General features: G+C 59.8%; 108 protein-coding genes, 2 tRNA genes, 1 other RNA gene and 1 riboswitch (1 of these 112 running past the window's edge). Of the genes, 44 read left to right on the forward strand and 67 right to left on the reverse strand.

The genetic code is table 11. The features are described from left to right. Positions 1-129: 129 nt before the first annotated feature. Both chpT and ACVDG9_RS21675 read right to left on the reverse strand, forming a co-directional pair. On the reverse strand, positions 130-774 hold the full coding sequence (gene chpT / locus ACVDG9_RS21670; RefSeq protein WP_023003413.1) for a histidine phosphotransferase ChpT: 645 nt from the start codon (positions 772-774) through the stop codon (positions 130-132). A 183-nt stretch (positions 775-957) separates the two neighbouring features. After that, positions 958-1,395, reverse strand: coding sequence for a YHS domain-containing (seleno)protein (locus ACVDG9_RS21675; RefSeq protein WP_023003414.1), 438 nt, complete (start codon positions 1,393-1,395; stop codon positions 958-960). A gap of 171 nt (positions 1,396-1,566) precedes the next feature. Between ACVDG9_RS21675 and ACVDG9_RS21680 the strand changes: the two genes are divergently transcribed. The 3 genes from ACVDG9_RS21680 to ACVDG9_RS21690 all read left to right on the forward strand — a co-directional run bounded on the left by ACVDG9_RS21680 (position 1,567) and on the right by ACVDG9_RS21690 (position 4,552). After that, positions 1,567-2,172, forward strand: coding sequence for a DUF1134 domain-containing protein (locus ACVDG9_RS21680; RefSeq protein WP_023003415.1), 606 nt, complete (start codon positions 1,567-1,569; stop codon positions 2,170-2,172). A 138-nt stretch (positions 2,173-2,310) separates the two neighbouring features. Then, a complete protein-coding gene (locus ACVDG9_RS21685) occupies positions 2,311-3,621 on the forward strand; it encodes a coiled-coil domain-containing protein (RefSeq protein WP_447238950.1) in 1,311 nt (436 codons plus the stop codon). A gap of 148 nt (positions 3,622-3,769) precedes the next feature. Then, the gene (locus ACVDG9_RS21690; protein WP_031270508.1) at positions 3,770-4,552 is read left to right on the forward strand and encodes a DeoR/GlpR family DNA-binding transcription regulator; all 783 of its coding nucleotides are present in this window, start codon (positions 3,770-3,772) and stop codon (positions 4,550-4,552) included. A 91-nt stretch (positions 4,553-4,643) separates the two neighbouring features. On the opposite strand, the gene ACVDG9_RS21695 is transcribed toward ACVDG9_RS21690, so the two are convergent. Further along, positions 4,644-4,719: transfer RNA gene (locus tag ACVDG9_RS21695), tRNA-Glu, on the reverse strand. A gap of 135 nt (positions 4,720-4,854) precedes the next feature. Continuing rightward, the gene (locus tag ACVDG9_RS21700) at positions 4,855-5,211 is read right to left on the reverse strand and encodes a hypothetical protein (protein WP_023003421.1); all 357 of its coding nucleotides are present in this window, start codon (positions 5,209-5,211) and stop codon (positions 4,855-4,857) included. Between ACVDG9_RS21700 and ACVDG9_RS21705 the strand changes: the two genes are divergently transcribed. Next, positions 5,210-6,235 (forward strand): RluA family pseudouridine synthase, encoded by a 1,026-nt coding sequence (locus ACVDG9_RS21705; RefSeq protein ID WP_075284841.1) that lies wholly within the window; start codon positions 5,210-5,212, stop codon positions 6,233-6,235. The genes ACVDG9_RS21700 and ACVDG9_RS21705 overlap by 2 nt on opposite strands. A 177-nt stretch (positions 6,236-6,412) precedes the next feature. After that, on the forward strand, positions 6,413-7,297 hold the full coding sequence (rpoH, locus tag ACVDG9_RS21710; RefSeq protein ID WP_062487082.1) for an RNA polymerase sigma factor RpoH: 885 nt from the start codon (positions 6,413-6,415) through the stop codon (positions 7,295-7,297). 302 nt (positions 7,298-7,599) lie between these two features. Here rpoH and ACVDG9_RS21715 read toward each other — a convergent pair whose 3' ends face one another. From ACVDG9_RS21715 to ACVDG9_RS21735, 5 genes are all read right to left on the reverse strand, one after another. Further along, positions 7,600-8,541: an ABC transporter substrate-binding protein gene (locus tag ACVDG9_RS21715; RefSeq protein WP_447238951.1), complete on the reverse strand. Its 942-nt coding sequence runs from the start codon at positions 8,539-8,541 to the stop codon at positions 7,600-7,602. 22 nt (positions 8,542-8,563) lie between these two features. Then, positions 8,564-9,409 carry an ABC transporter permease gene (locus ACVDG9_RS21720; RefSeq protein WP_370199720.1) on the reverse strand — a complete coding sequence of 282 codons (846 nt, stop codon included), beginning with the start codon at positions 9,407-9,409 and terminating at the stop codon, positions 8,564-8,566. Positions 9,410-9,466: 57 nt separating this feature from the next. Then, a riboswitch (TPP riboswitch) is annotated at positions 9,467-9,573 on the reverse strand. An 81-nt stretch (positions 9,574-9,654) separates the two neighbouring features. Next, positions 9,655-11,427 carry a hypothetical protein gene (locus tag ACVDG9_RS21725; protein ID WP_447238952.1) on the reverse strand — a complete coding sequence of 591 codons (1,773 nt, stop codon included), beginning with the start codon at positions 11,425-11,427 and terminating at the stop codon, positions 9,655-9,657. A gap of 264 nt (positions 11,428-11,691) precedes the next feature. Further along, on the reverse strand, positions 11,692-12,984 hold the full coding sequence (locus ACVDG9_RS21730; RefSeq protein ID WP_023003427.1) for an adenylosuccinate synthase: 1,293 nt from the start codon (positions 12,982-12,984) through the stop codon (positions 11,692-11,694). Between the two features lie 283 nt (positions 12,985-13,267). Next, positions 13,268-14,539: an MFS transporter gene (locus ACVDG9_RS21735; RefSeq protein WP_077291776.1), complete on the reverse strand. Its 1,272-nt coding sequence runs from the start codon at positions 14,537-14,539 to the stop codon at positions 13,268-13,270. 317 nt (positions 14,540-14,856) lie between these two features. Between ACVDG9_RS21735 and ACVDG9_RS21740 the strand changes: the two genes are divergently transcribed. Then, positions 14,857-15,753, forward strand: coding sequence for a DMT family transporter (locus ACVDG9_RS21740; protein ID WP_447238953.1), 897 nt, complete (start codon positions 14,857-14,859; stop codon positions 15,751-15,753). A 157-nt stretch (positions 15,754-15,910) separates the two neighbouring features. On the opposite strand, the gene serA is transcribed toward ACVDG9_RS21740, so the two are convergent. From serA to ruvC, 18 genes are all read right to left on the reverse strand, one after another. Next, positions 15,911-17,497 (reverse strand): phosphoglycerate dehydrogenase, encoded by a 1,587-nt coding sequence (gene serA / locus ACVDG9_RS21745; RefSeq protein ID WP_023003430.1) that lies wholly within the window; start codon positions 17,495-17,497, stop codon positions 15,911-15,913. A gap of 78 nt (positions 17,498-17,575) precedes the next feature. Beyond that, positions 17,576-18,754 (reverse strand): phosphoserine transaminase, encoded by a 1,179-nt coding sequence (locus tag ACVDG9_RS21750; RefSeq protein WP_447238954.1) that lies wholly within the window; start codon positions 18,752-18,754, stop codon positions 17,576-17,578. A 276-nt stretch (positions 18,755-19,030) separates the two neighbouring features. Continuing rightward, positions 19,031-19,852 (reverse strand): outer membrane protein, encoded by an 822-nt coding sequence (locus ACVDG9_RS21755; RefSeq protein ID WP_031270517.1) that lies wholly within the window; start codon positions 19,850-19,852, stop codon positions 19,031-19,033. Between the two features lie 435 nt (positions 19,853-20,287). Continuing rightward, positions 20,288-21,631, reverse strand: coding sequence for a phosphoglucosamine mutase (glmM, locus tag ACVDG9_RS21760; protein WP_023003434.1), 1,344 nt, complete (start codon positions 21,629-21,631; stop codon positions 20,288-20,290). A 186-nt stretch (positions 21,632-21,817) separates the two neighbouring features. After that, the gene (ftsH, locus tag ACVDG9_RS21765) at positions 21,818-23,737 is read right to left on the reverse strand and encodes an ATP-dependent zinc metalloprotease FtsH (RefSeq protein ID WP_023003435.1); all 1,920 of its coding nucleotides are present in this window, start codon (positions 23,735-23,737) and stop codon (positions 21,818-21,820) included. A gap of 169 nt (positions 23,738-23,906) precedes the next feature. Continuing rightward, complete coding sequence (tilS, locus tag ACVDG9_RS21770) at positions 23,907-25,325, reverse strand: tRNA lysidine(34) synthetase TilS (protein WP_522731719.1); 1,419 nt, start codon at positions 25,323-25,325, stop codon at positions 23,907-23,909. Then, positions 25,264-26,211, reverse strand: a complete 948-nt coding sequence (ybgF, locus tag ACVDG9_RS21775; protein ID WP_031270520.1) for a tol-pal system protein YbgF — start codon at positions 26,209-26,211, stop codon at positions 25,264-25,266. The genes tilS and ybgF overlap by 62 nt, the downstream gene beginning before the upstream one ends. A 245-nt stretch (positions 26,212-26,456) precedes the next feature. Next, a complete protein-coding gene (gene pal, locus ACVDG9_RS21780) occupies positions 26,457-26,942 on the reverse strand; it encodes a peptidoglycan-associated lipoprotein Pal (RefSeq protein WP_023003438.1) in 486 nt (161 codons plus the stop codon). Between the two features lie 151 nt (positions 26,943-27,093). Beyond that, on the reverse strand, positions 27,094-28,443 hold the full coding sequence (tolB, locus tag ACVDG9_RS21785) for a Tol-Pal system beta propeller repeat protein TolB (protein ID WP_023003439.1): 1,350 nt from the start codon (positions 28,441-28,443) through the stop codon (positions 27,094-27,096). 45 nt (positions 28,444-28,488) lie between these two features. Beyond that, positions 28,489-29,439, reverse strand: a complete 951-nt coding sequence (gene tolA / locus ACVDG9_RS21790; protein ID WP_447238956.1) for a cell envelope integrity protein TolA — start codon at positions 29,437-29,439, stop codon at positions 28,489-28,491. Positions 29,440-29,445: 6 nt separating this feature from the next. Beyond that, positions 29,446-29,898 carry a protein TolR gene (gene tolR, locus ACVDG9_RS21795; protein ID WP_023003441.1) on the reverse strand — a complete coding sequence of 151 codons (453 nt, stop codon included), beginning with the start codon at positions 29,896-29,898 and terminating at the stop codon, positions 29,446-29,448. 3 nt (positions 29,899-29,901) lie between these two features. Beyond that, positions 29,902-30,606, reverse strand: a complete 705-nt coding sequence (tolQ, locus tag ACVDG9_RS21800) for a protein TolQ (RefSeq protein WP_023003442.1) — start codon at positions 30,604-30,606, stop codon at positions 29,902-29,904. Between the two features lie 265 nt (positions 30,607-30,871). After that, complete coding sequence (ybgC, locus tag ACVDG9_RS21805) at positions 30,872-31,339, reverse strand: tol-pal system-associated acyl-CoA thioesterase (RefSeq protein ID WP_023003443.1); 468 nt, start codon at positions 31,337-31,339, stop codon at positions 30,872-30,874. Positions 31,340-31,423: 84 nt separating this feature from the next. Then, the gene (locus ACVDG9_RS21810) at positions 31,424-33,478 is read right to left on the reverse strand and encodes a methyl-accepting chemotaxis protein (protein ID WP_447238957.1); all 2,055 of its coding nucleotides are present in this window, start codon (positions 33,476-33,478) and stop codon (positions 31,424-31,426) included. 171 nt (positions 33,479-33,649) lie between these two features. Beyond that, complete coding sequence (gene ruvB, locus ACVDG9_RS21815; protein ID WP_447238958.1) at positions 33,650-34,690, reverse strand: Holliday junction branch migration DNA helicase RuvB; 1,041 nt, start codon at positions 34,688-34,690, stop codon at positions 33,650-33,652. Beyond that, a complete protein-coding gene (locus tag ACVDG9_RS21820) occupies positions 34,680-34,925 on the reverse strand; it encodes a hypothetical protein (RefSeq protein ID WP_023003446.1) in 246 nt (81 codons plus the stop codon). The genes ruvB and ACVDG9_RS21820 overlap by 11 nt, the downstream gene beginning before the upstream one ends. Continuing rightward, positions 34,922-35,539, reverse strand: coding sequence for a Holliday junction branch migration protein RuvA (ruvA, locus tag ACVDG9_RS21825; protein ID WP_023003447.1), 618 nt, complete (start codon positions 35,537-35,539; stop codon positions 34,922-34,924). The genes ACVDG9_RS21820 and ruvA overlap by 4 nt, the downstream gene beginning before the upstream one ends. After that, entirely contained in the window at positions 35,536-36,051 is a 516-nt protein-coding gene (gene ruvC / locus ACVDG9_RS21830) for a crossover junction endodeoxyribonuclease RuvC (RefSeq protein WP_062487062.1), read from the reverse strand. Before ruvC ends, ruvA begins: the two co-directional genes overlap by 4 nt. Positions 36,052-36,242: 191 nt before the next feature. Between ruvC and ACVDG9_RS21835 the strand changes: the two genes are divergently transcribed. Next, positions 36,243-37,004: a sulfite exporter TauE/SafE family protein gene (locus ACVDG9_RS21835; RefSeq protein WP_447238959.1), complete on the forward strand. Its 762-nt coding sequence runs from the start codon at positions 36,243-36,245 to the stop codon at positions 37,002-37,004. 219 nt (positions 37,005-37,223) lie between these two features. Here ACVDG9_RS21835 and ACVDG9_RS21840 read toward each other — a convergent pair whose 3' ends face one another. The 7 genes from ACVDG9_RS21840 to ACVDG9_RS21870 form a co-directional block, all read right to left on the reverse strand. Then, on the reverse strand, positions 37,224-37,532 hold the full coding sequence (locus ACVDG9_RS21840; RefSeq protein WP_062487058.1) for a MazG-like family protein: 309 nt from the start codon (positions 37,530-37,532) through the stop codon (positions 37,224-37,226). A 99-nt stretch (positions 37,533-37,631) separates the two neighbouring features. Further along, complete coding sequence (locus ACVDG9_RS21845) at positions 37,632-38,378, reverse strand: YebC/PmpR family DNA-binding transcriptional regulator (protein WP_023003451.1); 747 nt, start codon at positions 38,376-38,378, stop codon at positions 37,632-37,634. 99 nt (positions 38,379-38,477) lie between these two features. After that, positions 38,478-39,308 (reverse strand): TIGR00282 family metallophosphoesterase, encoded by an 831-nt coding sequence (locus tag ACVDG9_RS21850; protein WP_023003453.1) that lies wholly within the window; start codon positions 39,306-39,308, stop codon positions 38,478-38,480. A gap of 42 nt (positions 39,309-39,350) precedes the next feature. After that, positions 39,351-39,929 (reverse strand): 5-formyltetrahydrofolate cyclo-ligase, encoded by a 579-nt coding sequence (locus ACVDG9_RS21855; protein WP_447238960.1) that lies wholly within the window; start codon positions 39,927-39,929, stop codon positions 39,351-39,353. A 44-nt stretch (positions 39,930-39,973) separates the two neighbouring features. After that, positions 39,974-40,128, reverse strand: a non-coding RNA gene (ssrS, locus tag ACVDG9_RS21860) — 6S RNA. A gap of 108 nt (positions 40,129-40,236) precedes the next feature. Next, positions 40,237-40,617, reverse strand: coding sequence for a cell division protein ZapA (locus ACVDG9_RS21865; RefSeq protein WP_023003457.1), 381 nt, complete (start codon positions 40,615-40,617; stop codon positions 40,237-40,239). A gap of 6 nt (positions 40,618-40,623) precedes the next feature. After that, positions 40,624-40,902, reverse strand: coding sequence for a DUF4164 domain-containing protein (locus tag ACVDG9_RS21870; RefSeq protein ID WP_023003460.1), 279 nt, complete (start codon positions 40,900-40,902; stop codon positions 40,624-40,626). A gap of 454 nt (positions 40,903-41,356) precedes the next feature. Between ACVDG9_RS21870 and tkt the strand changes: the two genes are divergently transcribed. The 16 genes from tkt to ACVDG9_RS21950 all read left to right on the forward strand — a co-directional run bounded on the left by tkt (position 41,357) and on the right by ACVDG9_RS21950 (position 55,667). Next, entirely contained in the window at positions 41,357-43,345 is a 1,989-nt protein-coding gene (gene tkt, locus ACVDG9_RS21875) for a transketolase (RefSeq protein WP_152505523.1), read from the forward strand. Positions 43,346-43,489: 144 nt separating this feature from the next. Then, positions 43,490-44,500: a type I glyceraldehyde-3-phosphate dehydrogenase gene (gene gap, locus ACVDG9_RS21880; RefSeq protein WP_447238961.1), complete on the forward strand. Its 1,011-nt coding sequence runs from the start codon at positions 43,490-43,492 to the stop codon at positions 44,498-44,500. Between the two features lie 163 nt (positions 44,501-44,663). Continuing rightward, positions 44,664-44,852, forward strand: a complete 189-nt coding sequence (locus tag ACVDG9_RS21885; RefSeq protein WP_023003469.1) for a hypothetical protein — start codon at positions 44,664-44,666, stop codon at positions 44,850-44,852. Between the two features lie 22 nt (positions 44,853-44,874). After that, entirely contained in the window at positions 44,875-45,048 is a 174-nt protein-coding gene (locus tag ACVDG9_RS21890) for a hypothetical protein (protein ID WP_173017298.1), read from the forward strand. Between the two features lie 40 nt (positions 45,049-45,088). Continuing rightward, positions 45,089-45,712, forward strand: coding sequence for a LysE family translocator (locus ACVDG9_RS21895; protein WP_023003471.1), 624 nt, complete (start codon positions 45,089-45,091; stop codon positions 45,710-45,712). 28 nt (positions 45,713-45,740) lie between these two features. Continuing rightward, positions 45,741-46,934, forward strand: coding sequence for a phosphoglycerate kinase (locus ACVDG9_RS21900; RefSeq protein ID WP_075282840.1), 1,194 nt, complete (start codon positions 45,741-45,743; stop codon positions 46,932-46,934). Positions 46,935-46,958: 24 nt separating this feature from the next. Then, positions 46,959-47,327, forward strand: a complete 369-nt coding sequence (locus ACVDG9_RS21905) for a VOC family protein (RefSeq protein ID WP_077291765.1) — start codon at positions 46,959-46,961, stop codon at positions 47,325-47,327. Between the two features lie 234 nt (positions 47,328-47,561). Beyond that, positions 47,562-48,629 (forward strand): class II fructose-bisphosphate aldolase, encoded by a 1,068-nt coding sequence (fba, locus tag ACVDG9_RS21910; protein WP_023003474.1) that lies wholly within the window; start codon positions 47,562-47,564, stop codon positions 48,627-48,629. A 116-nt stretch (positions 48,630-48,745) separates the two neighbouring features. After that, positions 48,746-49,387: a thiamine phosphate synthase gene (locus ACVDG9_RS21915; protein WP_152509548.1), complete on the forward strand. Its 642-nt coding sequence runs from the start codon at positions 48,746-48,748 to the stop codon at positions 49,385-49,387. Positions 49,388-49,401: 14 nt separating this feature from the next. Further along, a complete protein-coding gene (locus ACVDG9_RS21920) occupies positions 49,402-50,562 on the forward strand; it encodes a tetratricopeptide repeat protein (protein ID WP_447238962.1) in 1,161 nt (386 codons plus the stop codon). A 245-nt stretch (positions 50,563-50,807) separates the two neighbouring features. Next, positions 50,808-51,371 (forward strand): elongation factor P, encoded by a 564-nt coding sequence (gene efp / locus ACVDG9_RS21925; RefSeq protein ID WP_006932138.1) that lies wholly within the window; start codon positions 50,808-50,810, stop codon positions 51,369-51,371. Positions 51,372-51,444: 73 nt separating this feature from the next. Beyond that, a complete protein-coding gene (locus ACVDG9_RS21930) occupies positions 51,445-52,251 on the forward strand; it encodes an inositol monophosphatase family protein (RefSeq protein WP_077291762.1) in 807 nt (268 codons plus the stop codon). A gap of 273 nt (positions 52,252-52,524) precedes the next feature. Next, positions 52,525-53,514, forward strand: a complete 990-nt coding sequence (locus tag ACVDG9_RS21935) for a flagellar motor protein MotA (protein WP_023003478.1) — start codon at positions 52,525-52,527, stop codon at positions 53,512-53,514. Positions 53,515-53,517: 3 nt separating this feature from the next. After that, positions 53,518-54,558, forward strand: coding sequence for a peptidoglycan -binding protein (locus ACVDG9_RS21940; protein WP_023003479.1), 1,041 nt, complete (start codon positions 53,518-53,520; stop codon positions 54,556-54,558). 103 nt (positions 54,559-54,661) lie between these two features. Further along, complete coding sequence (locus ACVDG9_RS21945) at positions 54,662-55,351, forward strand: M50 family metallopeptidase (protein WP_075282845.1); 690 nt, start codon at positions 54,662-54,664, stop codon at positions 55,349-55,351. Between the two features lie 67 nt (positions 55,352-55,418). Beyond that, positions 55,419-55,667 carry a DUF1272 domain-containing protein gene (locus ACVDG9_RS21950; protein ID WP_447238963.1) on the forward strand — a complete coding sequence of 83 codons (249 nt, stop codon included), beginning with the start codon at positions 55,419-55,421 and terminating at the stop codon, positions 55,665-55,667. A 9-nt stretch (positions 55,668-55,676) separates the two neighbouring features. On the opposite strand, the gene ACVDG9_RS21955 is transcribed toward ACVDG9_RS21950, so the two are convergent. The 4 genes from ACVDG9_RS21955 to ACVDG9_RS21970 all read right to left on the reverse strand — a co-directional run bounded on the left by ACVDG9_RS21955 (position 55,677) and on the right by ACVDG9_RS21970 (position 60,769). Then, the gene (locus ACVDG9_RS21955; protein WP_447238964.1) at positions 55,677-57,470 is read right to left on the reverse strand and encodes a TRAP transporter permease; all 1,794 of its coding nucleotides are present in this window, start codon (positions 57,468-57,470) and stop codon (positions 55,677-55,679) included. Between the two features lie 233 nt (positions 57,471-57,703). After that, positions 57,704-58,660 (reverse strand): TAXI family TRAP transporter solute-binding subunit, encoded by a 957-nt coding sequence (locus ACVDG9_RS21960; protein ID WP_023003484.1) that lies wholly within the window; start codon positions 58,658-58,660, stop codon positions 57,704-57,706. Positions 58,661-58,868: 208 nt separating this feature from the next. Next, a complete protein-coding gene (locus tag ACVDG9_RS21965; protein ID WP_055661191.1) occupies positions 58,869-59,609 on the reverse strand; it encodes a DUF1013 domain-containing protein in 741 nt (246 codons plus the stop codon). A 155-nt stretch (positions 59,610-59,764) separates the two neighbouring features. Next, on the reverse strand, positions 59,765-60,769 hold the full coding sequence (locus ACVDG9_RS21970) for an NAD(P)H-quinone oxidoreductase (protein ID WP_447238965.1): 1,005 nt from the start codon (positions 60,767-60,769) through the stop codon (positions 59,765-59,767). Between the two features lie 183 nt (positions 60,770-60,952). On the opposite strand from ACVDG9_RS21970, the gene ACVDG9_RS21975 reads away from it, so the two are divergent. Together ACVDG9_RS21975 and rcdA are read left to right on the forward strand one after the other, a co-directional pair. Further along, a complete protein-coding gene (locus ACVDG9_RS21975) occupies positions 60,953-61,150 on the forward strand; it encodes a DUF1192 domain-containing protein (protein ID WP_023003488.1) in 198 nt (65 codons plus the stop codon). A 414-nt stretch (positions 61,151-61,564) separates the two neighbouring features. Then, the gene (gene rcdA / locus ACVDG9_RS21980; RefSeq protein ID WP_367021901.1) at positions 61,565-62,104 is read left to right on the forward strand and encodes a protease adaptor protein RcdA; all 540 of its coding nucleotides are present in this window, start codon (positions 61,565-61,567) and stop codon (positions 62,102-62,104) included. A 375-nt stretch (positions 62,105-62,479) separates the two neighbouring features. On the opposite strand, the gene rpmE is transcribed toward rcdA, so the two are convergent. Beyond that, complete coding sequence (gene rpmE / locus ACVDG9_RS21985; RefSeq protein ID WP_006932159.1) at positions 62,480-62,704, reverse strand: 50S ribosomal protein L31; 225 nt, start codon at positions 62,702-62,704, stop codon at positions 62,480-62,482. Between the two features lie 319 nt (positions 62,705-63,023). On the opposite strand from rpmE, the gene ACVDG9_RS21990 reads away from it, so the two are divergent. Further along, on the forward strand, positions 63,024-64,832 hold the full coding sequence (locus tag ACVDG9_RS21990; RefSeq protein WP_447238966.1) for an ABC transporter transmembrane domain-containing protein: 1,809 nt from the start codon (positions 63,024-63,026) through the stop codon (positions 64,830-64,832). A gap of 65 nt (positions 64,833-64,897) precedes the next feature. Here the strand turns inward: ACVDG9_RS21990 and ACVDG9_RS21995 are convergent, their stop codons facing one another. Both ACVDG9_RS21995 and ACVDG9_RS22000 read right to left on the reverse strand, forming a co-directional pair. Continuing rightward, positions 64,898-65,689 (reverse strand): SDR family NAD(P)-dependent oxidoreductase, encoded by a 792-nt coding sequence (locus ACVDG9_RS21995; protein WP_055661189.1) that lies wholly within the window; start codon positions 65,687-65,689, stop codon positions 64,898-64,900. Positions 65,690-65,824: 135 nt separating this feature from the next. Next, entirely contained in the window at positions 65,825-67,732 is a 1,908-nt protein-coding gene (locus ACVDG9_RS22000) for a propionyl-CoA synthetase (protein WP_447238967.1), read from the reverse strand. Positions 67,733-67,917: 185 nt separating this feature from the next. Here ACVDG9_RS22000 and ACVDG9_RS22005 point away from each other — a divergent pair, with 185 nt between their 5' ends. Together ACVDG9_RS22005 and ACVDG9_RS22010 are read left to right on the forward strand one after the other, a co-directional pair. Then, on the forward strand, positions 67,918-68,682 hold the full coding sequence (locus ACVDG9_RS22005) for a sulfite exporter TauE/SafE family protein (RefSeq protein WP_023003494.1): 765 nt from the start codon (positions 67,918-67,920) through the stop codon (positions 68,680-68,682). Between the two features lie 195 nt (positions 68,683-68,877). Next, a complete protein-coding gene (locus tag ACVDG9_RS22010; RefSeq protein ID WP_416384117.1) occupies positions 68,878-70,518 on the forward strand; it encodes an acyl-CoA synthetase in 1,641 nt (546 codons plus the stop codon). 58 nt (positions 70,519-70,576) lie between these two features. On the opposite strand, the gene ACVDG9_RS22015 is transcribed toward ACVDG9_RS22010, so the two are convergent. Continuing rightward, positions 70,577-70,756 carry a YdcH family protein gene (locus tag ACVDG9_RS22015; protein ID WP_031270536.1) on the reverse strand — a complete coding sequence of 60 codons (180 nt, stop codon included), beginning with the start codon at positions 70,754-70,756 and terminating at the stop codon, positions 70,577-70,579. A 355-nt stretch (positions 70,757-71,111) separates the two neighbouring features. On the opposite strand from ACVDG9_RS22015, the gene ACVDG9_RS22020 reads away from it, so the two are divergent. From ACVDG9_RS22020 to ACVDG9_RS22030, 3 genes are all read left to right on the forward strand, one after another. Beyond that, the gene (locus tag ACVDG9_RS22020; protein ID WP_023003497.1) at positions 71,112-71,318 is read left to right on the forward strand and encodes a YdcH family protein; all 207 of its coding nucleotides are present in this window, start codon (positions 71,112-71,114) and stop codon (positions 71,316-71,318) included. A gap of 148 nt (positions 71,319-71,466) precedes the next feature. Then, complete coding sequence (purE, locus tag ACVDG9_RS22025; RefSeq protein ID WP_055661187.1) at positions 71,467-71,955, forward strand: 5-(carboxyamino)imidazole ribonucleotide mutase; 489 nt, start codon at positions 71,467-71,469, stop codon at positions 71,953-71,955. Positions 71,956-71,984: 29 nt separating this feature from the next. Beyond that, positions 71,985-73,076, forward strand: coding sequence for a 5-(carboxyamino)imidazole ribonucleotide synthase (locus ACVDG9_RS22030; RefSeq protein WP_447238968.1), 1,092 nt, complete (start codon positions 71,985-71,987; stop codon positions 73,074-73,076). 91 nt (positions 73,077-73,167) lie between these two features. Here ACVDG9_RS22030 and ACVDG9_RS22035 read toward each other — a convergent pair whose 3' ends face one another. Next, positions 73,168-74,565, reverse strand: coding sequence for an MATE family efflux transporter (locus tag ACVDG9_RS22035; RefSeq protein ID WP_031270537.1), 1,398 nt, complete (start codon positions 74,563-74,565; stop codon positions 73,168-73,170). A gap of 403 nt (positions 74,566-74,968) precedes the next feature. Here ACVDG9_RS22035 and rpsU point away from each other — a divergent pair, with 403 nt between their 5' ends. The 3 genes from rpsU (at position 74,969) to ACVDG9_RS22050 (ending at position 77,250) form a co-directional block, all read left to right on the forward strand. Continuing rightward, complete coding sequence (gene rpsU, locus ACVDG9_RS22040) at positions 74,969-75,196, forward strand: 30S ribosomal protein S21 (protein ID WP_008188883.1); 228 nt, start codon at positions 74,969-74,971, stop codon at positions 75,194-75,196. Between the two features lie 168 nt (positions 75,197-75,364). Then, positions 75,365-76,216 carry a tetratricopeptide repeat protein gene (locus ACVDG9_RS22045; RefSeq protein ID WP_208984760.1) on the forward strand — a complete coding sequence of 284 codons (852 nt, stop codon included), beginning with the start codon at positions 75,365-75,367 and terminating at the stop codon, positions 76,214-76,216. A gap of 173 nt (positions 76,217-76,389) precedes the next feature. Further along, positions 76,390-77,250 (forward strand): sulfotransferase domain-containing protein, encoded by an 861-nt coding sequence (locus ACVDG9_RS22050; protein WP_447238969.1) that lies wholly within the window; start codon positions 76,390-76,392, stop codon positions 77,248-77,250. A gap of 61 nt (positions 77,251-77,311) precedes the next feature. Here the strand turns inward: ACVDG9_RS22050 and ACVDG9_RS22055 are convergent, their stop codons facing one another. The 4 genes from ACVDG9_RS22055 to ACVDG9_RS22070 form a co-directional block, all read right to left on the reverse strand. Next, positions 77,312-77,983, reverse strand: coding sequence for an RluA family pseudouridine synthase (locus ACVDG9_RS22055; RefSeq protein ID WP_447238970.1), 672 nt, complete (start codon positions 77,981-77,983; stop codon positions 77,312-77,314). Positions 77,984-78,092: 109 nt separating this feature from the next. Next, positions 78,093-78,374 carry an aa3-type cytochrome c oxidase subunit IV gene (locus tag ACVDG9_RS22060; protein ID WP_447238971.1) on the reverse strand — a complete coding sequence of 94 codons (282 nt, stop codon included), beginning with the start codon at positions 78,372-78,374 and terminating at the stop codon, positions 78,093-78,095. Between the two features lie 155 nt (positions 78,375-78,529). Next, the gene (locus ACVDG9_RS22065) at positions 78,530-79,909 is read right to left on the reverse strand and encodes an ABC1 kinase family protein (RefSeq protein ID WP_447238972.1); all 1,380 of its coding nucleotides are present in this window, start codon (positions 79,907-79,909) and stop codon (positions 78,530-78,532) included. 167 nt (positions 79,910-80,076) lie between these two features. Further along, the gene (locus tag ACVDG9_RS22070) at positions 80,077-80,964 is read right to left on the reverse strand and encodes an SDR family oxidoreductase (protein WP_447238973.1); all 888 of its coding nucleotides are present in this window, start codon (positions 80,962-80,964) and stop codon (positions 80,077-80,079) included. A gap of 97 nt (positions 80,965-81,061) precedes the next feature. Between ACVDG9_RS22070 and ACVDG9_RS22075 the strand changes: the two genes are divergently transcribed. Continuing rightward, entirely contained in the window at positions 81,062-81,919 is an 858-nt protein-coding gene (locus ACVDG9_RS22075; RefSeq protein ID WP_447238974.1) for a helix-turn-helix transcriptional regulator, read from the forward strand. Here ACVDG9_RS22075 and ACVDG9_RS22080 read toward each other — a convergent pair. Both ACVDG9_RS22080 and ACVDG9_RS22085 read right to left on the reverse strand, forming a co-directional pair. Continuing rightward, complete coding sequence (locus ACVDG9_RS22080; protein ID WP_447239049.1) at positions 81,906-82,808, reverse strand: heme-dependent oxidative N-demethylase family protein; 903 nt, start codon at positions 82,806-82,808, stop codon at positions 81,906-81,908. The genes ACVDG9_RS22075 and ACVDG9_RS22080 overlap by 14 nt on opposite strands. Positions 82,809-82,819: 11 nt before the next feature. Then, positions 82,820-84,646: a M3 family oligoendopeptidase gene (locus ACVDG9_RS22085; protein WP_228871284.1), complete on the reverse strand. Its 1,827-nt coding sequence runs from the start codon at positions 84,644-84,646 to the stop codon at positions 82,820-82,822. A 190-nt stretch (positions 84,647-84,836) separates the two neighbouring features. On the opposite strand from ACVDG9_RS22085, the gene ACVDG9_RS22090 reads away from it, so the two are divergent. Together ACVDG9_RS22090 and mepK are read left to right on the forward strand one after the other, a co-directional pair. Then, positions 84,837-86,411 carry a sigma-54-dependent transcriptional regulator gene (locus ACVDG9_RS22090; RefSeq protein WP_447238975.1) on the forward strand — a complete coding sequence of 525 codons (1,575 nt, stop codon included), beginning with the start codon at positions 84,837-84,839 and terminating at the stop codon, positions 86,409-86,411. 313 nt (positions 86,412-86,724) lie between these two features. After that, on the forward strand, positions 86,725-88,470 hold the full coding sequence (gene mepK / locus ACVDG9_RS22095; protein WP_416384124.1) for a peptidoglycan L,D-endopeptidase MepK: 1,746 nt from the start codon (positions 86,725-86,727) through the stop codon (positions 88,468-88,470). A 90-nt stretch (positions 88,471-88,560) separates the two neighbouring features. Here the strand turns inward: mepK and ACVDG9_RS22100 are convergent, their stop codons facing one another. From ACVDG9_RS22100 to ACVDG9_RS22110, 3 genes are all read right to left on the reverse strand, one after another. Beyond that, positions 88,561-88,830 (reverse strand): DUF2312 domain-containing protein, encoded by a 270-nt coding sequence (locus ACVDG9_RS22100; protein ID WP_031270542.1) that lies wholly within the window; start codon positions 88,828-88,830, stop codon positions 88,561-88,563. 152 nt (positions 88,831-88,982) lie between these two features. Beyond that, on the reverse strand, positions 88,983-89,279 hold the full coding sequence (locus tag ACVDG9_RS22105) for a DUF1244 domain-containing protein (protein ID WP_023003523.1): 297 nt from the start codon (positions 89,277-89,279) through the stop codon (positions 88,983-88,985). Between the two features lie 37 nt (positions 89,280-89,316). Next, a complete protein-coding gene (locus ACVDG9_RS22110; RefSeq protein WP_447238976.1) occupies positions 89,317-90,126 on the reverse strand; it encodes an N-formylglutamate amidohydrolase in 810 nt (269 codons plus the stop codon). A 461-nt stretch (positions 90,127-90,587) separates the two neighbouring features. Here ACVDG9_RS22110 and ACVDG9_RS22115 point away from each other — a divergent pair, with 461 nt between their 5' ends. Further along, complete coding sequence (locus ACVDG9_RS22115; RefSeq protein WP_023003527.1) at positions 90,588-91,025, forward strand: DUF1036 domain-containing protein; 438 nt, start codon at positions 90,588-90,590, stop codon at positions 91,023-91,025. Further along, positions 91,022-92,458 (forward strand): pyruvate kinase, encoded by a 1,437-nt coding sequence (pyk, locus tag ACVDG9_RS22120; RefSeq protein WP_023003528.1) that lies wholly within the window; start codon positions 91,022-91,024, stop codon positions 92,456-92,458. Before ACVDG9_RS22115 ends, pyk begins: the two co-directional genes overlap by 4 nt. Before the next feature lie 57 nt (positions 92,459-92,515). Here the strand turns inward: pyk and ACVDG9_RS22125 are convergent, their stop codons facing one another. From ACVDG9_RS22125 to cpdR, 5 genes are all read right to left on the reverse strand, one after another. Then, a complete protein-coding gene (locus ACVDG9_RS22125) occupies positions 92,516-93,523 on the reverse strand; it encodes an alpha/beta fold hydrolase (protein ID WP_447238977.1) in 1,008 nt (335 codons plus the stop codon). A gap of 84 nt (positions 93,524-93,607) precedes the next feature. Next, positions 93,608-94,270 (reverse strand): tetratricopeptide repeat protein, encoded by a 663-nt coding sequence (locus tag ACVDG9_RS22130; protein ID WP_075282861.1) that lies wholly within the window; start codon positions 94,268-94,270, stop codon positions 93,608-93,610. Between the two features lie 162 nt (positions 94,271-94,432). Next, entirely contained in the window at positions 94,433-94,558 is a 126-nt protein-coding gene (gene ykgO, locus ACVDG9_RS22135) for a type B 50S ribosomal protein L36 (RefSeq protein WP_006932207.1), read from the reverse strand. Positions 94,559-94,707: 149 nt separating this feature from the next. Further along, positions 94,708-94,782 (reverse strand) — tRNA-Val (locus ACVDG9_RS22140). Between the two features lie 149 nt (positions 94,783-94,931). Then, entirely contained in the window at positions 94,932-95,291 is a 360-nt protein-coding gene (cpdR, locus tag ACVDG9_RS22145; protein ID WP_006932209.1) for a cell cycle two-component system response regulator CpdR, read from the reverse strand. A gap of 444 nt (positions 95,292-95,735) precedes the next feature. On the opposite strand from cpdR, the gene ACVDG9_RS22150 reads away from it, so the two are divergent. Continuing rightward, positions 95,736-96,581 (forward strand): N-formylglutamate amidohydrolase, encoded by an 846-nt coding sequence (locus ACVDG9_RS22150; protein WP_447239050.1) that lies wholly within the window; start codon positions 95,736-95,738, stop codon positions 96,579-96,581. A gap of 269 nt (positions 96,582-96,850) precedes the next feature. Then, a complete protein-coding gene (gene hisN / locus ACVDG9_RS22155; protein ID WP_168685403.1) occupies positions 96,851-97,657 on the forward strand; it encodes a histidinol-phosphatase in 807 nt (268 codons plus the stop codon). Positions 97,658-97,687: 30 nt separating this feature from the next. Here the strand turns inward: hisN and ACVDG9_RS22160 are convergent, their stop codons facing one another. Further along, positions 97,688-98,761, reverse strand: coding sequence for an alpha/beta fold hydrolase (locus tag ACVDG9_RS22160; RefSeq protein ID WP_055661174.1), 1,074 nt, complete (start codon positions 98,759-98,761; stop codon positions 97,688-97,690). 215 nt (positions 98,762-98,976) lie between these two features. Further along, positions 98,977-99,396: a hypothetical protein gene (locus tag ACVDG9_RS22165; RefSeq protein ID WP_447238978.1), complete on the reverse strand. Its 420-nt coding sequence runs from the start codon at positions 99,394-99,396 to the stop codon at positions 98,977-98,979. 274 nt (positions 99,397-99,670) lie between these two features. Here ACVDG9_RS22165 and ACVDG9_RS22170 point away from each other — a divergent pair, with 274 nt between their 5' ends. Further along, positions 99,671-100,117: an Hsp20 family protein gene (locus ACVDG9_RS22170; protein WP_055661173.1), complete on the forward strand. Its 447-nt coding sequence runs from the start codon at positions 99,671-99,673 to the stop codon at positions 100,115-100,117. 113 nt (positions 100,118-100,230) lie between these two features. Here ACVDG9_RS22170 and ACVDG9_RS22175 read toward each other — a convergent pair whose 3' ends face one another. The 5 genes from ACVDG9_RS22175 to ACVDG9_RS22195 form a co-directional block, all read right to left on the reverse strand. After that, the gene (locus ACVDG9_RS22175) at positions 100,231-101,289 is read right to left on the reverse strand and encodes a threonine aldolase family protein (RefSeq protein ID WP_077291738.1); all 1,059 of its coding nucleotides are present in this window, start codon (positions 101,287-101,289) and stop codon (positions 100,231-100,233) included. A gap of 43 nt (positions 101,290-101,332) precedes the next feature. Continuing rightward, positions 101,333-101,917 carry a DoxX family protein gene (locus tag ACVDG9_RS22180; RefSeq protein ID WP_023003550.1) on the reverse strand — a complete coding sequence of 195 codons (585 nt, stop codon included), beginning with the start codon at positions 101,915-101,917 and terminating at the stop codon, positions 101,333-101,335. A 43-nt stretch (positions 101,918-101,960) separates the two neighbouring features. Beyond that, a complete protein-coding gene (locus tag ACVDG9_RS22185; RefSeq protein ID WP_447238979.1) occupies positions 101,961-102,746 on the reverse strand; it encodes an HvfC/BufC N-terminal domain-containing protein in 786 nt (261 codons plus the stop codon). Position 102,747: 1 nt separating this feature from the next. After that, positions 102,748-103,644, reverse strand: coding sequence for an MNIO family bufferin maturase (gene bufB / locus ACVDG9_RS22190; protein ID WP_447238980.1), 897 nt, complete (start codon positions 103,642-103,644; stop codon positions 102,748-102,750). Between the two features lie 190 nt (positions 103,645-103,834). Continuing rightward, positions 103,835-104,134 (reverse strand): BufA1 family periplasmic bufferin-type metallophore, encoded by a 300-nt coding sequence (locus ACVDG9_RS22195; RefSeq protein ID WP_023003557.1) that lies wholly within the window; start codon positions 104,132-104,134, stop codon positions 103,835-103,837. Positions 104,135-104,802: 668 nt separating this feature from the next. Between ACVDG9_RS22195 and gltB the strand changes: the two genes are divergently transcribed. Together gltB and ACVDG9_RS22205 are read left to right on the forward strand one after the other, a co-directional pair. Beyond that, positions 104,803-109,479 carry a glutamate synthase large subunit gene (gene gltB / locus ACVDG9_RS22200; protein WP_447238981.1) on the forward strand — a complete coding sequence of 1,559 codons (4,677 nt, stop codon included), beginning with the start codon at positions 104,803-104,805 and terminating at the stop codon, positions 109,477-109,479. Positions 109,480-109,570: 91 nt separating this feature from the next. Further along, a complete protein-coding gene (locus tag ACVDG9_RS22205; protein ID WP_031270545.1) occupies positions 109,571-111,001 on the forward strand; it encodes a glutamate synthase subunit beta in 1,431 nt (476 codons plus the stop codon). 78 nt (positions 111,002-111,079) lie between these two features. Here the strand turns inward: ACVDG9_RS22205 and ACVDG9_RS22210 are convergent, their stop codons facing one another. The 3 genes from ACVDG9_RS22210 to ACVDG9_RS22220 form a co-directional block, all read right to left on the reverse strand. Then, positions 111,080-112,357, reverse strand: coding sequence for an SGNH/GDSL hydrolase family protein (locus ACVDG9_RS22210; RefSeq protein WP_447238982.1), 1,278 nt, complete (start codon positions 112,355-112,357; stop codon positions 111,080-111,082). Positions 112,358-112,391: 34 nt separating this feature from the next. Beyond that, complete coding sequence (locus ACVDG9_RS22215; RefSeq protein ID WP_055661264.1) at positions 112,392-113,663, reverse strand: lytic murein transglycosylase; 1,272 nt, start codon at positions 113,661-113,663, stop codon at positions 112,392-112,394. Between the two features lie 76 nt (positions 113,664-113,739). Beyond that, positions 113,740-114,530: the 3' portion of an outer membrane beta-barrel protein gene (locus tag ACVDG9_RS22220; protein WP_055661168.1), read on the reverse strand. 673 nt of this gene lie beyond the right edge of the window; 791 of the gene's 1,464 nt are visible here — the last part of the coding sequence; its start codon lies beyond the right edge, outside the window — the gene reads right to left on this strand; the stop codon is at positions 113,740-113,742.

Consider the following 114,530-nt stretch of genomic DNA (forward strand, 5'->3'; position numbering starts at 1 on the left):
GCTCTCACCCGACTTGTTACTGGTTCCGCATCCCAAAAGGGACGTCTGGACCGAGAAGTCCATGAGAGCTAGGTTGACGGCAAACAGTTAAGATACGCTGAAGCGGATGGAGACTTTTGAAGGCCTTGTTTATTCTGCCAAGAGGGCCGTTATTTTTACCAACTCTTCTTGTTTATCTATCGTTAATACCATGCCGCATTCACGGGCGAGCAGCAACGTGTAGATCGGCTGAACCGAGTGCGCATCGACCCGTTCAGGCTCTTCTCCGCTCAGAGTTTCCTTCATTCCGAGCGGAATGCGCGGATTGAGACCGCTGGCCTGAAGCGTGAAGGACGGAGATTGTGGATCGCCTTCCATTTCAACCTTGATTTCTCCACCGCGCGGAACGCACTGGTTGGCGATGAGAATCAAGTTGAGAAGTAGTTTTACGTAGTTCTTCGGCATCAGGTGCCGGGTCAATTGCCAATTTAGATCGGATTTTTCGTTTTCCATGAACCCGGTGGCAACGACCTGAGCATCCCCCAGGTCGATCTCTGCGCCTGCCGAGCCTGCAGCGCCGAAGGCAAGACGGGCGAACTGCAGTTTTGCAGATGCCTGGCGCGCGCTCTTGCGGATGAGGTCCATGGCGAATTCACGCATGTCCTCCGACCCCTCCTCGTCCAGCACTTCCAACCCGTTGGTTATCGCCCCGACGGGAGAAATGATGTCGTGGCAGACGCGGCTGGCCACCAGGGCGGCAAGATCAAGAGAGGAAAGCTCTTTTAGTGCAGACATGGCGTTTTGAGGCTCTTCTTGAGGAGGCGGCGGAAACTGATTCGGTATAGTGGTTGCAAGAGTTACACATCCGCACAGCGGCTGCCAAGGCAGCGGCGGGCAGCAAACCATGTCATCCAGATGAAAGTTTGCCCCGAAATCCGCCTTTTCCGGCGTCCGGGAACAGTTTAACCGGGTAACCACCTACCGCATCGGCACGCAGCCGACCCGTTCGGCATTGTCTTGGGCCGCCGTCATCAGCTGGCTGCCGTTGACGACGAACAGGAACCGGTTGACCACCGAATGGAAAAAGACCAGTCGTCCGTCGACAATGGCATAGATGAACGGATTGCCGGCCGTGCCAAAGCCCTCGGACAGCGCATACCCGCCGCAGGCGGCAAAAAGCGGTGCATAGGCTTCAGGATCCCGCTTGAAGGCGGCAAGATTGCCTTCATTGACGAAGATCCATTCCGTGCCACCCCATTTGTGCACATGGTTCCGCTTTCCCTTGCGCGGGTAACCATCGACGAAATAGCTCACCGGGTCATGTCCGCCGAGCGCGTATCCCGTGATCGGATCGGGAACGAAAACCTGGGGACGCGCGAAGACTTTCCCCGCAAAAAGACAGGAGAGCAGGATCAATACAGCACAAAGACATAACCTTGTCTTTTTTTGAGGCCAGCTTTCCATTGATTCGGCTTATGTAAGGTGCACCATCTCATGCGAATCAGCATGATATTGCATCAGTTTAACATTGCGGTCTGACCGAGCGGCAACAATCGGCGCGGCCAACAGATTTTGGGAGAATATCGAATGGCACAAAGTTCCCGGCGAGTTGTATCCCTGATATCGGCTGCGTTCCTGGCCTTGTGTGCATTTGCGTTTTCCAACCCGGCGTACTCCCAGAATTCCGGCAACGAGCCCATTCCGTCTGGACAAACCTACGACCAGGACGAAATCCTGCAGGCAGGCCACCAGTTCTTCGGCTCTGTTTCGGGTGGGCTTGCATCAGTCGTCGAGAAGGCCTTTTCCAGCTACGGCGAACCGAACGGTTACGTGCTTGGGGAAGAAGGCTCCGGCGCGCTTATCGCCGGCGCCCGCTATGGCGAAGGCAACCTCTACACACGCAACGCCGGCACTCACAAGCTGTTCTGGCAAGGCCCGTCCGTTGGCTGGGACTTTGGCGCGGATGGTGCCCGGGTGATGATGCTGGTCTATAACCTGCCCACCGTGAACTCCCTCTACACCCGCTTTGCCGGTGTCAACGGATCGGCCTACCTGGTCGGCGGGGTCGGCATGACCGTGCTCTTGAACAACGAAATCGTGCTGGTGCCTGTGCGCGCCGGTGTCGGCGCCCGTCTCGGGCTGAACATGGGATACCTGAAGTTCACCGACAAGCCGACCTGGAACCCGTTCTGATCGGACCAGGAAGGCGGCTGTCGCAACCTGCGACGAAGACGGGTTGCATTCGTTCCACGCAGGACACTTGGCGGCAGGCCTACTGTCGTCTAATGATGGAGTTGTGGGCGTTTTTTAGAACGTAACCGGGAGCCGGACTTGATTGAAGCAGCGATGTATGTGGCGCTGGGGTTTTGCACCGCCGGCCTGATCGGACTGGCAATCCTGCCCGCATTTTACCGCCGGGCCGCCCGACTGACCGAAGAAGCCCTGCGCGCCGTCAATCCGACCAGTTACGCTGAAGTCCGCGCTGCCCAGGACCAGGAACGCGCGCGCCATGCGGTCGAATTGCGCCGTGTCGAGAAGCGTCTCGACAACGAGCGTGAGAAGGCTGCGAAGTTTCAGCTCGAAACCACGCGGATGCGGGCGGAAGTTGAAGCGCTGACGAAATCTCACAAGCAAACGATTTCCGGCCTGGAAGCCAAGGTCGCCGCCCAGGCAAGTGATCAGCACGCTGTCGACATGCTGTCGTCCGAAGTGACCTCCCTGAAAAAGAAGCTGTCGGAAGCCGAACGGGCTCTTGCGGAAAGCTGGACAAAAGGCCCCGAAGACACGCCTGCCGAGGCGAAGCCGGAAGAACCCGCAGAAGACGACAGCGGCTGGCTGCCGGCGTCCGGCACCATGGCACTTGCGACAATCACCGGACTTGAAGCGGAAGTTGCCACTTTGAAGGCCAAGCTGGCCCGGTATGAGCCGACAGTTGCAGGCCAGATGGATGCTGCGCGCAGCGAAACCGCCAAGACAAGGCTCGCCGAACTGGAAGCCCAATTGGTCGACACGGAATCCAACTATGTGTCCGCACAGGCTGAAGTCACCCGTCTGTCGCTGATGCTGGACGCAGCCAGGCTTCCTGAAAACGAGCGCCAGAAACATCTTGATGCCGAGCTGGAAAAGCTTTCCGGCGAAGCCGCCCGCTACCAGGCCGACGCTGCTGAAAAAGACCGTGCGCTTCAGCGGATCACCGCCCAGATGGCAAAGCTGCAGAAGGACCTATCCTCGGTTCCTGCTCTCGTGGATCTGCGCCGCGATTTCCGCGCCCTTGCCGAAAAGCTGACCGGTCAGGCGTCTCCAGCCGTCAATGCTTCTGCCGCAGGCGCTCCCGCAAAGCCGGCACCGCCTTTCGTCCCGGTTTCTCTTCAGACCAAGGACAGCCCGCCGGAAGATCGCAACCGGCCTGGGGCATCCTCCAAGGAAAATCTGCAGGCAGACGCGGACCAGGGCACGACACAAGCTCAATCAAGATCCGGCGATATCGCCAACGCGGCTGAAGCGCTGGTGAGCAGGATCGTTGCCTCCAGCCGGAACAAGCCAAAGTCGGAGGCGGAAACAACGCCGGCAAGCACCGGCGCCGCGCAAGACAGCGACCGGAAAACGAAAGCCACGAAACAAAAAAAGAAAGATGTGGCTTGATCTGAGCAGGTCGCTCCGGTCATCTAGTCCGATGGACATTCGTCCGAATATTGAACGAACCTGACGCGCTGTTGCTCTTCGCCCGCATTTCCGTTTGCAGATGCAGGAACGCAGCCAGCCCGTCATGCACAGGATGAGTCTGCCGTATATGTTGATCGAACGCCACAACGCCATTCTCGAACTCGCACGGCAGATGGGCCGCGTCAGCGTCGACGATCTCGCCCGGCGGTTTGATGTCAGCCCGCAGACGATCCGCAAGGACCTCAACGAGCTTTGCGACCGGCGCCTGCTGGCGCGCACCCATGGCGGGGCCCTGCTGTCGTCCGGCATCGAAAATGTCGGCTACGAGGCCCGCAGGATCATCTCCAGCAGGGAAAAGGCAGACATCGGCGAGAAGGTTGCCTCGCTCATTCCCGACAACGCGTCCATCTTCATCAACATCGGCACCACCACGGAAGCGGTAGCACAGGCGCTGCTCCAGCATCGCGGCCTGATGGTGATCACCAACAACATCAACGTCGCCAGCCTGATGCGCGGCTATTCCCAGATCGAGGTGGTGATTGCCGGTGGCGTGTTGCGCCATTCCGACGGCGGCATTGTCGGCGAGGCCGCGGTGGACTTCATGCGCCAATTCAAGGTCGATTTTGCCGTCATCGGCGCTTCCGCGATCGATCCCGACGGCTCCCTGCTCGATTACGACTACCGGGAAGTGAAAGTCACCAAGACCATCATGGACAACGCCAGGCACGTCATTCTGGCCGCCGACAGCACCAAGTTCGAGCGCACTGCACCGGTCCGTGTCGGACACCTGCGACAGGTCACTACTTTCGTAACGGATTATTGCCCCTCGCCAGACTTCGCGCAGATCGCGCAAGACGCGGAAGTCGAGCTGATCGAGACCGGCCAGCAGGAAGACAGCACTGCCAGCTGATCGAACACAGCACTCCGTGTAACCGGTGCACAAACGGGTGGAGAACCCTGTGCGCAGGATGTGGATATGCTGTTTGTGCCTTGGGGAAAAATGGCACGCCCAACGGGACTCGAACCCGTGTTTCCGCCGTGAAAGGGCGGCGTCCTAGACCGCTAGACGATGGGCGCGCGGGGCTTGAGAAGCTCAGTGCCTCAAGCCGAGGACCGTGCGTATACGGCTGCATGACAAAAGACGCAAGCCCTAATTTTCATTTTTCTGTCACATGCCTGTTCATAACCGCGCGCCGTATGCGCGACGCTACGTCAGCGCGCGACAAAATCCGTGCGACCCAGTTGCTTGCCCGTGACAGGATCGAAGCGCAGTAGCGCCGTCTTGCTGCCTTCGCGCACCAGAACCAGCAAGAGACCGTTCGAAAGGTCGGCCTGCAAAATTTCCGCGTCAGCGCCAACTGCCACTGTTGCGGCATATTGATCGGCTGAAACATCGGACTTATTGGAGTTGATCTTGTAGAGAATTGCTGCAAAGACAGCGATAAAGCCGGCGATCATGACGAGGGACGAGCCGAGCAACAGACGCTTCAGCTTGGCCTGGATGCGTTCGGCCGCAGGATCAAGCGGCTTTTCACCCGGCCCCTCATCCCGATAATCAGGTTGTGACATGACAGACAATTCCCTCGAGTATCCGGCCGGTCTGGACCAGGATTTCAGTTTAACAGTTGATGCAGCCGATGCCGGGAAACGGCTGGATGCGGTGCTGGCGGCTCATCTGGAAGCCCTTAGCCGCAACAGGATCCAGTCCCTGATCAAGTCCGGGGACGTCACCGTCGGCGGCGCGAAAATAGTGGAGCCGAAATACCGGGTCAATGAAGGCGATGCCCTGACCCTCACTTTGCCGCAGGCGGAAGACCCCGAGCCCAAGGGCGAGGACATCCCCGTCTCGGTCGTCTTTGAGGACGAACATCTTATCGTGGTCGACAAACCGGCGGGGCTTGTCGTCCATCCTGGCGCCGGCAACTGGACCGGCACCCTCGTCAATGCACTCATCCATCATTGCGGTGACAGCCTTTCCGGCATCGGCGGCGTGAAGCGCCCCGGCATCGTTCACCGGATCGACAAGGACACCTCCGGACTGCTTGTCGTCGCCAAGACCGACCAGGCCCACAAGGGCCTTGCAGCCCAGTTTGCCGACCACGGCCGCACCGGACCGCTGGAACGCGCCTATTCGGCTCTGGTCTGGGGAGCACCCTCCGGCCTGAAAGGCACGATCAACGCCAATCTGGCCCGCTCACAGGCAAACCGTCAGAAGATTGCCGTCGTCAAGACTTCCGGTCGCCACGCCATCACCCACTGGCAGGTGAAGGAGCGCTTCGGCAATGCCGAACAGCCTGCGCTCGCCTCGCTGCTGGAATGCCGCCTTGAAACCGGACGCACACACCAGATCCGCGTGCACATGGCTCATATCGGTCATCCGCTGATCGGTGACGACGATTACGGGTCGGGTTTCAAGACCAAGGCAAACAGGCTGGATGAGCCGCTCAAAAGCCTCGTGAACGGTTTTCACAGGCAAGCCCTGCATGCCGGCCTGCTGGCTTTCGAACACCCGGCAAATGGTAAAACCTTGCGCTTTGAGAGCCCTTACCCGGATGATTTCGCAAATCTTTTGTCCGGATTACAAAAATTTTAGGATGCGTTTTCGTTTTCTGACCATGCAATCGACCAATTTGGACCTATATTAGAAGCTTCTGTGTGCCTGTACGGACACTATTGTGCGTCCGCCTTCCCTCAAAAATGGCTTGCTTGCGTATCACTGCGGGGCAGCGGGAGGAAGGGGTCGCAAACTTGACGAAAGGGGGTGCATGTTATGGCCCAGAACGTTCCGACGCTTACAGCAGGGGAAGGCGGTCTCAGCCGGTATCTGGACGAGATCCGCAAGTTTCCAATGCTTCAGCCGCAGGAAGAGTACATGCTCGCCAAGCGCTACAAAGAGCATGAAGACCCTGAAGCTGCAGAACGCCTAGTCAATTCCCATCTACGCCTCGTCGCCAAGATTGCCATGGGTTACCGCGGGTATGGCCTGCCGATAGGAGAAGTCGTTTCCGAAGGCAACGTCGGCCTGATGCAAGCGGTCAAGCGCTTTGAACCGGACAAGGGATTCCGGCTCGCGACCTATGCCATGTGGTGGATCAAGGCGGCTATCCAGGAATACATCCTGCGCTCATGGTCCCTCGTGAAAATGGGGACCACGGCCAACCAGAAACGCCTGTTCTTCAACCTGCGTCGCCTCAAGGGCAAGATCCAGGCGCTGGACGAAGGCGATCTGAAGCCGCATCAGGTCTCTGAGATTGCCACCAAACTCGGGGTGTCCGAGGAGGAAGTGGTGTCCATGAACCGCCGTCTGGGCGGCGATGCCAGCCTGAATGCGCCCGTGCGCGCGGAAGCTGATGCCGGTGAATGGCAGGACTGGCTTGTCGATGAAAGCGACAGTCAGGAAACCCTGCTTGCCAATCAGGAAGAGCTGGACATGCGTCGCAAGATGCTGAACGACGCGATGGACGTGCTCAACGAGCGCGAACGGCGCATCTTTGAAGCACGTCGCCTGGCCGAAGACCCGATGACGCTGGAAGACCTTTCGGGCGAATTCGGCGTCAGCCGCGAGCGCGTCCGCCAGATCGAGGTTCGCGCTTTCGAAAAGGTTCAGAAAGCCGTGCGCAACAGCGCCCGGACAATGGACCAGCCCACGGCCTGAGATAGCCGAACCTGGAAGAAACAAAAAAGCGCTGGAGCCCGGGCTCCAGCGCTTTTCTTTTGCTTGAAAGTCCTTCCCGGTGTCATCCCGGACGCAGCACAGCGAAGATCCGGGATCGGAGAGCCCAGACGCCATCGACTGAAAACCACAGACACTTACGGAGACTTCCGCCTCCCCGGTCCCGGCTCGCGCTACGCTTGGCCGGGGTGACGACCGAGAGAGGGAGCTTCTTTGCCGGTGGTCAGAAGCGCTGGAGACTGGCTCCAGCGCCGTCTTGTCCTTGGCAACGTTCCTTCAACTCCTCAGCGGATTTCGGCTGTGTAGCTCTCCACCGGCACGACTTTGCTGATCAGACCGGCTTCGGCCATGAATTCCGCAAAGCGCTGGTAGCGGCCTTCATCAAGTGCAGCGGGACGCTTGGCGAACCGCGGCAACGTATCGAACCATGCCCGCCTGTTCAGCTCGTCATTGAGGTTCGGATACGCTTCTATGAAGGCATTCCAGGCTTCTTCCGGGTGATTGCTCAGATAGATGGTGGCCGCTTCCACGGCTGCCAGGAACCTGGCAAAGCGGGGATCGTCCGTCTTGTCCTTGTTGACGACATAGATCAGCTCATCAAAGATCGGCACACCGTTTTCTTCCGGGAAGAAAGCCTTGCCGGGTTTGCCTTCGATTTCGAGCTGGGTGAGCTCGAAATTGCGATATGCGCCGATCACCGCATCCACCTGACCGGCAAGCAGAGAGCCTGACAACGCGAAATTGACGTTCACCAGCTCGACATCATCCATGGTCAAACCGGCCGAACGCAGCATCTGGCCCAGCATCGCGTCCTCGAAGCCGGACACGGAAAAACCGACACTCTTCCCCTTGAGGTCCTTTAGTTCCTGTATCGGGCCGTCCTTCAGCACGATGAGAGAATTGAGGGGCGTTTCCACCAGCGTACCGATCCATTTCAGCGGCAGCTCTTCCTCGATTTGCGCATGAAGCGTCGGCTGATAGGACACCGCGATATCGCCCTGCCCGGCAGCAACCAGTTTCGGCGGCATTGCCGGGTCCGCCGGTTCGATGATCTCAACCTCGAGGCCTTCTGCCTCGAAGAAACCCTTGGTCTGCGCAGTTACCAGCGGCGCGTGATCCGGATTGATGAACCAGTCGAGCAGCAAGGTCAGTTTCTCACTGGCCTGTACCGGCCCCGATGCCAACAGCCCGGCGGCCAATGCGAGTGACAGGATTTGTTTTTTCATGAGGTCCTCCGTAGAGCGGCAGCTAGGTGAGCGGCTGCCAGGGAACAAGAAGTCGGGTGAGATGGTTCACGGCAAAGCGCATGATCAGCACCATCGCCGCGAGCAGGATCAGGGCGGCGAACATCATGTCCGCCTGCATCCGGTTGCTGCTTTGAAGCATGATGAAGGCAAGGCCTCCTTTTGCCCCGGCCCATTCGCCGATGATCGCCCCCATGGGAGCGAACACCGCGGCCACCCGCAGGCCGGAGGCAAACGCCGGCAAGCCTGACGGCAGGCGAAAGAACCAGAGTTCCTTCAGGCGAGACAGACGATAAAGCCGGGCGAGATCGCACAAACCCGGGTCAAGCCGCTGCAGGCCATCGAAAAACGTCGATGTGACCGTGAAGAAGATGACCAGGATGATGACGACGATCTTGGAGGCCAGCCCGAAACCGAGCCAGAGCACCAGGATCGGCGCGATTGCGAAAACAGGCAGGGCCTGCGTCACCAGAATGGGCGGCATGGCAAATCTTGCAGCAATCGGAAACAGCCACAAAAGAACGGAAAGCAATGCCCCGGCGGCTGCCCCCAGCACAAACCCGAGCACCGTCTCATAGGCGGTGATGCCGGCATGATGCAGAAGGAAGCCTGCGTGTTTGACAAAGGCTGTAAAGACGCGGTCCGGACCCGGCAGGATATAATGCTGGGTGTCGAACACATGGACGATTGCCGCCCAGATAACGACAGTCAGCAGCAGGCCGAGTATGGTCCTGGCAACAGCTTTCACAAACGCCATCATCCCGCAGCCCCCGCCGCCATTGGCCAACAGGAACGCATGAAAGCCGATACCGGCATTCGGATGTGCGGCGACCGCAGTGGTCGCAGACAAGTACGCATAGGATCTCCCGTCTTCGGACAAGCCGAAAATGACAATGGAGATCCGGGAATAGGCTAAGGATTCCGTCCCTTCGCCGGCATGACCCGGATCAGGTTCTAAGGGTTCGGCATTACGCCATCTCAGCTCCGGTAACCGGAACACCCCTCGGACCAAGCCGGACCATGCCTTGTGTGACGGAAAAAGGCAAGCCGCCGTGAGGCGGCTTCTTCAGATTTTGAAAGGAGGCAGGTTGGCGCTTAGCCGGCTTGCCAGGACGTGATCGCCTTTTCAACGGCATCTGCACCGGCGGTTCCCTTTTCCAGGGTCAGGATGCCGCGCTTGCCGTTTTCGTAAAGCATCGGAATGTCGATCCAGCCGCGTTCGCGCAGCAGGGCGAGATTGCGTTGCTGCTCGTTCGGCAAGCTGGAAAGGGCAATCCAGAAAAAGCCCGGGGACACTTTCACGGAAGCGCCGATCAGCGCATCGCCACGAGCTTCTTCCGTAGGCTTCATGACCAGGCCTGGCACGTTGACGACGTCACCTGGAGCGAAGTTTTCCGGGAACTCGTACTTGATCTCGACCAGATGGCTGGCGGGCAAGGAAGTATCGTCATTCGGCTTGATGCGAATGTCGACCTTCACATCCCGCTCGGGGATTTCAATGGAGGCGCTCAGAACCGCGAGAGCCTTGCCGTCCAGATTCGTTTCTTCATCGACACCCCAAACGACAGCGCCTTGCGCAGCCGTTCCGGCACCGCCGGACTCTTCCCCTTCTTCGTAAAGGATAGAGCGCTGCACCGAGGAATCCGCAGCCGTAGCGGACGGAGCCGGTGAAGTTTCGTCCGGCGAAATGGCCGAGAGATTGTCTTCCGGCACCGCAATCGGGCTTTCGGTGGTCGCAGAAGACTGATCGTTTTCTCCGCTCGTCACGATGGACGGCTGGGAAGGTTCGGGCGCAGCGGAAGCTGGTGTATCGACCTGCGGTGTATCGGCCGGCGCAGGCGAATCAGACTGTCCGGTAATCGTCGTCGTGGTTACCGTGCGTGCATCCGGGGCAACCACATCCGTCTCGCCTTCGTTCAACAGGCGGTCGGTGTTTTTCGAAGGCTCTTCACCTTCTCCGGCAGGGGCAGCGGTCGAAGGCTCCGGCGTGGTGTCCGGCTGCGTATCGACAGGCGTTTGCGAAGAAGACGCAACCGGCACGTTGCCGCTATCGGCCGTCTCATCGCCCGCAGGCATCAGGAAATAGGCTCCGGCGCCCAGGAGCACCAGCAACAGGACACCCGCAGCAATGACGATCGGAACGGTGCGGCTGCCGGATGAATCACCGCGCAGCGCATCCGAAGCACTCGGCTTGGCGCGCTTGGAGCGGCTTTTCTTGGAGGCCGACTTGTCCTTCGGCTTGGCTGTTTCCTCGCCTGGATAAGTCTGATCGGCGGGATCGGCCGCACCGGTGGTATCCGCAGGCTCGAACAGGCCATCATCTGTCTGTTCCGGCTGCACAGGTCCGCCGAAAGAGGGCTCCTGGCGCACAGGCGCAGCGCCCGGGTCGGCAGCTTCCTTGGCGTGGTGAACAGCCTGGCTGGCCGCGGTGCCAAGCGCTTCGGCCTGTGTCAGGGTTTCCTTCAAGGGCGACGGAGCCGGGGTATCCACCACCGGTGCTGCAGTTGTTTCAGGTTCCTGTGGTGCAGGCGCAGGCGCTTCCGGCGCAGCCTCTGCCACCGGCTCAGCCGAAGGCGGTGTCACGGGCGGCGCGGAAACCTGCGGCGCCGGGGTCGGCGTTTCGACCTTCGGAACAGTGGGGCTGAGACCGAGGCTTTCGCGGGCGGCTTCGGCTTCCACCTTGCGAATGGCTTCTTCCAGACGCAGCTGCTCGGCCGTGATCTCGGACGGCGCCAGCGGCGGCTCGTAGGCTTTCAGCTGATTGACGATGGCATTGCGCGCACGGCTGTAAACGCTTCTGCGTGCAGCACCATTGTTTTCAGGTAAAGACGCGATCGTTTTCTTCAGAATTGAATAGTAATCAGCCATCTTCCTGCCTACCGGCCGACTGCAAGGATCTGTTCTGCGGGCCCGAGATTTCGTTTCATTCTCAGGCTTATAGCAAGTTTTTCGAAAACCGGTGCTATTTCTTCAATAACTTCGCCGCGACAGAGAACCTCGCAGTACCCTTTTCCTAACACAGATTGTTTGTTCGGCACACACATGGAACGCCGAAAACGAAAGGTGGTTGCGTGCGGTGATTCGCAGCACGCAACCGCAGTCCTTAATAATGTGCTTCTAACGTCACAGATCTCAATCCTGGAAGGGATTCTGCACAAGAATTGTGTCGTCCCGTTCCGGACTTGTCGACAGAAGAGCGACCGGAGCACCGATCAGTTCTTCGACGTGACGCACATATTTGATCGCCTGCGCCGGCAGATCGGCCCAGGTGCGAGCACCTTCGGTCGATTCCTTCCAGCCCGGCAGGCTTTCGTAAATCGGCTTCACGCGCTCCTGGGCACCCTGCGAAGCCGGCAGATAATCGATGCGCTCGCCGTCCAGTTCGTAGCCGATGCAGATCTTGATTTCATCAAGACCGTCCAGAACATCCAGCTTGGTCAGCGCGATGCCGGTGATGCCCGAGGTGCAGACGGTCTGGCGCACCAGCACAGCGTCGAACCAGCCGCAGCGGCGGCGGCGGCCGGTAACCGTACCGAACTCGTGACCGCGCGTACCGAGGAACTCGCCGATCTCGTCCTTCAGTTCGGTCGGGAACGGGCCCTCACCGACGCGTGTCGTATAGGCCTTGGTAATACCGAGCACATAGTTGATCGAATTCGGGCCAAGGCCACTGCCTGCCGCAGCCTGGCCGGCGACCGTGTTGGACGACGTCACGAAGGGATAGGTGCCGTGGTCGATGTCGAGCAACGCGCCCTGTGCACCTTCGAAAAGGATACGCTTGCCCTGACGGCGCAGATCGTCCAGCAGGTACCAGACCTTGTCCATGTAGGGCAGGACCTTGTCCGCAACGCTGGCAAGTTCGTCGTAGATCGCCTGGGCGGAAACCTCATCCTGGCCAAGCCCCCGGCGCAGCGCATTGTGGTGCGTCAGCAAGCGGTCGATCTTGGCTGGCAGAGTGGCAAGGTTCTTCAGGTCCATCAAACGGATAGCGCGGCGGCCAACCTTGTCTTCATACGCAGGTCCGATACCGCGCTTGGTGGTGCCGATGCGCGTTCCGGTGTTGGAATTCTCGCGCAACGCATCAAGCTCGCGGTGCAGAGACAGGATCAGCGTTGCGTTCTCGGCAACACGCAGGCTTTCCGGCGTCACCACGACGCCCTGCTTGCTGAGGCGTTCGACTTCCTCTGCCAGCGCATGCGGATCCAGCACGACGCCGTTGCCGATGACGGACAGCTTGCCTTCGCGTGCAACCCCGGACGGCAGGAGAGACAGCTTGTAGCTGACACCGTCGATGACAAGGGTATGACCGGCATTGTGCCCGCCCTGGAACCTTACGATGACATCGGCTTGTTCCGACAACCAGTCGACAATCTTGCCTTTGCCTTCGTCACCCCATTGCGAACCGACAACAACCACATTCGCCATCTAGACTTTGCTCTCCTGAAGCAGCTTCCGCACCATCCGAAACTTGTCCGGGGCGCCAACACGACAAGCCCCGGCAACCGGACCGGGGCAAACGGCGCGGACTATAGACAGGTTTCCCTGCTCATGCGAGTCTCCGCAGGGAGATTGAGAGCCAAAAGCAGGTTTTTTTGCCAGCTCTCCTGATCGGCCCGGTCACCCCTGTGACAATTGACCAGTCATGACGTGCACCTGAACGGACTTTTCCCGGATTAGACTGCATTTGCGGCAATGTCGCGACGGCAGATTATTTAGCCGGTGGCTCACCTGCATCCGGCTTGTCGTTGCGCGCAAGCCTGAAAATCATCGGCGACGTGCGCAGCAGCCAGACAAAGCGATGCCGCTTGCTTGCGGGAACAGCGTCCCGGCTGACGATCCGCGCGAAGATGAACACCACGAGCGACAGGTGCAGTGTGGCGGTATAGAGGAAGAAGGCCGAGGGGCCGAATTGCTCCATCACCAGTGAGGCAATGAACGGCCCCGCCATGGCGCCCACGCCATAGGCAAGTGTGAGCCCCGCCACCACATCGATGAATTGTCCGGGCTCGGCATTGTCGTTGGCATGGGCCGCACAAAGGGAATAGAGCGGCAGGGCAAATCCGCCAAACAGGAAGACGCCTGCAAAAAGCTCCAGCCGGGTCGAAGACCCCGATATAAAGAGACAGGCCAGCCCGGCACCGACGGTAAAGACGCCGAGCACGACACGCCGGTCGAGCCGGTCGGACAGCCAGCCTGCGGGATACTGGAAGATCGCCCCGGCAAAGACCCAGATCGCGATGAATGCGGCAACCGTTTCAAGCCCCAGTCCAATTCCTTCCGCATAAACCGGACCAACCATGCGGAACGCACCGTTGGTAAGGCCGATGGTAAAGACGGCGACAAGGGCGACCGGAGACACGCGCCACAACATGAGCGGATCGAAGAACCGCGCGGGCGGCGCTGCGGGATTGCGCTCACTTGTCAGGGAGATCGGCACCAGCGCGAAACAGAACAGGATGGCCAGAACGATCAGAATATCAGGACCAAGCGGACCGAACGCAGGCAGCATGAACTGGCTGCCCATGACGGCGATCATGTCGACTATCCGGTAGACGGAAAGGATCCGCCCGCGGGACGAATTGGTGGCGATGGAATTGAGCCAGCTTTCCAGAACCATCGTCGTGCCGCAAAAAGCTGCCCCGCTCACCAGACGCACGACCATCCAGAGCCAGCCGGCGGGTGTGAAGGCAATCGCCAGAATGGCGATGGCGCTGATTGCAGCCAGCGTGGAAAAGACGCGAATATGCCCTGCTCGCGCGATCAGAAACGGTGTCAGCAGCACACCGACGATCATGCCGCCGAAATAGCACGAGCCCAGCAACCCGATGAGCGCATCGGACATGCCTTCCGATTTGGCACGCACCGAAATCATTGTCACGGAAAGTCCGTTCGCACCCAGGAGGCAAGCGGCAGCAACCAGCAACGGTGTCAAACGTCCGGCAAGCGATCTGGAATCCGCTGCGGGGGCAACCTGGGTCATGAATGAAGAACTCTTCCGAGCAGCCGAAGAAAACGCGGCCTCGATACTGTTGCCGGAGTGAACCGACTGCGCAAGCCCAGGACCGACGCTTGCACAGACAAAACGGACAGGCCGCCTCAATTCGTCGTCGAAAGCAGGAAGACAGCCCGGACAATGCCTACCTTCACCTCACCGGTCTTGGCGGCCCGACGAACAAGGGGCGCCCCAAATCATCACGCCCCATCCTCACAAGCGACCAGTCCTCTACTCGCGTTTCGGGTGTTCTTCCTTCCGGTGGGGTGCTACCTGAGAAACATCACTCAATCAGAGATCGTGCAATGCCACTTCGTAACTGGATCATGCTGACCGTCCTTGGCGCCATCTGGGGCGGGTCCTTTTTGTTCGCAAAGGTGGCCGTTGCCGAAATCCCGCCGTTTGTTCTCGTATTCCTGCGTGTTTCCATTGCCTGCACGGTCCTGCTGATGATCCTTTGGCATCGTGGCATGTTGAACCGGCTGGAGAAAAAATATGCCGTGCCGTTTCTGGTCATGGGACTGCTGAACAACGCCATTCCCTTCTCTCTCCTGTTTCTCGGACAGACAGAAATCGGTGCGGGCCTCGCATCCATCCTGAACGCGACGACGCCTGTCTTCACGGTGATCGTGGCTGGTCTGCTGACAAGACAGGAAACGCTTCAGGGCAACAGGATTGCCGGTGTGGTGCTGGGTGTTGCAGGTGTCGCCATCATGTTGTGGAGCAGCCTGTCGGGCCTTGCGAGCGACCCGTTGTGGGCACAGCTTTGCTGTCTGGGTGCCGCGATCTCCTATGCCTGCGCGGCGACCTTCGCCCGCCGCTTCAGGACGCTGCCGCCGCAAGTAACGGCAACGGGTCAGTTGCTCGGCTCGACCACCCTCATGCTGCCGGTTGCTCTTCTGACTGCCGGTAACTGGACCATGGCCGATCCCAGCCTGACGGCCTGGCTCAATGTGCTCGCGCTCGGCGTATTGGCAACCGCCCTTGCCTACCTGATCTATTTCCAGATTCTGGCCGAAGCCGGCGCGACCAACGCTTCGCTGGTCACGCTCCTTGTCCCGGCAAGCGCTCTCTTCTTCGGCTGGTTGATCCTGGGAGAAAATCTGGGTGTGCTTCAGCTTGGCGGATTTGCCGTGCTGCTGGCAGGCCTCGTCGTTCTTGACGGGCGCATCCTCAAAAAGCGCCGCGCGCCGGCAGTCTGATCGGTCGGGAAAAAAGGAGCCTTCTGCAAAAGGCAGAAGGCTCAAGCGCCAGGAACTTGGGCTGCACCTGACGTACATCCGGAAGGCGCGATTAGGGGCACGCACCCTTTTTGACCGGATAGCGGATCAGCGGGCGTTCCGTCGAACGCCAGCCATTCTAGAAATGCAGAGCCTTGACCTGCTTGACGTGGGAAACGGCCTCCAGCCGTGCCAGAACCTCCGGAGACACGTCGCCATCCACCTCCACAAGACAGATCGCATCGTCACCCGGGGCCAGACGGCCGAGATGGAAGGTCGCGATGTTGACGCCGCTGTTGCCGAGTTCCATCCCGAGGTGTCCGATGAAGCCCGGCTTGTCCTCGTTGGTGATGTAAAGCATCTGCGGGCCGAGTTCGGCCTCCATGTTGATGCCCTTCACCTGGATGATCCGTGGTTTTCCGTCAGCAAAGACCGTGCCTGCGACCGAACGTTCCTGACGTTGGGTGATCACCGTAAGGCGCATGTATGTCTCGTAGGCGCCGTCTTTTTCGCGGCGGATTTCCTCGATCTTCATGCCCCGTTCCTTGGCAAGGATGGGCGCGGAAACCATGTTGACCGTCTGCAGGAGCGGCGTCAGCAGCCCCGTCAATGCAGCTGCAGTCAGCGCCTGCACGTTCATCTCGGCAACGGCACCGGCATATTCCAGGCGAACCCCTTCGATGCCGGTCTCCGTCAGCTGCCCCGCGAAAGAGCCCAACTGTTCGGCCAAACGCACGAACGGCACCAGCTTGGGTGCTTCCTCGGCAGTGATGGACGGCATGTTGAGTGCGTTGCGGACTGCGCCCTGTAGCAGGTAGTCGCACATCTGCTCTGCCACTTGCAGCGCAACGTTTTCCTGGGCCTCCGTGGTGGAAGCACCCAGATGCGGCGTCGAGACGAAGTTCGGCGCGCCGAACAGCAGGTTTTCCTTGGCTGGTTCCTCGACAAAGACGTCGAACGCCGCCCCGCCGAGTTTGCCCGCGTCCAGGGCCGCCCGCACTGCCGCCTCATCCGCAAGCCCGCCTCGGGCACAGTTGATCAGATACGCGCCCTTGCGCATCTTCTCGATGGCCTTGGCATCGATGATGTTGCGCGTCTTGTCGGTGAGCGGTGTGTGCAGGGTGATGAAGTCGGACCGGCACAAGAGGCCGTCAAGCTCGACTTTCTCGACACCTAGCGCAACGGCCCTTTCCGGCGTCAGGAAGGGATCGAAGGCGATCACTTTCATCTTCAGTCCGATGGCCCGGTCCGCCACGATAGAACCGATATTGCCGCAACCGATCAACCCGAGCGTCTTGCCGGTAAGTTCACGGCCCATGAAACGGGATTTCTCCCATTTGCCTGCCTGGGTCGAGGCATCCGCCGCCGGGATCTGGCGCGCAACCGCCATCATCATCGAGATGGCATGTTCGGCAGTGGTGATCGCGTTGCCGAAGGGCGTGTTCATGACAATGATACCGCGCGCGGTCGCCTTGGGAATGTCGACATTGTCGACGCCGATCCCGGCACGGCCGATCACCTTCAGATTTTCAGCCGCTGCAATGATTTTTTCCGTAACCTTGGTGGCCGAACGGATTGCCAGACCATCGTATTTGCCGATGATCTCCAGCAGTTTTTCCTTGTCCTTGCCGACGTCCGGCAGGAAGTCCACGTCGATGCCGCGATCCTTGAAGATCTGCACGGCAGCGTCCGACAGCTTGTCGGAAATCAGTACCTTGGGAGCCATTGGAGCCTCTCCTTGAATACGAGAAACGATCCGGGCAGCGCACCGCCCGGGACTGTTGTCGTTGAAGGATGAACAGGCTCAGGCGGCCTGGGGCAGCTTCGCTTTTTCCGACTGGAATGCCCAGTCAAGCCAATGGGTCAAGGCCTGAAGATCGCTCGTCTCGACGGTCGCGCCGGCCCAGATCCGAAGACCGGACGGTGCATCGCGGTAAGCGCCGATGTCATAGGCGATGCCTTCAGCGTCGAGCGTACCGGCAAGAGCCTTGGCAAAGGCGGCCTGCTGGTCTGCAGTGAGCGAAAGAATGCCCGGATCCGTGACCTTGAGGCAGACGGACGTGTTCGACCGTGTTGCCGGGTCAACTGCAAGAAAATCGACCCAGGAGGTCTTTTCCGCCCAGTCGGCAAGCACCTTGAGGTTCGCATCAGCGCGTGCACGCAGGCCGGACAGCCCACCCAGACCGTCGGCCCACTTGAGGGCGTCGATATAGTCCTCGACACAGAGCATGGACGGCGTGTTGATGGTCTCGCCCTTGAAGATGCCCTCGATCAGCTTGCCGCCCTTGGTCATGCGGAAGATCTTCGGCATCGGCCAGGCCGGCGTATAGCTTTCGAGACGCTCAACCGCGCGTGGGCTGAGGATTAGCATGCCATGTGCAGCTTCCCCGCCCAGCACTTTCTGCCAGGAGAATGTCACGACATCGAGCTTGTCGAACGCAAGGTCCTGCGCAAAGGCGGCGGAGGTCGCATCGCAGATGGTCAGGCCTTCGCGATCGGCCGGGATCCAGTCGCCGTTGGGAACACGGACGCCGGAAGTGGTGCCGTTCCAGGTGAAAACAACGTCCTTGGAGAAATCGACCGAGGCAAGATCCGGCAGTTCGCCGTAAGGCGCTTCAAGGACCCGGGCATCATCGAGCTTGAGCTGTTTGATGACGTCGGTAACCCAGCCGGAGCCGAAGCTTTCCCAGGCGAGCATTTCGACACCACGTGCACCGAGCAGCGACCAGAGCGCCATCTCGACAGCGCCGGTGTCGGACGCCGGTACGATACCGATCCGATATCCGTCCGGCACGTTCAGCACCTTGCGGGTCAACTCGATGGCTTCGGCAAGTTTGGCCTTGCCGGGCTTGGCGCGGTGAGACCGCCCGAGCGGCGCATCGCCCAAGGCATCAAGCGACCAGCCGGGACGCTTGGCACAGGGACCAGAAGAAAAATTGGGATTGGCCGGACGCACGTCCGGCTTGGCGGTGAGGTCTGTCATATCTGTCTACCCTCGCAGATAGTTGCCTCTCGTTGGGGAGAGGTGGCCCACCTATGGGGATAGGACCTTCCTGACCTTTGGTCAATTCAAATCACGGGTGAACGGATAAATTCGGTCACACCCCCTCGCCTTCCGGAAGCGTTCTCTCAGACAAGCCACCCGCACCTGAAATCAGGATTGTCGTCGCTTGGCTCAAGAAAACTCAAGGGAAAGTGTGGGCGCAAACAGGAAAAGGCCGGTCGATTGACCGGCCTTTCAAATTCGCTGATCGGAAGATCAGAAGTTGCTGGTGATCGGACCCTGCGGCTCGTAGTAGACCGGGCCGGCTGGAACACGCGCGCCACCACCGAAGTTGTAACGAACACCGAGACGAATTTCGTGCGCAGTCAGATCGTCCCACTCGACGCGAGTCTCTCCGGTACCCGCATCATGAAGTTTGACAGTCTTGGCATCACCGAGATCGCGATACTGATAACCCGCATCGATTGCCCAGTTGTCGGTCACAGCGTAGGACGCACCGGCCATAAGTGCCCATGCGAAGTTCCATTCACTATGTGATCCGTCATAGTCCGTGCGACCAGTACCACCTGGGTTGATCGAATAGGTGTTGTCGGTAGTCACGTAGGAAGCACCAATACCGGCACCAACATATGGTGTGATGCGGTTCCATGTGCCCAGGTCAACATAACCGTTCAACATGACAGTCCAGACGTCGACATCAGTTGATTCTGTCGAAAAACCACCCGCACAGGTACCGCAAACTGCGTAACCTTTAACATTTGCCGAGGTTTCGTAGTCGATCGTGACATCAGAACGGAAATAGTCGTTGAACTGGTAACCGACACCAACCCCGATCATCCAGGCATCATCCATGGACTCGCGCTGGAATCGCAGGTCTCCGATCACCGGATCGTTAAAACTGCCACTTGGATCGTTGTAGAATTTGTATCCGATATCACCACGCAGGTACCAACCACCAACGGCCGGGACTTCCGGGATGTGCTCGATGACCGGGGTTGGCAAATCCGCGGCATATGCAGCAGTGGAAAGCGCAACAGCAAAGCCGGTCAAAGACAAACGCTTAAAGAAATTGTCCATGTCCTCGTCCTTTTCCAGTGAGCGTCCGCGTTAACCAATGCCGGACACATCAAACTTGAAAGCATACTGACGGGAATTCATTAATTGTGACTTAACTCTGTTCTTTAACCGCGTTTTTTTACCTTAAGGAAACCTTAACAGCCGAAGAAACATCGAAAGATCAGAAACAGGCGTGCAAAATTATCAGGCAGGCCGGGGACATAGCTGCCAAAGCTGCCGATTATCATCCCGGTTAAGTGAAACAGAAGGCGGAACCGAGGATCCACTTATCGCCACGTTTTCTGAAACTTGTTAGGACTTTTCTAGAAAGTGGCATCCGGCCGCCCTGTCTCGAGCCTGCATCCCAGGTGTCATCCGGGGGTATCCGCGAATAAGGGTGCAATAAAAAAGCCGCCTCACATGGGCGGCTTTTCTTATCACTTGTTGCCTCGCCGATCAGGCCGCGGTTGTTGCCACCACACCGGCGATATCATTGACCACCTGCTTGACCAGCTCCGCATCGTCGCCTTCCGCCATCACGCGGATCAACGGTTCGGTGCCGGAAGCTCGAATCACGAGGCGGCCTGAATTGCCGAGGCGGGCTTCGCCATCCTCGATCGCGGATTTGACCAGATCCTGCTCAAGCGGCTTGCCGCCCTTGTAGCGCACATTCTTGAGGATCTGCGGTACGGGTTCGAACCGGCGGCAGACTTCCGACACGGGCTTGTCCTGATCCTTGACGCACGCAAGAACCTGCAGGCCCGCGATCAGGCCGTCGCCGGTCGTGGCAAAGTCGGACAGGACGATATGGCCGGACTGCTCGCCGCCGACATTGTAGCCGTTGGCGCGCATATGCTCGACCACATAGCGGTCACCGACCTTGGTCCGGGCAAGGCCCAGCCCGAGGCTCTGAAGGTATCGCTCCAGTCCAAGATTGGACATGACCGTCGCCACGATGCCGGGCGCGGACAGGCGGTTGCTTTGCTGCCAGGACTGCGCCACCACGGCCATCAGCTGGTCGCCATCCACCACTGAGCCGTTTTCATCGACGATGATGACCCGGTCCGCATCCCCATCGAGCGCGATGCCGATGTCGGCGCGTACTTCATGCACCTTGCGGGACAGGGCATCGGTCGACGTCGAGCCACATTCCTTGTTGATGTTGAAGCCATCCGGCGTGACACCCATGGTGATCACATCCGCACCCAGCTCCCACAACGCCTCGGGCGCGACCTTGTAGGCAGCCCCGTTGGCGCAATCGATGACAACACGCAGACCTTCCAGGCTCATTTCGCGTGGCAGTGTCCGCTTGGCAAATTCGATGTAGCGCTGCTGCGCACCGTCGATCCGCTTTGCACGGCCTAGCTCGCTGGCGCTCGGCAGGCGCGATGTCAGGTCGCTTTCCATCAGCTCTTCGATCGTCTTTTCGATCTGGTCGCTGAGCTTGAAGCCATCCGGGCCGAAGAACTTGATGCCGTTGTCCTGGAACGGATTGTGCGAGGCAGAGATCATCACACCGAGATCGGTTCTGAGCGAGCGTGTCAGCATCGCAACCGCGGGCGTCGGCAGCGGGCCCAGCAGGAACACATCCATGCCGACCGAAGTGAAGCCTGCCACGAGGGCGTTTTCCAGCATGTAGCCGGAAAGGCGGGTGTCCTTGCCGATAACCACCCGGTGGCGGTGCCCGCCATTCTTGAAAGCCAACCCGGCGGCCATGCCAACCTTCAGCGCCATCTCGGCGGTCATGGGATAGCTGTTCGCCTGACCGCGGATGCCGTCGGTGCCGAAAAACTTGCGCATCAAATATGCCTTGCTGATCTATCTGTCTTGGTTGCGCTCTTTGTAACGCAATCAGCCGAAGTCACGATTCAAAATATGTGAGCAATTGTTACCATTCCCTGATGGCTGGCAACCCTGTTCTTTCACCGCAAACGAAGATGCCCGGCGCAGGCCGGGCATCTGGGTTGTTCAGAATATCGGAACCGATCAGGACTGCGGCTGCGGCTCCATACCACCGCTGGCCTCGTCGCCGCCACGCTTGGCACCGGCGGTCGGTACCGCGGACGACCGGCCCACCGGCTGGTCGTCGTCCGTGTCGCGCACCGGCGGCTTGCCATCGAGCAGACCCTTGATCTCGTCACCCGACAGGGTTTCGTATTCCAGGAGACCCTTGGCGATCGTATGCAACTGGTCTTCGTGGTCGCCCAGGATCTTCTTGGCGGTTTCATAGCCCTGGTTGACGAAGGACTTGATTTCCGCATCGACGATCTTCTGGGTTTCGTCGGAAACGTGCTGGTTCTTTGCCACGGAATGCCCCAGGAACACTTCTTCCTGGTTTTCACCGTAAAGCAGCGGACCGAGCTTGTCGGACATGCCGAACTGGGTCGCCATCGCGCGGGCCAGCTTGGTGGCCATCTGGATGTCGCCGGACGCGCCCGAAGTCACTTTCTCGTAGCCGAAGATCATTTCTTCGGCGACGCGGCCACCCATGGCAACGGCAAGGTCGGCCTTGCACTTGGCGCGGGTAAGCGACACCTGGTCCTTCTCCGGCAGGCGCATGACCATGCCAAGCGCACGTCCGCGCGGAATGATGGTCGCCTTGTGGATCGGATCGGAAGCTTCCTGGTGCAGAGCCACCAGCGCGTGACCGGCTTCGTGATAGGCGGTCAGCTTCTTTTCTTCCTCGGTCATCACCAGCGTACGGCGTTCCGCACCCATCATGACCTTGTCCTTGGCGTCTTCGAACTCTGCCATGGTCACCAGGCGCTTGGAGCGGCGGGCAGCCAGAAGCGCGGCTTCGTTGACAAGGTTCATCAGGTCCGCACCGGAGAAGCCCGGTGTACCGCGTGCCAGCGTCTTGACGTCGACATCCGGTGCCAGCGGAACTTTCCGCATGTGCACTTTCAGGATCTTTTCGCGGCCGGTGATATCCGGGTTCGGCACAACAATCTGGCGGTCGAAACGGCCCGGGCGCAGCAGCGCCGGGTCCAGAACGTCCGGCCGGTTGGTCGCGGCGATGATGATGATGCCTTCGTTCGGCTCGAAACCGTCCATCTCGACCAGCAGCTGGTTGAGCGTCTGTTCGCGCTCGTCGTTACCGCCGCCGAGACCGGCGCCACGATGACGGCCGACCGCGTCGATTTCGTCGATGAAGATGATGCACGGAGCATTCTTCTTGGCCTGTTCGAACATGTCGCGGACGCGGGACGCACCCACACCGACGAACATTTCCACGAAGTCGGAACCGGAAATGGTGAAGAACGGAACGTTGGCTTCACCGGCAACCGCACGCGCGGTCAGCGTCTTACCGGTACCCGGAGGACCAACCAGCAGAACACCGCGCGGGATTCGGCCACCAAGACGCTGGAACTTCTGCGGGTCGCGCAGAAACTCGACGATTTCCTGAAGGTCTTCCTTGGCTTCGTCGATACCGGCCACGTCCTCGAAGGTTACCCGGCCGTGTGCTTCGGTCAGCAGCTTGGCCTTGGACTTGCCGAAGCCCATGGCCTTGCCGCCGGAACCCTGCATCTGGCGCATGACGAAAATCCAGATACCCAGGATGATCAGCATCGGCAGCCAGGAGAACAGCGCACCAAGCAACGGAGAGCTTTCCGCCGGCGGGCGGGCATTGATCAAGACGCCCTTGCTGCGCAGCTCATCGACATATTGCGCGCCGTCAGGAGCATAGGTCTGGAAGGCACTGCCGCTGCTGTAGGTACCGGTGATCTTCTGTTCCTGAATGATGACCGATCGGATCTCGCCGTTGTCGACCTGCTTCATGAAGTCCGAATAAGCAATGTCATTCGTTGCGCCATGCTGCGCGGGACTTTGAAAAAGCTGGAACAATGCGATCAATAGCAGGGCGATGATCACCCAGAGAGCGAAGTTGCGAAAATGTGCGTTCATTTCGTTTCCTTAACCGCCCAACGCGACTAACTGCACGCGGTTACGTTTCTTTAGAGCGAAGATAGGTCGCCCAAAGCCCGCTGCCAAGGCGGTGCGCCATAGTTGCGCAGATGCGCTGACTATTTTCTTAAGCACGGACCTCTAACAGATGTTCCAGATGGGGAAAACCTCAGATTTCCTCGTCTGTGTCCTCATTGTCCATAAAGTTATCCGGCAATTTACCTTGGATTGGCATTCGCTCCAAATTCAAATCTGCGCTGCTGCGGGAATTGCCAATGGTCAAAACAGCCGTTGCGGAAGCCGGGGTCAGGATCTCCCCTGCCCGCCACAGGACCGGCGCGCAGTCGAAGGCGGCCTTGGGCCAGCCCGCCGGCCAGTCGATTTCCCGGGACGCTACAGGCGCGTTCATCAGCGGCCCCAGACACAAGGGGGCATCACTTTCGCCAACAGGACAAGTGGGGACCCGGTAAAGGAAGCGGCCATCCCATCTGCCGGTTCCAGCAAGACCCGTGAGAATGCCCGGCGGCTCACGCCCCGGCTCTTTCCACACTCTGATGACGCTTGCGTCTGCGTCGAAAACCGATCCTTGAAAGGTCTGACGGTTCGCCTCACCGGACATCAGAACCCCATCCAGAGCCTGAAGCCTGGCAAGTCTTGGTCGGGAATTCTTGCCCGAGACACGCGCCATCAGATAGACGAGCAGCCGGAGACGGAGTTCTTCCGGCTGCTCGCGGTAGGCTTCACGCTCCAGGCGCGCGGGTCCTGCCGGGTGTTCGGTGATCAGCCGAGCGACCAGGTCATCGGCGGTCCGCTCCAGGGCTTCCCGCGCCCGGCGGATATTGGCAGCGGTCTGCGCAAGACGCTCTGCGCTCAATCCCTCCTCGGTCAACAGCGACAAGATGGCGCGGAGCCGGCTGCGCTTGTATTTCGGGTTCCGGTTCGAAGGATCCGTGCACCAGGAACGGCCGCGCTCTTCAAGCGTTGCCTCGAGGTCGGATTTCGAAACACTCAGGAGCGGACGCAGCAGGCGCAGACCTTCCGGACCGCAGTCTTCGTCAGCCGCCATCCCGCTGAGGCCGGTAACGCCGCTCCCCCGGGTCAGACGGTCCAGAAAAGTTTCCGCCTGATCGTCAAGGTGATGACCAAGAACAAGCGCCTCCGCGCCGATGTCCCTCATACGCGCTGCCATCAACCGGTAACGGGCAATGCGTGCCGCTTCCTGGAGGTTTGCAGCCGGTTTGGTGCCGGTCCAGCGCAACACCGTGCAGGCAAGGCCGCACGCGCGCGCATTCGCCGCAACGAATTCCGCCTCCTGACCACTTTCGGGCCGGAGTTGATGATCCACACACAGCACTTCGGCAGCACCCTGCCAGCCGGTGCGTTTGCGCCATTCATCGAAAAGGACAAGAAGACAAAGGGAATCCGAGCCGCCGGACACTGCCAGCGCCAGATTGGAAAAAGAGCTTAGCTTTGAAAAAAGAGCATCGACGCGATCGGCCGGGAGCCTCTCGGGCTCAACCGGCCCGTCAGGAGCACTGGGCACGACGGCGTTCATCCCGCGCCTGGGACAAAACGGCTGGAGCGGCATTCGGATATTTGTTCAGCAGTTCGGAAAACGTTGCGCAGGCCGCATCCGCTTCGCCGAGACCACGCAGCGAGACACCCAGCTTGAGCAGGCTGTCGGGGCTCTTGGCGTTGCCGGGATGGTCCGTGTAGGTCTTCAGGAAAGCATCGGCTGCCTCGCGGTAGTTCTGCTGCGCCAGCAGGCTTTCGCCCAGCCAGTATTGAGCGTTCGCTGCCTGTGCATCGTCGGGATAGGTTTCCAGAAAATTCCGGAATCCGCGCTCGGCCCCCGCGTAATCGCCATTCACCGCCAGGGAATAAGCCTGATTGTAGTCAGAGCTCGGGTCGCCGCTGCCGATGACGCTGGCAATCTGGTCATCGTCGGTGGCAAGACCGGGATCAGGAGCGATTTCCTGACCGGTGCCAGGCAGGTTTTCAAGCCCGTTGGCCAGCCGCGAAAGGTCGATCGGACCGTCGCTCGGCAAACCGCTTTCATAGCCGCCGGACTGATCCCAGTTGCCGTCTCCAGATCCGTCCGTAGGGAGGGTCGCAAAACCTCCACCCGGCGCGATAAGGTTGCCCGACTGCGGAGTACCGTCCGGGCCTAGGCCCGGAGCGGTCGATCCTGGAGCGACATCCGAGCGCTTGCCCGGGGTGCCGCCTTCCAGCTGCTGGAAGCGGTATTCATTGTCTTCCTGCATGCGGCGCATCTGATCCTGCAATTCCCGCATCTGATAGGACAACTGTTCGATCTGACCGGTCAAAACCCGGATCCGTTCCTCAAGCTGACCGATCCTCACGCTGGAATCGTCATTCTTGCGTCCGAACAGCTGGGCTTGCGACGGTGTGGCAGTGGCGAAGGTGATGACCAACGCCATGATGAGACCTGCCAGTCCCTTTAGTTTCAGCATTCGCTCCTCCGGTTGGATTTGCTGTACCAGTGTCTGGCCGTGGTCCGACAAACGCCAATACTCAAGCAGATCCACGCGCATGATGTCTTACCATGCCCGGCTTCTTACTCAAGTGCACAGAGCGCTTCGACTTCGGCCAAATTTTGACGTTACCGGCTGACATTGAAGTGATTTCGCCATTTCCGGCCGGCCCAACAAAAAAGGCCGGGCAAGCTGCCCGGCCTTTTTGTTCGGCATTTGCCGGATCAGTTGGTCGCGTTGTTCAGGACCGTCACCGCACGGCGGTTCTGTGACCAGCAGCTGTTGTCGTTACAGACAGCAACAGGCCGTTCCTTGCCGTAGGAAATCGTCCGGACACGCGAGGCGTTCACGCCCTGCGCCACCAGATAGTCACGTGCGGACTGGGCACGGCGTGCTCCCAGCGCGATGTTGTACTGACGCGTGCCGCGTTCATCCGCATGCCCCTCGATCGTGATCGTGTACTGGGGATAGCGGTTCAGCCACTTGGCCTGATTGGCAAGGGTTGCCTGACCCTGCGATGTCACCACTGACTGGTCTTCTTCGAAGAACACGCGGTCACCCACGTTCACGACGAAGTCCTGCCCCGTGCCGGGCTTCACATTGCTCGACAGCCCGTCCGGTTTGTTCTGGGCACATGCTGCTGCGAACAGAACCACGAAGCAGACTGCAATCCAGCGCGCGCCCCGTCCGGCGTTTAAACTCTTGAACATTCCTGTCTCCTACACCCCAGCCCGCCAACCTGACATTTCATCCGTCCGGTTCTTGGTAAACGCTTTCTAGCCAAAACCGGTAAAAAACGCCTTTTCAAACATGGTTAGCGAAAGCTTAACACGGCTTGCCTTCACAGGCCGTATGTATCCATCAGTCGATCAGCGGCGACCAGGAGGGATCCGACGCGAAGGCCGGGGTCTCCACCCGCTGTTCGTTGTATCCTGTCAGGTCCACGGTCCAGACCTGCGGCCCGCCATTGGCGCCCGGCGTATCCCGGAAAAACACCAGCACACGGCCATTCGGCGACCAGGCCGGACCTTCGTTGTGATAGCCCTCGGTCAGGATACGCTCACCCTTTCCGTCAGGCCGCATGACGCCGATCATGAATCGGCCCTGGTGCTGCTTGGTAAAGGCGATCAGGTCTCCACGCGGCGACCATACCGGCGTGGAATACCGGCCAGGCCCGAAGGAAATACGCTGCGCACCACCGCCGCCTGCGCTCATCACATAAAGTTGTTGTGTGCCGCCGCGGTCGGATTCGAACACGATCTGGCGTCCGTCCGGTGAGAACGACGGGCTCGTGTCGATGGCTGCGTCGTTCGTCAGACGCGTCGTCTGGCGAGAGCGCAGGTCCATCTTGAAGATGTTGGCATTGCCACCCTGCTGCAGGCTCATCACCACGCTCTGGCCATCGGGCGAGAACCGCGGGGCAAAGGTCATGCCCGGGAAGTTGCCGACGATTTCGCGCTGACCCGTTTCAATATTCAGCAGATAGACACTCGGATCGGCACCGCCATAGGACATGTAGGTGACTTCCTGGCTCGTCGGCGAGAACCGCGGTGTCAGCACCAGATCGTCGCCGCGCGTCAGGTAACGCACGTTTGCGCCGTCCTGGTCCATGATCGCCAGGCGCTTGACGCGCTTGTCCTTCGGGCCGGTTTCATCGACATAGACGATCCGGGTGTCGAAGTAGCCCTTTTCACCGGTCAGCCGCTCATAGATCGCGTCAGCGATGATATGCGCCAGACGCCGCCAGTTTTCAGGTGTCGTGTAGAACTGCTGGCCCAGCATCTGCTCTGACGCGAAAACGTCCCACAGACGAAACTCCGCCCGCAGACGCCCGTCCGGCTGCTTGATCACCGTACCGGTGACAAGCGCCTGGGCACTGATCTGGCGCCAGTCGCCGAAACGCGGCGTGGAATTCACGCTCATGTTCTTCTGAATGAAGCTGGCCGGGTCAAGCGGCCGGAACAGGCCGGATCGTTTCAGGTCGGCGGCAATGACGTTGGTCATGTCCGCGGCCAGCTTGCCGTCTCCGCCTTCGGCGGAAAACGACGGCAGTGCGATCGGCAAGGGCTCGATGTTGCCCTGGGTAATATCGATTTCAACCAGCGCTGCCGCCGGCAGCGGAGCAATCACCACAAAAGAAGCGAGAACAAATGCGAGCCCTCTGGCTTTCCGGCTTGTGAAAACAGAAAGTTTTTTCAGTATTCCGCGCATGAGCACAACAGCTCCCTTATGGACGTTTGAACTGGCCGGGCCAGTCTATCCCCCGAGCATCTCTCTGGGGTCGAAATTGATGATGACTTCCTGCCAAGCTTCATACTTGGAAATTGGCAGATTGTATGGCTGGCAGCGCATGATCGCGCGCACGGCACTGCTCGAGGCTGCTCCGAACGCCGGGTTGCCACTGGAATTCATGACTTCCGGCTGGCCAGAAACCTGACCGTCCTGGGACAGGTTGAAACGGACACGAACCTTCAGGTCTTCCGCACCGACGGCACCCACCGGCGGGTTCCAGCATTGCGCCACCATTCCGCGCAGCGCATCCAGCTCGGACTGGCTCATACGCACGTTCTGCTCCCCGCGCCGGGAACCGAGAGAGGCCGGGTTCTGGCTGGTTTCGCCGGTCTGTTTGGCCGGTTCGACCTTGTTCAGAAGCGCAGCGATGTCGGTGCTGTCGAAATTATCCTTCGGCGGCTCGGGCGCATTCCTCGGCGGCGTCGGCTTGGAGCGCGGCGAAACCTTGGTCACGATCGGCTGGGGCGCAGGCGCGGCCTCCTGCTGCGGCACAGGCTCTGGCGCCGGGGCAGGATCCGGTGCAGGCGCAGGTTCGGCCACCGGCGCTGGTTCGGGCGCAGGCGCCGGAGCCGGCTCGGGATCCGCAACGGGCGTTGGTTCCGGTGCCGGAGGAGGCGTCGGAGACGGCGAAGGTGTCGGCTGCGTCGGCTGCTCAACCTTGCTTTCGCCCGGTTTATCGGCCGGTTTCGGAGGTTCCTCGGCCGGGGTATCGCTTGGGTTCACCGCCGCGACATCCCGGACTTCGGCGGTCTTTTCGCCGACCCGAAGCCTGGTGATTTTCTCGATGGGCACCAGTTCGACAGGCAGAGAATCCACCTGCGGAACCGCAAAGCTCTCGGCGTCCGGAAAGGCGATCAAGCCCCAGAGCAGGAAAGCCGAGTGACCGGCCAGAGACGCGATGAGACCTGCGCGCATGACGCGTTACGAGTCCCGTTCTTCCAGAGTGACAAGACCGAGGCGTTTAAACCCGGCCGCGCTGATGCGGCCCATCAGCTTCATCATGGTGCCGTAGTCGGCATCCTGATCGCCGCGCACGTAGATACGTTCCTCGTAACCATTGGCGGCAATGGCTTCGAGCTTTGGCACGATCTCCTCGATCGTGATCGGGGTATCCTGGATGAAGATTTCACCAGCCGCGTTCACCGAGATGGTTATCGGCTCGGTATCGCCTTCCAGGGCCTTGGCGCTGGTCTCCGGCAGATCGATCGGCACACCGACCGTCAAGAGCGGAGCAGCCACCATGAAGATGATCAGGAGCACCAGCATCACGTCGACCATGGGCGTGACGTTGATTTCGCTCATGGGTGCGTGGCGACGCCTGCGCCGCCCGCGCCGTCCGCTTCCTGCCTGACCTGAACCGACCTGCATGGCCATGGATCAGCCCCTCTCGTCGATCTGACGGGACAGGATGGCGGAGAACTCGTCCGCAAAGCCTTCCATGCGCGAAACCGCCTTGCCGACGTCGGCCGAAAACTTGTTGTAGGCGATAACAGCCGGAATCGCGGCCAGTAGACCAAGCGCGGTCGCAAACAGCGCTTCGGCAATACCGGGCGCCACGACGGCAAGGTTGGTGCTTTCCGATGCCGCGATCGCCTGGAACGCTGTCATGATGCCCCAGACCGTTCCGAACAGACCGATGAACGGTGCCGCGGAGCCAACGGTTGCCAGGATCAGCAACCGGCTTTCAAGCCGCTCGGCTTCGCGCTGGATGGTGACATCCATCACCCTGTCGATACGCTGCTGCAGGCTGCCGATGGCAGGCCGCGCGCCCTCGTGGCTGCGCTTCCATTCACGCATGGCCGCGACGAACAGTGCCGCCATGGAATGGTTCACACGATTGTGAAGCGTATTATAGAGTTCTTCGAGAGACTGACCGGACCAGAACACCGTTTCGAACCGGCTCATCTGGCGCCGTGTCCGGCCGACCAGCATGATCTTGTCGACGATGATCGCCCAGCACCACACCGAAGCGCCCAAAAGGCCGAGCATTACGACCTTGACGACGATATGCGCCTGCCAGAACAGCGCAAAAAACGAAATGCCGCTCTCTGGCGCCAATGTCGATTGGACAAGTGTTTCCATAAATTCAATGACCCCTTGGCCGTCTGACGCTGTTTTGCATTCAAGGTTTCGAAAACGACAGCGAGGAACCGGAATCAGCCGGCCGGCTCTTGTAACCTGCCGCCTCTCTGACGTTTGATTTTGTCAAAACTGGGACTTTTCCAATCAAAGAAAGTCCCTCTCTAAAGGAATCAATTAAGGTTACTGCAAGATTAACGCAGTAATGGGTTTTGAAAGTATTTTACCGCCGCCAAGCAGCTTGCCTGCTCTTTCAGAGCCAAGCCCTTCAACCGTCGGTGTTTTCTCCAGGTGCATGCTGCACGAGTTTTTCCGAAAGGACCTGCGGCAGTCGGGTCGGACGTCCCTGCGAGGTGATGATCGCAACGGTGACGGCAGCCGAAATCAGCAGCTCTTCGCCGCGGTAAATCAGCTGATCGAGCCGGATTCGGGCGCCTTTGTACTCCGCAAGGCTGGTATGAACTTCCAGCACATCGTCAATCCTGGCCGGTTTCTGGAAGTCCAGCGTCATTGTCTTGACTGCGAAGGCCAGCGAAGCACCATGGGTACCTTCGGCCATCTCACGATGGTGAATGCCGATAAGACGAAGGAAATCCGACCTGGCGCGCTCGAAGAAGCGCACATAGGCACCGTGGTAGACGATGCCCGTGAAATCCGTGTCCTCGTAGTAGACGCGAACAGGAAGCACATGACCGCCATCTTCCAGGCGGCCGGCGAGATCCGGCCAGTCCGACACGCTTTGTCCCTCGAAAGCTGAATGAAAAAGCCTCCCGGTCGACCGACCGGGAGGCTCGTACCTGGCCCTTACGTAGGCCGTATCTTATGCAGCGGCAACCTCGGAGAGGAATTTCTCGACGGACGCACGAAGCTGTTCCGCCTGCTGCTTCATCTCGATGGTCGCGTTCAGCATGTCGCCAACCGCTTCCGAGTTTTCGGCAACGCCTTCGTTCAGCGACGCCACAGTCTCCGCAACGCTGCGGGTACCTTCCGCGGCTTCTGCAACGTTTCTGGAAATCTCTCCGGTGGCAGCGCCCTGCTGCTGCACGGCGTCCGAAATCGTGGTGGTGTAGGAGTTGACCTCCTCGACCGATTCCGACACCCGGGCAATCTCTTCCACCGCTTCGGTGGTAGAGGCCTGGATTGCCGCGATCTGCGCGGAAATTTCTTCCGTTGCCTTGGCAGTCTGGCCGGCGAGCGACTTGACCTCGGAGGCAACGACCGCAAAGCCCTTGCCGGCATCGCCCGCACGTGCAGCTTCGATCGTCGCGTTCAGCGCCAGCAGGTTGGTCTGTTCGGCGATCTCTGAAATCAGCGACACGACGTCGCCGATCTTGTTGGCCGCTTCCGCAAGGCCGGAGATCTTGGAATTGGAGCTCTGCGCGGCGGTCGTGGTCTGGGCCACGATGCTTGCCGTGGTTTCGACCTGACGGGAGATCTCCGAAATCGACGCGTTGAGTTCCTCGGTGGCGGAGGCAACCGCCTGAACGTTGGAGGAAGCGTTTTCCGAAGTCGACACGGCGGTCTGCCCCTGGTCTGACGCGGCAGTGGACCGGTGACTGAGGGCGGAAGAGACTTCTTCCACACGGGCAATATTGGTTTCCACCAGCTCCAGAACCGCCTGCGACTCGGCCCGGAATGCGGCGATCAGCGCATCAATGGTCTTTTCACGCTGTTCGCGGGCGATGTGGCCAACCTTGCGCTCGGATGCCAGACGCTCGCGTTCGATCGAACTGTCCTTGAACACTTCGATACAGCGCGCCATGCGGCCGATCTCGTCCTGGCGTTCGGTCGCTTCGACACCCACTTCCAGCTCGCCGTCGGCGATCTTGCGAGCCGCGACGGCAAGGCGTTCCATGGGAGCGAACATGCGCCGGGTTACCCACCAGATCAGGCCGACGATCGGAACCAGACAGAGGAAACCGGAAATGATCGCGCCATAGGTGATGCGATCGGCGGCAGCTGACAGTTCCGTCTGCTTGACGGCATCGACAACACCGAAGGGCGAACCGACAAACGTGTTGTTTGCTTCCGCGAAGCGATAGTCACCGTCTTCCAGGCGGATCAGCCGGTCATTGACCTTGATATCCGAGATCATGTGGACGGCGCTGGCGCGGCCCATATCGTCGAGCTGAACCAGCTTGCCATCGGAATCGGCAAGGAAGATGCGCTCGCTGTCGCCGAGGCCGGTCTTCTCGTTCAGCAATCCGGCCAGATGCTCCATGTTGGTCGTGAACGCAATCGCGCCGAAGAACCGGTCCAGATAGAACACAGGCACCGCAAGAACTTCCGAGACGGTGCCGTCTTCGGTGGTCACAAAACCTGAGGAATAGATCTGCCCGGCAGCCAGCGTCTCGTTTTTCGAGGCCTCGAACAGCTTGCCCATAGCGATCTGCACCGGATGGCCCTGGATCTGCGCGTCTTCCACGTGGAAGGCGAATTCCGGACCCTTGCGGAAAGTATAGGTGATGAACCCGTCCGGATTGGCCAGCGCCGCATCGGAAAACAGGCCCTGCTCGACCAGTTCCTGGTAGATCGGATGAACGACCTTGTGGTTGTTCACGTAGTAGTTGGACTCTTCCGGCTCCACCAGAAGGTGACGCTCACCTTCGGGATGCGGATTGTCGGTCACGAAGATCTTCCGGAGCAGTTCGTTCTGCCCTTCTTTCAGGTTCTTCCACCCGACCATGGTCTTCATCAAACTGTCCTTGGCGCCTTCCAGCGTGGAGAAGAACGCAGCGCTGTCCTTCACCTGCCCAAGGGAGAGTTCAATAACCTTCTGTTTCGCCTTGGTAGCACTTTGCAGGCCGGCATCAGCCTGACCGTTTGCAACATCCCGCGAAATGGTCGACGTGACCGTGACAATTGCCACGCACATAGTGAGTGCGCCGGCTAAAAACATTAGAGCCAGTTTAGATGAAAGGCGCTTCCGCATGGTTTCCCCCGCATAGTTAACGCGACGATACGGCAGGATTCGCGAATAAATGCTTAATCGCTACGCAGAGCTAGATGTAACTGACAAGACCTTGTCTTATAAATACTACGTAAACTATTCGGGATCGATGAACAGTCCCATTTGCGGAGCATCCGGTCTGGATGGGGCCGCAAGACCCAGGTGTTCGAACGCCATCGGCGTCAGGATACGTCCCCTTGGCGTCCGCTGCAGAAACCCGTTCTGGATCAGGTACGGTTCGACGATCTCCTCGATGGCGTCACGAGGCTCGGAAAGCGCCGCCGCAATTGTCTCGATCCCGACCGGCCCACCACCGAAATTCACCGCGATCTGGCTCAGGTAGCGACGGTCTAGACTGTCGAGCCCGGCACCATCGACTTCCAGCTGCAGAAGCGCCCTGTCGGCGAGTTCCCTGTCGACCCGCTCGACGCCGGCGACAATGGCAAAGTCCCTTACCCGCCGCAGCAGTCGCCCAGCGATACGCGGTGTCCCGCGGGAGCGTTTGGCAATCTCGCGGGCACCGTCTTCAACCATGCCGATGCCGAGAATGGCGGCGCCGCGCTTGACGATGTGCTCCAGCTCCGGAACCGTATAGAACTGCAGCCTGACCGGAATGCCGAAGCGATCGCGCAGCGGAGTGGTCAAGAGGCCCAGCCGCGTCGTTGCGGCAACGAGCGTGAACTTCGCCAGGTCGATCTTGACTGATCGCGCAGCCGGTCCTTCACCGATGATCAGGTCGAGCTGGAAATCTTCCATCGCCGGATAAAGCACTTCCTCGACTGCCGGATTGAGCCGATGGATCTCGTCGATGAAGAGGACGTCGCGCTCTTCCAGGTTGGTCAGAAGGGCCGCAAGGTCTCCGGCCTTGGCAATGACAGGACCAGAGGTCGCCCGGAAATTGACCCCCAGTTCGCGTGCCATGATCTGCGCCAGCGTCGTCTTGCCGAGACCGGGAGGCCCGACAAACAACACATGGTCCAGCGCCTCACCCCGTGCCTTTGCCGCACCGATAAAGACCTTCAGATTGGCGCGCGCCTGGGCCTGACCGACAAAATCATCCAGCACCTGGGGGCGCATGGTTGAATCGATCTCGTCCCCCCGGATTTCCGGCGTCACGATGCGAGTGTCATCCGACATGGCTTACGACCACAAACAGCAACACCAGAAGAGCCAGGGAATAGGCTACCCGGAGTGCATAGAATTTCTTGAACTGGCGCAGGACAAACGGGTCGTCCGACTCCACACGGCGTCCGTTGACGGTAAACGGACGATCCCCCACCGAGGCACTGAAGCGGTGATCGAGGTACATGATACCGCCGATCCCCAGAACCACGAACACGACGGCAATGATGCCATAGGTAACGGCGATCATCCGGCCAATTCCTTCAAGCCAAGGCGGATCAGCGTTTCCGTGGTCGCGTCCTCACCGGCTGACTGCAAGGCCTTTGCGACGGCGCCGCTCGCCTGCGCCTGTGCATACCCCAGATTGGTGAGCGCCGAAACAGCCTCGGCCACCGGCCTTGCAGCCACGTTGTCGGCAACGTTCTGGGAAACCGCAATCGTGCCCTGGTCCACTGTGGCGAGTCCCGGTGCCTTGTCCTTGAGTTCGGCAATGATGCGTTCGGCAACGCGCTTGCCGACGCCAGGCGCCCGCGAAATCGTTGCCTTGTCGCCAAGCGCAATAGCGTTGGCGACTTCGCTTGCCTTCAAGATCCCCAGAATGCCCAGCGCAACCTTGGCGCCGACACCCTGAACGGTCATCAGGATACGGAACCATTCGCGCTCCGCCTCTACCCCGAAGCCATAGAGCCGGATCATGTCCTCACGAACGATTGTCTCGATGAAAAGGACAGCCGCTTCACCTGCGCGCGGCAGACCCTGCAGAATGCGCGAGGGACAATGGACCTGGTATCCCACCCCGTGCACATCCAGGATCACGTGATCCTCGCCATAGCTGTCGATGGTGCCTTTCAGCTTGCCGATCATATTGCCCCCATGGCGGCAAGCCGCGCTGTACTGTTGGACCGGTGCTGCGCATGGCAAATGGCAATTGCCAGTGCATCGGCGGCATCGTCCGAATTGAAAGTGGCCCGCGGCATCAGAACCTTGACCATGGCCCGGATCTGTTCCTTTTCCGCATGACCGGTCCCAACCACCGTCTTTTTGACGAGGTTCGGCGCATATTCGGCAACCGGAAGTCCGGCGAGCGATGGCACCAGCAGAGCGATCCCGCGTGCCTGCCCGAGCTTCAGAGTTGCTCCCGCATCCTTGTTGACGAACGTATGTTCTACCGCGGCTTCGGATGGTTCGTGCTGGCGCACGACTTCGCTGAGGCCGTCATGCAGCTGCACCAGGCGCTCAGCCAGGCTCTTCTTGTTGTCGGAGGTTACCGTTCCGGAAGCGATGAAGGACAGGCGATTTCCCGTCGCCTCGATCATGCCCCAGCCGGTACGCCGCAGCCCCGGGTCGATGCCCAGCAAACGAATCGCGTGTATCATGGAACAAATCGGTAACAAAACTTCCCCGTTGACGCCAGCCAAAGCGCGGCTTACCACCGGAAAGCCTGTCAAAAAACACCTCACAACGTGTTTAATCCGGCCTTGCCTCTACCGGCAGGCCACCTCCCCCGCCAAGGCCCGCCATCTGCCGGGCCAATCCCTTTTTGATCCCGTCCGTTCCGCGAGTTCCCATGGCCGACATCTTCAGCTCCTTTCCGCCCGGCCTTCTGGTGTTTCTCGCCGTGGTCCTGTTTGTGGCCGGTTGCGTGCGCGGGTTTGCAGGGTTCGGTGCGGGAATGATCTTCATGCCGGTCGCCGCCAGCGTCATGCTGCCGTCAACCGCGGCCGCCACCTTTCTGTTCATCGACGGCATTGTCGCACTGCCTTTGGTGATCAGGGCGCTCAGGCTGTGCAACTGGTCGACAGTGCTTCCCGCGGTCGTTGGCGCCGTGGTCTTTGTTCACGTCGGCGCCTGGCTTCTGGCCAACGCCGACGTGCTGGTTCTACGCTGGACGATCTTTGCAATCGTGACCGGACTGCTACTGCTGCTGGTGTCCGGCTGGCGCTATGAACGCAAACCCTCCAGGCCGGTGTCGCTTGGGGTTGGCGCAGTTGCGGGCATCCTCGGCGGCATCTCGCAAGTCTCCGGCCCGCCAGTGGTTGCCTTCTGGCTCTCCAGCGCCAAGGAACCGGCAATCGTCCGTGCCAACCTGATCGTGTTCTTCGCGCTTGCGAGTATCGGAACCTTCGTTGCCTATATCTTCAACGGCTTCTTCACGCTGGAAGTGTTCCACCTCCTGATCATGGCGATCCCCGTCTATGCCCTTGCGATCTATCTCGGCTCCAACGGCTTCAAGCATGCCGACCCGAAACTCTATCGCAAGCTCGCCTATGGCCTGATCGCCCTCGCCGCCCTCTCCAGCATGCCCCTGCTGGATCCACTTTTCCGGTAGGCGGTTCCAATCCGGAATCTTGGGTCGGCTCCACCCACCTCCTCATCCTGAGGAAGCGCGAAGCGCTGTCTCGAAGGATGGGCTGCGCACTCAGGTACAAGTGGCCCATCTTTCGAGACGCCGCTAACGCGGCTCCTCAAGATGAGGGTGAAAAGAAGAAAGCCATATTTATCTGGCTTCAGATATTGCAAAACCCGCCCCAAAAACGCGGTGCAAACCTTACTTACCCGCGCTTTCCTGCAGCTTCTCCTGCCATTTGGCACATTTTTCCGCCATCAGCCGCGTGAGTTCGGCCTCGAACTCTTCCCTGCTTGAAGAAGCCTGCGCCAGAACGCTCATCGCCACGATCGCAGCATCGGCGGCTTCTTCACGGACATCTGCCAGCGTCTGGTTCTTGTATTCGCTGCCCGGCGCCTTCGTTGCCGAAAGAACGGCCTGCGCCAGCTCTCCGGCTTCCTCCGCCAGCTTCAGCGCACGCTCCTGCAAGGTTTTCGGGTCTTTCTGCGTCAGGTCGAAGATATTGAACATGCGATCGGTCTCCTTGGTTCAAGGAAGGCGCGAGCCTCAGGAACGCCAAAACAAAAACCCCGGCAGGGCCGGGGTTTTCAGATCCATATCCTGTGTTACTCAGGAAGCCAGAGAGGCCATGGTTTCTTCGTCGACATCGAAGTTGGAGTAGACGTTCTGGACGTCGTCGTCGTCTTCCAGCATGTCGATGAGTTTCATCATGGTCTGGGCCTTGTCCGCGTTGACCGGCGTCAGGTTCTGCGGCTTCCAGATGATCTTGGTCGAATCCGCTTCGCCCAGTGCCTGTTCCAGAGCAGCAGAAACATCGTTCAGATCTTCAAAGGCGGTGTAGATCGTGTGACCGCTCTCGTCGGACTGAACGTCTTCCGCGCCGGCTTCGATCGCAGCTTCCAGAACCGCATCGGCTTCACCGGCTTCCGGCTTGTAGATAATTTCGCCAACACGGTCGAACATGAAGGAGACCGAGCCCGTTTCCCCCAGCGACCCACCGCATTTGGTGAAATAGGAGCGGATGTTGGAGGCGGACCGGTTGCGGTTGTCGGTCAGGGCTTCGACGACCACGGCAACACCTGCCGGGCCGTAGCCCTCGTAACGGACTTCCTCGTAGTTGTCGTCGTCGCCGGACTGGGACTTGTTGATCGCCCGCTGGATGTTTTCCTTCGGCATGGACTGGGCCTTGGCGTTCTGGACGGCAAGGCGCAGGCGCGGGTTCGCGTCCGGATCCGGGTCGCCCATCTTCGCGGCGACGGTAATTTCCTTGGACAGCTTGGAGAACATCTTGGAGCGGGCCGCGTCCTGGCGTCCCTTGCGGTGCATGATGTTCTTGAATTTTGAATGGCCTGCCATGGCTCTTCTCGGTTCTTTACAGGTGATGTCAGTGAAAACTGCGCCGCTTATAGGCAAGTTGACCCGGAAAATCCAGCGCAGAGAAATTCTCGGCCGTGGTCAGGCCCCGTTCGGCCAGAAGGGCGGGATCACAGGCTCCAGCCGGCCGCCTATGCGAAGCGGCGCAACCCGCTCGGCAAGCCCGGTCCGATCGTCCGTCTCGATGGCGACACCGCAGATGGTCGGATCGCCTGTTGCCGGTGTGAACCGGGAGCTCGGTATCTTGCGCTGGAACCGGTTGACCGGCTCTTCCTTGTCCATGCCCAAAACGCTGTCATAAGCACCGCACATGCCCGCATCGGACATGTAGGCCGTGCCGTTTTCCAGGATCTGGTGATCGGCTGTCGGCACATGGGTGTGCGTTCCGACAACGAGACTGACCCGGCCATCCAGGAAGTGGCCCATGGCCTGTTTCTCGCTGGTGGCTTCGGCATGCATGTCGACGATGATGGCATCGGCTACATCGCCAAGCGGACACCCGTTGATGACGTTGTCGATGGCGGCAAAGGGATCGTCGAGCGCATCCATGTAAACGCGGCCCATCACATTGGCCACCATCACCCTTGCGCCGTTTCTGGCCGTGAAGAGGTGCGCACCGCGCCCCGGCGTCCCGGAGGGGTAATTGACCGGCCGAAGCAGCCTGTCCTGTCGCTCGATATAGACCAGGGTGTCCCGCTGGTCCCAGACGTGGTTGCCGGTGGTCACGACGTCGGCGCCCGCATCCAGAACGTCCTGCAGGATCGTTTCGGTAATGCCGAACCCGGACGCAGCGTTCTCACCGTTGACGATCACGAAATCGAGCTGGTTGCTTTCCACCAGCTCCGGCAATTGCTCAATGACGGCGGTACGGCCAACGCGGCCGACAAGATCGCCCAGAAACAGAATACGCATATATCCTCACTGGGCGGCCTGCTTCGGCGATCACTTTCGCCGTCAGCCGAACGCCCGGTACCCCTGCTCGGTCAGAATCCCATTCAACGGCTTGTCATGCGCTTCCGCGGAGACGCGGTCAACCTCCTGCACGGAAAAGGCAAGCCCGATGCACAAAAGGGGCCCGGAGTGTTGCAGCTGCGCAATTGTAATGTCGTAAAAAGCCTTGCCGTAACCGATGCGCGTGCCTTTGCCGTCAAAGCCGGCAAGCGGCATCAGAAGAACATCCGGGCGCACTTCCTCGGCAGAGGGGCCGGGTTCGGAGGTGCCGAAACCGGCGGAAACCAGTTCCGTATCCCGCTCCAGGCGGCGGAAGATGAGGCTCGGGCCGGTCATCACGGGCAGGCACAGGGGGTGCTCAAGCTGGCGCAGGCGGTCCATCAGCGGGCGCGGGTCAATTTCGTCCCGGATCGGCCAGAACCCGGCAACAACTGCTCCTGCCGGCAGCGGCAGATCTTCGGCGTGATCGCTGAGCATCAGGCTGTGTTCGATCCGCTCCACCTCCGGCATTGCCTTGCGGCGGGCAAGCACCTGCTTGCGGAGACTGTCTTTTTCGGCAGCAATGGAGGAAAGGTCGGTCATGGGGCCTCGAATAGAATGGATCGGCCCGCGTCCTGAAAAGGAAACGCGCAGCCGCCCGACCGTTGGATTTGCAATCCCGGGAAACCTACAATGTAGGTGGGCGCCGTATGCAACGGACCACGGCCCAGCGCAGGGACAGCTCCCAAGGGAATGCGTAAGGCCCCGGGGATAATGTTCCTGACGTATCGGGCAGCCGCAAGTACCGCATATAATCCGGTGCGACGGCAATTACCAGTGCGGCATGGATTTCATCACAAACGAAGTTGCGGGCACTCTCCGTTGCCGTCTGGCCGGATCGGCAGTCGCCTCAGGCGTTGTCCTGGGCCCGCAAGCTCTTGGAAAGACCGTCCGCAAGGCTTTCGATCCGAGCGGCGGCAGTATTGACGGCACGCGACAGCTCTTCCTCGTTCTGGCTCATGTTGTCGAGCGCAGCCACCTGCTGTTTCTTGGCATCGGCCAGCTGTTCTTCAAGCCGGGCGACCTTGCGCTCCAGTTCCGAAAGCTGGTCGGCCGCCATGATTCCGGCCATTACCGTCAGGCGCTGGTCGCCGATTTCGCCGAAGGCACCTCGCAAGTCGTTGATCCAGCCATCGAAACGGGCAGCAAGGCCCATCAGGCGTTCTTCCTCGCCGTCATCGCAGGCCATGCGGAAGGACTTGCCGTTGATGGTAACCGTGATCTGAGCCATATGCGCCTAGCCTCCGTGCGCGTCGAGCACGCTGCGGATGGTTTCCATTGCCGAGACGAGCCGCCGGGAGACATCCCGGTTGGCCTCTTCCAGCCGGGAAGCCCGTGCTTCGCTTTCATCGAGTGAGGCTGCCAGTTGGGAACGGTCTTCGCCGAGCCGCTGCAGGTCGTCCTGCAGGGCATTGAGCGACCTGTCTGCATCAAGACGGCGCTGGACAGCCGCTTCGAGATTGCCGACGGCTTTGTCCAGCCGCTTTACCGCATCGGCCAGGCTGGTCTTTTCCATGCAGTCGACATCCGCCATTAATTACGTCGTCCCAATCGTTCTTCTGCGGCGGTCCGCCCATTCCTTCCTAGGTCAGACTGGAGATTTGGCGCTTTCGACCCTGGAGTTGCTGCTCAAATTACGGGCATTTCAGAGAATGCGCGGCAAAGCACGTTTCACGGCGAAAAAGCAAATCTTTGTTAGAGCGTCGAGCTTAGGCACCGCAACTTCTCTCAGTCAATGCCACCATTGGCAGAATCCTCAACTCTATAACGCGTGGAAGAAAAAATTCTTCCCCGGCAATGCCCTCAAAAGACCCAAACCAGCTTTATTGACTCGGGTGCCGTTCCTGATATTTGTCTGGCGCCTGTTCGAGATTGACGAGTGTTAATTCTTGAGCAACGCACCTCAAAACAACCTTGCCGGGCTCTCTGCTTCGGCCAAGGGGGGCTCCAAAGCAAGCAACGGGACCACGATGACCGATCTTGATAAACACCAGCGCATGGCAAATGCGATCCGCTTTCTTGCCATCGATGCCGTGGAAAAGGCTAATTCCGGTCACCCCGGCCTGCCCATGGGCGCTGCGGATATCGCGACAGTTCTTTTTACCGAATTCCTGAAATTCGATCCGACATCCCCGAACTGGGCCGACCGCGACCGCTTCGTTCTGTCCGCCGGTCACGGCTCGATGCTGCTTTACAGCCTGCTGTATCTGCTGGGCTATGAAGACTTCTCCCTCGACGAGATCAAGAATTTCCGTCAGCTCGGCGCACGCACTGCCGGTCACCCGGAATACGGCCACGGCGCCGGTATCGAGACCACCACCGGCCCGCTCGGCCAGGGTCTCGGCAACGCGGTCGGCATGGCCATCGCCGAGCGCCTGCAGTCCACCCGCTTCGGCGAGGATCTTGTCGATCACTACACCTATGTGCTGGCCGGTGACGGCTGTCTCATGGAAGGCATCAGCCAGGAAGCCCTGTCGCTGGCGGGTCACCTGAAGCTCAACAAGCTGATCGTCATCTGGGACGACAACGGCATCTCCATCGACGGCAAGGTCGAAATCACCGATTCAACCGACCAGCAGGCCCGTTTTGCCGCCTCCGGCTGGAACACGCTCAGCGTCGACGGTCACGATCCGGTCGCCATTTCCGCTGCGATCCGCCAGGCACAGGCCAGCGACCGCCCGACCCTGATCGCCGCCAAGACCACCATCGGCTTCGGTGCACCGACCAAGGCCGGCACCGCGAAGGTTCACGGCTCGCCGCTTGGTGCAGACGAAATTTCCGGCACCCGTGCCGCGCTCAACTGGCCGCACGCGCCGTTTGAAGTTCCAAGCGACATTCTGGACGCCTGGCGCATTGCCGGCCTTCGCTCCGCCCAGGCTCACAAGGACTGGCAGAAGCGCTTTGCCGAAGCTGACGCCGAGACCCGCGCCGAATTCGAGCGCCGCAATCGTGGCGACCTGCCGGCCGGCTTCACCCAGGCCGTTCTGGACTACAAGAAGAAGCTCGCCGACGAACAGCCGACCATGGCGACCCGCAAGGCTTCCGAAGCTGTTCTGGGCGTCATCAACGAAATTGTTCCGGAAACCATTGGCGGCTCCGCCGACCTGACCGGTTCCAACAACACCAAGACGCCGCAAACCGCGCCGGTAACCCCGGACGATTTCTCCGGCCGTTACATCCACTACGGCATCCGTGAACACGGCATGGCGGCAGCCATGAACGGCATGGCTCTGCACGGCGGCCTTATCCCCTATTCCGGCGGCTTCCTGATCTTCTCCGATTACTGCCGTCCGTCGATCCGTCTCGCAGCCCTCATGGGCCAGCGGGTCATTCACGTCATGACCCATGATTCCATCGGTCTTGGCGAAGACGGTCCGACCCACCAGCCGGTGGAACATTTCGCCGCCCTGCGCGCGATCCCGAACCTGACCTTCTTCCGCCCGGCCGACATCACCGAGACACTCGAGTGCTGGCAGCTGTCGCTGGAGAACCGCGACGGACCGTCGGTCCTGGCACTGACCCGTCAGAACCTGCCGTCGCTGCGCAAGACCTATGAGGAAAACAACCTCTGCGCCAAGGGTGCCTATGTTCTGATCGACAGCGACGAAGACGCGGCCGTGACCATCTTCGCGACCGGTTCGGAAGTCGAAATCGCCGTCAACGCGCAAAAGGACCTGAGCACGGCCGGCATTGCCGTACGCGTGGTCTCCGTTCCGTCGTACGAGCTTTTCGAAGCACAGTCAGACGACTACAAGGCCGCCGTCATCGGCAACAGCCCGGTCAAGATCGCCGTTGAAGCCGGCATCCGCATGGGCTGGGACCGCTTTATTGGTGCGGACGGTATCTTTGTCGGCATGACCGGCTTTGGCGCGAGCGCGCCTTACAAGGAACTTTATGAGCATTTCGGCATCACGGCGGACGCCGTGGTTGCAGCCGCCAAGGCAAAGCTCAGCGTTTAACCGAAATCAATTCCCGGCACCAAGACTTCCTCCTATGGTGCCGGGCCTACGGGCACATCAAGTGCTTTTCAAGTGACCACACTATGTGGTTTTTAAATCGGTTTAGCCCCTTCTGAGGCACACCGAAGATTGCGGGAGTGGATTATGGTAACCAAGGTAGCAATCAATGGATTTGGACGCATCGGCCGCAATGTGCTGCGTGCTATCGTCGAATCCGGCCGCACCGACATTGAAGTCGTTGCGATCAACGATCTCGGCCCGGTCGAGACCAACGCGCATCTGCTGCGTTACGACAGCGTGCACGGCCGTTTCCCGGCAGAGGTCAAGGTCGATGGCGACACCATTTCCGTCGGTGGCGGCAAGCCGATCAAGGTGACCGCGATCCGCGACCCGAAGGAACTGCCCTGGGGCGAGCTTGGCGTTGAAGTCGCCATGGAATGCACCGGCATCTTCACCGCCAAGGAAAAGGCCTCCATGCATCTGGAAGCCGGCGCCAAGCGCGTTCTGGTCTCCGCCCCGGCCGACGGCGCCGACAAGACCATCGTCTACGGTGTCAACCACGATGCGCTGACAGCGAACGACCTGGTCGTATCCAACGCGTCCTGCACCACCAACTGCCTGTCCCCGGTCGCCTATGTGCTGAACGAAACCATCGGCATTGAAAAAGGTTTCATGACCACGATCCACTCGTACACCGGTGACCAGCCGACGCTGGACACCATGCACAAGGATCTCTACCGCGCCCGTGCTGCGGCCATGTCCATGATCCCGACCTCCACCGGCGCTGCAAAGGCCGTCGGCCTGGTACTGCCGGACCTGGCCGGCAAGATGGACGGTGTGGCCATTCGTGTCCCGACCCCGAACGTTTCCGTGGTCGACCTGAACTTCATCGCCAAGCGCGACACCACCGTTGAGGAAATCAACGAAGCCATCAAGACAGCCGCAAACGGCAAACTGAAGGGCGTGCTCGGCTACACCGAAGACAAGCTGGTTTCGATGGACTTCAACCATGACAGCCATTCCTCGGTCTTCCATTGCGACCAGACCAAGGTCATGGACGGCACTTTCGTGCGCATCCTGTCCTGGTACGACAACGAATGGGGCTTCTCCAACCGCATGGCCGACACGGCCGTGGCGATGGCAAAGCTCATCTGATCCCTGCCTTCGAAAGACGCCGGTTCATCCGGCGTCTTTTTTGTCGGTATGGATGTCTTTCCGGCAAAGCCGCAAAAAACTTTCTCGATTCAGGCATAGCCCCGGGGCAAAGGTCATGTAGACTGGAGCTGCAGACTTGCAGTTCAATCCTGGAGACGCCGTCATGACCGCTCTACTGGTCATTCTTGGGTCGTTGTTCGCGGTTGGTTGCCTTGTGGGTTTCGGGTTCTACTGGCTCGATATGAAGCGGGACAACGAACGGTTCCCTTCAGATCAGGACGATGAGCCTGATATGGGCAGCCTCAATACCGATGTCTTGCGAAAGCCGGATTCCCCGGCTGGAAATTCCTGAGTCCAATTGAAGGATCCTGACCATGACCACGCTGACTTTTCTGATCGTATTTGTTGTCCTGATCGGCGTCGGCTTCTATTTCGTGGAACGGTCGAAGGAACGCTCCGCAAGAAACACCAAACGGACCTGGCAGCCGGATGTTGATGGCCAAAAGTCCGAAACGATGGCCAACCTTCAATCACCGCCAGATCGATAACTCTCCCTGTTCGATCCTTATCCTTCCCGGAGTTCCCTGCTTGCTCGAACTGCTCACCGTCATTTCGCTGACCGTCGTGGTCGCAATCGTTCCCGGGCCCGACTTTGCCGTTGTCCTGCGCAATGCCCTCATCGGCGGACGGCTCGCCGGCATCATGACGGCGCTCGGCATCGCGCTGGCCCTCGGCGTACACGTCACTTACGCACTGGCGGGTATCGGCCTGATCGTTTCCCAGTCGATCCTGCTCTTCAACGCGCTGAAACTGATCGGCGCTGCCTATCTCGTTTTCCTGGGCGTCACCATGTACCGCACGGCATCTAAGGAGATGCCGGCCGACGGTGCCCTGTCCGGCATGTCGCCCTTCCGCGCGCTTCGCTGGGGCTTCTTCACCAACGTGACCAATCCGAAAGCCACCATGTTCGCCCTTTCGGTGTTTCTGCAGGTGACGTCTCCCGAAACGCCGCTCTGGACCCAGATCGGTTACGGCGTGATCATGGCGGGCGGCGTGTTCCTTTGGTTTGTTCTGGTGACCGTCTTCTTCACGCTTCCCGCCGTACGCCTCAAGTTCATGCGTGCCAAGCTCTGGATGGAACGGTCCTTCGGCATTCTCCTGACCTTGTTCGGCATCGGCATCGCCGTTTCCACCAACTCCAGCCGTCCTTGAAGACGGGCGATTTCCAACAGGTAAATCAATGGCTTTCAAAACTCTCGATGATCTGACTGACATTGCCGGCAAACGCGTTCTGGTCCGCGTCGACCTCAACGTGCCGATGGATGGCGGCAAGGTTTCCGATACCACCCGTATCGAGCGGGTCCTGCCGACCATCCGGGAATTGTCCGACAAGAAGGCAAAGGTCATCCTGCTCGCCCATTTCGGCCGCCCGAAAGGCGCGCGCGTTGCCGACATGTCGCTCGGCCCGGTCGCCCTGGCGGTTGCCGGCCTGCTTGGCAGACCCGTTGTCTTTGCAGACGACTGCATCGGCCAGGCGGCAAAGGATGCTGTCGACGTGATGGTCGATGGCGATGTCCTGCTGCTGGAAAACACCCGCTTCCATGCCGGTGAAGAAAAGAACGACCCGGACTTCGCCAAGGCTCTGGCCGCCAATGGCGACATCTATGTCAACGACGCCTTTTCGGCGGCACACCGGGCCCACGGCTCCACCGAAGGCATTGCCCGGCTTCTGCCAGCCTATGCCGGCCGCACCATGCAGGCGGAACTTGAAGCCCTGGGCTCCGCGCTCGGCAATCCTGTTCGTCCGGTTCTCGCCGTAGTCGGCGGTGCGAAGGTTTCTTCCAAGATCGATCTGCTGGAAAACCTCGTTGCCAAGGTCGACATGCTTGTTATCGGCGGCGGCATGGCCAACACCTTCCTGGCCGCACAAGGCACGGACGTCGGCAAGTCGCTGTGCGAGCATGATCTGGCCGAAACCGCAAAACGCATCATGACCGCAGCCGATAAGGCCGGTTGTGAGATCGTCTTGCCTGCCGATGCCGTTGTTGCCAGGGAATTCAAGGCCGGCGCGGACAACGAAACCGTTTCGCTCGACGCCATCCCGGCGGACGGCATGATCCTCGATGTCGGCGCAGCATCCATCGAAACGGTGAAAACCAAGATCGACGCCGCCAAGACCCTGGTCTGGAATGGCCCTCTGGGCGCGTTCGAGATCGCCCCGTTCGACACCGCAACCGTTGCGGCTGCCAAGCATGCCGCTGCCAACACCAAGGCGGGCAAGCTGAACTCCGTGGCCGGTGGCGGCGACACCGTCGCAGCGCTCAACCACGCGGGAGCGGCTGACGATTTCTCCTATGTCTCCACAGCCGGCGGCGCCTTCCTGGAATGGCTGGAAGGCAAGGAACTGCCGGGGGTGAAGGCACTCGAAGCCTGACATCGAAGCGGGGTGAAATCTGTCATGCAACGCTGTTTCACCAACATCCTGACCGAGGAGGTCGCCGCAACGGCGGCCTTCTATCAGGACCTCCTGGGCCTGCAGCCGCAATTCGTGTCCGACTGGTTTGTAAACCTTGCCGATGCCGATAACCCGGCCCTCGAGCTGGGCATCCTGAAACAGACCAGCGAGATTGTCCCGGCACGTGCCCAGCGTGCCACCGCAGGAGTGATCCTGACCTTTGTCGTCGACGACTGTTCAACGGTATACGAGCGTGCCCTGACACTCGGTGTGAACGTGGTCGAGGCACCTCGCGAAATGCCCTATGGCCAGATGAGGATGATTGTCAGAGATCCGGCCGGAACATTTGTCGATATCAGTTCGCCGGTTTAAAACTCGCCGGGCGGTGGTGCTGACCGCCTCAATTTAATTCGATCCGCAAATTAAATCTGCCAACACGTTTTCCGGCAGACCCTTGTATTTTAATTGATTTAAGCGAAGCCGGCCCTCTTTAAATGGCCACAAATCTTGTTAGAACCAGCGGGACTTGACGCACCGCAAAATAGGTGTCGTGATTTTTCGCGAACCTTGTCGGCTCATTGGAACCGGACCCTCTGGAGATTTTTGATGGCACGTATCACCCTCCGCCAGCTTCTTGATCATGCTGCTGAACACGACTACGGCGTTCCGGCGTTCAATATCAACAACATGGAGCAGGCACTGGCGATCATGGCTGCGGCGGACCAGACCGACGCCCCGGTTATCATCCAGGCCTCCCGCGGTGCCAGGTCCTATGCCCACGACGTGATGCTGAAGCACATGATGGACGCAGTCGTGGAAATCTATCCGCATATTCCGGTCTGCGTGCATCTGGACCACGGCAATGCTCCGCAAACCTGCATGACGGCCATCCAGGCCGGCTTCACCTCTGTGATGATGGACGGTTCTCTTGAAGCCGACGGCAAGACCCCGGCAAACTGGGACTACAACGTCGGCGTCACCAAGACCGTGACCGACATGTCCCATCTGGGCGGCATCTCCGTTGAGGGCGAACTCGGTGTTCTGGGGTCTCTTGAAACCGGCATGGGCGACAAGGAAGACGGCCACGGCGCGGAAGGCAAGCTCAGCCATGACCAGCTGCTGACCGACCCGGAAGAAGCCGTCAAGTTCGTGCAGGAAACCAAGGTCGACGCTCTTGCCATCGCCATGGGCACCAGCCACGGCGCCTACAAGTTCACCCGCAAGCCGGACGGCGAAATCCTTGCCATGCATGTGATCGAGGAAATTCACCGCCGCCTGCCGGAAACCCACCTTGTCATGCATGGGTCGTCTTCCGTGCCGCAGGACCTGCAGGACATCATCAACCAGTATGGTGGCCAGATGCCGCAGACCTGGGGTGTGCCGGTGGAAGAAATCCAGCGCGGCATCAAGAACGGTGTGCGCAAGGTCAACATCGACACCGACAACCGCATGGCGATGACCGGTCAGATCCGCAAGATCCTGAGCGAGAATCCGGGCGAGTTCGATCCGCGCAAATATCTGAAGCCTGCCCGCGATGCCATGCAGAAGCTGTGCATCGAGCGTCTGGAAGCCTTCAACACGGCCGGCCAGGCGTCCAAGATCAAGAAGATCGTTACGCTTGCCGACATGGCGAAACGCTATCAGTCTGGCGAACTGGATCCGAAGATCGCCTGATTTTCGGCCGGACCGGCAGAGAAATTCTTTCACTTTATTGAAAGAGGGGCCTTGCGTCCCTCTTTCGCCGTCTTTAGGGACAAAATCCCGATCAGACATCAATCAGGACCGCACAAGTGAACCGTCCCCGCCTCTTTCTCGTGACGCCGCCGGAATTTGACACCGCCGACATGGCGGCAAAGCTCAAACAGGCCTTCACCGGTGGTGACATCGCTTGCGTGATGATCTACCGCCCTGGCGCCAGCACCAAGGATCTGCAAGCCGCTGCCAGCGAACTTGTTCCGATCATCCAGGAAGGCGGTGCGGCGGCCATCGTCTATCGCGATACCCAGGCAGCCGGCCGCAGCGGCGCCGACGGCGTCCACGTCGACACCTCGCTGGAAGACCTGAAGCTGGCCGTGGAAAGTTTCAAGCCCGATCGTATCGTCGGCACCGGCGGCACCAAGCTGAAACATGATTCCATGGAATGGGCCGAAACCGGGGTCGACTACATCTTCTTCGGCAAGCTGGACCTGCCTGAAAAGGCCGAGGCCCATGACAGAACCCTGTCCAGCGCCTCCTGGTGGGCAGAACTGTTCGAAACACCCTGCGTCGCACTTGCCGGCAACACGCTAGAAACTCTGGGAGACGTTGCCGCGACCGGAGCAGATTTTGTTGCCCTCAAGGATGCTGCCTGGCAATCGGACACGGATATTTCATCCGTGATTGCCGAAGCCAATCGTATTCTGGACGCCCATCCCTTTCCTGAAGTCGAATAGCGAGAGCTGGATGCATGCCGACACCTGAAACGAGCCTACGCCGGAAACTTCACGCCCCCTTTCTGCTTGCGGCAGGGTTGCTGGCAGCTGGAATGCTGTCCTCCGTGTCGTTTTCTCCGGCCATTGCCCAGGACAACACCGGCACCAGCGAAACAACAGAGGCCGGTGACGCGGCGCCAGAGCCGGAGGTACCAGTAGGCCCGGATGGCAAACCGTTACCGGTGCTGATCGACGTCACGACCAAGGACAAGACACTGCTGAGCATTGTCGACGCGGGTCCGCCGAAACTGGAAGAAGGCGAAGTCGCCAACGCTGATACCGCGTACACCGCTTTTCAACGCGGCTGGTTCCTGACCGCGCTCGGTCTTGCGACCCCTTTGGCGGAACAGGGCGACAAGGCCGCCCAGGCCCTGCTAGGCGTGCTGCACGAGGCCGGGCTCGGCATTCATCAGGACAAGGCCAAGGCTGCCGACTGGTACAGCCTGGCCGCTGCCAAGGGTGATACCGGCTCTGCCATGCAGCTGGCCCAGCTCTATCTGCTCGGCACCGGTGTCGAAGTCGACAAGAAGAAGGCAGCAGACCTGTTCGAAGAGGCTGCCAACGCGGGCAATGCGTCTGCGCTCTACAATCTCGCCCTGCTCTACGAGGAAGGCGAAGGCCGCCCCTTCGACGAGAAGAAATCGCGAGAACTTCTGGAAGAAGCCGCCCAGCTAAACGATCCGGAAGCGCAATACGCGCTCGGCCTTTCCTATCTGGAAGCCCAGACCGGGCTGAACGACCCCGGCCTGGGTGCGTTCTGGCTAGGCCGTGCAGCCCGCCGCGGACACACCTCCGCGCAGGTTTACTACGGCATTCTGCGGTTCCAGGGTAAAGGCGTCGATCCGAACGAGACGGAAGCCGCCGACTGGTTCGAACGGGCCGCCACGTCCGGCAACCCGGTTGCGATGAACCGGCTGGCACGGACCTATGCCTACGGCCGTGGTCGGGAACAGGATTTTGCTGCCGCAGCGGGCTGGCACCTGATTGCCCGCACCTTGGGTGTTTCCGATTTCTCGCTCGACCGGATTATCGAAAGTCTGGACGAAACAACAATGGATGAAGCGCGCAAGCTGGCCGAACAATATTCGGCCACATTGATGGCCCCGTCGGAGGAGCCCGGCAAGGAATCTCCGTAAACCTTGCGAGGAAGCGCGGAATCGTAAGGATGTTTGCCTTTTTTCCTTGAACTCCACCGGCTTTTGTGGTGGACAGGCGCGAGCAAATTTCAGGCGCATCGGCGGCCCGCCGGTCTCGCCCTGCTAAAGGTTCTGTTGAGTTTTGGAGTTTTGTCGTGGTTTGGGTGGAGTTTCCACCGGACGCGGCGGATTTCTAATGGTCAACAGACCCTAAGATCCAAACAAATCAAACAGTCGGTCGTTCCATGAAAATCAACGGAAACGAAATAAAGCCCGGTAACGTGCTTCAGCACCAGGACACGCTTTGGGCGGTTGTCAAAGTCCAACACGTCAAGCCAGGCAAAGGCGGTGCCTTCGCACAGGTTGAAATGAAAAACCTGCTCGATGGCCGCAAGCTCAACGAGCGTTTCCGCTCCGAAGACAAGGTCGAGCGCGTCCGTCTGGAGCAAAAAGACTTCCAGTATCTCTTCACCCAGGAGGACATGCTGATTTTCATGGACACCGAAACCTATGAGCAGCTGGAACTTCAGGCTGACTTCGTTGGCGACCGCGCCGCTTTCCTGCAGGACGGCATGATGGTGACCGTCGAACTGCATGAAGAGCGCCCGATCGGCATCACCCTGCCGCAGTTCGTGACCCTGGAAATCCGGGAAGCCGACGCAGTGGTGAAGGGCCAGACCCAGTCTTCGTCCTACAAGCCCGCGCTCATGGAAAACGGCGTCCGCGTGATGGTACCTCCGTTCATCACCGCCGGCGAAAAGATCATCGTCGACACCGGTTCACTGGAATACGTCCGCCGCGCGGACTGATCTCCTCCCGGCAAGACTTCAAATTGGCGCGCCCGGATTTTGCCGGGCGGCGCCCAACAACAAGTGACAAACAATGGCCCGCACAGCTCTCCTCAACGTGATGGTTCAAGCCGCAACGAAAGCCGGACGCTCTCTGGTTCGCGATTTCGGTGAAGTTGAAAATCTTCAGGTGTCCCGCAAGGGACCCGGCGATTTCGTCTCGGCTGCAGACCGCCGCGCCGAGGACATTGTGCGCGCCGAACTGACCAAGGCCCGCCCGACCTTCGGGCTGGTCATGGAAGAAAGCGGTGAAGTTGAAGGAACCGACGGCCAGCATCGCTGGCATGTCGACCCGCTCGACGGCACCACCAACTTCCTGCACGGCATTCCGATCTTCGCCACCTCCATCGCATTGGAGCGGGCTGGCGAGATCGTGGCCGGGGTCATCTACAATCCGGTGATGGATGAGCTCTACACCGCTGAACGCGGTCGCGGCGCCTTCCTGAACGACCGTCGCCTGCGGGTTGCCGGCCGCACCGAATTGCATGAGATGGTGTTCGGCACCGGCCTGCCCTTCATCGGGTCGGGCGACCATGGCCGGACACTGCGCGAGCTGCGCTACATCATGCCGGAAGTCGCTGGCATCCGCCGCTGCGGCGCAGCTGCCCTCGATCTTGCCTGGACCGCGTCCGGCCGTCTCGACGGCTTCTGGGAGCGCAACCTGAACAGCTGGGACATTGCGGCCGGCCTCCTGATGGTGCGCGAAGCCGGTGGTTTCGTCACCGATCTTCAGGGCAAGAACAAGATGCTGGAAAGCGGCGATGTGGTTGTCGGCAACGAAGACGCCCACAAATACCTGCTGCAGCTCCTGAAAAAGGCGGCAACCCCGGCTCAGGGCTGATTGCCTCCAGCACTCCCCGGCAGCACTGCGACGCGAACACTTTCATCTTCGAAAAGCGCATGACGCTGACCTGAAAGAGGTGCGGCGCAAACCGCCCACCCCGGGAGACGGGCCCCACGGCCCGTCTCTTCATGAGAAGGCCTTTGGATAAACCCGACGGTTTTCGGGCTTTCCAGACTTTATTCGGGTCTCTTCGGCAATTCGAGGTTTCCAAGCCGTTAAAAATCACGCTATCAATCAGTTACGTCCAATTCAGGTGATTGATAACGCAATATGGCCCGTGAATTTGACCCCTACAGCCTGTCCAGTCCGCGGGCCTATCTGACCTTCATGATCATCTTTCTGGTGATCGTTGCCTTCATCGCCTTCATCCTGTTCCCGCAGATTTCGACGGCCTTCATGAGCAACCCGGGTCTGAATGGCCTGATCGTGCTTGTCGGCGTGTTCGGTGTGCTGCTGCTCTTCGGCCGCGTGATCCGACTGTTCCCGGAAATCTCCTGGGTCAACAGTTTCCGGATCGGCGACCCGGGCCTCGACACGCGTTCGCCGGTGCTGCTGGCGCCGATGGCTGCCCTGCTCGGCAACAAGTCCGGCGACATGGCCCTGACGCCAACCACCGCCCGTTCGATCCTCGATTCCATCGGAATGCGTCTTGAGGAAAGCCGCGAGATGTCGCGCTACCTCACAGGCCTCCTGGTTTTCCTCGGCCTGCTCGGCACGTTCTGGGGCCTGCTGCAGACCGTCAGCTCGGTCGGCGCGACCATCCAGTCGCTCGACGTCGGTTCGGGTGATGCCAACGTTATCTTCGAGGACCTGAAAGCAGGCCTGGAAGCGCCGCTGTCCGGCATGGGCACGGCCTTCTCGTCCTCGCTCTTCGGTCTGACGGGCTCGCTTGTGCTCGGCTTCCTGGATCTGCAGGCGGGACAGGCCCAGAACCGGTTCTACAACGAGCTGGAAGACTGGCTGTCCACGGTTACTGACATCGATCCGGAAGAAAGCCTGTTCAATGCCCCGGATTCACCCGGCGTCGAACAGATACAGGCCTCGATCTCCGCCCTGCAGAAAAGCGTTGAGGAAGGCGGAAGCAAGAATGCCAACCAGGCCATGGCCAATCTGGCCGAAGGCATTCAGGGCCTGGTGAAACACGTTCGCTCCGAACAGCAGATGATGCGCGACTGGGCCGAGGCCCAGGGCGAACAGCAAAAGCGCATCGAAGGGCTCCTGTCCTCGATCGCCGCCGCTTTCGACCGCGCGAAGGAGTAGACGATGGCCGGACTGGCAGGATTGCGCGCTCGCCGAAGGGCCCAGTCGACCGACTACTGGCCCGGCTTCGTTGATGCCATGGCGACACTGCTGCTCGTCATCATCTTCCTGCTGTCCATCTTCATGATCGCCCAGTTCTTCCTGTCGCAGCAGCTTTCGGGCCGCGACACGGTGCTGAACCGGCTGAATGCCCAGATCAGCGAGCTGACGGAGCTTCTCGCCCTGGAGCGCGCCAATTCCGGGGAGCTGGAAGACACGATCCTCGGCCTGCAGGCCAGCCTTTCCGATGCACAGAGCGAACAGACCCGGCTGCTTGGCCTTCTGGAAAACAGTTCTGGTGCAGCCGATGCCGCTGGCGGACGCGCCACCCAGCTGGAAAATCTGCTCGACGACGAACGTCAGATCAGCCAGGACGCCCTTGCGCAGGTGGAGCTGCTCAATCAGCAGATCGCGGCACTACGCCGCCAGATAGCTGCCGCTAACGCTGCTCTTGAAGCTTCCGAGGCAAAGGAAGCCGACAGCCAGGCCAAGATCGCCAGCCTCGGCAAGAGGCTGAACGCCGCACTGGTTCAGCGCGTGCAGGAACTGTCGCGCTACCGCTCGGACTTCTTCGGTCGCCTGCGCGAAATCCTGTCCCAGCGTTCCGACATCTCCGTCGTTGGCGACCGTTTCGTGTTCCAGTCCGAAGTGCTGTTCGACAGCGGTCAGGAAGACATCAACCCGGAAGGCCGGCAGGAGCTCGACAAGCTCGCAGACGCCATCCAGGAGCTCAGCGGTCAGATCCCGGACGAGATCAACTGGGTGCTGCGCGTAGACGGGCACACCGACGCCCGCCCCCTGTCGGGCACGGGGCGCCTTCGCAACAACTGGGAACTCTCCGCCGCCCGGGCCATTTCCGTGGTCCGCTACCTGATCGAACGCGGCGTTGACCCCAAGCGGCTTGTCGCAGCCGGGTTCGGCGAATTCCAGCCGCTGGAAGAAGGGGAAACACCGGACGCTCTGGCCAAGAACCGCCGGATCGAACTGAAACTGACGGAACGCTGAGACTCACGTCAGCTCAACGGATCCCGAGGAATGCACGCGTGATGTCGGGTGAACCGGGTATGCCGGCTTGACTTTTCCGCCCTCAGACGGACTTTTCAATTTCATGCAGATCCTCAAAGGCCATTGGCAGCTCATCCTCATTACCGCGGTGATGTTCCTCTTCTGGAACACCTTCCTGGTCGTGCCCTTGAAGATCCTGATCGTCTATCTCCATGAATTGTCCCACGCACTGGCTGCCATCCTGACCGGTGGTTCCGTGGAGGAAATCTCTCTCTCGCCCTGGCAGGGTGGCCATGCGATTACACGCGGTGGCAGCCGTTTCCTGACGTTGACGGCCGGCTATCTCGGCTCGCTCGCCATCGGCATGGCACTCTTGATGATTGCCTTGAAAACAAATGCAGACCGCATCGTGCTGGGCCTGCTCGGTGCCTTCACCTTGCTGGTCGCGCTGCTCTATATCCGCGATCTCTTTGCCCTCGCCTTCTGCATCGGCACCGGCGTGGCCATGCTGGCGGCTGCCCGGTTCCTCAGTGTCACGGTCAACGACCTGATCCTGCGCGTCATCGGCCTGACCAGCATCCTCTACGTACCTTTCGACATTTTCGACGACACCATCCGTCGCTCAGGTGCCCGTTCCGATGCCTACATGCTGGCGGAAGAGTTTGGCGGCCCCACGATTTTCTGGGGTGCACTCTGGCTGCTGGCAAGCCTCGCCATCATCTACCTGTGCCTCAGACACGGCCTCGGGAAGAGCAGCAACGTCGATTTCGGAAAGCGCGTTCAAAAGGGCTAGCGATTGCCGCTTGACCTGACCGACCGCAAAGGATGACCCTTGGCACACATCCTTACCGGAGACCGCCATGCTGGATCTGCGCCCCAATTGTGAATGCTGCAACAAGGACCTTCCACCGGAATCCGACGAGGCCTTTATCTGTACTTTCGAATGTACGTTCTGTGCGGACTGCGCCCAAAATGTCCTCAATGGCGCGTGCCCCAACTGCGGCGGCAATTTTCAGCAACGCCCAATTCGACCGGCAGCAGCCCTGCTGCGCCACCCAGCTTCGACACAACGGATTTTCAAGCCGGAAGGCTGTGGCCAGGGCACCTAGGGCGACTGCCTAGAGCAGATTGCCCCCGACAAAGATAATCAGAAGGCCTGCGCCGCTTGCGGCCAGCCTCTGCAAGGGCTTCCTGAAGCCTATGACCCCGTAGGAAACAAGGCCCAGCCCGAGGCCGATCTTGGCAGCGGCAAGCAGCGCCGGCAGCGGGCGGGCCGCAAGCTCCAGCACCGCCGGATTGGCGACCATGGCCAGAGGAATGATGTAGAGGCCAATGCCGAGCGCCATGGCGGAAAGAGCGACCTTCAGCCAGTTTTCACCAATCATCCCGGCGGCGATGAAGACGGCTCCGCAGACCGGCGGCGTGATGGTCGACAGCAGCGCGAACCAGAAGACGAAAAGGTGCGCCTGCAAGGGTTCCAACCCCTGCTGCATCAAGGCCGGTCCGGCAACGGAAACACAGATGACATAGGCCGCGGTCGTCGGCACTTCCATGCCGAGGATCAGACAGGCAAGCGCGGTCAGGAACAAGGACGGCCACAGGTATCCACCCGACCCGGACAGAATGAGCGAAGTGATCTTGACGCCGAGCCCGGTGATCGCCAGCACGCCGATGATGATCGAGGCACAGACGATGATCGCCGCGATGACCGATACCTGACGGGCCGAGTTCAAAGCCGCGCTTTCCAGCCGCAGCAGGATGTCCTTGAGTGCAAAGGTGCCTTGGGCGTTGAAGAAAAGCAGCGCGAAACCGGCCAGAATGGCAATGCAGGCCGCGTATTGCGGTGTATAGCGCGCGACGAACATGCCCCACAGCAGCACGGAGAACGGCACCAGGAAGAAGGCTGAGGTAATGGCCACCTGGCGCATTTGCGGCTGATCGCCCTGGTCGATGGCAGCAAGGTCATACCGCTTGGCATAGGCATTGATGCCCACCCAGACCGCGAAGAAATAAAGAATTGCCGGCAGCAAGGCTGCTGCCATGATCTGGGTATAGGGCACCCGTGTCAGCTCCACCATGACGAAGGCCCCTGCCCCCATCAAAGGCGGCATGATCTGGCCGCCGGAAGATGCAACTGCCTCGACGGCTGCCGCCAGTTTTTTCGGGTAGCCGAGCCGAGTCATGGCCGGAAGAGTGATTGCACCTGTGGAAGCCACATTGGCAGACGCGGAGCCTGAAATGGAGCCGAACAGCGCCGACGACAACACGGACACCTTGGCCGCCCCGCCCTTGAGCCGGCCTGCCGCCGCAGCAGCGACGTTCATGAACCCTTGTCCGGCTTCCCCGGCATTCAGAACCGCGCCGAAAATCACGAAAATGGCGACCACGCCCACCGAGACACCGGTCAGGCTTCCCCAGACCCCGCCTTCAGCAATGGTGAGCGTGCCGAGAAAACTCGCAAGCGGCGTGCCGGAGTGACCGAATTCACCCGGAATATGCTGGCCGAACATGCCATAGGCCAGTGCCAGCGCCGCCACCACCGGCAACGGCCAGCCGATTGCGCGACGCGCGCCCTCAAGCACAACCAGCAACAGGGTGCCGGCCATCCAGAACTGGAAGTCACCTTCCAGAAAGCCGTATTGGTCCGAAAGCGCGGACTGGTTGGCCACGATCCACAGACAGACGGCCACACCTGCAGCACACAGGACCGCACCGCTCACGCGCGCGAGAAAACCGCCTTTGGCAAAGATGAAGATCCATGGCAAGGCAAGTGCAAGATGAAGCGGCCGGCTGACGAGGTTCGGCACCAGACCGGAGAAGATCAGCCCGAGATGAAATACGACAAGCGCCGTTGCGAGAAGAAGCATGGCCATTCGCTGGAAGGGCGATGTCGCGGTGTCACCACTGGTCATGGGCTGGTATTTCTATCTGGTTGCGCAGCTTATCTGCCGAAGGGGCGACATGCCGCTGCACGGTTTCATTCTGTCAGAGCGCTCTCCCGCGCAAGGCAGGAAACTGATGCTTTTGGACAGTCCTGGAAGGGCCCGTTGGACGATTTCCGCCGAACCATTATGTCTGCTCGAACGATACGGGGCGCCATTTTCCGGCAGATCCTGCCATGGCGCCCCGCGTTCGGTCTTGTGATTTATTTCTGGGCGTCGGTCAATTCGATGCCGGCTTCCTGATAGTAGCGTGCGGCACCCGGGTGGATCTTGCCGGTGATATTGGCCATCAGTGCCTGATCGACACCGTTCCACCACGGGGCTTCTTCGCCCATCTTGGCTTTTTCGTCCCAGAAGGTCTTGGTCAGGGCATAGGCCGTGTCGTCGTCCATGGCGCTGGTCGTATAGGCAACGACCGGCAGCGAGGTGGTGACGATGTCCTCGGCCTGACCGGCATAGGTCCCGGCCGGAATGACCAGTTTCGAACGCTTGGTTTCGGCAATCTGGTCGTCGCTGAGCGAAAGCACTGTCACGTCCGCGGAGGCAGCCGCCTCGATAACATTCGGCGCGGGCCAGGAACCGGCGGTCACGAAACCATCGATCTGGCCGTTCTTGAGCGCGGCAACCGCATTGGAAAGTTCCGCGTCAGCGATGTTCACCTTGCCTTCGAGACCGAACATCTTGAGATATTTTTCGCCTTCCGTCGCACCGAAGGAGCCCTTGCCGAGAAGGATCGTCTTGCCTTCCATCCCGGCAAAGTCGGAAACACCGCTATCGGCCGACATGACGAAATGCATGGTCAACGACGGGATCGGGAACAGGGCACGGATTTCATCGAACTTCGGATCGCCCTTGCCTTCGAACATGGCCTTGCCGCCCTGGGCAAGGGAAACGAGCGCTGGCGGCGTCGTGAACACATAGTCACCACCGCGCGCCTTGGCTTCCATCACGTTCTGAACGGAGCCCTGGCTTTCTTCCACAGTGACAATCATGTCGCCATTGCTGCCGGCCTTGATGGCTTCCGCGATCTGGACACCCATCTGGTAATAGGAGGAACCGGTCTTGGCGGATTTATAGGTGATCCGCGTTTCCGCGTGAGCCTGGAACGAGCCAAAGGCGAGGGTCAGGCCAAAAGCAAGTTTCAAAAGTCTGTAGGTCATGAGCGTCTCCCGAATTTTTCAGGGAGATTATTGTGTGATCCTCAACGTGGCAACGCGTTTTCATATGATCTGGGTACGGCTCATGTCGAAAATTCAGCCATTCCACACCCTGGGCGGGCAAGCCGGAAACATGCGTCTGGAAGGTCAAACAAAAACCGCCGGCTGAACTCAGCCGGCGGTTCCAGAATTTGCAGAAAGCGGGAAGCGATCAGCGGTTTTCGTCGTCTTCTTCGTCTTCGTCCTGAGTTTCGCTCTTCAGCGAGTTCAGTTTGGCGAACACGGCATCGGCGTCGATTTCCTCTTCTTCCTCGCGCTGGATCGGCTTGGACGGATCGAGCGAGAAAGCAGCTGCGATAGCGTCTTCGCTGGTGCTGTCTTCGACGGACATCAGGGTCTCGTTGACTTCGCCCGCCATCGGCAGCGGAGCATTCTTCGCCGCCTTTTCGACTTCCATGTCCAGCTCAAGCTGGCTGCACAGGCCCAGGGTAACCGGGTCGGACGGCGTCAGGTTGGCAGAGTTCCAGTGGGTCCGGTCGCGGATTGCAGCAATGGTCGGCTTGGTGGTGCCGACAAGGCGCATGATCTGCGCATCCTTCAGTTCCGGATGATTGCGCACCAGCCACAGGATCGCATTCGGACGGTCCTGACGACGGGACACCGGCGTGTAACGCGGTCCCTTGCGCTTGGATTCAGGCACGACCACCTTCGAACCCTGAAGCTTCAGCTGATAGTTCGGATCTCTCTGAGCCTTTTCGACTTCTTCACGGGAGAGCTGGCCGGTCAGGATCGGATCAAGGCCCTTGATCCCCTGTGCGGCTTCGCCATCGGCAATTGCCTTCACTTCAAGCGGGTGCAGTTTGCAGAAGGAGGCGATCTGAGTGAAACTCAGCGCGGTATTGTCCACGAGCCAGACGGCGGTTGCCTTCGGCATAAGCGGCGTGTTCGCCATCAGATAAATTCCTCTCGTCTGCTCCCTCGCCCGGCAGGGCGAAAAAGCGGTGTTCCTTGATCAGTTTCCTGGAAAGTGGCCGGAATATATGTCGAAAAACACGGAAACGCAAATACTCGCGTAACAATCGCGCAGTTGCAGGTTTCCATCCGGCATCAGACATCCACCGTCAGGACGATTTTTCCAATATGGCCAGAGCCTTCCATGTGCCGATGGGCTTCCGCGGCCTCGGCCAAGGGGTAGGTGGAATCCATCACGGGTGCGACTTTGCCCGATTCGAGCAGCGGCCAGACCTTCTCTTTCAGGCTTTCGGCAATTGCCGTCTTGAACGCATCGCTGCGTGGACGCAGCGTCGACCCCGTATGGGTCAGGCGCTTGACCATCAGGCGAGAGAAATTGACGTTCTCCGCAATGCCGTTCAGCGTCGCGATCTGGCAGATACGTCCTTCGACCGCTGCGGCTTTCCAGTTCCGTTCAACATAGTCACCACCGACCATGTCCAGGATCACGTCCACCCCTTCGCCGCCCGTGATCTCCAGGATCACCTTTTCGAACTCCGCTTCACGGTAGTTGATGGCGTGGTCCGCGCCGAGCTTTTTCACCGCCTCGGCCTTTTCCGCAGACCCGACGGTAGTGAAGACTTCGGCGCCGAAAGCCTTCGCGAGCTGGATTGCCGTTGTGCCGATACCCGAAGTGCCGCCATGCACCAGGAAGCGCTCTCCGCTTTTCAGGCCGCAGCGATCGAACACATTGGTCCAGACAGTGAAGAAGGTTTCCGGAACGGCTGCGGCCTCCACCATGGAAAGCCCCTTGGGAACCGGCAGGGCATGTCCTTCCGGCACCTTGCAGTAGGTCGCATAGCCGCCGCCAGGGGCGAGCGCCGTTACCTTGTCACCGATCTTGTGCCGACTTGATCCCTCGCCCAGAGCCACCACTTCGCCAGAGACTTCTAGCCCCGGCAGGTCGGACGCGCCCTTCGGCGGCGGATAGGCCCCCTTGCGCTGCAGGACATCCGGCCGGTTGATACCGGCAGCCGCCACCTTGATCAGGATCTCACCTTGTCCCAATTCGGGAATGGACCGCTCTTCAACGCGCAGAACCTCCGGTCCTCCGGGCTCTGAAATGGCAACGGCGGTCATGCGATCCGGCAGATTCTGCATAGAGGCGTTTCCTTTTTGGTTCATTTTGGGACTGGCTAGGCCAACTGTGCCTGGCATATGGTAAATCGAGCGTCTGTCTATTTGCAGGAAAACAGCCCGGCGAGGCAACCCGCCCGGGCTCGGGTTGAATAACGGTCGGAAACGCGGCCGGACCCCGATCTGGGACCGCAGAGGAGGAAACCGATGAACCTGTTTGATGAAGATGTCCCCAAAAAATCACCACTTGGCGCGGTTACCGTAGGGGAAGAACTGTCTCGTCTTTCCGAGGCCGAGCTGCAGGAACGGATCGAAGCCCTGAAGGGTGAAATTAACCGTACCCAGAAGGAGCTTGAGCAACGCGGCACTATTCGCGATGCAGCCAACTCAATTTTCCAGAAGTGACCCTGTAAATTATTACAGAACTTGAGTTTATGTCCTTTTTTGACACGCACTTACAGTAAAGCTGATAGGTAAAAATTTACTCGTTTACCTCTTATTAATCTTTCTAAAATATAAACATAGCTATCCAGTCATCTGGATGTGAGTGGCTCCTGTCCACTCTGTTTGACGCCTCCCTGTTAAAGACTCAGAGCCGCAACCAAGCGGCTCTTTTTTTTGCCAACGCCTCATAGTATCTTGTCAATGTTCTGGTTAATGGCCGTTTACTTGTCCGTTTGGCACGCGCTTTGCTGGATACAGGCCATGAAGACCTGCATCGTTCCAAAAAGGAACACCTGAAACGGGATGTCATATCCCGGGACAGACCAAGAAGAGATGGCAGGATAACCGGAAGAGTAATTGAGGCTTAGCAATCCTATGACGGACGAGATCAAAAAAGCCGGTGACACAGGAAGCGCAGTTCATATCGCGCATCACCTTGCCAGCTCCGACAGCTTCCAGAGCCTGTTTCAGGAAGGCATGTCGCTGGTCGAGGAAACCGCAATGTACCTGGACGGCAACGGCCGCGAAGAAGCCAAGCAGCTTCCGCGTCCTGCCTCCCTCGCCTACGCGACGGAGTCCATGCGTCTGACCACCCGGCTCATGCAGCTGGCCTCCTGGCTGCTGCTGCAGCGTGCGGTCAACGAGGGCGAGATGTCCCGTGAGCAGGCCGGCAGTGAGAAGAACAAGGTTCGCCTCGACAAGCTGTCCACAGCTGCGGGCGGCCCAACCTGGACTGATCTGCCGGAAACGTTGCGCGAGCTGGTCGACCGCTCTTCCCGGCTGCAGGAACGCGTCGTCCACCTCGACAAGATGCTGTACCGCAAGGACGCAGAGCAGGTCGAGGAAGCAACGAACGACAATCCGGTCGCTTCCCAGATCAACAAGCTGCACGCCGCATTCGGCAAGTTCGGCTAAGTCCGATCAACCTCTTTCGAATTCGAAAAGCCGCCGCAAGGCGGCTTTTTGTTTTGGGTGAGCCTGCGCCGGATCCCAGTAAAACCCCGGGGAGCCTCCCGAGTAGCGAAGCGTAGATCCGAAGCCTATACTCAACACCGAATGCCGAAGCGCCAGGGTTTGCTGATGAAGATCAACACGCTCCAGTTTTCTGGCCAAGTCACTTGTCAGGTCTCTGGTCAGCTCTCTGGCCAGCTCTCAGGAAACGGGTAAACCCAGGATCTCGCGGCGCTCGCCCGGGTTGACATTGTATTTGCTGCGCTTCCTGCAGACCTCAAAACACAAAAAACCCGGCCAAAGGCCGGGCTTTTCGTTTGAAACTGTCGTGGCTGAAGCTTAGGAGCCCAGGAAGCCAGCGAACTTGTTCTTGAAGCGGGACACGCGGCCGCCGCGGTCCATCAGCTGACGGTCACCACCGGTCCATGCCGGGTGGGACGTCGGGTCGATGTCGAGCGTCAGGGTGTCGCCTTCCGCACCATAAGTGGAGCGGGTGGTGTATTCGGTGCCATCGGTCATGACGACCTTGATGGTGTGGTAGTCGGGATGAATATCCGCTTTCATGGCCGGTCCTTTCAAGCGCCCTGTGACAACCTTCCGGGAAAGCCGCCAAGCAAACGCAAAACGAAATGAGGGGCCGCCGATCCGGTTGCGGACGCCGCCCTCAGAAACATGAGGCGGGGATATACCCCATGGAAGGAGCCAAGACAAGGGGCAAATTCCGGCAATTTCCAGCTATCTCCGGCAAAGGATTTCAACCCCTCGCCGACGCGGCCCGCTTTCCTCCGGCAAAGCCCTTTTAAAGCTCTTGGCGGCTTTGTCCAAAGTCATTGTCCGCACTGCGGAACATGCTAAGACGGGAAGGAACAACAAGGAGACCCCAGTGGCCGACGCCCCTGCCAACGAAACCCAATCCCCATCCGGAAAGTCCCGCAGATCGCTTCGCCCGCTTACCCGGCTGCTGCCGTATCTCTTCCGGCACAAGACCATGGTTGCAGCGGCAGTCGCAGCCCTGTTCTCGGCCGCCGTCATAACGCTTGTTCTTCCTGCGGCGGTCCGCCGGATGATCGACTTCGGCTTCGGCGCCGATGACCCCGCGCTGGTCAATTCCTATTTCGCCGTGCTGATCGGCGTGGTGTGCGCCCTGGCAACTGCCAGTTCCGTCCGCTATTTCCTGGTCATGTGGATTGGCGAACGGGTCGTCGCCGATGTGCGCTCCGATGTCTTTGCTCATATGACCAGGCTCAGCCCGGTCTTTTACGACAGCGCCAAATCCGGGGAAATCCTCTCCCGTTTGACGGCCGACACCACCCAGATCAAGGCTGCCTTCGGCTCCAGCGCGTCGCTTGCCATGCGCAACCTGATCATGTTCCTGGGCGCTGCCGTGATGATGGTCGTCACCAGTCCACGGCTTTCCGTCATCGTCCTGGCAGCTATCCCGGTCATTCTCATTCCAATCCTCGGCTTCGGGCGCCAGGTGCGCAGAAGGTCCCGCTTTGCCCAGGATACCCTTGCTGAAGCGTCTGCCTATGCAAGCGAGATGTTGGGCTCGGTCCGCACGCTTCAGGCCTTTACCCATGAAAGCCGTAGCGCAGGCCGCTACGCAGATGCCGTCAATGCCGCCTTCCAGGCTGCCCGCCAGGCAATCGTCGCCCGCGCTGCGCTGACCGGCTTTGCCATCATGGTGATCGGGGCCAGCATCGTCGCCGTCCTCTGGATCGGTGCGAGCGACGTCTTCTCCGGCAGGATCACCGGCGGTGAACTCAGCCAGTTCCTGCTCTATTCCATTCTGGCGGCCGGATCCCTGGCTGCCCTCTCCGAGGTCTGGGGCGAACTCTCACAGGCAGCCGGCGCGGCAGAGCGCCTGTCGGAACTTCTGGAAATCCAGCCGGAGATCGCCGCACCTGAAAACCCGGTCAGCCTGCCTGAGACGCCACGCGGCGAGATTGTCTTCCAGGACGTGTCTTTCGCCTATCGCAACGCGGAGAAAATGCCCGTCGTCCGCGACCTCAGCCTCACCATATCACCGGGCGAAACCGTGGCCGTGGTCGGACCTTCCGGCGCAGGCAAGTCGACCCTCTTCAGCCTGCTGATGCGGTTCTACGATCCTGTCTCGGGTGACATCCGCCTCAATGGCGTTGCCCTGCCGGATCTCGACCCGGAAGACCTGCGCCGCCATATCGCACTGGTGCCGCAGGACACGGCTATCTTTGGCGCCAGCATTGCGGAAAACATCGCCTACGGACGGCCGGACGCCAGCCAGGACGAAGTCATCGCCGCCGCGGAAGCAGCGCTTGCGGCCCCCTTCATCGAGAAGATGTCGGACGGCTACGACACCATCGTCGGCGAACGCGGCATTACTCTGTCCGGCGGCCAGCGCCAGCGCATTGCCATTGCCCGTGCCGTCCTGAAACACGCACCCGTGCTGCTGCTGGACGAAGCCACGAGCGCGCTCGATGCGGAAAGCGAAAATCTGGTCCAGCAAGCCCTCGACCGGCTGATGGAGAACCGGACCACACTGGTGATCGCGCACCGGCTGGCGACGGTTCTCAAGGCAGACAGGATCGTGGTGATGGAAAACGGCCGGATTGTCGAAACCGGGACACACGGCGAACTGACCGCAGCCGGTGGCCTTTATGCCAAACTGGCGAGGCTCCAGTTTGGTGCCGAGCTGGACGCGGAAACCGCATAGCCCGTCAAACGTGAAAAGGGCGGCATGATTGCCGCCCTTCTTGGCTGATGAATGCCGATGTCAAATCACGCGTCGTCGGGAACCGCGACCGTGTAGTTGAGCGGCATGCGGCCACCGTCGGCGAAGATCGTCTGACCGGTGACGTAGCTGGCATCGCTGGACGCCAGGAACGCGGCGACGCTGGCGATTTCGGACGGTTCGCCAACGCGCAGCATCGGCGTCCGCGACAGGATGCGGTTCTTCGCCGCCGGATCGCTGTTCACCGACGCCAGCATCTCGGTCATGATCGAGCCCGGCCCGATGGCGTTGACGCGGATACCGTACTGGGCAAGCGACAGGGCGGTCGTCTTGGTCAGCTGCGACATGCCACCCTTGGAAACGCAGTAGGGGATCTGGTTCGGGATCGCGAGCACCGAGTTGACCGACGACATGTTGACGATGCAGCCCGGCTCGCCACCGTTCTGAACCTTTTCCACCATGTGGCGGGCAACGGCCTGCGAGCACAGGAAAGCGCCCTTCAGGTTGATCGACAGGACGCGCTCGAAATCCTCTTCTTCCAGGTCGAGGAAATCCGCGCCGACCACGATGCCGGCGTTGTTGACCAGCACATCGATGTCGCCATAGGCGTTCAGCGTTTCGGCAACCAGATTGCGAACGTCCAGACGTTCAGCGACGTTGCAATGGATGTACATTGCCTCGCCCTGCGATTTCAGATCTTCAGCCGCGGCTTCACCGGCTTCGTCATCCACATCGGCAATCACGACCTTCGCGCCATCGGCGACAAAGCGCTTGGCGACTGCAAATCCGATCCCACGGGCTGCCCCGGTAATGATGGCGACCTTATTCTCCAAAGACACGGAAACCTCACGGCTGCTTGAGTTTAATTCTGATGCGCAAATAGCGCGGGCCGCTTCGCGGCGGCCCGACATTAAGTGTCAAAAACGGCTGTGTCGATGGCTGTTATCGCCCTCCAGCTACGTCACCTGGTCAATTCAGACGGAAATCCCGTGTGTTTTGAGCGCTTCGGTAATCTCGTCCAGGATTGCCGGATCATCGATCGTGGCCGGCATTTTCCAGCTTTCTCCGTCGGCAATCTGGCGCATGGTGCCTCGAAGGATCTTGCCGGAACGCGTTTTCGGCAACCGGTCGACGGTGATCGCGATCTTGAACGCCGCCACCGGGCCGATCTTGTCGCGCACCAGCTTGATAAGCTCCTTCTCGATCTCGTCGTGGGTCCGGTCGACACCGGCTTTCAGAACAACGAACCCGCAAGGCAGCTGGCCTTTCAGTTTGTCTGCAATGCCGATGACGGCACATTCGGCAACATCGGGATGCGTGGCCAGCACCTCTTCCATGCCGCCGGTCGACAGTCGGTGGCCGGCAACGTTGATGATGTCGTCGGTCCGCGCCATGATCGACAGATACCCGTCATCATCAATGATCCCGGCATCCGCGGTCTTGTAGTACCCGGGGAACTCGGCGAGATAGGCATCGAAGAATCGCTTGTCCGCATTCCACAAAGTCGGCAATGAACCCGGCGGCAACGGCAGTTGCACCACGATGTTGCCAAGTGTATTGGCGCCCAGCGGATGGCCGGCATCGTCCAGCACCTGGACGTCGTAGCCGGGCATCGGCACGGTGGGAGACCCCGGCTTGACCGGCAACTGACCGAGACCAACCGGATTGCCGACGATGCACCAGCCGGTTTCCGTCTGCCACCAGTGGTCGATCACCGGCACCTGCAATTGATCGATGGCCCAGTTAACCGTTTCAGGGTCCGCACGCTCCCCCGCCAGAAACAGGGACCGGAACTGGGACAGATCATATTTCTGGATCAGCTCGCCTTTCGGGTCTTCCTTGCGAATCGCCCTGAAGGCAGTCGGCGCCGTGAACAGAGATACGATGTTGTGGTCGGAAATAACCCGCCAGAACGTTCCCGCATCCGGCGTCCCCACAGGCTTGCCCTCGAACACGATCGTGGTGCAGCCGTGCAATAGCGGCGCGTAGCAGATGTAGGAATGGCCAACCACCCAGCCGACGTCTGATGCCGCCCAGAAAACTTCCCCCGGCTGAATGTCGTAAAGGTTCTGCATCGACCATTTCAGCGCCACCATGTGGCCGCCGTTATCGCGAACGACACCCTTCGGCTGACCGGTCGTGCCGGAAGTGTAGAGAATATAGAGCGGGTCGGTTGCCTTCACCGGAACCGGCGCGATCCTGCGCCCGGCCGCGACAGCATCTGCCTGAAGAGCACCGAGATCGTGGTCCCTGCCCGCTTTCAGGTCCGCCGTCAGTTCCTCGCGCTGGAAGACGAGGCAGCTGTCCGGCTTGTGCCTGGCAATGTCGATGGCCTGATCGATCAGGGGCTTGTAGGCAATGACGCGGCCCGGCTCGATGCCGCAGGATGCTGCGATGATTGCCTTCGGGGTCGCATCATCGATTCGCGTTGCCAGTTCGTTGGCGGCGAATCCGCCGAAGACGACGGAATGAATGACACCAAGACGCGCGCAAGCCAGCATCGCCATCACGGCCTGGGGGATCATCGGCATGTAGATGATGGCCCGGTCGCCCTTGACGAGGCCCTGGTCGGCCAGCACGCAGGCCATGGCCTCCACCTCTTCCAGAAGCTCCGCATAGGTGTAGCTTGCTGTCCGTCCGGTAATCGGGCTGTCGTAGATAAGTGCCGGCTGGCCGGGACGACCGCGCTCCACGTGCCTGTCCAGGCAGTTGTAGCAGGTGTTGCACTCCCAATCCGGATACCAGCGGCCATATTGCCCCTGATCGGGATCGAACACCTTGTCGCCCGTCGAGACCCAGTCGATTTCCTCAGCGGCCTCTTTCCAGAACCCGAGCGGATCCTGTTTCCAGCCCTGGTAGATCTCGTGATACCGGCTTGCCATGACAATGTCCTCCCAAACACAAGCCCGGAGACACAGCTCCGGCTTTTGCGGCCTAGAGTGCTGTAAGGGCACCCGAAATTGCAAGCCTCCGCTTATAGGCAATTCGGCCTTCGGGACTTTACGTAAGCACTCTGGCATGATTGTCTGCCGGGCCTGTCCGTTCTACTCCTCGCGTTTCTCAGCACATGATCCCAATTACTGATCCCTGGTTCTATGCGGCCGCCATTCCGTCGGTCTTTCTGGTCGGCCTGTCCAAGGGCGGGTTCGGCGGTACCTTCGCCATGCTTGGAGTGCCGATCATGGCGCTCGTCATTTCACCGCTGCAGGCCGCCGGCATCATGTTGCCGATCCTGATCGTGATGGACATTGTCGCGCTGATTGCCTATCGCGGCCGTGCTGACTGGAAAACCCTCAGCATTCTGCTGCCCGCGGCCGTGATGGGCATTGGCATCGGCTGGGCCACGGCCGCCTATGTCAACGACTCCTTCGTCATCTTCCTGATCGGCATAATGTCCCTGGCCTTCGTCGCCGATTATCTCTTCAAGCAGCGCAAGATCACCACCGCAAGCGGTCACAATCTGCCGAAGGGCACGTTCTGGGGCATGATGGCAGGCTTCACCAGCTTCATCAGCCACACCGGCGGCCCCCCCTTTCAGATGTACATGCTGCCGCTGCGCATGGCGCCCATGCTGTTCGCCGGAACGGCGGTCATCTTTTTCGCCACCGTGAACGCGATCAAGCTGGTGCCCTATTTCCTGCTGGGACAATTCGACGCCACCAACCTGTCGACTTCCGTCACGCTGTTTCCAGTTGCGCTGGTGGCAACTCTTGTCGGCGTCTGGCTGGTGCGCATCGTCAAGGCGGAAATGTTCTACGCCATCATCTATATCTTCATGGGCGTGATCGGCGCCAAGCTGACTTATGACGGAATTGTCGGCCTTCTTGCCTGACATGGCGCGCGGGGTGGATCGTCTAAGGGGATACCCCCGCCAATGACCAATTGCACGGCAAACCGTTTCCGGTTTTGATACGGCCAAAATCAACCGGTCACCGTGCCTTCCCCCCATGTGGCGGAGGGCACCAGATTGGTCTCAAGACGTTTTTGGCATCCCGTTCCCATCTGCTGGCGGGATGCTTCAGGGAGGATGGTCATGGATGCCAGCGTCAACCCCTTCGCCCGGGGTCTCGACAAGAACACCGCCAATTATGCACCGCTCAGTCCGCTGAGCTTCCTGGCAAGAGCGGCGGATGTATTTCCGGACACGGTTGCGATCGTCCATGGCCGTCAGCGGACCGACTACCGGACCTTTTACCGGCGGGCGCGCCAGCTTGGATCCGCATTGACGCGGCTCGGAATCGGCAAGAACGATACGGTCAGCGTCATGCTGTCCAACGTGCCGCCGATGCTGGAAGCCCACTACGGGGTACCGATGGCCGGTGCGGTTCTGCATTCCATGAACACACGCCTCGATGCTGCTATCATTGCCTTCCAGCTCGACCATGCCGATTGCAAGGTGCTGATCACCGATCGTGAATATGCGCCGGTCGTCAAGGAAGCCCTGTCGATTGCGACGGTGACACCTACCGTGATCGACTTTTCCGACACCGAATTTCCGCAGGAAGGCGAACGTCTCGGCAGCCTCGACTATGAGGAATTCGTGCAATCGGGCGACCCGGACTTTGCCTGGTCGCTTCCGGATGACGAATGGGATGCGATCGCGCTCAACTACACCTCCGGCACCACGGGCAATCCGAAGGGCGTGGTCTACCACCACCGCGGCGCCTATCTGCTGGCCCAGGCGAATGTGATTACCGCTTCCATGGCCAAGCACCCGGTCTACCTCTGGACCCTGCCGATGTTCCACTGCAACGGCTGGTGCTTTCCCTGGTCCCTGTCGCTTGTCGCCGGAACCCATGTCTGTCTGCGCTGGGTCCGCCCGCAAACCATGTGGGACCTGATTGCCGATGAAGGCGTCACCCACCTGTGCGGCGCGCCGATCATCATGTCGACGCTCCTCAACGCAGCACCCGAGCACAAGCGCGATCTAGACCGCGAAGTGGAATTCTTCACAGCCGCCGCCCCGCCGCCGGAAAGCGTGCTCGCAGCCATGAAGACCGCCGGTTTCAACGTCACCCATCTCTACGGACTTACGGAAGTCTACGGCCCGGCGGTCGTCAACGACTGGAAGGTCGAATGGAACGACCTGCCGCTTGCCGAACAGGCACAGAAAAAGGCACGCCAGGGCGTACGCTATGTCGCTCTGGAAGGTCTGACGGTGCTCGACCCGGAAACGCTGGAGCCGGTGCCCGCCGATGGCGAGACCCTTGGCGAGGTCATGTTCCGCGGCAATGTCGTAATGAAGGGCTATTTGAAAAACCCGGAAGCGACCGAGAAGGCCTTCAAGGGCGGCTGGTTCCATTCCGGAGACCTCGGCGTCCTGCACCCCGACGGCTATGTCCAGCTGAAGGACCGGTCCAAGGACATCATCATCTCCGGCGGCGAGAACATCTCCTCCATCGAAGTGGAAGAAGTGCTCTACAAGCACGCCGACGTGCAGGCCGCGGCTGTGGTGGCGAAACCGGACGAAAAATGGGGCGAAACCCCTTGTGCCTTTGTCGAGCTGAAGGACGGTTCAACGGTTAGCGAGGCCGACCTGATTGCCTTCTGCAGGCAGCACCTTGCCAGCTTCAAGGCTCCGAAGACTGTTGTCTTCTGCGAATTGCCCAAGACCTCGACAGGCAAAATCCAGAAATTCGCCCTGCGCGAGCAGGCAAAGGCGCTCTAGCGGCTGAAAACAAAAACGCCGCGCAATGCGCGGCGTTCAATCTCAGTGGAACTGCCCTCTAATGGAGCGTTTCCTTTTCCCGTATTCGCGTAATCTCATCCTTGATCTTGAGCTTTTGACGCTTCATGTCAGCCAATTGCAGGGAGTCTGTACTCGGATGTAACTGAGCGTCTTCAATCTTGCGTTCCATTTCCGCGTGACGGCGCTCAAGTTCTGCGAGATGCGACTGCATTGACATGGATAACCTCCTGTCTGTTGGCTCAACATTTTCATCGTGCCACAGGAATTCCGGCGTTGTCGATTGTTCTTTGCGCATAGCTTGAGCGTTTCGCCGTCAAATTATGCATTCTCGCTGCTATCCTTAGGAAACCCTGAAGAACCGGCCCCAATTAAGACACTTAAAACTCACGAAAATTACCCTTGAAAGATTTGCCAGTTCACAAGTTTTCAACATACGAAATCGTGACCTGCACCCCGGTTCGCGTGACGAAAGCAAGGGACTTTTGAAAACCGGCCACCGGCTGGCCTAAGATGATATCTTGCCCGTCATCGGCAAAATGGATTAGGACTTATCTCCTGTTTGGGGGACATAGATGGCGCAGATGGATAGTGATGCGTTGCGTTTGCAACTGGCGCAGCTTCGCCAGGAACACAGAGATCTTGATGCGGCCGTCGAGGCACTCGCCTCAACTTCGAACCAAGATGCCTTGCAGCTGCAGCGGCTGAAGAAGAAGAAACTGATGATCAAGGACCGGATCACGGCACTTGAGGATCAGCTGTTCCCGGACATCATCGCCTGAGCTTGCCTGCCACCGGGTTTCCCGCATCGGCACCCTGCACCCCGAATGTGAATTTCCGACACGAAATCTGCCGATTCGCGCTTGCGATGCGCGGCGCGCTGCCTATACTCCGCGGCTCTTCTGAGCCCGCCGGAAACTGGAGCATTTTATGGCCAAAGCGGATGTCGCCATCATCATGGGAAGTCAGTCGGACTGGCCGACAATGAAACACGCCGCCGACACGCTGGACCAGCTCGGCGTCAGCTACGAGGCACGCATCGTCTCCGCCCACCGCACGCCGGACCGGATGTACGACTTCGCCAAGAGCGCAAAGGCCGAAGGCTTCAAGATCATCATCGCAGGCGCAGGCGGTGCAGCCCATCTTCCAGGCATGACCGCGGCCCTGACGCCGCTGCCCGTCTTCGGTGTTCCGGTCGAAAGCAAGGCGCTTTCCGGCGAGGACAGTCTCCTGTCCATCGTGCAGATGCCCGCCGGCATTCCGGTCGGCACGCTTGCCATCGGCAAGGCAGGTGCCACCAACGCCGCCCTGCTGGCCGCTGCCGTCCTGGCCCTGCATGATCCGGCAATCGACGCCGCCCTCACCGCCTTCCGCGCCGAGCGCACTGCCGCCGTCGCCGAAACGCCATCCAACGACTGAAATAGCCCGACGCGGGTAGGATCCATACCATGAACGCCAAAACCCGTTTGAGCCCAGGCGACACCATCGGCATCCTTGGTGGAGGCCAGCTCGGCCGGATGCTGGCACAATCGGCCGCCAGCCTTGGTCTGAAGACACATATTTTCTGCCCGGATCCGAACAGTCCCGCTTTTGACGTCAGCGCCACCTTCACGGTTGCGCCCTATGAGGACATCGACGCGCTCGACCGCTTCGCCTCTTCCGTCGACGCCGTCACCTATGAATTCGAAAACGTGCCGGGTCCGACCGCTGCCCATCTCGACGCCAAGGTTCCGGTGCGCCCCGGTGTACGCGCGCTGGAGGTTTCCCAGGATCGACTGTTCGAAAAGCAGTTTCTCTCCGGTGCCGGTGTTGCCATTGCCGACTTCGCCGACATTGCCTCGCAGCAGGATCTCGATGAAGCCGTCGCGCGTTTTGGCGGCAAGGGCGTACTGAAGACCCGCCGCTTCGGCTATGACGGCAAAGGGCAGCAGATGATCCGCAAGCCCGAGGATGCCGACGGCGCCTTCGAAAAACTCGGCGCGGTACCGATGGTGCTCGAGGCGCTTATCCCCTTCGAGTGTGAAGTCTCAGTGATTGTCGCACGCGACCTGGACGGCGGCATTGCCTGCTACGACGTTGCCCGGAACCACCACGAAAACCACATCCTGAAGACCTCGACCGTTCCGGCCGGCGTCTCGCAGGCAACGCTGGACGCAGCCCGTGCGATGGCCGGGAAGATTGTTGCCGGTCTGGATTATGTCGGTGTCATGGGCGTTGAAATGTTCCTGGTGCGCGAGGCAGCAGGCGAAAGGCTGCTGGTCAACGAGATTGCGCCGCGCGTTCACAATTCCGGCCACTGGACGCAGGACGCCTGCCTGACGTCCCAGTTCGACCAGCACATTCGCGCTGTCGCCGGCTGGCCTCTTGGCTCTGCCGAGCGGCATTCGGATGCTGTCATGGAAAATCTCATCGGTTTCGACGCCGACAGCTGGCACGAGGTTCTCAAGGAACCCGCTGCCCGTCTGCATCTTTACGGCAAGTCCGAAACCCGCGAAGGCCGCAAGATGGGCCACGTCAACCGGATCTCGGAAAAGTCCTGAACAGGACCATCTGAAAAGGATTGAAAAAGCCCCGGACACGAGCCGGGGCTTTCTGGTTTTGACGCCGATACGTTGCCAAAACGGAGCTGGCTCAGCCGGGCACGAGACCCAGCTTCTCCCGCCGGGCAAAGCGCAGGTTCGCCAGCACCGCGACGGAGGCAAGGCCACCCGCCAGGCCGCACCAGACACCGACCCCGCCCCATTCGGCCACGAAACCAAGTCCAAGCGACAGGCTGATGCCGACGACCCAGTATCCAAACAGGGCATAGAAAAGCGGTATCGTGGTGTCGCCCAGGCCGCGCAGGTTATTGACGCCGATAATCTGGCCGCCATCGGCAAGCTGGAACAGTGCTGCGACCGTCAGGAACGAGACGCCATAGGCCATCACTTCCCTGGCTTCAGGGTCGCTGAGGTCGAGATATGCACCCACCAGCTGCTCCGGGATCGTCCAGAAGAGAATGGCAAATAGGCCCATGAACAGCATGGTCACGACCAGCGCGGTCCAGCCGGCGCGGCCAACCCCTTTGTGGTCGTCCCGTCCGGAAGCAAGGCTGACGCGGGTCATGGCGGCCACGGACAGACCGACAGGCACCATGAAGGTGATGGATGCGATCTGCAGGGCGATGCCGTGACCGGCGAGCGGCAGCGTGCCCAACCAGCCGATCATCACCGACGAGGCTGTAAACAGGGAGCCCTCTGCAATGATGGTCAGTGCAATCGGCGTTCCCAGTCGGACGATCTGGAAGAAGACAGGCCAGTCCGACCGCCAGATACGGCCAAGAATGTTGTAGCGCCGAAGCCTGGGGTGCAGCACGGCATACGCCAGCAGGAACAGGAATGTCGTTGTCGCACTGATGACCGAGGCAATCCCCGCCCCAACCAGTTCCAGACGCGGGAAACCGAGTTCGCCGAAAATCAGCACATAATCCAGGAACGCATTCGCGATGGCACCGGCAATCGTCGCCCAGAGCACCACCTGCGTCCGCTCCATTACTGTCAGGAAGCCGCGCACGGCCATGATCAGCAGAGCCGGCAACATGGTCCATTGCAGATAGACCATGTAGACCCCCGCGAGCCTGGCCAGTTCCGGCTCCTGCCCCAGCATCAGCAGGATAGGCTCGATGAAGATCAGGATGCCCCAGACCGGGATGCAGAACAGGACGGAAATCCAGAAGCCCATGCGCACGGCCCGGCGCAGGTCGCGCAGCTTTTTCTGGCCGCGGGCACGAGCGGCAAGCGGAATCACCGCCTGCAGCACACCCATCCCGAAAAACCAGACCAGCATGTAGAAATTGAAGGCCAGCACGGAGGCAGCAAGCTCCTGCGCGCCGAGACGTCCGATCATCAGAACGTCCGTGGTATTGATGGCCATCTGGGCCAACTGGGCCCCGGCAAGCGGCAACCCCAGAGAAAGGGTAGGCCGTATGTCGCTCCGCCAAAGGGACTGGCTCTTGTCCGAATCGGGAGCCCTTGACGCGTTCTGCGCCATTGTTTCCTCCAACAATGTGGGCAAGGTCACGCCTTCTTGCACGAGGCTCTTCTGACCGGGGTGAGACATCCACCTCTAGTCGTGATACTGTCCGGTGTCCACACTTGTTCTACGGGTTGGGGACACGCTCCGGCGCAGGTGCCGGAATCCGATTTTGGCGGGTTTCTTTGCGAATGCCTGTGGACACATAGGGTTTGCTCTGGTATTAAGCGCGCCAAAGTGAGCGACGCGTCAGCGGCGATAAGGTCTCTGTACACAAGTGGATGCTTGGTTGATCGGTAAACCGATGGGCATTCGCATGTGTTTTTGAAGCCACCGTAAGGTTCGTTGGCGAAGCCTCGCTTCCATCATGGTTATTCTTGCTGCGGATCCTCTGCAGCGCATCGAAAACGGGAAAAAACGCGTGCAGGTTCTGGTTCGCGACAACAATGTCGATCAAGCGCTGAAGGCGCTCAAGAAAAAGATGCAGCGCGAAGGCATCTTCCGTGAAATGAAACTTCGCGGTCACTTTGAAAAACCGTCTGAAAAGAAGGCGCGTGAAAAGGCTGAAGCAATTCGCCGTGCACGCAAGCTGGCTCGCAAGCGGGCACAGCGTGAAGGCCTGCTCCCGGGCAAGTCCGCTCGCCGCTAAGTTCGGCTTGAGCGTTTCTGGCGGATTTGGCCGCCAATCTTCTCAAAACTGCCCTAAGGCCGACCGAAGTTCCGGTCGGCTTTTGGCGTTTTGCGGGGAATGCTTCCGGCTCGGTTCAAAGAGCGTGAAGCAGCCATACTCCCGCCCTATTGGAGGCAGATGAACGGCATGTCTAATCGCTTGACCCTTAGAGATCGTATGTGCCGCATGCGCAAGTTTCTGCCCCATGCAACGTTGCTTGGCCTTGCTGCCGTGCTGTCGGCCTGCACCACGGGCGTCTACGACGATGTGCCGACCAATGCTTCGGCCGGATCTTCGACCAACATCGCCTCTCTGACGGCGGTGATCGATGCCAATCCGAACGATGCAAGCGCCTACAGCACCCGCGGCATCGCCTACGGCCAGGCCGGCAAGCTGGACAAGGCGGTCGAGGACTTCAATCGGGCTCTGCAGCTCAACCCGCAGTCCTACCAGACCTATGCCAACCGCGGTCTTGTCTATCGCCGAATGGGCCAGAACGATCAGGCGGTCTCCGACTACACCCGCGCGATCAACATCAAGCCGGACTATGACGTGGCCTATGTCGGGCGTGGCAACATCTATCGCCAACAGGGCAACTACAACGCTGCCCTTGCGGACTTCAATTCCGTCATCACCCGTGACAGCAGCGATGCCCGTGCGTTCTACAATCGCGGCCTGATCTACCAGGCGCAGAACCAGCATCAGCGCGCGATCGAGGACTTCGCGACCGCCATCGGCCTGAACCCGAAGGCAAGCGCTCCCTATATCGCTCGCGGCATCTCCTACATCGCTGTAAACGACCCGAACGCCGCCTTCTCGGACCTGTCGATGGCTGTCAACCTCGACCGGGATTCCGCTATTGCCTGGGCGAACCGGGGCCTCGCCCAGGAAATGCTCAACAATCCGAAGGATGCGCGCCGGAGCTACACCCGTGCGATCACGCTGGACAACTCCAACAAGATCGCCCGCGAAGGTCTTGGCCGCGTCGGCAACGGCTGATCCGGCCACGACACACAGCAAGCCTTTTCATCTAGTATCGCGCTCGCACATCGCTGCGAGCGCAGGTTGCGCAAGAGCACCCTTTTCGACGTCAGCGTTCATTCGTGTTAGCGTTTTCAAAGCGATTCGCCACGAGACCGCCGTTCCAGACGAAGAAAAGCCAGCTTCGCACCATGACAGCCAGTCCCATTCTCGTAACTTCGCCGACCACGCGTTCAGGAACAACGCTCCTGCAACGGCTGATCACGAGTTCGGAAAACGGAATTTGCTACGGGGAAACCTGTGGGCGCCGCATCATCAACTTGTGCGAGTTTGCGCACAAGGAGATTGTAAACGTCCAGAACAACCAGGAACGGCAAGCCTTCGAGTGGAACAACATCTTCGAAGAGAACTATGACTACTGGATGGTTGGCCTCGATCTGCCGGCAGAATTTCCAACCCATGCGCTGGTTGGAGCCGTGCAGGTCTACAGACAGAGCTACGACGATGCGACACAGGCAATCGACAAGGATATCTGGGCGGTAAAGGTTCCCAATGTTTCCTTTCAAAGCGTCGTCAAGACGTCGGACCTGATCAGCGACCTCAAATGCATCTACATCTATCGGAATGTCTACGATGTTCTGCGGTCGCAGAAGTCGAAGGGCTGGATCACTGACCTGTCGAAGCTTGTCGAAGGCTGCACCGAGTGGATCGCCAACACGGAAGTGATCGTCACGCTGAAGCGCAATCAATTCGAAAATCTGCCGGCAATGCTGCACGTCGTCGAATATGAGGACCTGACGGAAAACCTTCAGGAGAATATCGACCGGATAGAGGCCTTCACCAATCTGACGGGCATCAGGCCCGAAGTGGCCGACACGAAGATCAACACCTGGAAACCGACGTCAGCAACGAACTTCGAGCCAGAAGTTTCCTATACGCCGCCTCAAAACCTGTCCCGTCAGGAATGCGAAATCATCGACAAGATCTGCGGTCACCGCATGCGGGAGCTCTATCCCGACTTGCAGATGGAAAGATATCTGGCGAACGCCTGACCGCGACCTGGAACAGCCGTCTTGAGCTGACCGGCAATCCAATCACCAACACCAATGAGCGTCAGAACGGTACTTCGGACCGGAAACAGATCCGCTCCCCATGCGCCGGATGGTGCAGTTCAAGCGTTTCGGCGTGGAGCGCAAGCCTGCTGGAGGCTGTCAGCGCCTCACCTTCCGAATAGAACCTGTCGCCGGTGATTGGATGCCCGAGCGAAAGCATGTGGACACGCAGTTGATGCGACCGTCCCGTATGGGGAAACAGCCGGACCCGCGTCGTCAGTTCTTTCCGCTCAAGTACCTTCCACCTGGTGAGCGCAGGTTTGCCAAACTCGAAGCTGACCATCTGCTTGGGCCTGTTCGGCCAGTCGCAAACGAGCGGCAGATCAATTTCTCCCTCGTCTTCTGACGGGCTCCCCCAGATATCGGCAATGTAGGTCTTGAGCGTCTTGCGCCGTTCGAACTGAAGCCCCAGATGCCGATGTGCTGCAGGGTTCCTTGCAAGAACCATGACACCGGACGTATCCATGTCGAGCCGGTGAACGATCCGCGCATCAGAGAAGCGCTCCTGCGCGCGGCTTTCGACGCAGTCACCATGTTCGGCAGCCTTGCCTGGGACGCTCAAGAGCCCGCTCGGCTTGTCGATGACCAGAAGATCGTCATCTGCGTGCAGCACCGTCAGAAACGGCTCCAGCGGCGGGTCATAGACAAAGGATGCTGGCGCGGCTTGGCTCATCGCACTTGGGGTCCAGGAACAAAAGGAAAAGGCGCGGATCTGACCGCGCCTTTCCAAAAACAGATGTGTTCGTCTATGCTGGCCGGACCATGAAGGCCGGAGGCCAAGCTCAGACGGTCAGGATCGCCAGGATGCCGCTCAGAACGAAGACAGCTGCAGGCGGGATCCAGCCGGATGCACCCAGAGCCATGCCGACAGCGGTGGCAATGAGGGTTGCGATCAGCAGCAGCCAGCCAAAAACGGTAGCAGAGGTGCCGCCAAAGGCGAACATAATCAGGCAGACGACAATGGTCAGGACTGCGATCGTGCCGATCTTGGAGAAGTTGATGAACCCCTCGTAAGTCTGCTCGTGAGCGTCATAGTCCATTGCGGGCGCAGTTTCGTCAGACATGAAGTCCCCCAGGAAAATTCGATAGTCGGCAGCCTACATACAATAAAGCCTGCCGGTTCGGCAATGACGGGAAGTGCACATTTCGTCACACAGGTCGCGACTTTTTGACAGCTTTGGCTTTGGCATCCCTTTCCGCACTGAAATCCTTCGCACAATCAGGCAGCATGTGAGGCTCCGGCAAGCCCGGCTGAAGCCATTACATCGTTCTGGCGCTTGCGCACGGTTGCCGCTTCAAAACCGTCGATCTGCTCGTTGAACAGCTCAAAGAAATTGAGTTCCGCCCGCAGGTGCAGGAACACTCCGCCCAACCCGATTGCCGCCCGGTCCATGAAGACGAACTCCTGCGGCACCGTCAGCGGCCCCAGTTGCTTCAGGGCGGAATGAACGCGGAAGGCTTCCTTGCGTCCGTATTCGGCAGCCGACACGCCGTCCGCGATCGATCGGACGCGGTCACTGAGCAGAGGACCGTAGATGAACCTTGCCCAGATATTGAGGACCTCGATGACTTCCTTTTTCAGGTCCTTGAAGCCCCAGCGCTCATAGGCCGCGACCACCCGATCGTCATTTTCTTCCAGAAGGCCACGATAGAGTTCGACAACGCCCTCGACAAAGGCCTCGGGGAAGATGCGGATACAGCCGTAGTCCAGCAGATTGATGCCCGCCGGAGCGCCTTCCTGCTCGAACACGGTGTAGTTGCCCAGATGCGGGTCACCGTGAATGACGCCGAAATGACTGAACGGATGCCACCAGGCATGGAACATGGTTCTGGCGAGCAGATTGCGCTCGTCCTGGCTGTGTTCCTTGTAGTCGAGCAGAGGTTTTCCGGTGAGCCACCCCATTGTGAGCAGGCGTTTGGTCGACAGCTCCGGGATCACTTCGGGTACGCGGATACGGTCGAAATCTCCCAGGATGCCCTGATAGACGGCGATATGTGCCGCCTCCCTGGCATAGTCCAGCTCCTCACGGACCCGGGCGCTGATTTCCTTGGCGATCTCGCGCGTATCGATGGCCGGGCTCATGCGCCGATGCAATGAAAACAGCATCTGCAGTTGCTTGAGATCCGCCTCGACTGCAGAAGCCATGTCCGGATATTGCAGCTTGCAGGCCAGAACCCGCCCATCATGGCCGGTGGCCCGGTGCACCTGTCCAAGGGAAGCCGCTGCAGCCGGCTCCTTGCCGAATTCGGCAAACCGGCCTTGCCAGTCCGCACCGAGTTCGGCCCGCATCCGGCGTTTGACGAAGGCCCAGCCCATGGGGGGTGCACTGGCCTGCAGCTTGGCAAGTTCGGTCGTATATTCCGGCGGCAATGCATCCGGGATCGTCGACAAGAGCTGCGCCACCTTCATCAAGGGGCCTTTCAGCCCGCCAAGGGCCGCGGCCAGTTCGGCCGCGTTCTTGGCATTGTCGAGTTCCATGCCGAACAACCGTGCCCCGGCCACCTTTGCGGCAATGCCACCCATGTTGGTGCCGACTTTGGCGTAGCGCCCCATGCGGGCGCTGAGGCGGTTGCTTTCACGGTCTTTGCTGTCGGCCATGCGGTGGCGGGCTCCCTTGTAACAACTGGCGCTCCTGGAACGCCCGATGCATCGAACCGTTGGATACGGTCTCCTGGCACTACATATGAACTACCGCAACAATATCCAGCTCCACCAGCCGCTATTCCGACGCAGGCGTCCAACAGCCCGGCATCGCCCGGCTATTTTCAGAAATAGCCGCTCCTGCCGATGTCCGCCAGCAGACCGCATTCTGCCGGCTGCCAGCCGAGCGCAGCCCGGGTCCTGTCGCAGGACGCAGGACCATCCATTCCGGCAAAGATACTCAGGAAGCCGAAATAGGATCCTGCGTCGTCCGGGATGAGCGAGCGCACGGGAAGGTCCAGTCCCTGGCCGATTGCCTCGGCGATTGCGCGAAAAGGAATGCCTTCTTCACCGATTGCGTGAAAAGGACCATCTGTCTCCGGTGTTTCAAGTGCCAGACGATAAGCCCTTGCCGCATCCAGACGGTGCACTGCCGGCCAGCGGTTTTCACCATCGCCAACATAGGCGGCAAACCTCTTCTCTCGGGCGATGCGGATCAGCATCGGGACAAAACCATGATCACCCGGTCCATGAACCGAGAAAGGCAGACGGACCACCCTGGCGTTGATCCCGGCCTGCACCAATTCGGCCGTCGCGGCCTCGGTAGCTCTGGGATAGGCCGGTGAGGTTGGAACCGCCGGATCGGCTTCAGTTGCCACCGGTCCGGACCGGACAACGGCAACACCCGAGGTAACCAGCAGTGGCCGGTCTGTTCCGGATAGCCCCTCGCCGAGGGTCAGAATGGCGGCACGGTCTTCCTCGCAGCTGGCTGCAAAGCGCGAAAAATCATGATTGAACGCCGTGTGCACGACAGCATCACTTGCCCTTGCTCCATCACGAAGGCTGTCGTGATCCTCCAGTGACCCGATCTGCACTTGTGCTCCTTGAGACCGGAGGAGCGCAGCCCCTCTTTCCGATCGGCTGAGGCCAAGCACCTGATGGCCTGCCTGCAACAACTCCGAAACGACGGCGGAGCCAACAAACCCTGTTGCGCCGGTAACGAATACTCGCATGAAAACACTCCGTTGGTTGAACGGCGAGCAGTCTTGCGGCAATATTTATCCAGTTAAAGTAGTGACTTTATACAGGTATAATGACTGACAGGATAAGATGACGGATATCCAGGAAGACAATAGACTGGGCCGGTTTCTGAAGGACCGCAGGGCAAAACTGGATCCCGCCGCATTCGGCATTCCCCTCACCCGCCGGCGAACGCCGGGCCTGAGGCGCGAAGAAGTCGCACAACGCGCGAATGTAAGCGTCACCTGGTACACATGGCTTGAACAGGGACGTGGCGGTGCGCCTTCAGCCGACGTCCTTGACCGGGTTTCAAAGGCCCTGATGCTGACGGATGTCGAACGCGAGCACCTTTATCTTATCGGGCTCGGCCGTGCCCCTGACGTTCGCTACCAACCGCAGCAAGGCGTGTCGCCCCGGCTTCAGAACGTTCTGGATGCCCTGGAACAGACCCCTGCCATGATCAGGACCCACACCTGGGATGTCGTTGCCTGGAACCGCGCTTCTTCGGCCGTCCTGACCGACTACGCCAGCTTGCCCCCCGGCGAACGCAACATTTTGCGGCTGATCTTCAGCGACCCGAGGGTCCGCAATATTCAGGCGGATTGGGAAAGCGTCGCCCGTTTCGTCGTCGGTGCTTTTCGGGCCGATGTGGTACGCGCCGGCGCCGCATATGAAACCACAACCCTGGTAGAGGAATTGTGCCAGCTGAGCCCGGATTTCGAACGCCTGTGGAAGGACCATGACGTCCTCGCCTCAGACGACCTTACCAAGCGGTTGAAACACCCTGTGGCCGGCTGGATGAGCCTTGAATGTTCGACCTTTGCCGTCGACGGCCGTGCAGACCTTGCGATGATGGTCTACCACCCAGCGAGCGCTGAAGATCGGGAAAAGGTCAGGGCACTGATTGACGCTCAGCACACAGCACGATCTTCCGCTAGCCGAGACTGATTTTTTCCAGCGCCCGGGCCAGATCGTCCCGTGTTGCCACAAGGCCCTTGTAGGCCAGCTGATCCGGATCAAGCGCAAGAAGCTGCTTGCGGAGCCCTTCCGCCAGCCCTGCACGCCCTTCCTGCGCTTCCAGTGCCGCCAACGGATCGTGATGGATCTTGATGGTGAACAGAATATCGCCGGACCCGGGCAGACGCCGCAAGGTTTGCCGCTCGACCCGGAGGAAAAGCTGGGCCAGTGCTCCGTCGTCAATCTTGACGCGGATCTGTTTCGGCAAGGGATGGTGAAGGTCGCCGTCGGGATAGATCGACCAGTTGAATCGCTCCAGAAACTGTCCGGCTTTCAGATTGTCGAATATCCGGGCCACCATCATTCCCATGCGGCTTCCGTTGAAGCCGGGGACATTGTCGTGAATGCCCGTCATGGACTGGCCGAACTTCTCCGCCAGAGACCAGGACGAGGGAAAACAGAGCGCGGCGGCCGCGAGCCTGTAGCCGTCCTGCCCGGGCCGCATCAAGACAAGATCTTCCTGCACAAGACTTGCAGCCGTTACGAGTGCGGGAGCCCCGGCAAGCGGGATACGCGCGCCGTTGGCGACAATCTCGACTTCGGCATCCCCGACCCGGTGGGTATCTGCATGAAACCGCGAGAGGTTCTCCGTGAGGAGGTCCAGGACCTCCTGCTGCGCGGCATCTGTGTCCGGCTCTGCACGGAAAACCGTTTCCAGATGATCGGAAAACAGCCGTTTCTTCTCACCCAGATGTTTCACCAGAAAGGGATCGGGTTCCAGCCAGGCCTCCTCACCGATCGGCTTCAGACCGACGGTGAAAGGCTGGCTGGTGCCGTCATAGGGCGTGTGGTGGAAGGGTGGCAACGCTGGCCGTGTCATCGGAAACCGCGTCAAGCCTCTTCCAGAGCTTCGAGTTCGTCGATGATCCGCTCGATCACCGACAGGCCCTTTTTCCAGAAATCCGGATCGACCGCGCTCAGTCCGAACGGAGCCAGAAGTTCGGAATGGTGTTTGGTACCACCAGCCTTCAGAAGATCGAAATACTTCTCCTGGAATCCGGTCTCCGCTTCCTCGTAAACCGCATAAAGCGAGTTCACCAGGCAATCGCCAAAGGCATACGCATAGACATAGAACGGCGAATGGATGAAGTGCGGAATATAGGTCCAGAAGGTTTCATAGCCTTCGCTCAACTTGATCGCCGGACCGAGGCTTTCGCCCTGCACGGACAGCCACAATTCACCGATCTTGTCCGACGTCAGCTCGCCATTGCGCCGTTCCGTGTGCACCTTGCGCTCAAAGGTATAGAAGGCGATCTGGCGCACCACGGTGTTGATCATGTCCTCCGCCTTGGAGGCCAGCATCACCTTGCGGGTCTGCGGGTTGTCCGCCTTGGCAAGAAGGGATTTGAACGTCAGCATCTCGCCGAAGACACTGGCCGTTTCCGCCAGGGTCAGCGGTGTCGGCGCCATCAGCGGTCCGTTGGGTGCCGCCAGCACCTGGTGAACGCCGTGGCCCAGTTCATGGGCGAGGGTCATCACGTCGCGGATCTTGCCCTGGTAGTTGACCAGCACATAGGGGTGCGCGCTTGGCACTGTCGGATGGGCAAAGGCACCGGGCGCCTTGCCGGAGCGGGCCGGCGCATCAATCCAGCGCCGGTCGAAAAACCGGCCTGCGATTTCCGCCATGTCCGGTGAAAAGGCGCTGTAGGCGGACAGCACCGTGTCCTTCGCTTCATCCCAGGGGATCACTCGCGTGTCGGCATTCGGCAGAGGTGCGTTACGGTCCCAAGTGTTGAGCTGGTCCATGCCCAGCCACTTTGCCTTCAGCTTGTAGTAGCGATGCGACAGGCGCGGATAGGCATCGCGCACGGCTGCCACCAGCGCATCGACAACTTCCCGCTCGACCCGGTTGGAAAGATGGCGGCTGTCGGCAATGTCCGTGAAATTCCGCCAGCGGTCGGAAATTTCCTTGTCCTTGGCCAGCGTGTTGGTGATCAGCGTGAAGGTGCGCAGGTTTTCCTTGAAGGTCTGCGTCAGAGCTTCCGACGCCTTGCGGCGGGTATCGGGCGAAGGATCCACCAGCATGTTGAGCGTCGGTTCAATCGACAGTTCCTGACCGTCGACATCGAAGGTCAGCGAGGCCATCGTCTCGTCGAAGAGCCTGTTCCAGGCACCCGCGCCCGTGACGGACTTTTCGTGGAACAGTTGCTCCACCCTGTCTTCCAGCTGATAGGGCTTGCCTTTGCGCAGATCCTCGATCCACGGCAGGTAATGTGCAAACTGGCTGTCCTGAAGCGCAGTTTCCATCACGCCGTCATCGATCTTGTTCATCTCCAGCGTGAAGAACAGAAGATGCGAACTTGCCGTCGTGATCTGCTCCTGCACATCGCCGTAGAATTTCTGCGATGCGGGTTTGATCGTGTTTTCCGAATAGACCAGGCCGGCGAAGGAAATCAGCCTGCCCATCAGGTCTTCAAGTTCCTCATAGGCGCGAATTGCCGTGACCAGCGCGGGAACATTGCTCTGGGCCATATCGGCCAGCCTGCCCTTGTAGGATGTCTCGAAGGTTTTCGACCGCTCCAGGATCTCCTTCAGGTCGGCAGCAACCTCCGGCGCATCGACTGCGGGATAGAGATCCGTGAGGTCCCATTCGGGAAGCGCTCCGAGATCTCCTGAAGCGGCGGCCTGAGGGGCATGGACGGGATGTGGGATGGGCAAGTTTTTTTCTCCGGTGCGTCTGCGGACGAACGGGTCCGGCAATCTTCTGTTGTTAGAATTAGTAGGCCGGGAAAAGGCCCGCCTGCAATCTGACTGTGAAAACTTTTTTGCCTGCACTTGGACGATTTGTTTACCCAATTGCGACCAGAATGGTTCGAAACGAGACAATTCGGGACGAGCGAAACCGCCAATGCAAGCACTCAGCGGCAAAATTCTTATTGTTGACGACGATCCCATCCAGCGCAGGTTGCTTCAGGAAGCCGTGAAAAAATTCGGCTACCGGTCGAAAACGGCCGAGAATGGTGCCGAAGCGGTGCGCATCATGTCGAGCCCGGAAGCCAGCGAGATCGACCTGATCATCCTCGACATGGTGATGCCCGAGCTCGACGGTCTGGGCGTTCTGGAACGTCTACGCTCCGACAAGAACGCAACGCCGGTCATCGTTCAGACCGCCCACGGCGGCATCGATACCGTGGTCAACGTCATGAATGCGGGCGCTCAGGATTTCGTGGTCAAACCGGTGGCGCCGGAACGGCTCAATGTCTCGATCCGCAATCTTTTGAAGACATCCGCTCTGGAAGGCGAAATCACCCGGATCCGCAAACAGGCCTCCGGCACACTGACCTTCGCCGACATCATCACCCACTCGCCGGCCATGGAACGGGTGATCAATCTGGGCAAGAGGGCCGCCGCGTCGAACATTCCGATCCTGATCGAAGGGGAAAGCGGCGTCGGCAAGGAAATGATCGCCAGCGCCATTCAGGGATCCAGCGACCGCAAGTCCAAACCTCTGGTCACGGTCAACTGCGGTGCGATCCCCGACAATCTGGTCGAATCGATTCTCTTCGGCCACGAGAAAGGCGCGTTCACCGGCGCGGTCGACAAGCATGTCGGCAAGTTTCAGGAAGCTCATGGCGGAACGCTGTTCCTGGACGAGGTTGGCGAGCTGCCTCAGGAAGTTCAGGTCAAGCTGCTGCGCGCCCTGCAGGAAAGCGAGATCGACCCGATCGGCGCTCGCCGCCCCGTGAAAGTGGATTTCCGTCTCATCTCGGCAACCAACCGCCGCCTGATCGACCAGGTGAAGGAAGGTGTCTTCCGGGAAGACCTTTATTACCGGCTCAACGTTTTCCCGATCTGGATCCCGCCGTTGCGCGACCGGCGAGAGGACATTCCCGCGCTCACCCGCCATTTCCTGGCCCGTTTCGCGGCAGAGGAAGGCAAGCCTCAGGTGGCCGGCGTCACCGCGGACACGCTCGCGATGCTCCAGGAGTATCACTGGCCGGGCAATATCAGGCAGCTGGAGAACGCGGTATTCCGCGCTGTCGTCTTGTGCGACGGCCCGCAACTGACGATCAACGATTTCCCGCAGGTTGCCGCGGCAACGGAACAGACGGCCTCTCCGGGTGCAACGCTCCAGCCGCAGGCACAGATGGCCTACCCGGACCGATTGTCCGGAGGCGATCTTGCCGCAGCGCCGGTCCGCCCGAGCGAACCCTTGGTTCCACCGCACCACGCCCCGTCAGCTCCCGCGCCTCAGGCAGGTTTTGAACAAGCGGCGCCATTCGGTTTCATGCGCAACCTCGATCAGGAGGGCCATGTCCGCAAGTTGACCGATATCGAGGAGGAACTGATTCGCGCAGCGATCAATCATTATTCCGGACGCATGACAGAAGTTGCCAAACGGTTGGGAATCGGCCGATCCACGCTCTATCGCAAGCTCAAGGAATACGGATTGGACGAGAGCGGCAAGGACGCGGCAGCCTGAATTGAGGCAAATCATAGCGCAAACTGTCGATTTCGACGATATTTTGACGCATTCTCCGGGTAACCACCGCTACCGGAGCGTTTTTGCACTACGCGCTTGCGCCGTTGCAGTTCTGCAACGATTATCAGCGAAGCGAAAATAGGGTAAAAACTTCTTAACCTGCAGCAGCTAGGCTATGCATCCTGCTGGGGAGCACGGGATGGGTGAAAGCCCTCTGAAAACGGCGAGATAGAGATTGCGTACACGGTTAGTTGATTTCGACGCCGTCGGTTGGCTGAAGCGTGCCGCGAAAGCGGCCGGCGCGTTTGCTGTCGTGTCTGCGTGCCTGGTGACCTTTGCCCAGGCCGAGACGCGTACCCTGAAGCTGTACAACACGCATACCAAAGAGCGTGTGTCGATTACTTTCAAGAAAAACGGCCGCTATCTGCCCGATGGTCTGCGCGAAGCCAACCGCTTCCTGCGCGACTGGCGCCGTAACGAAATGACCAAGATCGATCCGGAACTGCTGGATCTGGTCTGGGAAGTATACCAGAAGGTGGGCGCAAGCCAGCCGATCCACGTCGTCTCCAGTTACCGGTCTCCCGCAACCAACAACATGCTGCGCAAGCGGTCTTCTGGCGTTGCCAAGAACAGCCAGCACACGCTCGGCAAGGCGATGGACTTTTTCATTCCCGGCGTGAAACTTGCCACCCTGCGTGCCACCGGCCTGCGCAAGGAAGTGGGCGGCGTCGGCTATTATCCGAGATCCGGGTCCCCCTTCGTGCACATGGACACCGGCAGTGTCCGTCACTGGCCGCGCATGAGCCGTTCCGAACTGGCTCGCGTGTTCCCGGACGGCAAGACACTTCACTTTCCGTCTGACGGCAAACCTATGAGCGGCTACAAGGTTGCGCTCGCCGAAAGCAAGTCCGGCCGGTCGAGAAGTTCAAAACCGACGATCGTGGCGTCCAACACGCGCTCAAGCTCTTCCAATGGCCTGAGCACGCGCGACCAGAATCTGACCCGCCCCGGCAAACCGATTCCGGTAACCGCGCAGGATGACAATGCGTCCTCCGGTGGCGGCAACCTGTTTGCCAGCCTCTTTGGCGGCGGCAACAACCGTGACAACACATCCAAGCGTCCGGGTGCCGTCGGCAACACACCGCCGGCACCGGTTGCCGAAGCCCCGGCTGTGGTGATCGAAAATCCGCCTGTTCCCAGCCGGAAGGTCCTGGAAAGCGAACCGGAAGCACCGGCAGCAGCACCGATTGTCGTGGCCAGCAACGCGCCGATCGTGAAACCGCCTGCGGATATTCCCGCCGTGGCGGCAAGCAAGACGCCTCCGCCTGCACCGAACACGCTTGATGCACAGCGGTTTGCAATCGAGACCGGGCAACCGAGCGCGCCGACACAAGGTGCAAACCCGGTTCCCGAGAAAGCAATCGACTCGCGGTTCCAGGTAGCCTCGCGCACGCCGCAGCAGAAACCCAGCAAGGGTCTTAGCGATGCTGCCAAGGTTGCAGCGGCTAATCTCGGCCTGACCGGCGATGTCCCCGTTCCGGGCTCCGCTCCGACCGATGATCCGGTCGCAGCCATTGCCGCAGCAACGGGTACTTCCGTACCTTCTCCGGTGCCTGCACCGCGTTCGGAAACGACGCTTGCCTATGCCTCGGCCTCTGCAGCACCGACGAGCCTGAGCCGCTCGCTGCGTCCGTCGGTAAGCGAACCGGCACGGGCACAGGCCAATCGGCCGGCAGCCGGTGCCACCGCCAAGACAGCCCCTGCACGCCAGCAGTCCGTTTCAGGCCGGATCCCGCGTGATCAGATTGTCGATCCGCTTGCCGGGTTTGCAAGCCTGCCGGACAAATCCGCTCCGACGCTTCTGTCCGGCGCAGGCACCACGCGTCATCAGACCTTCGCGTGGCTCAGCCACCCGAACCAGCGCCAGCTGAAGAACGTGATGATGCCGGGCAACCGCTTTGTCTCCGCCAGCTTTGAAAACAATCCTTACGGCGACCTGCGCACAGACCGGTTCGACGGCCCGGCAGTGGTCATCCTTCCGGTACGCTTCGCGCGCTGAAGCGTCCACCAGTGAAAGATTGAGCATAAAAAAAGAGCGGCTTTTCAGCCGCTCTTTTTTCTTGTCGTGAACCGCGGTTACCGCAGCTTGTCAGCCTTCGCCGCCGCCAGCACCACCAGCCATGCCAAGTGCATGCAGGTAGAGGTCGAGAACCGCCTCTTCCTCTTCACGCTCATGCGGCTGCTTCTTGCGCAGGGAAACGACCTTCCGCAGGATCTTGACGTCAAAGCCGTTGCCCTTGGCTTCGGCATAGACGTCCTTGATGTCATCGGAGATGACTTTCTTTTCTTCTTCAAGACGCTCGATACGCTCTACAAACGCGCGCAGCTGGTCGCCTGCCACTCCACCGGGATCGGACATGTTTTCTGTTTCTCCTTCTCGTACTTCCTTGTCGCGCAGTGCGCGGTCTCAATGGCCGCGGCTGATATGAGCCGCCGTCAATAACCTGGCCGTGCGTTGCCAGACTCCGCATTGGCCGTCAAGCAGCCAAGCAAGCCGACGCAACTTCCGGCTCAGTGTTGGGGTTTGTTCTTTTCAAAGGCGGCCTGCTGATCCGCAGTCGCCTCGGTCTGGTATTTGGCCTTCCAATCGTCGTAAGGCATGCCGTAGACGATTTCGCGGGCCTCGGATTTTTCCAGGGAAACGCCCTTGTCCTGTGCCGCGTCCTGATACCAGTTGGACAGGCAGTTACGGCAGAAACCGGCCAGATTCATCATGTCGATGTTCTGAACGTCCGTCCGTCCACGCAGATGTTCCACAAGGCGTCTGAAAACCGCAGCTTCCAGTTCGAGTTTCGTCTGATCGTCCATCCCGAAGGTCTCCCTGTCCCGGACCGGTGGCCCGGCCTTAAGCAGCGTCGCTGCGCGACTTGAAATGCTGGATCCGCCGACAGTCGGACATGCCGGCAATTTTTCTCAGAACCGGCTCGAGTCGGTCCGCCCATTCAACCGCTCCAGCCGCGTCGGCAATCAGATCCTGCCGCAGTTCCAGAAGCGCATGTGCCACTCCCCGGCGGGTTGCGTGCCGGTACATTGTGTCGTTTTTGAGAGCACCGTCGTAGGGTTCATTGTCACCGACGACGATGTCTTCCTGCGCTCTCAAGCCTTCAAGCATGGGCTGAACGGCTCTTGGGTCGCTGTCCCACAGAACGGTGACATGCCAGGGCCGCGGCACGCCGCGCCAGACCGGCGTGAAACTGTGGATGGAGACGATCACCGGCGGCTCGCTCACGTCCATCATGGCATCCAGCGTCTGGTCGATGAGGTCGTGATAGGGTTTGTGGAACCGGTCGATGCGTATCGCCCGCTCGTTCGTGTCGACCTTTGCATTGCCCGGCACGACGGCACCGTCCGACAGGCGCATGATCAGCGTAGGGTCGTCATCGCCCCGGTTCGGATCGATCAGCAACCGAGAATAGGTGGTCAGGCAAGCTGGCGCATTGAGTCGCTTTGCAAGTTCGAGCGTGACCGCGCGCGCACCGATGTCATAACCGATATGGCGTTCGAACTGTTCGGCCGGAACGCCGAGATCGCCATAAGGCTCAGGGACCGTGTTGCGGGCGTGATCGCACAAGAGCAGCAATCCGGAAGTAAAATCGCCCTTTACGTATTCGGTCGGCTGAAAGGCCCGGCCGGTTTCGGCTGCTGGTTCTATCATGTCTCGCTTCGTGGAAACTTTTATGGCTCGCTATCGCGCAGGCGGTCAGGTTTACGGCAAACCGGCGAAGGAACCAAGCCCGAAAACACCGCTTTCCGGCGGCAACGCCGCAGGCCATCCACACCTTCCACACCCTTCCTTGCAATCAAGGCACCTGTGTTTTTGCCAAGGTGTGTACAACGCGGTATACGCTTTATTGACAGCTAACACCGATCTGAGGCGGAGCGGCCATGTTCCCGCCCCATTTCTGACGGCATAGGGGGTGGGACTGTTCATTTGGACAAAAAATCCGGACGGTTCGGGAAACAAGTCTGGGCGAAAGGCTCCGTATCCCGTTAACGACGTTGACAAGGCCCCCTTGTCGACGCAAAAAGCGAATGTCTGTAAAGCAGCAAAGCGAACGACTGCATATGTTTAAGGTTGGGGAACGGAACCAGGGCGAGTCTCGGGCATGTATCAGCGTGCCTGTGAAATTTGCCTTTGCTGCATTCCTCACCGTGCTGTTTTTCTCCGCATCCAGTGACGAAGCCAGAGCTGATCTGCGCCTTTGCAACAAGACCGACAGTCAGGTTGGTGTAGCCATCGGCTACAAGGACAAGACCGACTGGGTCACCGAAGGCTGGTGGAACCTTGCTTCCAATTCCTGCGAGACCCTGGTACCCGGGGCGCTGGTGTCACGATACTATTACATCTACGCAGTTGATTATGACCAATTCGGCGAATGGGGTGGCCGGGCGTTCATGTGCACCCGGGAAAAGGAATTCACCATTCGCGGAATTGAGGACTGTGTGGCTCGCGGATTCGAGCGGACAGGCTTTTTTGAAATCGACACGGGCGAACAGAGCAGCTGGACGGTCCAGCTGACCGAACCCGTGCAACAGGGGACAGGTGGGCGATGAGGCGTAACCGGCGAGTCAAAATTCTTGCAACTCTCGGACCCTCCTCCTCAGAACAAGACATCATCGAAAAATTGTATCGCTCCGGTGCGGACGTGTTCCGCATCAACATGAGCCATACCGATCATGATCGTCTGAAGATGCTCGTTGAACGCATCCGTTCTGTTGAGGAGAAGGTTGGACGACCAATCGGCATTCTGGCCGATCTGCAGGGACCCAAGCTGCGTGTGGGAACGTTTGCCGACGGCCCGGTCATGCTGGAAAACGGCGCAACGTTCACGCTGGACGCCGACAAGTCCGGCGGCAGTGTCGACAGGGTACACCTGCCGCATCCCGAAATTCTTCAGGCTCTCGAGCCGGGCCACCGCCTGCTGCTCGATGACGGCAAGATCCAGCTCAAGGTTCTGGAAGCCGACCGCACCCGGGCCGTGACGGAAGTCGTCGTCGGCGGCAAGCTGTCAGACCGCAAGGGCGTCAGCGTTCCCGATTCGGAAATCGCAACCAGCGCCATGACCGAGAAGGACCACAAGGACCTGATCGCCGCCCTCGACCAGAACGTCGACTGGGTGGCCCTGTCCTTCGTGCAGCGCCCGGACGACATTGCCGAAGTGCGCAAGATCACCCGTGGCCGCGCCGGCGTTCTGGCCAAGATCGAAAAGCCGCAGGCCATCGGCCGGCTGGACGAGATCATCGAACTCTCCGACGCCATCATGGTTGCCCGTGGCGACCTGGGCGTGGAACTGCCTCTGGAACAGGTTCCCGGCCTTCAGAAGCGCATCACCCGCGCCTGCCGCCGTGCCGGCAAGCCGGTTGTGATCGCCACGCAGATGCTGGAATCCATGATCAACGCACCGGTGCCGACCCGCGCCGAGGTGTCCGACGTTGCCACCGCCGTGTTCGAAGGCGCAGACGCCGTCATGCTGTCGGCCGAATCCGCTGCAGGCGAATTCCCGATCGAGGCAGTGTCCACCATGGACAAGATCGCCCAGCAGGTGGAACAGGATCCCAACTACCGCACGATCATCTACGCACAGCGGACCGAGCCGGAAGCCACCGGCGCCGACGCGATTTCGGCAGCGGCCCGGCAGATTGCCGAAACACTGAACCTTGCTGCTGTCGTCTGCTACACGACGTCTGGCGCAACGGGCCTGCGCGCCTCGCGTGAACGTCCGGCCAGCCCGGTGATCGTTCTGTCGCCGGTGCTTGCAACTGCACGCCGCCTGTCGCTCGGCTGGGGCTTGCACTGTGTGGTCAGTGAAGACGCCGCCAACGAGGAAGACATGATCGACCGCGCCTGCCGCATCTCCTTCTCCGAAGGGTTTGCGAAACCGGGTCAGCGCATTATCGTGACCGCAGGTGTGCCGTTCGGCACTCCGGGCTCCACGAACATGCTGCGGATTGCCTTCGTCGGCAACGACGGTCAGGGCGGCATTTGACGATCTAATCGGTTAAAACAAACCGGATAACGAAAGGCGGCTTCAAGGCCGCCTTTTTCATGCCGTGCGCAATGTCTCGGCCCTGGCTTCAGCCGCTCCCGCCTTGTCCTCTGACGCCTTTATCCGCGCCACCAGTTTGTCGATACCGGACACGATTTCATCCGCATGCGTATGCTGGGGCATATGACCGGCCGCGCCCAGCATCAGCAGCTCCACATCCGGCAGATCCTGCAAGAGGCCCTCACAATGGATCGACGGCCAGACCACCGTATCTTTCGTACCCGTGATGATCAGCGACGGCTGCCCCAGCTTTCCATACTGCCGGGACTGTTGCCGGACAGCTTCCTTCAGACTGCAGATGTCCGCCGCGTTCGAGCGGAAGCTTTCGGGACGGAAAAGTAGCGGCAGACGGACAGACGCCGCATAGCCGGCAAGTGGCGGATCCGGATGGAAAACATGCTTCAGCATTTGTGGCACCAGCCGCTCGCCGACAGGGATCGTCAGCGTCCAGGCAAACAGCCAACCGATGACAGGCATCGCGGCAACCTTGTAGTACCAGTTGACCCCGCCTGGCCACACATGGCTGACAGGAGCCAGGAAGACCAGCCCCTTCACCCGCTCAGGTGCGGCAAGGCCCACAGCAGCCGTCACGGCTCCGCCGAGCGAATGCCCCACCACCACTGATGTCCCAATGCCGAGTTTCGCGAGCAATCCGGTAATCAGTTCCGCTTGGCTTTCAGGCGTGTTCCGGCCCGTTCTGGAGCGTTGCGAGAACCCGAGCCCCGGACGATCGATAAAAAGAAGCGAATAGCGCCCCTTGAATGCGCCCTCAAAAGCCAACTTCATGTCATAGGCGTTGCCACTGGCCCCATGCAGGAACACCAGCACAGGCCGCTCGCTGGCCGCCTGTGACGCAGGAATGAAGTGATAGTGCATCTGCGCTCCGTTCACCTCGGCAAGACTGCCGTCAGGTGTGTAGGTGCGCGAAATCTGCCTTGCCCTGAAAAGCGAGTAGGCGACGAACAGACAGGCGGCGACAAGAAGGGCAATCAGGAACGGGATCATAGCCCGGACATAGCACCGCGCTCGCAGCAATCAAGCCCGGCGGCATAAAGACAGACTGACCAAGCTTACTCAGGTGGGCTTACCTCAAGCGGGTTCGCCCTCGGCTTCCTTTTCCAGATCGTTCACGGCCTTGGTTGCATTTTCCAGGCTCGGGTTGACTTCAAGAGCCCGCCGGAACGTCGCCAGCGCTTCGCTTTCGAACCCCAGACGCCGCTGGATGATGGCGAGCCCCGACAAGGCCCCCCAATGACGGGGTTCCAACGCCAGTGTGCGCTCGATATCGACCAGGGACTTGCCGAAATCTTCCGTCATGTAGTGGACTGTCGCACGCCGGTTCCAGCCTTCCGCATAAGTCGGCTTCAGGATGACCACTGTGTCCAGGAGGTCCAGCGCCAACGCATGATCGTCAGCCTGGATCGCCTTGCCGGCCCGCGACATCAGCACATCCACCGTATCACTGCCCGAATCCATCCAGAGCATCTGGATTTCCCGGCTGATACGCTCGGCTTCCTTCGGATTGTCCGATTTGGCGAGATTGGCAAAGAGTTCGTCCAGACGCGACTTCTCGTCTTCCGGATCACTCTCTTCGACGACGACCTGCCCGCCGTCTTCTGGAAGATCGTCGGGAAGTGCATTGAAGTCTTCGGCAGAAGGTGGCTCTGCTTCCGGACCGAGATCTGGAACAGGCTGGGCGCTGGCTAGACTGACGCCGGCGAGAAACAGAAGGGCAAACACAAAAATCCGCATCCGACGATTATGGATCGTTGGATGCGGCGGTCAATCCGGGAATTTGACACATCTTCGTGCGCTACGGTGGCAGGGACCTGGCCGCCTCTCCCAACAACAAGATAAAGCCTTGTTCAGGAAGAGATTTTCAGTTCTTCCGCCACGCAATGCGCGGCAACAAGATTAGCCCTGGCGTGCTTTGAAACGCGGGTTTTTCTTGTTGATGATGTAGACGCGGCCTTTACGGCGAACCATGCGGTTGTCGCGGTGGCGGGTCATGAGCGCTTTGAGCGAGTTTTTGATCTTCATGTCACTGTCCCCACAAGGGCCCTGCTTCTTTAAACCAAATGAGCGCCAAAGGCGCTCACGTTTGACTGGATTGGTCTAGAAGCTGCGGCAGGTCCTGCGCCTGTCTTCTGATCAATCCGCGCCTCTTGAAACTTCAATCAGCGCAATAATGGTGGGCGTGACAGGGATTGAACCTGTGACCCCTTCGATGTCAACGAAGTGCTCTCCCGCTGAGCTACACGCCCGAATTTCTCGGTAGTCCGACGCCCCAGCGCCGTGGTGGAGTGCGATATAACGGGGATCCGCAAACTGTGCAACCCCCCTTTTTCACCGAACTGTCAAAATTTCCCCAGCCCGGTTCGCAACCCCTGTTTTCCGCCGCGTCAACACCTTGTCAGGCGGCCAGCATGCGCTCCACTTCCTGGACAAGATCTTTAAGATGGAATGGCTTGGAAAGCACCTTGGCATCCTTTGGAGCATCCGATTCCGGATTGAGGGCAACGGCGGCAAAACCGGTAATGAACATCACCTTCAGGTCCGGATCGAGTTCCGTAGCCCGGCGCGCCAGCTCGATACCGTCCATCTCCGGCATCACGATATCCGTCAGAAGCAGAGAAAACGGTTCCTCGCGCAGGCGCTCGTAGGCGCTTCTGCCGTTATCGAACGAAACGACGTCATGACCGGCATTTTCCAGCGCCTTCGCCAGAAAGCGGCGCATGTCATTATCATCTTCGGCAAGCAGGATACGCGGCATCGTAATTGACCAGGTCCTTTGTTCGTGTGGGTTCGGTTCCCTTTCTGCCGGTTATAGCTCGAATTCCACAGAATGATAGGGTGAATTGGATCACGACCTCACGGTGTGGATAGGCTCTTGTTGAGAACGAACCATCACTTGCCTCGTGAGAACCTGTCGGCTTCTCACGTTGGGGAAAATCGTCGTGGCGTATGCATTCCCGGGCCATTGGTACGGCTGCGGCATGCGTGGCATCTGGCCATTCCTGCCATCGATCACCAGATGTTTCCCCACAGCCGCGGGGCTTTTGATCCCACCAAGGTGGACTGCGCCGCGATTCCTTGGCACCATGGGCCATGGCCTGCACCGGGCGGCAACCAGGACACACCATTGACGGACGACAAGCAGCCTTCTCCACAAGCCTCCTTCGAGGCGGACTTTAACGGCTTCCCAGCGTTTGAAGTTTTGTGTCCTGCGGACCAGAGGGTTCCGTTCGTTTTCAATTCGCCCCATTCCGGCAGGCAATATTCCAAAAGCTTTCTAGCGTCTTCCCGCCTGGACGAAACAGCCATCCGGCGGTCGGAGGATGCTTATGTCGACGATCTGTTTGCTCATGTCGTGCCGCTCGGCTCGCCGCTGCTGCGTGCGCATTTCCCCAGGGCCTACCTGGATGTGAATCGCGAGCCCTATGAGCTCGACCCGAAGATGTTCGACGGGCGTCTGCCGACCTATGCCAACAGCCGTTCGATCCGCGTAGCCGGTGGGCTTGGCACCGTGGCCCGCATCGTCAGCGAGAACCACGAGATCTACAGGCACAAGCTGCCGGTATCCGAAGCCCTCAGCCGGGTGGAGGAGATCTACAAGCCTTACCACACCACATTGCGCCGGCTTCTGGCCCAGACCCATGTCACCTTCGGTTACGCGGTTCTGATCGATTGCCATTCCATGCCTTCAAGCGTGAAATGCCAGACCACCGACACGCGGCCGGATTTCATCCTGGGTGACCGCTATGGCACCAGCTGCAGCAGCGACCTGACGGAGTTCGCCTGCTCGGTGCTGAAGGAGATGGGCTACACCGTCTCGCGCAACAAGCCGTATGCGGGCGGCTTCATCACCGAACACTACGGCCGCCCCACAAGCGGCCTGCATGCCCTGCAGATCGAAATCAATCGCGGGCTCTATATGGACGAGGCAACCCACCAGCCGACCCCCGGCTTCGGCGACCTCTTCCACAACCTGCGCCAGTTTGCCCGCGAACTGACCTCCATGCCGGATGCAGCCTTGCCGGCGGACCCCATCGCAGCGGAATAAAACCCTGGACCCCAAAAAAAAGGCCGCTCTCAAAAGAGGCGGCCCGAGTCTAGGGAGGAAACGCCCAAGGAGGGCGGTACGACACAACGTATCGCACCGCAATAAAATCGCATTGCACCGCACAAAGGTCAAGCCCGACAGCCCTTTCAAACTGATCAAAGTATGAGCAGTCATTCAGGTTTTGCAGATTCATTTTTTTGCAGAACCGGTTATACAAGCGGCAATTCACGTTGATTTGGGTTTTGAGCGGTTTCCGCAGCCAGGAGGTAATGATGTCGGCAGGGCCTGTTTCCAGTTCCAATTTGTTTGCCCCGTTTCTGGACAGGCTGGCGGAAGCAGCCAGCGGTGCGATCATGCCGCATTTCCGCCAGGGCTTTGCAATCGACAACAAGTGGAAAGCCGGCTTCGACCCGGTCACCATCGCCGACAAGAACGGTGAAACGGCAATGCGCGCCCTGATCAACGAGACCTATCCGGACCACGGAATCCTTGGCGAAGAACACGGTCCGGAAAATCTCGACGCTGAACATGTGTGGGTGCTTGACCCGATTGACGGTACCCGTGCCTTCATCACCGGTCTGCCAACCTGGGGGACGCTGATCGGCCTGCGGACCAATGGCGTCCCGAGCCTCGGCATGATGGTTCAGCCCTATATCGGCGAACGGTTCGGTGGCGACGGCAAGACGGCCTGGTACGATGGACCTTTGGGTGCCAGGCAGCTCAAGACCCGGCCCTGTCAGAAGCTGGAAGATGCCACTATTTTCACCACCACACCGGCACTTTTCAAGAATGGCGAACGCCAGGCGTTCGACCAGATCGAAGCGGCTGTTCAGTTATCCCGCTATGGCACAGACTGCTATGCCTACTGCATGGTCGCAGCCGGCCACGGCGACGCGGTAATCGAATCCGGTCTGCAAGCCTATGATATCGTTGCACTTGTGCCGATTATTGAAGGCGCAGGTGGTGTTGTCACGACGTGGACCGGCGGCTCTCCGGCCGACGGCGGCCAGATCGTTGCGTCAGGCGACCCGCGTCTGCATGAAATCCTCCTGCGGGACCTCGCAAAGGCAGCCTGACCGGCCACACGGCCACATCAGGGCGCGGGATCAGCTTCCAGCCCGTTCCAGCGCCTGTTCGGCTTCAAGACCGGGCACAAAGGCATCGAACGCCGCCCAGAACTGGTCGCGGAAGGCATCGCGCTCCATCATCAGCTCATGTTCGGCGCCTGCGATTTCCACATAGGCTGCCGCCTTCGCCCGCGCCACGAAGTCCTCGATCATGGGTGTGGAGACGATCCGGTCGTTGCCCGCAGCCAGCACCAGACAGGGTAATTTGATATTCGGCCCGGCCTCCCGCCGGCGCAGCGCCAGCATGGCGCGACCGGTAGCCCCCAGCCAACCGAGAGTGGGAGACCCGACACCCAGCTCCGGCGCCTGTTCCAGCACCTTGTTGAACCGCTCGAACCGCGCCTTGTCCGTCGTTTGCCGGTTGTTTTCGTAAGCGACGGAAATTTCAGCGTTACCCCCGGGCACAAACAACCTGCCAAGTCCGAACATCGACAACAGGCGGGCAACCGGGATAGCAACCTTTTCGATCAGCCAGGACGTCTTTGGAGAGGTTGCCTTCAGGCCCGGGCGGCCAAACAGCCCCAGAGTGAGCTTGCGCAGGATCGACCGGAACCCGGAAACCAGACCGGGAAACCATGTTCCCGTCGGCAGGCCCAACAGCGGCGCTGTCAGCACTGCGCGGTCCAGCATCGTCCGCAGACGGTCCGTGTCGGACAGGACAACGAGAGCTCCGGTAGAGTGGGCAAGCGCAAAGTGAGGCCCGGGATAGGTCGCCAGTGAGACTTCCTTCAGGACGGTGCGCAAATCCAGTTTGTACTTGTTGAAGTTTGAAACGTGCCCGCGCCGGGGATTGCGGGTCAGACGTTGCGACCCGCCCTGCCCGCGCCAGTCGAAGGCGATGACGGCAAAGCCCCGCTGACGCAGATCCTCGATCACTTCGAAGTATTTCTCGATGAACTCCGCCCGCCCCTGAAGCAGTGTTACCGTACCCTTGCGCCGGGCACCGGCGGCGGGCCAATGCGCATACCGGATCTTCTTGTCGTCCGGCGTCGTGACGAACCCGGATCGTGCCCCTTCAGGCACCGGATTGTCGGGATGGTCGATCAAGGTCATGCGCTGCGAATCACTCGGGTTCGTTGAGAGTTTGTTTTTCAAACAGATAATGGTTTTTCGTCAACAACTCGTCACGCCTGCAGATCCTGCCGGCACCGTCCGGCTTTGTCTTGCATCGTCAAGTGATACTCGTGCCAGGCGCGCCCCACAACAAGCTTCAGGCCGACTCCCTGGGAAGCCGGCCCTGAAAGTGTCAGACAGCTTGTAGCTGCTTCTTAGTACCAGCGGCGCTGCCAGTGACCACGGTTACCGATCGGATGGCTGCGGACAATGTTGGCATTGCGGGAATCGACCACCAGCCGAACCGGCATGCCGCGCCAGCCTTTTGCCCGTACAATGTACATCGGGCCACGGCGGTCGAGGATCTTGATATGTTCGAAACCGCGGTGACGCAGGCTGCGGCGGATCTGGCGCGGACCCATTTCGAAATGGCGGCCACCGTGACGGCCGTTCCAGTTGCCGCCACGCCCGTTACCACGGCGATGATCGACCTTGACCACCAGCTCGGCTTTCGCGGGTTCGATCTGGGTTTTTCCGACCATCGGGGCAGCGGATGCAGTGGTGATGAAACCTGCGGACACCAGCAGAATGGCACCGGCGATCGGGGCGGACAATTTCGAAACATTGGCAAACATCTTCAAATCTCCAGTTTGTTCCGCCAGCGCCGTGCTGACGTTGGATTGAAGATGCACCGGGCCACTTGAACGCAACCGGAAGGCACTGTTCATGTGGCGTTCATGTTTCCACGACGCCCCATATTTCCTGCCTCTTGAAATGAAAATCCGAATTACCAAATCTCTTCATGCAAGCGCCAGACCGGGTTTGCACCGCAGCCTGTCCCGCCAATCCGGGGGACGAAGGACTGCTCAACATCAGTGAAGTATCAGTTGCTCAAGAGAGGACAGACACATGCGTCACTTCGACTTTTCTCCGCTTTACCGCTCCACCGTCGGTTTCGACCGGCTTTTCTCGATGCTCGATGCCGCCGGCAACGAAGCGCCGAGCTATCCGCCCTATAACATCGAGCGTACGGGCGAAAACGCCTACCGCATCACGATGGCCGTGGCAGGCTTCTCCGACGACGAACTGAGCGTCGAAGCCAAGGAGCACACACTCACCATCAAGGGTGAAAAAGCTGAAGAAGATGCCAGCCGGGAAATTCTCTACCGCGGCATTGCCTCGCGCACCTTTGAACGCCGCTTCCAGATTGCCGAACATGTTCGCGTGGAAGGGGCAAGCCTCGAAAACGGCTTGCTGCACGTTGATCTTGTCCGGGAAATCCCGGAAGCCATGAAGCCGCGCAAGATCGAAATCACCAGTGGTGAAACCAAGCAGATCGAAACCACGGCTCACTAACCGCCTGGTTCAACTGCGGCAATCGCATCATCGGGGCGCCTGGGAAACCAGGCGCCTTTTTTGATGTTACTGCGCGTCCGTCACGACACATTTCGGCACACGAGAGGCGGCCCTCAGACCGTCCCGGACAGCACTTTCAGAAACGCATCGACGTCTTCATCCGTCGTTGCGAAACTGGTGACGAGACGTACACAGACTTCGTCCGATGCCGGGGCGTGGCCTTCGGCGAGGCCCTCTGCCGGCCATTCATAGAGCTTGGCACCGGCTGCCTGAAGCGCTTCCATCTGGCTGCGTTTCAGGATCGGGAACAGTTCGTTGGCTTCCACCGCCCAGGCAGTACGCCCTCCGGCCTGCCGGATCCCTTCAGCAAGACGGGTCGCCATGCCGTTGGCGTGGCTTGCGGTCGTCAGCCAGGTGTCATCCTGGAAATAGCCTTCGAACTGGGCCGCCACGAAGCGGCTCTTGGAGAAAAGATGACCGCCGCGCTTGCGGAAATACTCAAAGGATTTTGCGGCGTCCAGATCGAAGAAAACCACGGCCTCCGCGCACCAGCAGCCGTTTTTGGTGGCTCCGAAGGAAAGCAGGTCCACACCCGCTTTCCATGTCATGTCGGCCGCCGAACAGCCGAGCGTCACAAGCGCATTGGCAAATCGTGCGCCGTCCATGTGAAGCGGCACCGAACGGGACCGGCAAACATCCTTGATCGCGCCTATTTCATCCAGCGTATAGACGGTGCCGCATTCGGTTGCCTGGCTGATGGAAACGGATGCGACCTGACCATGGTGGACAACACCGTCAGGAACCTGTGCCATCTTTTCGCGAAGGGCATCGGCGGAGAACCGGCCGTTTGGTCCCTTCACGCTCAACAGCTTGTTGCCGCCGGTCATGAACTCGGGGCAATTGCATTCATCAACCTGAATATGCGCACCGGAATGGCAGAAGATCGCACCGCCCGGCTTGGCACAGGAAGCCAGCGCCAAAGAATTCGCCGCTGAACCGGTCGCCACGAAGAAGACGGCAACCTCGCGTTCGAAGATCTCGTTGAACGTGGCGGAGACGGAATCGGTCAACGGGTCGGTGCCGTAGGCCGGCGAGAACCCGTCATTATGGCGGGCCAGCGCCGACATCACCGCCGGAGCCGCACCCGCCCAATTGTCACTGGCAAAATTCATGTGCCGGTTTAATCACTTGGCATCACAACCGGCAACCGATTTTTCAGTAGTACATCTCGCGCTTGCGATAGGACCGGCCGAGCAGCCAGTCCAGCGAGACGACACCCGGCCCCTTGAGCACCGGCACCAGCAACAGGAAGATCCAGAGTAACCGGTCATCGGCGATGATCGCATAGGGTTCACCGTCGAACAGCGCCCCGATCGTCTTTGCGTCAGCCCCATGACCATAGATGTCTACATAGGTCATGACGCAGATGAAGACGATCATGCCGAGGCTTGCGAAGCGGGTGAATAGACCGACAACCACCATCACCGGCAGGACAAATTCACCCCAGGTGCCCAGAAGCACCATGAGACCATACGGGAAGAACGCAATCTGGCTGGTGTCGTAGCTGACCTGCTCCATCATCTTGGGCAGCATCTGCGCATAGGCACCTGCGGTTGGCGTGAAGATGTTCATGATGTTGCCGCCGATTTTCGTCATCGCCGAGTTCAGGAAGAACTGCAGCAGGATCGCGGCAAAAATGAACCGGGCAGCAAGCCCGATGAACCAGCCATTTGTCAGCCGTTCCAGAGCTCCGAACACCATCGTGTAGAGCCTGACAAAAAACCCAATCAGCACACCCATCTAATCCCCCATGATCAAGCGGCATCCATTTGCCGCATGCGTGTTAGTCATCCAGTTGCAGGGCGGAAAATGCACCAGCTGCAAGACAGTCCGAAAGGCAATCGGACAAGGAAAAACCGTCGTCTTTCTCCTGAGCCCGGCTTGCCGCTGCTGCAAGCGTCTGCCCTTGCAGGAGATCCATCGTGAAAACAGCCCCGCCCGGACGCAGCAGATAGACATCCACCTCCATGTCCGGCCGGGTAATCATTACCGATTGCGGCTCGTCAAGATCGACAGCTTCAGCCTCATCGGGTTCAAACCTGTTGGCTCGCGCAATCGCCCAGATCGGCCAGGCAGATGTCACGACGTGCGCCGCCGGATGCGGTACGAAGCGAACGCCCCCGAGTCTTTGCGGATCGATGCTGCCCAGGATTGCCGGATCGAGAGGCGCGGCATCCGCAGCATGATAGGCCTGGAGCCAAGACCATTCCAGCCGGGCAACATCGCCGAGATAAGGATATGCCTTGAGCGGCGGAAACACGTCCAGGAAATCAGCGAAACCGGCGCCGTACCAGATCAACACAGGCGACACCGGCGGATGAGCTGTCACGAAGGCCTGGGCAAGCGCCCTGAAATACTCTTCCCCCAACAGCGCCTTCACAGCAGGAAAGCTTTCACCGAGCGCTTCGCACAGGCTGACGATGACGTTGTTGCGGTAGACATTGAATCGCTTCGGCGCTGTTTCTCCGTCCGGACCAGTCAGTCCATCGGGCGTTGCCATTTGCGGGTCGAGCAGCGCACGCCCAAACGAGGCGGCATTGACCTGCGGCAGGGCGAGCGGACCACGCATGTCAGACCGCTTGCTTTCTGCCAGCCTCTGCAGGCTGCGCCAGAATGCGATCCGCGGCTTGTGCCTCGGCAAGCAGAACCGGCCAGGCGGGAACATTGTTGTCCCACTCGATCAGGGTCGGCAGCGGCCCCTGCAGACGAATGACATCTTCATAAAGCTGCCAGACCGCAAGATCCACCTCCCGGTCGTGCGCGTCGATCAGCAGTGGCCGTCCGGCGTCATCCCGGTCAGGCGCATGACCGCCAAGATGTATTTCGCCGACGGCGGCCATCGGGAAGGCGGCAAGATAATCTCTCGCGGATCTCTCGTGGTTCGTGCAGGACACATGCACGTTGTTGATGTCGAGCAACAGGCCGCAGCCGGTCCGGCGCGCGATCTCGCTCAGAAAATCCAGTTCGCTCATCGTGCTCTGTGCAAAGGCGACGTAAGTCGACGGATTTTCTAGAAGCATCTGCCGTCCGACGGTCTCCTGCACTTCATCTATGTGATCGCACACACGATTCAGCGTAGCTTCATCGTAGGGTACCGGCAGCAGGTCGTTGAAATAAGTCGTGTCGTGCGTCGACCAGGCCAGATGTTCGGAAAACAGTCCCGGTTCATATCGCTTGTTCAGGTCTGACAAGCGCCGCAGGTGATCCTTGTCCAGTGGCTGTTCACCGCCGATCGAAAGACCGACACCATGAAGAGACAGGGGATACCGCTCGCGGATTGCCTCCAGTTGCCGGTGCGGCGGACCGCCGGCCCCCATGTAGTTTTCGGCATGAACTTCAAAAAAACCGATATCCGCGGACGTTTCCAAAATAGCCGCGACATGCTCCGGCTTCAGACCGGCTCCGGCGCGCGCCGGAACGGACGCCTCGCAGCGCTGTACCGGGTTTGAACGGGTATCGGAAACCATGGAGCCCTCCGGGTGGAATAAGTTTTGTCAGGCAGGCACACTGGCTGAGGACATCTTCAGACTGGGCTGACTGAAGCACCATGGCTCATGACTTTGAAAGGGCTGGCGCCCTGCCCGCCTCGGCACCAAGTGCGGGATAAGCAGGTGCCTGCCTGACCAGATTGCCGCAGTTGCGGCCGTCTGAAGCCTATCAGGCTTCCGGCAGGTCGCGCGTAAGTTCGGTCAGAGAGCCGTGACGGCCACCAGGAACATCCATCGTCACGCAGGTGCCCTTCGGGACGAGGGTCCAGGCGTTGCCCTGATAGTCGACGGTCGATGTACCGGCGCAAGTCGTACCTGCACCCGCCTTGCAGTCGTTCTGACCTTTCAGGGACACACCATAGCATTTTTCCTTGGCCTGGGCGTGGGCCGGAACGGTTGACGACAGCCCCGCAACCGCGGTTGCCACCGCACCGGCAACAATTGCTGCAGACATGGCCTTATGCTTCATCTCGATCTCCTCTCGTCGTTGAAAAATCACTGCGTACCGGCGTTTTTGCTGGGCCGCCAGTCACCCACCGTAGATGACCCTATTGAAGATAAATAGGAAATCAAACGCATGTGACTGTTTTGCGAGCATAACTGCACAAAGTTTAACAAACGCAAGATTCTTACATATTTATCGTCGGTTTTGACCTTTCCGGACGATTGGCACTTTTCGCGCGAAACAATTATAATGCGGCGACGCAGAAACACTCTTGCTCACGACGGCGAAATCTGTCATGTTCGCGCCGCTTGGAATAGGACAGGTATACTGTCCCAATTATCGCCATGCCCAAAACGGCCCGGACAGGGCGCAGGACAAAAAGGCGTCGGTGATAGCCAGGCTGACCACTGGGCGGATCCGGGGAGGATCCGCAAGGAAGCGAGACGGAACGTTTCGGCAGCGGAGGACCGCTGCGTCAATGCGGCGGTTTGCTTTGATAAACGGCCGTGGTTAATACAACAACAGAGCCGGGGCAGGAAAGCCAGGGTTCGCCGGACCGCATTCTTGATGGAATGCGACCCGAACGGAACCGGACGCTCCCAGCCACGGCGGCACTGGGGTCAACAGTGAGGGCGCACATGACGAAGATAGAGCTGACGACGAGCACAGCCATGCAAGCTGGGAGCGTGGACATGAACACCACCGCAACCACTACACTTGCGGAACGACTGAGCACGGCCGCCGACAAAGGGCTCTATAATCCGTCGCGCGAACACGACGCCTGCGGTGTCGGCTTTGTCGCCCACATGAAAGGCGAGAAGTCCCACAAGATTATTGCCGACGGTCTGCAGGTTCTTGAAAACCTCACGCACCGCGGCGCGGTAGGTGCCGACCCGTTGATGGGCGATGGCGCAGGCATGCTGGTGCAGATCCCGCACGCGTTCTTTGCAGAAGAACTGGCGAACGCCGGCACACCGCTTCCCGATGCCGGTGAATATGGTGTCGGTTTCATCTTCATGCCGCAGGACGATGAGCTGCGCGCCAAGTGCGAAGCCATCGTCGAGCGTGTCATTGAAGACGAAGGCAAGGAACTGATCGGCTGGCGTGACGTGCCCGTCGACAATTCATCGCTTTCCAAGGCGCCGGACATCGCTGCCACCGAACCGGTTTCCCGTCAGGTCTTCATCCGCAAGACCGGCGGTGAGGCAGATGCCTTCGAACGCCGCCTTTATGTACTGCGCAAGGTCATTTCGAACCGTGTGCGTGCCGAAACCGATGCGGTTTCGAAAGGCTTTTATATCGTTTCAATGTCCAGCCGGACCATCGTCTACAAAGGCATGTTCCTCGCCTATCAGCTTGGCGCCTATTACGCCGACCTGAAGGACGAGCGCTTTTCGTCGGCCCTGGCCCTTGTCCACCAGCGTTTTTCCACCAACACGTTCCCGTCCTGGGATCTGTCGCACCCCTACCGGATGGTTGCGCACAACGGTGAGATCAACACGCTGCGCGGCAACGTCAACTGGATGGCGGCGCGTCAGGCGTCCGTATCGTCGGCGCTGCTCGGCGACGACATCTCCAAGCTCTGGCCGATTTCCTATGAAGGCCAGTCGGACACCGCCTGCTTCGACAACGCCCTCGAATTCCTGGTCATGGGTGGCTATTCGCTCGCCCATGCGGCCATGATGCTGATCCCGGAAGCCTGGGCCGGCAACCCGCTGATGGACGACAACCGTCGTGCCTTCTACGAATACCATGCTGCCCTGATGGAGCCGTGGGACGGCCCGGCAGCCGTTGCCTTCACCGATGGCCGCCAGATCGGCGCAACGCTGGACCGGAACGGCCTGCGTCCTGCCCGCTACATCGTTACTGACGACAACTTCGTCATCATGTCTTCCGAAGTTGGCGTCCTGCCGGTCGAAGAAGAGCGCATTGTCCAGAAATGGCGCCTGCAGCCGGGCAAGATGCTGCTGATCGACATGGACGAAGGCCGGATCGTTTCCGACGACGAAATCAAGCGGCAGCTTTCCACCGCCAACCCGTACAAGGACTGGCTGCACCGGTCCCAGATCGTACTGGAAGACCTTCCGGGCGTGCGCCAGCGCGCGCCGGTAGCCGGTGAAAGCCTTCTCGACCGCCAGCAGGCCTTCGGCTACACGGAAGAAGACATCAAGCTTCTGATGACCCCGATGGCAACCGTCGGCCAGGAAGCCATCGGCTCCATGGGCACGGACACGCCGATTTCAGCGCTCTCCGACAAGTCCAAGCTGCTTTACACCTATTTCAAGCAGAACTTCGCTCAGGTCACCAACCCGCCGATCGATCCGATCCGCGAGGAGCTGGTGATGAGCCTTGTCTCCTTCATCGGCCCGCGTCCGAACATCTTCGACCTTGAAGGCCTGTCGACCTCCAAGCGCCTGGAAGTGCGCCAGCCGATCCTCACCAATGAGGACCTGGAGAAGATCCGCGCCATCGGCGACATCGCCGACAACCAGTTTTCCGCCAAGACGCTGGACATCACCTACAATTCCGAAAAAGGCGCTGTCGGTATGGAAGGCGCGCTGGACGAATTGTGCGAGCGCGCCGAAAAAGCGGTTCTGGACGGATACAACATCATCATCCTGTCCGATCGCCTGATCAGCCGGTCACGCATCGCGATCCCGGCGTTGCTGGCAACCGCTGCCGTGCATCATCACCTCATCCGCAAGGGTCTGAGAACCTCTGTTGGCCTGGTGGTGGAAACCGGTGAAGCGCGCGAAGTCCACCATTTCTGTGTTCTGGCCGGCTATGGCGCGGAAGCGATCAACCCTTATCTCGCGTTTGAAACGCTGCTTTCCATGCACATGGAAATGGACTTCCCGGAGGAAGTCGATCAGGACGAAGTCGTCTACCGCTACATCAAGTCCATCGACAAGGGCATCCTCAAGGTCATGTCCAAGATGGGCATCTCGACCTACCAGTCCTATTGCGGCGCGCAGATTTTCGACGCTGTCGGACTCGGCTCGTCCTTCGTGAAGAAGTACTTCTTCGGCACGGCAACCATGATCGAAGGCATCGGCCTTGCCGAAGTCGCGGATGAAACCGTTCTGCGCCACGAGCAGGCCTTCGGCGACGTCGCCATCCTGCGCCGCTCGCTGGAAGTTGGCGGTGAATACGCTTACCGGACCCGCGGTGAAAGCCATATGTGGACCCCAGACTCCGTCGCGCTGCTGCAGCACGCAGTGCGCGCGAAGCTCCCGGACACCTATCGCGCCTTCGCCAAGGAAGTGAACGAAAAGAGCGGACGCTACGCGATCCGCGGCCTGTTCCGGATTAAGTCCGCGGACGAAATCGGCCGCTCGCCGATCGCGCTCGACCAGGTGGAACCGGCTGAAGCCATCGTCAAGCGCTTCGTCACCGGCGCCATGTCCTTCGGCTCGATTTCGCGTGAAGCTCACACGACCCTGGCAATCGCCATGAACCAGATCGGCGGCAAGTCGAACACCGGTGAAGGCGGCGAGGAGCCGGAGCGCTTCAATCCGCTGCCGGACGGCTCGTCCAACCCGCAGCGCTCTGCCATCAAGCAGGTTGCTTCCGGCCGCTTCGGCGTGACCACGGAATATCTGGTCAACTCCGACATGATCCAGATTAAGGTTGCCCAGGGTGCAAAGCCCGGCGAAGGCGGCCAGTTGCCGGGTCACAAGGTGGATGCGGTTATCGCCAAGGTGCGTCACTCGACCCCGGGCGTCGGCCTGATTTCGCCCCCGCCGCACCATGACATCTACTCCATCGAAGATCTGGCGCAGCTGATCTACGACCTGAAAAACGTCAATCCGGAAGCCGATATCTCGGTCAAGCTGGTGTCGGAAGTGGGTGTCGGAACGGTTGCTGCCGGCGTTGCCAAGGCACGCGCCGACCACATCACGATTTCCGGTTACGACGGCGGCACCGGTGCATCACCGCTGACCTCGATCAAACACGCCGGCTCTCCTTGGGAAATCGGCCTTGCCGAAACCCAGCAGACCCTGGTGCTGAACGGACTGCGCTCGCGCATCGCCCTTCAGGTCGACGGCGGCATCCGCACAGGCCGGGACGTCATTATCGGTGCGCTTCTTGGTGCCGACGAATTCGGTTTCTCGACCGCACCGTTGATTGCTGCAGGCTGCCTGATGATGCGCAAGTGCCATCTCAACACCTGCCCGGTCGGCATCGCCACCCAGGACCCGGTCCTGCGCAAGCGCTTCAAGGGCACCCCGGAACACGTCATCAACTACTTCTTCTTCGTCGCCGAAGAAGTGCGCGAGCTGATGGCCAACCTCGGCTTCAAAACGATGGAAGACATGATCGGCCGGTCCGACTTCCTCGACAAGGAAGCCGCGATCGATCACTGGAAGGCCAAGGGTCTCGATTTCTCCCGTATTTTCTTCCAGCCGGAAGCAAAACCGGAAGAGACCCGCTGGACCACGCGTCAGGATCACCCGATCCACGACATCCTGGACCGTCGCCTGATTGCCGCTTCCAAGCCGGCCCTGGACAGCAAGGAACCGACAATTGTCGACGAGACGATCTGTTCCGTTGACCGGTCGGTTGGTGCCATGCTCTCCGGTGAAATCGCCAAGCGGTACGGCAACAAGGGCCTGAAACACCCCGACACCCTGAAGATCAATCTGAAGGGCACGGCAGGCCAGGCGTTCGGCGCCTTCGTCGCCCGCGGCGTCACCATTGATCTTGTCGGCGATGCCAACGACTATGTCGGCAAGGGTCTTGCCGGTGGCAAGCTGATCGTCCGCCCGCCGGAGAACACCCGGATCGTGCCGGAAAACTCGATCATTGTCGGCAACACGGTGCTCTACGGCGCAACCGAAGGTGAATGCTACTTCCGCGGTGTTGCCGGGGAACGCTTTGCAGTTCGCAACTCCGGCGCTGTTGCCGTTGTCGAAGGCGTGGGCGACCACGGCTGCGAATACATGACCGGCGGCGTCGTCGTCGTGATCGGCCAGACCGGACGCAACTTCGCGGCCGGCATGTCCGGCGGCATTGCCTATGTGCTCGATGAAGACGGCACATTCGGCTCCCGCTGCAACCTGGCCATGGTCGAACTGGAACCGGTGACCGAAGAAGACGATCTTCTGGAGAAGCTGCACCACCATGGTGGCGATATCGAGCACAAGGGCCGCGTGGACCTTTCCTGCGACATGACCCGCCATGACGATGAGCGCCTGCGCCAGATGCTGACGAAACATCTGGAACTGACCGGCTCGACAAAGGCCGAGGCAATCCTCGACAACTGGACCCAGTACCGGCCCAAGTTCGTCAAGGTGATGCCGGTCGAATACCGCCGGGCCCTGCGCGAAATGGAAGAGCAGCGCCTCGGCATGGTCGCCGCCGAATAATCCGGCCAAACGCACGAACTGGCTCTCGGCCGCATGACGCGGCCGATTGCAGCCACCCTGGACAGACGCATGAAATTTTGAGGAGGTCGCCTTGGGCAAGGTAACCGGTTTTATGGAAATCGATCGGCAGGAACAGAAGTATCAGCCTGCCTCTGACCGTATTCGCCATTTCCGCGAGTTCACCATTCCGCTGAACGACCAGGACGTCACCAATCAGGCGGCCCGCTGCATGGATTGCGGCATTCCGTTCTGCCACGGCCCGACCGGCTGTCCGGTCAACAACCAGATCCCGGACTGGAACGATCTGGTCTACCAGGGCGACTGGGACTACGCGCTCAAGAACCTGCATTCCACCAACAACTTCCCCGAGTTCACCGGGCGCATCTGCCCGGCTCCTTGCGAGGAAGCCTGCACGCTGAACCTGGAAGACATTCCGGTCAACATCAAGAGCGTGGAACAGGCGATAGCCGACAAGGGTTGGGAAGAAGGCTGGATCGTACCGGAGCTGTCCGCCACCAAGACCGGCAAGGCAGTGGCGATCATCGGCTCCGGCCCTGCAGGCATGGCGGCCGCCCAGCAGCTCGCCCGTGCTGGTCACACCGTGCATGTCTATGAGCGTGAGCCGAAGGCCGGTGGCCTGCTGCGCTACGGCATTCCCGACTTCAAGATGGAAAAGCACTACATCGACCGCCGCGTGAAGCAGATGGAAGCCGAAGGCGTGACGTTCCATTACGGCGTCAATGTCGGTGTAACCGTTGCCCTGGAAGAACTGGCCGAGCGTCACGACGCGGTAATCCTGTGCGCAGGTGCCGAACGTCCGCGTGATCCGGGTGTCTCCGGCATGGAACTGGAAGGCTGCCATTGGGCGATGCCGTACCTGGTCCAGCAGAACCGCCGGGTCGGCGGTGAGCCGGAAGGCGACGAGGCCCCGATCTGGGCCGGTGGCAAGCATGTCGTCGTCATCGGCGGCGGCGACACCGCGTCCGACTGCGTCGGCACCGCATTCCGTCAGGGAGCCCTGTCGGTGACACAGCTCGACATTCGTCCGATCCCGCCACTGAAGGAAGACAAGCTGGCGATCTGGCCGTACTGGCCGACCAAGTTCCGCACCTCGTCGTCGCAGGCTGAGGGCGCTGAGCGTGAGTTTTCCGCAGCAACGCTTGCCCTTGTCGGCGAAGACGGCAAGGTTACCGGCGTCAAATGCGCCCGCGTGGATGAAAAACGCCGCCCGATCGAAGGTACCGAATTCATCCTGCGCGCAGACCTCGTTCTGGCGGCTATCGGCTTTTCCGGCCCGCTGCTGGAAACCTACATCGCCGAAGCCGGCGACAAGCTGGAACTGGATGGCCGCACCAACGTCAAGGCCAACACCGACGATTACAAGACCAGCCTGGACAAGGTCTATGCTGCCGGCGACGTGCGCAAGGGCCAGTCCCTGGTTGTCTGGGCGATCCGCGAAGGCCGTCAGGCAGCGCGCGCTGTTGACGAGTTCCTGACCGGCTCGACCGACCTGCCGCGCTGAACTCTACATCCGGAAATGAAAAAACCCCGCCGGCAAACGCCTGCGGGGTTTTGTGTTTTTCGGACCTATTTCAAAGGGTCATTCCGATCCCGGACGCACAGTCACAGAGACGCGGCCTTGCGCATCCTGGCTGGCTGCTGAGCTCAAGCTCTCACGCAAATCGGCACTTGTAGGGGCAAACACTTCTTCAACAGCGGCAGCCGGCGCAGACACTGCAACGGCAGGCATCCGTGGATCGTCCACACGTCCCTGCATGGGTGGCAAGGGCTCGCCTTTGACAAAGAAACGATAGGTCCGGCTGGCCGAATTGATCTCTTCTTCATCCTCACCACCCAGAAGCAGTGCTTCGGGCGACGTCGTACGTCCGGTCAGGACGATGAAGTTCGGATCATCCTCCACGCCTTCGAAAGCTAGCCCGCCATAGCCTCCGAGCAGGCGGGACAGTTCGCGTTCCACGAAGAACGCAACTTTCCGATAGCCTGCCCATGTGAAATCGATCTTGTCGTTCGTGCGCAGACGCGTGTTCTTGCCGTCGACATCGGGTCCGTAAGAGGAAAAGCTGCCGTCTTCAGCCAGGAAGATATCCCATATGTCGACATAGCGGACCCGCCTGTCCTCCGACGCGCCCTGGAAGATCGAATTGAGCTGCGTGAAATCCGCGTTCACCAGTTCGTCGCCCGTGGGCGGCAGGCCGGCCCACACAAGCGGTTTCTTTTCCTGCCGCACCACACGCACAAGCCCGTCGACCTTCCTGCGGTAGCTCTCCAGCCACTCTGCAGTCATGAATTCAACGGGCGGTTCACCGGAAAAGGATTTACCCAGGTCCTGCCGGCCGATCATCACCACAACAGCCTGAACGTCCGCCCCCCGGATCCTGGAAACCACCTGCGTCGCCCAGTCCGGCGAACCTTCCCCGACAAAACCTTCCTTGTCCTCGGTAATGGCTTCGACACGGATCTGTGGTTTTTGCGCAAGTGTGTATTTCAACCCGTCGGCGACACCGCGTGCCATGCGGTCCCCAACGACCAGAATCAGGCCGGCATTGGGGTCCTTTTCGAGAACGTCGAATTTGGGCGGTGCACCCGCGGGCCGGGAAACCCGCGGCTTCTGCTGTGTCTTTTGCGGCTGCTTTCTGCGCTTTTCGCCCCCGCCGCCAAATAGCCGCTGCAATGGAGCAAACGGGTTGAACCCCCGGAAGGGCCCGTTCTGCGCAACCACGATTTCACCGCGCTGCGCGTCCTGTGCGGCAGAGAATCCGGCAGAGCAGACAACAAGCGCAAGGCCAAGGGATACGACAACCCGAAGCGAGGCGGCGCGTGTCCCCTTCCCTTCCCGTTGCCGTGTCTGAACTCTCACGCTGTGCTCCTGCTGCAGCTGCACTGCGCCCAGTTTAGCCGTCCAGCTTCAGGCGTGCCAGCAAAACAATGGATGCATAACCGTCGGGAACCATGCCACGTGAGCGCTGGTAGGCTCGGATACCCTTTCGGGTCGCAGGTCCGATCCTGCCGTCCGCCGTACCGACAGAAAATCCACGCTGGTTCAAAAGCGCCTGCAATTCCGCGGTTTCAGAGCGATTGAGCGGAAGGTGCTCGCGCGACCAGTCGCCCTCAATCGGTCCGCCGCCAATGATCCGGTCGGCAAGATGGCCGACGGCAAGCGCATAGGCAGTCGCGTTGTTGTAACGCTTGATCACGTAAAAGTTCTTCAGCATCAGGAACGCCGGTCCGCTTGCTCCGGCAGGCAGAACCAGGATGGCGTTGTCGGACGGCCGCGGAAAATCCTTGCCGTTTGACCGGCGAATTCCGTATCGCCCCCATTCGCCTAGCGTCAGCGTCTTTTCGCCATCGGCCATGTGATAGTCGAACCCGCTGGGCAAGGCTACCTCGTATCCCCAGGTCTTGCCTGTCTGCCAGCCGTGCTTTTGCAGATAGGCAGCGGTTGAGGCGAGTGCATCGGGTATGGACGTCCATATATCCCGGCGGCCGTCACCGTCATAGTCGGCGGCATAGGCCTTCCAGCTAGAGGGCATGAACTGGGTGTGCCCCATGGCGCCGGCCCAGGAACCTTCCATGTCCTGGAAACGCACATGACCTGCCTGGACGATCGCCAGCGCGGTAACAAGTTCCTTTTCCCAGAAGCTCTTCCGGCGCGGCGCCGCATAGGCCAGCGTCGCCAATGCCTGGATTACGTTATGACGCCCCATGAAGCCGCCATAGTTGGTTTCCATGCCCCAGATCGCCAGGACAGCTTCACGATCGACGCCGTAGCGGTTTTCGATGACCGCAAGAACCTGGCTGTACTCCTTCAGCATCTCGCGGCCTTTTTCGACCCGCGTGTCTGAAACGGCGCTATCGAGATAATCCCAGATCGGTTTCACGAACTCGGATTGCTTGCTCATCAGACGCAAGGTGTCATCGTCCGGCTGCATGCCGGTGAAGACCGCGTTGTAGGTCTGGGAAGAAATGCCGGCTGCCTTGGCCGTCGGCCAGAAGCCGGAAACGAACTGGCTGAACCCCTGATCGGCCTGTGCCGGCACCGAAACGGCCAGCAAAGCGCCCGTCGCCGCGGCAGTCAAAAGCAGCCGGCGCCCGAGGGTTCTCAGTCTTCCTGAAAAGGGCAATATGGTTTTCACGTTCGCAGTCAGCTGCGCAAGGTTCCGCATCAGGGCCTCCTCGATGCCCAGGTCCGTAAGTTTCTGCCCCCGCCCCATGAATGATGTTGATTTGGTTACCGTGACGTTAATGCCGCAATCTAAACCCGGCTTCAACAGCGTTTTCGGAATAGTCGTTCCCCTGCTGGGAACTGTCGAAACGACGATGGGTATAATCCGCCGTCACCGCAATGTTCTTCGTCACAGCGAAGGTCAGACCACCAAACCCTGTCAGGGTACGCTCTTCGATCGAAACACCTTCATAGGTGCGGTAACTGTAACCGACACCGGTCTCGCCCACCAGACGATCACTGAAGGCATGAGCGAGGCGCAGGTCGCCGGAATAGATGATCGAACCGCTGGCACCGTCGATATCGGTCGCCTCGAAGGAAGTGCCAAGACCAGCGGTAACCGTCGTCAGGCGGCTTGGCGACCAGACCAGGGAGGCGTCGGCAATCAGGCCTGACAGGTTTTCAAGCCTCTCATCCTCAATGTCCTCGATCCGCCACCCCGCACCGAGTTCCCCGGTAAGTTTGGGGCCGGATGCGATGGTGACACCACCCATGACCTGATAGCCATTGGCATTTCGTTTTTCGCACAAGGCGTCGCTACAGGTATCGTCATAGCGCCGCAGAAGCAGCGCCCCCTCGACGAACGGGGAAAACACGCTGCCGGTATTGCCGTCCAGCCGCAGGCTGGCGGAGTAGAGCGTGTTGTTGCGTCCGGATTCCGAGCCGCTTTCCGACGTATAGAAATTCCGGTCGACGCCGAGCGAAGCTGTTGCGGCAACGATGCCGACTGCGCGCGTACCACTGAGGCTTCCCGAAAGTTCGTGATCGTAGTCGGTCCCGGAAGCCGATTCTGCGCTGCCGTCGTCCT

This window comes from Roseibium sp. RP-7 (genome assembly GCF_053005225.1).

Coding starts and splice junctions, on each gene's coding strand:
- ACVDG9_RS22060 (WP_447238971.1), bottom strand. CDS start 78,374: ATGTCTGACGAAACTGCGCCCGCAATGGACTATGACGCTCACGAGCAG.
- ACVDG9_RS21930 (WP_077291762.1), top strand. CDS start 51,445: ATGGCCCGCACAGCTCTCCTCAACGTGATGGTTCAAGCCGCAACGAAA.
- ACVDG9_RS22000 (WP_447238967.1), bottom strand. CDS start 67,732: ATGGCAAGCCGGTATCACGAGATCTACCAGGGCTGGAAACAGGATCCG.
- ACVDG9_RS22035 (WP_031270537.1), bottom strand. CDS start 74,565: ATGGCGCAGAACGCGTCAAGGGCTCCCGATTCGGACAAGAGCCAGTCC.
- ACVDG9_RS22010 (WP_416384117.1), top strand. CDS start 68,878: ATGGTCATGGATGCCAGCGTCAACCCCTTCGCCCGGGGTCTCGACAAG.
- ACVDG9_RS21855 (WP_447238960.1), bottom strand. CDS start 39,929: ATGACCGACCTTTCCTCCATTGCTGCCGAAAAAGACAGTCTCCGCAAG.
- tkt (WP_152505523.1), top strand. CDS start 41,357: ATGACCGATCTTGATAAACACCAGCGCATGGCAAATGCGATCCGCTTT.
- chpT (WP_023003413.1), bottom strand. CDS start 774: ATGTCTGCACTAAAAGAGCTTTCCTCTCTTGATCTTGCCGCCCTGGTG.
- ACVDG9_RS21900 (WP_075282840.1), top strand. CDS start 45,741: ATGGCTTTCAAAACTCTCGATGATCTGACTGACATTGCCGGCAAACGC.
- ACVDG9_RS22100 (WP_031270542.1), bottom strand. CDS start 88,830: ATGTCCGATCCCGGTGGAGTGGCAGGCGACCAGCTGCGCGCGTTTGTA.
- ACVDG9_RS21810 (WP_447238957.1), bottom strand. CDS start 33,478: ATGTGCGTGGCAATTGTCACGGTCACGTCGACCATTTCGCGGGATGTT.
- ACVDG9_RS22105 (WP_023003523.1), bottom strand. CDS start 89,279: ATGGACGATCAGACGAAACTCGAACTGGAAGCTGCGGTTTTCAGACGC.
- ACVDG9_RS22195 (WP_023003557.1), bottom strand. CDS start 104,134: ATGAAGCATAAGGCCATGTCTGCAGCAATTGTTGCCGGTGCGGTGGCA.
- tolR (WP_023003441.1), bottom strand. CDS start 29,898: ATGGCCATGCAGGTCGGTTCAGGTCAGGCAGGAAGCGGACGGCGCGGG.
- ACVDG9_RS21955 (WP_447238964.1), bottom strand. CDS start 57,470: ATGACCAGTGGTGACACCGCGACATCGCCCTTCCAGCGAATGGCCATG.
- fba (WP_023003474.1), top strand. CDS start 47,562: ATGGCACGTATCACCCTCCGCCAGCTTCTTGATCATGCTGCTGAACAC.
- tilS (WP_522731719.1), bottom strand. CDS start 25,325: ATGCCGCTCCAGCCGTTTTGTCCCAGGCGCGGGATGAACGCCGTCGTG.
- ACVDG9_RS22065 (WP_447238972.1), bottom strand. CDS start 79,909: ATGGCCGACAGCAAAGACCGTGAAAGCAACCGCCTCAGCGCCCGCATG.
- ACVDG9_RS22170 (WP_055661173.1), top strand. CDS start 99,671: ATGCGTCACTTCGACTTTTCTCCGCTTTACCGCTCCACCGTCGGTTTC.
- ACVDG9_RS21935 (WP_023003478.1), top strand. CDS start 52,525: ATGGCCCGTGAATTTGACCCCTACAGCCTGTCCAGTCCGCGGGCCTAT.
- ACVDG9_RS22030 (WP_447238968.1), top strand. CDS start 71,985: ATGAACGCCAAAACCCGTTTGAGCCCAGGCGACACCATCGGCATCCTT.
- ACVDG9_RS21740 (WP_447238953.1), top strand. CDS start 14,857: ATGCCACTTCGTAACTGGATCATGCTGACCGTCCTTGGCGCCATCTGG.
- ACVDG9_RS22180 (WP_023003550.1), bottom strand. CDS start 101,917: ATGGGTGTGCTGATTGGGTTTTTTGTCAGGCTCTACACGATGGTGTTC.
- ACVDG9_RS22075 (WP_447238974.1), top strand. CDS start 81,062: ATGACGGATATCCAGGAAGACAATAGACTGGGCCGGTTTCTGAAGGAC.
- ACVDG9_RS21725 (WP_447238952.1), bottom strand. CDS start 11,427: ATGGCTGATTACTATTCAATTCTGAAGAAAACGATCGCGTCTTTACCT.
- ftsH (WP_023003435.1), bottom strand. CDS start 23,737: ATGAACGCACATTTTCGCAACTTCGCTCTCTGGGTGATCATCGCCCTG.
- hisN (WP_168685403.1), top strand. CDS start 96,851: ATGATGTCGGCAGGGCCTGTTTCCAGTTCCAATTTGTTTGCCCCGTTT.
- rpmE (WP_006932159.1), bottom strand. CDS start 62,704: ATGAAAGCGGATATTCATCCCGACTACCACACCATCAAGGTCGTCATG.
- ACVDG9_RS21730 (WP_023003427.1), bottom strand. CDS start 12,984: ATGGCGAATGTGGTTGTTGTCGGTTCGCAATGGGGTGACGAAGGCAAA.
- ACVDG9_RS21970 (WP_447238965.1), bottom strand. CDS start 60,769: ATGCAGAATCTGCCGGATCGCATGACCGCCGTTGCCATTTCAGAGCCC.
- ACVDG9_RS21965 (WP_055661191.1), bottom strand. CDS start 59,609: ATGGCGAACACGCCGCTTATGCCGAAGGCAACCGCCGTCTGGCTCGTG.
- pyk (WP_023003528.1), top strand. CDS start 91,022: ATGAGGCGTAACCGGCGAGTCAAAATTCTTGCAACTCTCGGACCCTCC.
- tolB (WP_023003439.1), bottom strand. CDS start 28,443: ATGCGCGGAATACTGAAAAAACTTTCTGTTTTCACAAGCCGGAAAGCC.
- ACVDG9_RS22005 (WP_023003494.1), top strand. CDS start 67,918: ATGATCCCAATTACTGATCCCTGGTTCTATGCGGCCGCCATTCCGTCG.
- tolA (WP_447238956.1), bottom strand. CDS start 29,439: ATGCGCGCAGGTCTCATCGCGTCTCTGGCCGGTCACTCGGCTTTCCTG.
- ACVDG9_RS22055 (WP_447238970.1), bottom strand. CDS start 77,983: ATGAGCCAAGCCGCGCCAGCATCCTTTGTCTATGACCCGCCGCTGGAG.
- gltB (WP_447238981.1), top strand. CDS start 104,803: ATGAACACCACCGCAACCACTACACTTGCGGAACGACTGAGCACGGCC.
- ACVDG9_RS21905 (WP_077291765.1), top strand. CDS start 46,959: ATGCAACGCTGTTTCACCAACATCCTGACCGAGGAGGTCGCCGCAACG.
- ACVDG9_RS22215 (WP_055661264.1), bottom strand. CDS start 113,663: ATGCGGAACCTTGCGCAGCTGACTGCGAACGTGAAAACCATATTGCCC.
- ruvC (WP_062487062.1), bottom strand. CDS start 36,051: ATGATACACGCGATTCGTTTGCTGGGCATCGACCCGGGGCTGCGGCGT.
- ACVDG9_RS21940 (WP_023003479.1), top strand. CDS start 53,518: ATGGCCGGACTGGCAGGATTGCGCGCTCGCCGAAGGGCCCAGTCGACC.
- ACVDG9_RS22050 (WP_447238969.1), top strand. CDS start 76,390: ATGACAGCCAGTCCCATTCTCGTAACTTCGCCGACCACGCGTTCAGGA.
- ybgF (WP_031270520.1), bottom strand. CDS start 26,211: ATGCTGAAACTAAAGGGACTGGCAGGTCTCATCATGGCGTTGGTCATC.
- ACVDG9_RS21850 (WP_023003453.1), bottom strand. CDS start 39,308: ATGCGTATTCTGTTTCTGGGCGATCTTGTCGGCCGCGTTGGCCGTACC.
- ACVDG9_RS21690 (WP_031270508.1), top strand. CDS start 3,770: ATGTTGATCGAACGCCACAACGCCATTCTCGAACTCGCACGGCAGATG.
- ACVDG9_RS21950 (WP_447238963.1), top strand. CDS start 55,419: ATGCTGGATCTGCGCCCCAATTGTGAATGCTGCAACAAGGACCTTCCA.
- ACVDG9_RS22125 (WP_447238977.1), bottom strand. CDS start 93,523: ATGATCCCGTTCCTGATTGCCCTTCTTGTCGCCGCCTGTCTGTTCGTC.
- ACVDG9_RS22090 (WP_447238975.1), top strand. CDS start 84,837: ATGCAAGCACTCAGCGGCAAAATTCTTATTGTTGACGACGATCCCATC.
- tolQ (WP_023003442.1), bottom strand. CDS start 30,606: ATGGAAACACTTGTCCAATCGACATTGGCGCCAGAGAGCGGCATTTCG.
- ACVDG9_RS22080 (WP_447239049.1), bottom strand. CDS start 82,808: ATGACACGGCCAGCGTTGCCACCCTTCCACCACACGCCCTATGACGGC.
- ACVDG9_RS21755 (WP_031270517.1), bottom strand. CDS start 19,852: ATGGACAATTTCTTTAAGCGTTTGTCTTTGACCGGCTTTGCTGTTGCG.
- ACVDG9_RS21750 (WP_447238954.1), bottom strand. CDS start 18,754: ATGACAGACCTCACCGCCAAGCCGGACGTGCGTCCGGCCAATCCCAAT.
- ACVDG9_RS21890 (WP_173017298.1), top strand. CDS start 44,875: ATGACCACGCTGACTTTTCTGATCGTATTTGTTGTCCTGATCGGCGTC.
- serA (WP_023003430.1), bottom strand. CDS start 17,497: ATGGCTCCCAAGGTACTGATTTCCGACAAGCTGTCGGACGCTGCCGTG.
- ruvB (WP_447238958.1), bottom strand. CDS start 34,690: ATGTCGGATGACACTCGCATCGTGACGCCGGAAATCCGGGGGGACGAG.
- ACVDG9_RS21835 (WP_447238959.1), top strand. CDS start 36,243: ATGGCCGACATCTTCAGCTCCTTTCCGCCCGGCCTTCTGGTGTTTCTC.
- gap (WP_447238961.1), top strand. CDS start 43,490: ATGGTAACCAAGGTAGCAATCAATGGATTTGGACGCATCGGCCGCAAT.
- ACVDG9_RS21960 (WP_023003484.1), bottom strand. CDS start 58,660: ATGACCTACAGACTTTTGAAACTTGCTTTTGGCCTGACCCTCGCCTTT.
- ACVDG9_RS22175 (WP_077291738.1), bottom strand. CDS start 101,289: ATGAATTTTGCCAGTGACAATTGGGCGGGTGCGGCTCCGGCGGTGATG.
- ACVDG9_RS22165 (WP_447238978.1), bottom strand. CDS start 99,396: ATGTTTGCCAATGTTTCGAAATTGTCCGCCCCGATCGCCGGTGCCATT.
- efp (WP_006932138.1), top strand. CDS start 50,808: ATGAAAATCAACGGAAACGAAATAAAGCCCGGTAACGTGCTTCAGCAC.
- rpoH (WP_062487082.1), top strand. CDS start 6,413: ATGGCCCAGAACGTTCCGACGCTTACAGCAGGGGAAGGCGGTCTCAGC.
- ACVDG9_RS21840 (WP_062487058.1), bottom strand. CDS start 37,532: ATGTTCAATATCTTCGACCTGACGCAGAAAGACCCGAAAACCTTGCAG.
- pal (WP_023003438.1), bottom strand. CDS start 26,942: ATGTTCAAGAGTTTAAACGCCGGACGGGGCGCGCGCTGGATTGCAGTC.
- ACVDG9_RS21870 (WP_023003460.1), bottom strand. CDS start 40,902: ATGGAAAAGACCAGCCTGGCCGATGCGGTAAAGCGGCTGGACAAAGCC.
- ACVDG9_RS21680 (WP_023003415.1), top strand. CDS start 1,567: ATGGCACAAAGTTCCCGGCGAGTTGTATCCCTGATATCGGCTGCGTTC.
- ACVDG9_RS21845 (WP_023003451.1), bottom strand. CDS start 38,378: ATGGCAGGCCATTCAAAATTCAAGAACATCATGCACCGCAAGGGACGC.
- ACVDG9_RS21975 (WP_023003488.1), top strand. CDS start 60,953: ATGAACCTGTTTGATGAAGATGTCCCCAAAAAATCACCACTTGGCGCG.
- ykgO (WP_006932207.1), bottom strand. CDS start 94,558: ATGAAGATCAAAAACTCGCTCAAAGCGCTCATGACCCGCCACCGCGAC.
- ACVDG9_RS22110 (WP_447238976.1), bottom strand. CDS start 90,126: ATGATAGAACCAGCAGCCGAAACCGGCCGGGCCTTTCAGCCGACCGAA.
- ACVDG9_RS21820 (WP_023003446.1), bottom strand. CDS start 34,925: ATGATCGCCGTTACCTATGGCATCATTGCCGTCGTGTTCGTGGTTCTG.
- ACVDG9_RS22160 (WP_055661174.1), bottom strand. CDS start 98,761: ATGACCTTGATCGACCATCCCGACAATCCGGTGCCTGAAGGGGCACGA.
- ACVDG9_RS21705 (WP_075284841.1), top strand. CDS start 5,210: ATGACAGACAATTCCCTCGAGTATCCGGCCGGTCTGGACCAGGATTTC.
- ACVDG9_RS22130 (WP_075282861.1), bottom strand. CDS start 94,270: ATGCGGATTTTTGTGTTTGCCCTTCTGTTTCTCGCCGGCGTCAGTCTA.
- ACVDG9_RS21920 (WP_447238962.1), top strand. CDS start 49,402: ATGCCGACACCTGAAACGAGCCTACGCCGGAAACTTCACGCCCCCTTT.
- ACVDG9_RS21735 (WP_077291776.1), bottom strand. CDS start 14,539: ATGACCCAGGTTGCCCCCGCAGCGGATTCCAGATCGCTTGCCGGACGT.
- ACVDG9_RS22020 (WP_023003497.1), top strand. CDS start 71,112: ATGGCGCAGATGGATAGTGATGCGTTGCGTTTGCAACTGGCGCAGCTT.
- glmM (WP_023003434.1), bottom strand. CDS start 21,631: ATGCGCAAGTTTTTCGGCACCGACGGCATCCGCGGTCAGGCGAACAGC.
- cpdR (WP_006932209.1), bottom strand. CDS start 95,291: ATGCCGCGTATCCTGCTTGCCGAAGATGATAATGACATGCGCCGCTTT.
- ACVDG9_RS21945 (WP_075282845.1), top strand. CDS start 54,662: ATGCAGATCCTCAAAGGCCATTGGCAGCTCATCCTCATTACCGCGGTG.
- rcdA (WP_367021901.1), top strand. CDS start 61,565: ATGACGGACGAGATCAAAAAAGCCGGTGACACAGGAAGCGCAGTTCAT.
- ruvA (WP_023003447.1), bottom strand. CDS start 35,539: ATGATCGGCAAGCTGAAAGGCACCATCGACAGCTATGGCGAGGATCAC.
- ACVDG9_RS21715 (WP_447238951.1), bottom strand. CDS start 8,541: ATGAAAAAACAAATCCTGTCACTCGCATTGGCCGCCGGGCTGTTGGCA.
- ACVDG9_RS22015 (WP_031270536.1), bottom strand. CDS start 70,756: ATGTCAATGCAGTCGCATCTCGCAGAACTTGAGCGCCGTCACGCGGAA.
- bufB (WP_447238980.1), bottom strand. CDS start 103,644: ATGGTTTCCGATACCCGTTCAAACCCGGTACAGCGCTGCGAGGCGTCC.
- ACVDG9_RS21865 (WP_023003457.1), bottom strand. CDS start 40,617: ATGGCTCAGATCACGGTTACCATCAACGGCAAGTCCTTCCGCATGGCC.
- ACVDG9_RS21700 (WP_023003421.1), bottom strand. CDS start 5,211: ATGTCACAACCTGATTATCGGGATGAGGGGCCGGGTGAAAAGCCGCTT.
- ACVDG9_RS22070 (WP_447238973.1), bottom strand. CDS start 80,964: ATGCGAGTATTCGTTACCGGCGCAACAGGGTTTGTTGGCTCCGCCGTC.
- ACVDG9_RS21885 (WP_023003469.1), top strand. CDS start 44,664: ATGACCGCTCTACTGGTCATTCTTGGGTCGTTGTTCGCGGTTGGTTGC.
- ACVDG9_RS22045 (WP_208984760.1), top strand. CDS start 75,365: ATGTCTAATCGCTTGACCCTTAGAGATCGTATGTGCCGCATGCGCAAG.
- ACVDG9_RS22185 (WP_447238979.1), bottom strand. CDS start 102,746: ATGCGTGGTCCGCTCGCCCTGCCGCAGGTCAATGCCGCCTCGTTTGGG.
- purE (WP_055661187.1), top strand. CDS start 71,467: ATGGCCAAAGCGGATGTCGCCATCATCATGGGAAGTCAGTCGGACTGG.